Annotated in this window: 91 protein-coding genes and 4 pseudogenes; 41 read left to right on the forward strand and 54 right to left on the reverse strand. The window is 71.1% G+C overall.

The genetic code is table 11. The annotated features are described in order from the left end of the window. Nucleotides 1-225 precede the first annotated feature (225 nt). Nucleotides 226-1,575 (reverse strand): HEAT repeat domain-containing protein, encoded by a 1,350-nt coding sequence (locus KXC43_RS18285; RefSeq protein ID WP_221377288.1) that lies wholly within the window; start codon nucleotides 1,573-1,575, stop codon nucleotides 226-228. 56 nt (nucleotides 1,576-1,631) lie between these two features. Between KXC43_RS18285 and KXC43_RS18290 the strand changes: the two genes are divergently transcribed. Both KXC43_RS18290 and KXC43_RS18295 read left to right on the forward strand, forming a co-directional pair. Beyond that, nucleotides 1,632-2,576 carry a sigma-70 family RNA polymerase sigma factor gene (locus KXC43_RS18290; RefSeq protein WP_221377289.1) on the forward strand — a complete coding sequence of 315 codons (945 nt, stop codon included), beginning with the start codon at nucleotides 1,632-1,634 and terminating at the stop codon, nucleotides 2,574-2,576. Between the two features lie 63 nt (nucleotides 2,577-2,639). Beyond that, entirely contained in the window at nucleotides 2,640-3,776 is a 1,137-nt protein-coding gene (locus tag KXC43_RS18295; RefSeq protein ID WP_221377290.1) for an NAD(P)/FAD-dependent oxidoreductase, read from the forward strand. Here KXC43_RS18295 and KXC43_RS18300 read toward each other — a convergent pair. Beyond that, nucleotides 3,701-5,340 (reverse strand): annotated as a pseudogene (locus KXC43_RS18300) (GMC family oxidoreductase N-terminal domain-containing protein). The gene KXC43_RS18295 and the pseudogene KXC43_RS18300 sit on opposite strands and share 76 nt — an antisense overlap. Before the next feature lie 88 nt (nucleotides 5,341-5,428). Between KXC43_RS18300 and KXC43_RS18305 the strand changes: the two are divergent. The 4 genes from KXC43_RS18305 (at nucleotide 5,429) to KXC43_RS18320 (ending at nucleotide 9,366) form a co-directional block, all read left to right on the forward strand. Beyond that, nucleotides 5,429-6,151: an alpha/beta fold hydrolase gene (locus KXC43_RS18305; protein WP_308129137.1), complete on the forward strand. Its 723-nt coding sequence runs from the start codon at nucleotides 5,429-5,431 to the stop codon at nucleotides 6,149-6,151. A gap of 69 nt (nucleotides 6,152-6,220) precedes the next feature. Beyond that, nucleotides 6,221-7,525: an AMP-binding protein gene (locus tag KXC43_RS18310; RefSeq protein WP_221377292.1), complete on the forward strand. Its 1,305-nt coding sequence runs from the start codon at nucleotides 6,221-6,223 to the stop codon at nucleotides 7,523-7,525. Next, nucleotides 7,522-8,955, forward strand: a complete 1,434-nt coding sequence (locus KXC43_RS18315) for a flavin-containing monooxygenase (RefSeq protein WP_308129138.1) — start codon at nucleotides 7,522-7,524, stop codon at nucleotides 8,953-8,955. The genes KXC43_RS18310 and KXC43_RS18315 overlap by 4 nt, the downstream gene beginning before the upstream one ends. Nucleotides 8,956-8,964: 9 nt before the next feature. Next, complete coding sequence (locus KXC43_RS18320) at nucleotides 8,965-9,366, forward strand: VOC family protein (RefSeq protein WP_221377293.1); 402 nt, start codon at nucleotides 8,965-8,967, stop codon at nucleotides 9,364-9,366. A gap of 74 nt (nucleotides 9,367-9,440) precedes the next feature. Here KXC43_RS18320 and KXC43_RS18325 read toward each other — a convergent pair whose 3' ends face one another. The 7 genes from KXC43_RS18325 to KXC43_RS18355 all read right to left on the reverse strand — a co-directional run bounded on the left by KXC43_RS18325 (nucleotide 9,441) and on the right by KXC43_RS18355 (nucleotide 16,705). Next, on the reverse strand, nucleotides 9,441-10,943 hold the full coding sequence (locus KXC43_RS18325; protein ID WP_221377294.1) for a hypothetical protein: 1,503 nt from the start codon (nucleotides 10,941-10,943) through the stop codon (nucleotides 9,441-9,443). Next, a complete protein-coding gene (locus tag KXC43_RS18330; protein WP_221377295.1) occupies nucleotides 10,859-11,557 on the reverse strand; it encodes a hypothetical protein in 699 nt (232 codons plus the stop codon). The genes KXC43_RS18325 and KXC43_RS18330 overlap by 85 nt, the downstream gene beginning before the upstream one ends. A gap of 47 nt (nucleotides 11,558-11,604) precedes the next feature. Then, the gene (locus KXC43_RS18335) at nucleotides 11,605-12,861 is read right to left on the reverse strand and encodes an RICIN domain-containing protein (RefSeq protein ID WP_221377296.1); all 1,257 of its coding nucleotides are present in this window, start codon (nucleotides 12,859-12,861) and stop codon (nucleotides 11,605-11,607) included. 221 nt (nucleotides 12,862-13,082) lie between these two features. Next, nucleotides 13,083-13,349: a hypothetical protein gene (locus KXC43_RS18340; RefSeq protein WP_221377297.1), complete on the reverse strand. Its 267-nt coding sequence runs from the start codon at nucleotides 13,347-13,349 to the stop codon at nucleotides 13,083-13,085. A gap of 361 nt (nucleotides 13,350-13,710) precedes the next feature. Further along, nucleotides 13,711-14,598 carry a GIY-YIG nuclease family protein gene (locus KXC43_RS18345; RefSeq protein WP_221377298.1) on the reverse strand — a complete coding sequence of 296 codons (888 nt, stop codon included), beginning with the start codon at nucleotides 14,596-14,598 and terminating at the stop codon, nucleotides 13,711-13,713. A 20-nt stretch (nucleotides 14,599-14,618) separates the two neighbouring features. Beyond that, nucleotides 14,619-15,668 carry a toll/interleukin-1 receptor domain-containing protein gene (locus tag KXC43_RS18350; RefSeq protein WP_221377299.1) on the reverse strand — a complete coding sequence of 350 codons (1,050 nt, stop codon included), beginning with the start codon at nucleotides 15,666-15,668 and terminating at the stop codon, nucleotides 14,619-14,621. A gap of 38 nt (nucleotides 15,669-15,706) precedes the next feature. Further along, nucleotides 15,707-16,705 carry a LacI family DNA-binding transcriptional regulator gene (locus tag KXC43_RS18355; RefSeq protein ID WP_221377374.1) on the reverse strand — a complete coding sequence of 333 codons (999 nt, stop codon included), beginning with the start codon at nucleotides 16,703-16,705 and terminating at the stop codon, nucleotides 15,707-15,709. Between the two features lie 170 nt (nucleotides 16,706-16,875). Between KXC43_RS18355 and KXC43_RS18360 the strand changes: the two genes are divergently transcribed. The 6 genes from KXC43_RS18360 (at nucleotide 16,876) to KXC43_RS18385 (ending at nucleotide 27,147) form a co-directional block, all read left to right on the forward strand. Further along, nucleotides 16,876-17,778, forward strand: coding sequence for a carbohydrate ABC transporter permease (locus tag KXC43_RS18360; RefSeq protein ID WP_221377300.1), 903 nt, complete (start codon nucleotides 16,876-16,878; stop codon nucleotides 17,776-17,778). Continuing rightward, nucleotides 17,778-18,695 carry a carbohydrate ABC transporter permease gene (locus KXC43_RS18365; protein WP_221377301.1) on the forward strand — a complete coding sequence of 306 codons (918 nt, stop codon included), beginning with the start codon at nucleotides 17,778-17,780 and terminating at the stop codon, nucleotides 18,693-18,695. Before KXC43_RS18360 ends, KXC43_RS18365 begins: the two co-directional genes overlap by 1 nt. Nucleotides 18,696-18,719: 24 nt before the next feature. After that, on the forward strand, nucleotides 18,720-20,063 hold the full coding sequence (locus KXC43_RS18370; RefSeq protein WP_221377302.1) for an ABC transporter substrate-binding protein: 1,344 nt from the start codon (nucleotides 18,720-18,722) through the stop codon (nucleotides 20,061-20,063). A 19-nt stretch (nucleotides 20,064-20,082) separates the two neighbouring features. After that, entirely contained in the window at nucleotides 20,083-22,059 is a 1,977-nt protein-coding gene (locus KXC43_RS18375) for a beta-galactosidase (RefSeq protein WP_221377303.1), read from the forward strand. 108 nt (nucleotides 22,060-22,167) lie between these two features. Beyond that, nucleotides 22,168-26,916 carry a diguanylate cyclase gene (locus KXC43_RS18380; protein ID WP_221377304.1) on the forward strand — a complete coding sequence of 1,583 codons (4,749 nt, stop codon included), beginning with the start codon at nucleotides 22,168-22,170 and terminating at the stop codon, nucleotides 26,914-26,916. A 24-nt stretch (nucleotides 26,917-26,940) separates the two neighbouring features. Continuing rightward, nucleotides 26,941-27,147, forward strand: a complete 207-nt coding sequence (locus KXC43_RS18385) for a hypothetical protein (RefSeq protein ID WP_221377305.1) — start codon at nucleotides 26,941-26,943, stop codon at nucleotides 27,145-27,147. 72 nt (nucleotides 27,148-27,219) lie between these two features. Here KXC43_RS18385 and KXC43_RS18390 read toward each other — a convergent pair whose 3' ends face one another. Beyond that, nucleotides 27,220-27,765 (reverse strand): RICIN domain-containing protein, encoded by a 546-nt coding sequence (locus KXC43_RS18390; RefSeq protein ID WP_221377306.1) that lies wholly within the window; start codon nucleotides 27,763-27,765, stop codon nucleotides 27,220-27,222. Nucleotides 27,766-28,088: 323 nt separating this feature from the next. Here KXC43_RS18390 and KXC43_RS18395 point away from each other — a divergent pair, with 323 nt between their 5' ends. The 3 genes from KXC43_RS18395 (at nucleotide 28,089) to KXC43_RS18405 (ending at nucleotide 32,304) form a co-directional block, all read left to right on the forward strand. Beyond that, nucleotides 28,089-29,201 (forward strand): hypothetical protein, encoded by a 1,113-nt coding sequence (locus KXC43_RS18395; RefSeq protein WP_221377307.1) that lies wholly within the window; start codon nucleotides 28,089-28,091, stop codon nucleotides 29,199-29,201. Nucleotides 29,202-29,263: 62 nt separating this feature from the next. Further along, nucleotides 29,264-30,919: a sulfatase-like hydrolase/transferase gene (locus tag KXC43_RS18400; RefSeq protein WP_221377308.1), complete on the forward strand. Its 1,656-nt coding sequence runs from the start codon at nucleotides 29,264-29,266 to the stop codon at nucleotides 30,917-30,919. Between the two features lie 146 nt (nucleotides 30,920-31,065). Continuing rightward, entirely contained in the window at nucleotides 31,066-32,304 is a 1,239-nt protein-coding gene (locus KXC43_RS18405) for a vanadium-dependent haloperoxidase (protein WP_221377309.1), read from the forward strand. A gap of 1 nt (nucleotide 32,305) precedes the next feature. On the opposite strand, the gene KXC43_RS18410 is transcribed toward KXC43_RS18405, so the two are convergent. The 3 genes from KXC43_RS18410 to KXC43_RS18420 form a co-directional block, all read right to left on the reverse strand. Continuing rightward, complete coding sequence (locus KXC43_RS18410) at nucleotides 32,306-32,956, reverse strand: hypothetical protein (protein WP_221377310.1); 651 nt, start codon at nucleotides 32,954-32,956, stop codon at nucleotides 32,306-32,308. Then, a complete protein-coding gene (locus KXC43_RS18415; protein ID WP_221377311.1) occupies nucleotides 32,953-33,675 on the reverse strand; it encodes an aminoglycoside adenylyltransferase domain-containing protein in 723 nt (240 codons plus the stop codon). Before KXC43_RS18415 ends, KXC43_RS18410 begins: the two co-directional genes overlap by 4 nt. A 169-nt stretch (nucleotides 33,676-33,844) precedes the next feature. Then, entirely contained in the window at nucleotides 33,845-34,483 is a 639-nt protein-coding gene (locus KXC43_RS18420) for a TetR/AcrR family transcriptional regulator (protein WP_308129140.1), read from the reverse strand. A gap of 292 nt (nucleotides 34,484-34,775) precedes the next feature. Here KXC43_RS18420 and KXC43_RS18425 point away from each other — a divergent pair, with 292 nt between their 5' ends. Beyond that, a complete protein-coding gene (locus KXC43_RS18425; protein ID WP_221377312.1) occupies nucleotides 34,776-35,831 on the forward strand; it encodes a glycoside hydrolase family 26 protein in 1,056 nt (351 codons plus the stop codon). Here the strand turns inward: KXC43_RS18425 and KXC43_RS18430 are convergent. Further along, nucleotides 35,818-37,029: a cytochrome P450 gene (locus tag KXC43_RS18430; RefSeq protein WP_255644318.1), complete on the reverse strand. Its 1,212-nt coding sequence runs from the start codon at nucleotides 37,027-37,029 to the stop codon at nucleotides 35,818-35,820. The two genes, KXC43_RS18425 and KXC43_RS18430, sit on opposite strands and share 14 nt — an antisense overlap. A gap of 36 nt (nucleotides 37,030-37,065) precedes the next feature. After that, on the reverse strand, nucleotides 37,066-37,512 hold the full coding sequence (locus KXC43_RS18435; RefSeq protein ID WP_221377313.1) for a MarR family winged helix-turn-helix transcriptional regulator: 447 nt from the start codon (nucleotides 37,510-37,512) through the stop codon (nucleotides 37,066-37,068). A 368-nt stretch (nucleotides 37,513-37,880) separates the two neighbouring features. Between KXC43_RS18435 and KXC43_RS18440 the strand changes: the two genes are divergently transcribed. Further along, complete coding sequence (locus tag KXC43_RS18440) at nucleotides 37,881-39,050, forward strand: MFS transporter (RefSeq protein ID WP_221377314.1); 1,170 nt, start codon at nucleotides 37,881-37,883, stop codon at nucleotides 39,048-39,050. A gap of 46 nt (nucleotides 39,051-39,096) precedes the next feature. Here the strand turns inward: KXC43_RS18440 and KXC43_RS18445 are convergent, their stop codons facing one another. The 4 genes from KXC43_RS18445 to KXC43_RS18460 are packed head-to-tail and all read right to left on the reverse strand — an operon-like array spanning nucleotide 39,097 to nucleotide 41,637. After that, nucleotides 39,097-39,567, reverse strand: a complete 471-nt coding sequence (locus KXC43_RS18445; RefSeq protein WP_308129141.1) for a GvpU-like protein — start codon at nucleotides 39,565-39,567, stop codon at nucleotides 39,097-39,099. A gap of 16 nt (nucleotides 39,568-39,583) precedes the next feature. Then, nucleotides 39,584-40,261, reverse strand: a complete 678-nt coding sequence (locus KXC43_RS18450) for a hypothetical protein (protein ID WP_221377316.1) — start codon at nucleotides 40,259-40,261, stop codon at nucleotides 39,584-39,586. Continuing rightward, nucleotides 40,237-40,656, reverse strand: coding sequence for an MmcQ/YjbR family DNA-binding protein (locus KXC43_RS18455; RefSeq protein WP_221377317.1), 420 nt, complete (start codon nucleotides 40,654-40,656; stop codon nucleotides 40,237-40,239). Before KXC43_RS18455 ends, KXC43_RS18450 begins: the two co-directional genes overlap by 25 nt. Before the next feature lie 39 nt (nucleotides 40,657-40,695). Beyond that, nucleotides 40,696-41,637, reverse strand: coding sequence for a DUF2332 domain-containing protein (locus KXC43_RS18460; protein WP_221377318.1), 942 nt, complete (start codon nucleotides 41,635-41,637; stop codon nucleotides 40,696-40,698). A gap of 86 nt (nucleotides 41,638-41,723) precedes the next feature. Between KXC43_RS18460 and KXC43_RS18465 the strand changes: the two genes are divergently transcribed. Both KXC43_RS18465 and KXC43_RS18470 read left to right on the forward strand, forming a co-directional pair. Then, nucleotides 41,724-42,233, forward strand: coding sequence for a MarR family winged helix-turn-helix transcriptional regulator (locus KXC43_RS18465; protein WP_221377319.1), 510 nt, complete (start codon nucleotides 41,724-41,726; stop codon nucleotides 42,231-42,233). Then, complete coding sequence (locus KXC43_RS18470; RefSeq protein WP_221377320.1) at nucleotides 42,230-43,801, forward strand: MDR family MFS transporter; 1,572 nt, start codon at nucleotides 42,230-42,232, stop codon at nucleotides 43,799-43,801. The genes KXC43_RS18465 and KXC43_RS18470 overlap by 4 nt, the downstream gene beginning before the upstream one ends. A 295-nt stretch (nucleotides 43,802-44,096) precedes the next feature. Here KXC43_RS18470 and KXC43_RS18475 read toward each other — a convergent pair whose 3' ends face one another. Then, on the reverse strand, nucleotides 44,097-44,552 hold the full coding sequence (locus KXC43_RS18475; RefSeq protein ID WP_221377321.1) for a GNAT family N-acetyltransferase: 456 nt from the start codon (nucleotides 44,550-44,552) through the stop codon (nucleotides 44,097-44,099). 108 nt (nucleotides 44,553-44,660) lie between these two features. On the opposite strand from KXC43_RS18475, the gene KXC43_RS18480 reads away from it, so the two are divergent. Beyond that, nucleotides 44,661-46,028 (forward strand): hypothetical protein, encoded by a 1,368-nt coding sequence (locus tag KXC43_RS18480; protein ID WP_221377322.1) that lies wholly within the window; start codon nucleotides 44,661-44,663, stop codon nucleotides 46,026-46,028. Here the strand turns inward: KXC43_RS18480 and KXC43_RS18485 are convergent. Beyond that, nucleotides 45,989-46,855: an MBL fold metallo-hydrolase gene (locus KXC43_RS18485; RefSeq protein ID WP_221377323.1), complete on the reverse strand. Its 867-nt coding sequence runs from the start codon at nucleotides 46,853-46,855 to the stop codon at nucleotides 45,989-45,991. The genes KXC43_RS18480 and KXC43_RS18485 overlap by 40 nt on opposite strands. 32 nt (nucleotides 46,856-46,887) lie before the next feature. Continuing rightward, complete coding sequence (locus tag KXC43_RS18490; protein ID WP_221377324.1) at nucleotides 46,888-47,883, reverse strand: iron-containing redox enzyme family protein; 996 nt, start codon at nucleotides 47,881-47,883, stop codon at nucleotides 46,888-46,890. 74 nt (nucleotides 47,884-47,957) lie between these two features. On the opposite strand from KXC43_RS18490, the gene KXC43_RS18495 reads away from it, so the two are divergent. Then, complete coding sequence (locus tag KXC43_RS18495) at nucleotides 47,958-48,188, forward strand: CDGSH iron-sulfur domain-containing protein (protein WP_221377325.1); 231 nt, start codon at nucleotides 47,958-47,960, stop codon at nucleotides 48,186-48,188. Here KXC43_RS18495 and KXC43_RS18500 read toward each other — a convergent pair. From KXC43_RS18500 to KXC43_RS18515, 4 genes are read right to left on the reverse strand one after another with little or no spacing between them, the layout of a single operon-like run. Next, a complete protein-coding gene (locus KXC43_RS18500) occupies nucleotides 48,171-49,685 on the reverse strand; it encodes an AMP-binding protein (RefSeq protein WP_221377326.1) in 1,515 nt (504 codons plus the stop codon). The genes KXC43_RS18495 and KXC43_RS18500 overlap by 18 nt on opposite strands. Next, entirely contained in the window at nucleotides 49,685-50,896 is a 1,212-nt protein-coding gene (locus tag KXC43_RS18505) for an acyl-CoA dehydrogenase family protein (RefSeq protein ID WP_221377327.1), read from the reverse strand. The genes KXC43_RS18500 and KXC43_RS18505 overlap by 1 nt, the downstream gene beginning before the upstream one ends. A gap of 35 nt (nucleotides 50,897-50,931) precedes the next feature. Next, entirely contained in the window at nucleotides 50,932-51,711 is a 780-nt protein-coding gene (locus KXC43_RS18510) for a MaoC/PaaZ C-terminal domain-containing protein (protein WP_221377377.1), read from the reverse strand. Between the two features lie 26 nt (nucleotides 51,712-51,737). Next, nucleotides 51,738-53,066: a 3-oxoacyl-ACP reductase gene (locus KXC43_RS18515; protein WP_221377328.1), complete on the reverse strand. Its 1,329-nt coding sequence runs from the start codon at nucleotides 53,064-53,066 to the stop codon at nucleotides 51,738-51,740. A 72-nt stretch (nucleotides 53,067-53,138) separates the two neighbouring features. Here KXC43_RS18515 and KXC43_RS18520 point away from each other — a divergent pair, with 72 nt between their 5' ends. Further along, the gene (locus KXC43_RS18520; RefSeq protein ID WP_221377329.1) at nucleotides 53,139-54,407 is read left to right on the forward strand and encodes an acetyl-CoA C-acetyltransferase; all 1,269 of its coding nucleotides are present in this window, start codon (nucleotides 53,139-53,141) and stop codon (nucleotides 54,405-54,407) included. A 2-nt stretch (nucleotides 54,408-54,409) separates the two neighbouring features. Here the strand turns inward: KXC43_RS18520 and KXC43_RS18525 are convergent, their stop codons facing one another. The 3 genes and pseudogenes from KXC43_RS18525 to KXC43_RS51005 all read right to left on the reverse strand — a co-directional run. Continuing rightward, the gene (locus KXC43_RS18525) at nucleotides 54,410-58,315 is read right to left on the reverse strand and encodes a WD40 domain-containing protein (protein WP_221377330.1); all 3,906 of its coding nucleotides are present in this window, start codon (nucleotides 58,313-58,315) and stop codon (nucleotides 54,410-54,412) included. Between the two features lie 139 nt (nucleotides 58,316-58,454). Continuing rightward, the gene (locus KXC43_RS51000) at nucleotides 58,455-58,634 is read right to left on the reverse strand and encodes an EAL domain-containing protein (protein WP_255644339.1); all 180 of its coding nucleotides are present in this window, start codon (nucleotides 58,632-58,634) and stop codon (nucleotides 58,455-58,457) included. Nucleotides 58,635-58,686: 52 nt separating this feature from the next. After that, nucleotides 58,687-58,818, reverse strand: a pseudogene (locus KXC43_RS51005) (hypothetical protein); the annotation flags it as partial. A gap of 264 nt (nucleotides 58,819-59,082) precedes the next feature. On the opposite strand from KXC43_RS51005, the gene KXC43_RS18535 reads away from it, so the two are divergent. The 3 genes from KXC43_RS18535 to KXC43_RS18545 all read left to right on the forward strand — a co-directional run bounded on the left by KXC43_RS18535 (nucleotide 59,083) and on the right by KXC43_RS18545 (nucleotide 62,951). Then, nucleotides 59,083-60,672 (forward strand): MFS transporter, encoded by a 1,590-nt coding sequence (locus tag KXC43_RS18535; RefSeq protein WP_221377331.1) that lies wholly within the window; start codon nucleotides 59,083-59,085, stop codon nucleotides 60,670-60,672. 22 nt (nucleotides 60,673-60,694) lie between these two features. Continuing rightward, complete coding sequence (locus KXC43_RS18540; protein WP_255644321.1) at nucleotides 60,695-61,300, forward strand: TetR/AcrR family transcriptional regulator; 606 nt, start codon at nucleotides 60,695-60,697, stop codon at nucleotides 61,298-61,300. Nucleotides 61,301-61,535: 235 nt separating this feature from the next. Beyond that, nucleotides 61,536-62,951 (forward strand): NB-ARC domain-containing protein, encoded by a 1,416-nt coding sequence (locus tag KXC43_RS18545; RefSeq protein WP_221377333.1) that lies wholly within the window; start codon nucleotides 61,536-61,538, stop codon nucleotides 62,949-62,951. Between the two features lie 23 nt (nucleotides 62,952-62,974). Here the strand turns inward: KXC43_RS18545 and KXC43_RS18550 are convergent, their stop codons facing one another. The 5 genes from KXC43_RS18550 to KXC43_RS18570 all read right to left on the reverse strand — a co-directional run bounded on the left by KXC43_RS18550 (nucleotide 62,975) and on the right by KXC43_RS18570 (nucleotide 68,333). Then, nucleotides 62,975-63,331: an RNA-binding protein gene (locus KXC43_RS18550; protein WP_221377334.1), complete on the reverse strand. Its 357-nt coding sequence runs from the start codon at nucleotides 63,329-63,331 to the stop codon at nucleotides 62,975-62,977. Then, nucleotides 63,325-63,894: an AAA family ATPase gene (locus KXC43_RS18555; protein WP_221377335.1), complete on the reverse strand. Its 570-nt coding sequence runs from the start codon at nucleotides 63,892-63,894 to the stop codon at nucleotides 63,325-63,327. The genes KXC43_RS18550 and KXC43_RS18555 overlap by 7 nt, the downstream gene beginning before the upstream one ends. Before the next feature lie 9 nt (nucleotides 63,895-63,903). Next, nucleotides 63,904-65,079 carry an ROK family transcriptional regulator gene (locus KXC43_RS18560; RefSeq protein ID WP_221377336.1) on the reverse strand — a complete coding sequence of 392 codons (1,176 nt, stop codon included), beginning with the start codon at nucleotides 65,077-65,079 and terminating at the stop codon, nucleotides 63,904-63,906. A gap of 63 nt (nucleotides 65,080-65,142) precedes the next feature. Continuing rightward, on the reverse strand, nucleotides 65,143-67,542 hold the full coding sequence (locus tag KXC43_RS18565; protein WP_221377337.1) for a glycogen/starch/alpha-glucan phosphorylase: 2,400 nt from the start codon (nucleotides 67,540-67,542) through the stop codon (nucleotides 65,143-65,145). Between the two features lie 332 nt (nucleotides 67,543-67,874). Further along, nucleotides 67,875-68,333 carry an SRPBCC domain-containing protein gene (locus KXC43_RS18570; protein WP_221377338.1) on the reverse strand — a complete coding sequence of 153 codons (459 nt, stop codon included), beginning with the start codon at nucleotides 68,331-68,333 and terminating at the stop codon, nucleotides 67,875-67,877. Between the two features lie 109 nt (nucleotides 68,334-68,442). Here KXC43_RS18570 and KXC43_RS18575 point away from each other — a divergent pair, with 109 nt between their 5' ends. Genes KXC43_RS18575 through KXC43_RS18595 form a run of 5 tightly spaced genes read left to right on the forward strand, consistent with a single transcriptional unit; the run spans nucleotide 68,443 to nucleotide 74,381 of the window. Continuing rightward, nucleotides 68,443-70,662, forward strand: a complete 2,220-nt coding sequence (locus KXC43_RS18575) for a glycoside hydrolase family 9 protein (protein ID WP_221377339.1) — start codon at nucleotides 68,443-68,445, stop codon at nucleotides 70,660-70,662. 42 nt (nucleotides 70,663-70,704) lie between these two features. Beyond that, on the forward strand, nucleotides 70,705-71,277 hold the full coding sequence (locus KXC43_RS18580; RefSeq protein ID WP_221377340.1) for a DUF2087 domain-containing protein: 573 nt from the start codon (nucleotides 70,705-70,707) through the stop codon (nucleotides 71,275-71,277). Nucleotides 71,278-71,306: 29 nt separating this feature from the next. Beyond that, a complete protein-coding gene (locus tag KXC43_RS18585; RefSeq protein WP_221377341.1) occupies nucleotides 71,307-73,106 on the forward strand; it encodes a glycoside hydrolase family 15 protein in 1,800 nt (599 codons plus the stop codon). Nucleotides 73,107-73,132: 26 nt separating this feature from the next. Further along, on the forward strand, nucleotides 73,133-73,441 hold the full coding sequence (locus KXC43_RS18590; protein ID WP_221377342.1) for a putative quinol monooxygenase: 309 nt from the start codon (nucleotides 73,133-73,135) through the stop codon (nucleotides 73,439-73,441). Between the two features lie 37 nt (nucleotides 73,442-73,478). Further along, nucleotides 73,479-74,381, forward strand: a complete 903-nt coding sequence (locus KXC43_RS18595; protein WP_221377343.1) for an SDR family oxidoreductase — start codon at nucleotides 73,479-73,481, stop codon at nucleotides 74,379-74,381. Here the strand turns inward: KXC43_RS18595 and KXC43_RS18600 are convergent. Beyond that, complete coding sequence (locus KXC43_RS18600) at nucleotides 74,352-75,263, reverse strand: phosphotransferase family protein (protein WP_221377344.1); 912 nt, start codon at nucleotides 75,261-75,263, stop codon at nucleotides 74,352-74,354. The genes KXC43_RS18595 and KXC43_RS18600 overlap by 30 nt on opposite strands. A 51-nt stretch (nucleotides 75,264-75,314) precedes the next feature. Between KXC43_RS18600 and KXC43_RS18605 the strand changes: the two genes are divergently transcribed. After that, nucleotides 75,315-75,488 (forward strand): LuxR C-terminal-related transcriptional regulator, encoded by a 174-nt coding sequence (locus KXC43_RS18605; RefSeq protein ID WP_255644322.1) that lies wholly within the window; start codon nucleotides 75,315-75,317, stop codon nucleotides 75,486-75,488. A gap of 66 nt (nucleotides 75,489-75,554) precedes the next feature. Here the strand turns inward: KXC43_RS18605 and KXC43_RS18610 are convergent. Together KXC43_RS18610 and KXC43_RS18615 are read right to left on the reverse strand one after the other, a co-directional pair. Beyond that, nucleotides 75,555-76,145, reverse strand: a pseudogene (locus KXC43_RS18610) (serine hydrolase); the annotation flags it as partial. 352 nt (nucleotides 76,146-76,497) lie between these two features. Further along, nucleotides 76,498-77,811 (reverse strand): enoyl-CoA hydratase/isomerase family protein, encoded by a 1,314-nt coding sequence (locus tag KXC43_RS18615; RefSeq protein ID WP_221377347.1) that lies wholly within the window; start codon nucleotides 77,809-77,811, stop codon nucleotides 76,498-76,500. Between the two features lie 51 nt (nucleotides 77,812-77,862). Between KXC43_RS18615 and KXC43_RS18620 the strand changes: the two genes are divergently transcribed. After that, nucleotides 77,863-78,231 (forward strand): ArsR/SmtB family transcription factor, encoded by a 369-nt coding sequence (locus KXC43_RS18620; protein ID WP_221377348.1) that lies wholly within the window; start codon nucleotides 77,863-77,865, stop codon nucleotides 78,229-78,231. A 132-nt stretch (nucleotides 78,232-78,363) separates the two neighbouring features. Here the strand turns inward: KXC43_RS18620 and KXC43_RS18625 are convergent, their stop codons facing one another. Further along, entirely contained in the window at nucleotides 78,364-78,570 is a 207-nt protein-coding gene (locus KXC43_RS18625) for a hypothetical protein (protein ID WP_221377349.1), read from the reverse strand. Nucleotides 78,571-78,658: 88 nt separating this feature from the next. Between KXC43_RS18625 and KXC43_RS18630 the strand changes: the two genes are divergently transcribed. Together KXC43_RS18630 and KXC43_RS18640 are read left to right on the forward strand one after the other, a co-directional pair. After that, a complete protein-coding gene (locus tag KXC43_RS18630; protein ID WP_221377350.1) occupies nucleotides 78,659-79,201 on the forward strand; it encodes a hypothetical protein in 543 nt (180 codons plus the stop codon). 500 nt (nucleotides 79,202-79,701) lie between these two features. Continuing rightward, nucleotides 79,702-79,854, forward strand: a complete 153-nt coding sequence (locus tag KXC43_RS18640) for a hypothetical protein (protein WP_221377352.1) — start codon at nucleotides 79,702-79,704, stop codon at nucleotides 79,852-79,854. An 89-nt stretch (nucleotides 79,855-79,943) separates the two neighbouring features. Here KXC43_RS18640 and KXC43_RS18645 read toward each other — a convergent pair whose 3' ends face one another. The 8 genes from KXC43_RS18645 to KXC43_RS18680 form a co-directional block, all read right to left on the reverse strand. Further along, nucleotides 79,944-80,744, reverse strand: a complete 801-nt coding sequence (locus KXC43_RS18645) for a M15 family metallopeptidase (RefSeq protein WP_221377353.1) — start codon at nucleotides 80,742-80,744, stop codon at nucleotides 79,944-79,946. A 60-nt stretch (nucleotides 80,745-80,804) separates the two neighbouring features. After that, a complete protein-coding gene (locus tag KXC43_RS18650; protein ID WP_221377354.1) occupies nucleotides 80,805-81,824 on the reverse strand; it encodes an ABC transporter ATP-binding protein in 1,020 nt (339 codons plus the stop codon). After that, complete coding sequence (locus KXC43_RS18655; RefSeq protein ID WP_221377355.1) at nucleotides 81,821-82,636, reverse strand: ABC transporter permease; 816 nt, start codon at nucleotides 82,634-82,636, stop codon at nucleotides 81,821-81,823. Before KXC43_RS18655 ends, KXC43_RS18650 begins: the two co-directional genes overlap by 4 nt. Continuing rightward, nucleotides 82,624-83,523 carry an ABC transporter permease gene (locus KXC43_RS18660; protein WP_255644323.1) on the reverse strand — a complete coding sequence of 300 codons (900 nt, stop codon included), beginning with the start codon at nucleotides 83,521-83,523 and terminating at the stop codon, nucleotides 82,624-82,626. The genes KXC43_RS18655 and KXC43_RS18660 overlap by 13 nt, the downstream gene beginning before the upstream one ends. Beyond that, nucleotides 83,516-84,634 (reverse strand): ABC transporter substrate-binding protein, encoded by a 1,119-nt coding sequence (locus KXC43_RS18665; protein WP_308129142.1) that lies wholly within the window; start codon nucleotides 84,632-84,634, stop codon nucleotides 83,516-83,518. The genes KXC43_RS18660 and KXC43_RS18665 overlap by 8 nt, the downstream gene beginning before the upstream one ends. Before the next feature lie 177 nt (nucleotides 84,635-84,811). Beyond that, nucleotides 84,812-85,960, reverse strand: a complete 1,149-nt coding sequence (locus KXC43_RS18670; RefSeq protein ID WP_221377356.1) for an RNA polymerase sigma factor — start codon at nucleotides 85,958-85,960, stop codon at nucleotides 84,812-84,814. Further along, complete coding sequence (locus KXC43_RS18675) at nucleotides 85,957-86,364, reverse strand: YciI family protein (RefSeq protein WP_221377357.1); 408 nt, start codon at nucleotides 86,362-86,364, stop codon at nucleotides 85,957-85,959. The genes KXC43_RS18670 and KXC43_RS18675 overlap by 4 nt, the downstream gene beginning before the upstream one ends. Nucleotides 86,365-86,376: 12 nt before the next feature. After that, nucleotides 86,377-86,874, reverse strand: a complete 498-nt coding sequence (locus tag KXC43_RS18680; protein ID WP_221377358.1) for a pyridoxamine 5'-phosphate oxidase family protein — start codon at nucleotides 86,872-86,874, stop codon at nucleotides 86,377-86,379. A 262-nt stretch (nucleotides 86,875-87,136) separates the two neighbouring features. Here KXC43_RS18680 and KXC43_RS18685 point away from each other — a divergent pair, with 262 nt between their 5' ends. After that, nucleotides 87,137-88,270, forward strand: coding sequence for a hypothetical protein (locus tag KXC43_RS18685; protein ID WP_221377359.1), 1,134 nt, complete (start codon nucleotides 87,137-87,139; stop codon nucleotides 88,268-88,270). Nucleotides 88,271-88,277: 7 nt separating this feature from the next. Here the strand turns inward: KXC43_RS18685 and KXC43_RS18690 are convergent, their stop codons facing one another. Together KXC43_RS18690 and KXC43_RS18695 are read right to left on the reverse strand one after the other, a co-directional pair. Continuing rightward, a complete protein-coding gene (locus KXC43_RS18690; protein ID WP_221377360.1) occupies nucleotides 88,278-88,466 on the reverse strand; it encodes a hypothetical protein in 189 nt (62 codons plus the stop codon). A 9-nt stretch (nucleotides 88,467-88,475) separates the two neighbouring features. Continuing rightward, entirely contained in the window at nucleotides 88,476-89,288 is an 813-nt protein-coding gene (locus KXC43_RS18695; protein WP_221377361.1) for an alpha/beta hydrolase family protein, read from the reverse strand. Between the two features lie 52 nt (nucleotides 89,289-89,340). Here KXC43_RS18695 and KXC43_RS18700 point away from each other — a divergent pair, with 52 nt between their 5' ends. After that, nucleotides 89,341-89,691 carry a winged helix-turn-helix transcriptional regulator gene (locus KXC43_RS18700; RefSeq protein ID WP_221377362.1) on the forward strand — a complete coding sequence of 117 codons (351 nt, stop codon included), beginning with the start codon at nucleotides 89,341-89,343 and terminating at the stop codon, nucleotides 89,689-89,691. Between the two features lie 192 nt (nucleotides 89,692-89,883). On the opposite strand, the gene KXC43_RS18705 is transcribed toward KXC43_RS18700, so the two are convergent. Next, on the reverse strand, nucleotides 89,884-90,672 hold the full coding sequence (locus KXC43_RS18705) for an alpha/beta fold hydrolase (RefSeq protein ID WP_221377363.1): 789 nt from the start codon (nucleotides 90,670-90,672) through the stop codon (nucleotides 89,884-89,886). A 44-nt stretch (nucleotides 90,673-90,716) separates the two neighbouring features. Between KXC43_RS18705 and KXC43_RS52370 the strand changes: the two are divergent. From KXC43_RS52370 to KXC43_RS18715, 3 genes and pseudogenes are all read left to right on the forward strand, one after another. Further along, nucleotides 90,717-91,016: pseudogene (locus tag KXC43_RS52370) on the forward strand (SDR family NAD(P)-dependent oxidoreductase); the annotation flags it as partial. Between the two features lie 71 nt (nucleotides 91,017-91,087). Then, entirely contained in the window at nucleotides 91,088-91,375 is a 288-nt protein-coding gene (locus tag KXC43_RS51010; RefSeq protein ID WP_255644325.1) for a hypothetical protein, read from the forward strand. Beyond that, on the forward strand, nucleotides 91,372-91,980 hold the full coding sequence (locus KXC43_RS18715) for a methyl-accepting chemotaxis protein (RefSeq protein WP_221377365.1): 609 nt from the start codon (nucleotides 91,372-91,374) through the stop codon (nucleotides 91,978-91,980). Before KXC43_RS51010 ends, KXC43_RS18715 begins: the two co-directional genes overlap by 4 nt. Before the next feature lie 21 nt (nucleotides 91,981-92,001). On the opposite strand, the gene KXC43_RS18720 is transcribed toward KXC43_RS18715, so the two are convergent. After that, nucleotides 92,002-92,778: a maleylpyruvate isomerase family mycothiol-dependent enzyme gene (locus KXC43_RS18720; RefSeq protein ID WP_221377366.1), complete on the reverse strand. Its 777-nt coding sequence runs from the start codon at nucleotides 92,776-92,778 to the stop codon at nucleotides 92,002-92,004. Between the two features lie 26 nt (nucleotides 92,779-92,804). Here KXC43_RS18720 and KXC43_RS18725 point away from each other — a divergent pair, with 26 nt between their 5' ends. After that, a complete protein-coding gene (locus KXC43_RS18725; protein WP_221377367.1) occupies nucleotides 92,805-93,386 on the forward strand; it encodes an NAD(P)H-dependent oxidoreductase in 582 nt (193 codons plus the stop codon). Here the strand turns inward: KXC43_RS18725 and KXC43_RS18730 are convergent. Then, nucleotides 93,355-94,308, reverse strand: coding sequence for a helix-turn-helix transcriptional regulator (locus KXC43_RS18730; RefSeq protein ID WP_221377368.1), 954 nt, complete (start codon nucleotides 94,306-94,308; stop codon nucleotides 93,355-93,357). The two genes, KXC43_RS18725 and KXC43_RS18730, sit on opposite strands and share 32 nt — an antisense overlap. A gap of 62 nt (nucleotides 94,309-94,370) precedes the next feature. Between KXC43_RS18730 and KXC43_RS18735 the strand changes: the two genes are divergently transcribed. Continuing rightward, nucleotides 94,371-95,081 carry an alpha/beta fold hydrolase gene (locus tag KXC43_RS18735; protein ID WP_221377369.1) on the forward strand — a complete coding sequence of 237 codons (711 nt, stop codon included), beginning with the start codon at nucleotides 94,371-94,373 and terminating at the stop codon, nucleotides 95,079-95,081. An 11-nt stretch (nucleotides 95,082-95,092) separates the two neighbouring features. Here KXC43_RS18735 and KXC43_RS18740 read toward each other — a convergent pair whose 3' ends face one another. From KXC43_RS18740 to KXC43_RS18750, 3 genes are read right to left on the reverse strand one after another with little or no spacing between them, the layout of a single operon-like run. Further along, nucleotides 95,093-96,172, reverse strand: coding sequence for a CaiB/BaiF CoA transferase family protein (locus tag KXC43_RS18740; protein WP_221377370.1), 1,080 nt, complete (start codon nucleotides 96,170-96,172; stop codon nucleotides 95,093-95,095). After that, on the reverse strand, nucleotides 96,169-98,184 hold the full coding sequence (locus KXC43_RS18745) for a 3-hydroxyacyl-CoA dehydrogenase NAD-binding domain-containing protein (protein WP_221377371.1): 2,016 nt from the start codon (nucleotides 98,182-98,184) through the stop codon (nucleotides 96,169-96,171). The genes KXC43_RS18740 and KXC43_RS18745 overlap by 4 nt, the downstream gene beginning before the upstream one ends. After that, a complete protein-coding gene (locus KXC43_RS18750; protein ID WP_221377372.1) occupies nucleotides 98,184-99,386 on the reverse strand; it encodes an acetyl-CoA C-acetyltransferase in 1,203 nt (400 codons plus the stop codon). The genes KXC43_RS18745 and KXC43_RS18750 overlap by 1 nt, the downstream gene beginning before the upstream one ends. Between the last annotated feature and the right edge of the window lie 36 nt (nucleotides 99,387-99,422).

A 99,422-nucleotide genomic window follows, 5' to 3' on the forward strand; every position in this document is an offset into this window, starting at 1 on the left:
TTCTCGCCCCGCGTGGGACGGCGGCGTTTTGTTCGTGCGGCGTGGCGCTTCTCGCCCCGCGTGGGACGGCGGCGTTTTGTTCGTGCGGCGTGGCGCTTCTCGCCCCGCGTGGGACGGCGGCGTTTAGTTGGTGCCACGTGGCGCTTCTCGCCCTCGCGCCGGACGGCAGCGTTTTGTTCGTGCGACGCGGGCACTTTCGCCCCCGCGCCGCACCGTAGCGTTCGGTCAGGTGGCGTAGGCGCGCATCGCCTCCTCGTTGGAGGGCAGGCCGTAGCTGCCGATGAGCCAGGCGAAGTTGCCGTATGCCCGTTCCAGGAACAGCCAGGTCGACGGGGACCCGGCCAGCGCGCGGACCACTCGTTTCTGGCGCTCGGTGAGGGCGTCGAACGGAGTGCCCGCGACGATCGGGCCGCTTGGGAAGACCCGCCGCAATGCTTCGCCGACCACCGGCAGCGCCTCGGCCCCGGACACCGTCGGCAGACGGCGCAGCAGGACGTCGAGCGCCTCGTCGGACTCGTCGGGCAGCACCAGCGCCAGCGACCGCGCGGCATAGCCGGCCAGGTCACCGTCGAGATAGGGGACCTCGGTGGCTTGGCCGCCGGCCGCCCAGCTGAGCAGCTCGTCAACCACTTGTCGCTGGGCCGCCGGCCCGTGCGCCCTGGCCAGCGCGATGGCGGCCCCGCCCCGGACGACTTCGCGCGAATCGCCCAAGGCGCTCGCGATCGCGTCCTCGGCGAGCACGCTCCCGGCCGTTTCGCCGAGGAGTCCCAGCGACAGGGCCGCAGTCGCTGCTACGGACCCGTCGTCATCGGCGAGCGCCTGGGCAAGCGCAACAGAGCTGGGTGAGCCGACTGCGGCGATCGGCACCTCTGGAGTGGGTGACGGCAGGGCAGCGGCGTGAACCTCAGGGCTGGGGGAGGGCAGCGTCGTGGCATGCACCTCGGGGCGGATGGGTGAGGGCCGTGCGGAGGTGGACGTCTTCGGGCTGGGTGGGAGGGGCTCGTCGGGGCTGGATGAAGAAAGGCCGGGGCTGGGTGCAGGGAACCAGCCCAGGGCGTACGCGGCCATTCGCCGTACGGCCGGGTCGGGATCCTTCAGCAGCGACACGAAGAGCGGAACCCCCGCGGCGACCGCCTCGTAGGCGTTCAGCTCGATGCGCGCCTGCAGCCGATCCTGATCGGACTCGGGCAGGGAGGCGAGCCGGTCCCACGCGCCGCCGTCGCGGAGCAGATCGGCGCCGCCGGCCGCGGCGGATCGCAGCTCGGTGAGGGGGAAGCTGCCGGGCAGGTAGGACTCGTCGGAGCCGACGGCCAGGGCGACCAGCAGCTCGATCACCGACTCTCGGGACGGTGTGGCCGGGGCGGCCGCCAGCTCGAGCAGGAACGGCACGGCGTGCGAGCTGGCCTCGTAGCGCGTGCCCTGATGAAAGATGGTGCCGAACAGGCTCCACAGTGATTTCTTGCGCACGTCGGCGTCGTCGGAGCACAGCGCCCGCAGCTGAGCGGGCACATCGTCAGCGGGGCCATAGGCGTGATGAAGGTCGGACCAGGGCACGTCATCCAGCTTTTCGAGCACGGCGCGACCCTACTTCGCCCCTACGACAATTTTGCGCGGCGTGGCAGGGTGGAACGATGTCGGGCGAGGTCGAGGTGTTCGAGCGGTCGCGGGGCCGGCTCGAGGCGATCGCCTATCGGCTGCTGGGGTCCGCTCAGGACGCTGAGGACGCCGTGCAGGACACGTTCCTGCGGTGGCAGGGGGCGGAGCGGCAGTTCATCCGTACGCCGGAAGCCTGGCTCACCAGGACGTTGACCAATGTGTGCCTGAATCAGCTGACCTCGGCCCGGGTGCGGCGGGAGAGCTACGTGGGGCAGTGGCTGCCCGAGCCGGTGCTCGACGGTGACCGGATGCTCGGGCCGGCCGAGACCGCCGAGCAGCGCGAGTCGGTGTCGATCGCGATGCTGGCGCTGATGGAACGGTTGCCGGCCACCGAGCGGGCGGTCTACGTGCTGCGCGAGGCGTTCGGCTACCCGCATGCCGAGATCGCGCAGATCCTCGACATCAGCGAGTCCAACAGCCAGCAGTTGCTGCGGCGGGCCCGGCAGCACCTCGTCACCGAGCACGTCGCCGCCTCCCGCAAGAGCGTCGATGCCGCCGCCACCCGCAAGATCGTCGAGGAGTTCCTGGCCGCGGCGCTCAGCGGCGAGGTCGAGCCGCTCGTCCGGCTGCTGACCGACGACGCACGCGCTGTGGCCGACGGTGGCGGCGAGGTTCCCGCCCGCAGCGCGCCGATCAGCGGCCCCCTGGCCATCGCGCGGGCGCTGCGTGGTGGGCTCAACGCCGACACGATCCAGCGTTTCATCGGCGACGTCCGGGTCGGCTTCTACGCGGCCGTGGTCAACGACGGCCCGGCGGTGGTGGTCGCGGCCGGCGGCGTCAAGGTTCTCGGGGTGATCTCGCTCGACGTGGCGCCCGGTGGCATCGCCGCCCTGCACATCCAGGCCAACCCCGAGAAGCTGCGGCGGCTCGCCGACCGGTGGCGGGCGAGCGACGACGATGTGATCCAGGTCATCGGCTGACCTGTCAGGAAAGGCGGCCCGGCCCGGTTCAGGAGGCACGCCTACCGGACAGGAGCGCCATCCATGAAGCACCGCATCGTCGTCCTCGGAGCCGGGTACGCCGGAGCGCACGCCGCGGGTCGGCTGGCCCGCCGGCTGCATCCGGACGACACCCAGGTCACCCTGGTCAACGCCGACCCCGACTTCGTCGAACGGATCCGCCTGCACCAGCTCGCCGCCGGCCAGGATCTGCCGCACCGCCCGCTGCGGGACGTCTTCGCGGGCACCCCCGTCGAGCTGCTGCCGGCCTGGGTCACCGGCATCGACGCCGAGCGCAGGACCGTGGTTCTGGGCGACCGCGAGATCCCGTACGAAACCCTGGTTGTCGCCCTGGGCAGCAGCACCCGGGTCGAGCCGGGACGCCATCACGTGTCGAGCCGGGCCGCCGCGCTGCGACTGCGGGAGCGGCTCAGCGAGCTCAGCGCGGGCGAGACCGTGCTGGTCGTGGGTGGAGGCCTGACTGCCATCGAGGCCTCGACCGAGATCGCCGAGTCGCGACCGGACCTGCAGGTGCGGATCACGGCACGCCAGGGCGTCGGGACGTGGCTCAGCGACAAGGCGCAACACCACCTGCAAGCGGCTCTGAGCCGGTTGTCCATCACCGAGGTCGCCGAGCAGCAGGACGCCGCGGTGACGGTCTGGACAACGGGATTCAGCGCGACCCCGATGGCGGCGGGCTCGGGCCTGACAGTCTCCGACGTGGGCCGCATCGTCGTCGACGGCACCATGCGCTCCGTGTCACACCCCGACGTGTACGCCGTGGGCGACGCCGCCTCCGCCGCGGGCCCGGACGGCCGTCCGATGCGGATGTGCTGCGCGTCGGCGGTGCCGATGGCGTGGCGTGCCGCCGATGCCATCGCCGAGAGCCTGACCGGGCGACGGGCGAAGGAGCTCCCGCTGCGCTATTACGGGCAGTGCATCAGCCTGGGACGGCGTGACGGCATCCTGCAGATCACGACGGCTGACGACAAATCGACGTCGACCGTCGTCACGGGCCGGCGGGCGGCGCGGATCAAGGAGTGGGTCTGCTCCGGGGCGGCCTGGGGCACGGCCCACCCGACCATGATGGTGCCTACCCGGCGCCGTCACATCCGGAGTGCTCCGGGCGCGTCGGCCGGCACGACCGGGCGTACGGGGGAAACCGCGGGCAATCTGCGGTAGGGCGCACCGAGCGGTGGCCGCGGGTCGGGCTCGCCCGCGTTGGGCCACAGCGAGAGCGCCCGCTCGGCCATGGCGGTGATCGTCAGCGACGGGTTCACGCCCAGGTTGGCGGCCACCGCCGAGCCGTCGACGACGTGCAGGCCGGGGGGGCCGAAGACGCGGTGGTACGGGTCGATGACGCCCGCCCCGGCCGACGTGCCGATCGCGCAGCCGCCCAGGAAGTGACCGGTCACCGGGCGTCCGGCCAACTCGGTCACGGCGCCGAGCGGCACGCCGTCGACCAGCGAGGCGGCGCGCCGGGCCACGTCATGGGCGGCCGGCACCCAGTCCGGGTTGGGCGCGCCGACGCCTTGGCGGGTCCGCAGCCGGCCGCGTTTGCGGTGCACGGTGACGGAGTTGTCGAGCGACTGCATGGCCAGCAGCACGACGGTCTGTTCCGACCAGTGGCGCGGCCAGGCCAGCAGGCGCAGGTTCCGGCGGTCGCGCACGAGTTCGCGCAACCCGGCCGCGAGCCGGGAACGGCCGCCCGCGTCGTCGACGAGCACGGTCGACATCAATGCCAGCAGGTTGCTCCCACGGCCGTAGCGGACGGGTTCGACGTGTGTGTCGGCGTCGACGTGGATCGACGAGGTGATGGCGACGCCCCGGCTGTAGTCGGTGTCGCGGCGGCGGGTGCGGGGCCCAGGATCGACTCCGAGTTGGTGCGGCTGAGCTCGCCGAGCCGGGGCGAGAGGTGGGGCAGGCGGCCGCGGTCGCGCAGGCGGTGCAGCAGGCGCTGGGTGCCGAGCGCGCCCGCGGCGAAGACGACCTGCCCGGCGGTGAACGTGCGACGGCGGATCCCGCCCGTGCGGCGGGTGCGCACGGTGAATCCGCCGGATGCCCGGGTCCGTACGTCGGTGACCGTCGTCAGTGGATGGACCGTGGCGCCGGCCCGCTCGGCCAGATACAGGTAGTTCTTGACGAGCGTGTTCTTGGCCCCGACCCGGCAACCGGTCATGCACGACCCGCAGAAGGTGCAGCCTTCCCGGGCTGGTCCGGCGCCACCGAAGTAAGGGTCCTGCGCTGCGGGCCCGAAGTGCACACCCACCGGCGTACGCCGGAAGGTCTTCTCCACACCCAGTTGAGTGGCCACCTCGAGCAGCACCCGGTCGGATGCGGTCTCCTGCGGATTGCCGGCGACGCCGAGCATGCGCCGGGCCTGGTCGTAGGCGGGCGCCAGCTCGGCTCTCCAGTCGGTGACCGCCGCCCAGCGCGGATCCGCGAAGAAGCGGTCGGGCGGTTCGTAGAGGGTGTTGGCATAGCCCAGCGACCCGCCCCCGACCCCGGCCCCCGACATGATCAGCACATTGTCGAGCAGGGTCAGCCGCAGAATGCCGAAGCAGCGCAGCGCGGGCGCGAAGAGATAGCGGCGCAACCGCCACGACGTGCGCGGCAGCTCGTCGTCAGCGAAGCGGCGGCCGGCCTCGAGGACGGCCACCCGGTAGCCCTTCTCGGTCAGCCGCAGCGCGCTGACGCTGCCGCCGAATCCTGATCCGACGACGAGCACGTCGTCACCGTACGCCATGGCGTACGGTGACATCGTTGTTGGCGGCATGTCAATAAGCGGGGTGGGTCGCGTGCGGTGTCACCGGGAGGGCGCCGGAAGTCCGCTCGTGCTCATTCATGGGATCGGCAGCCGGTGGCAGGTGTGGAAGCCGGTGCTGCCCGCGCTGGCCGCACAGCACGATGTGATCGCGGTCGATCTGCCGGGTTTCGGGTCGTCGCCGCCGGACGGTGGGCCGGGCGACGTGCCGCACCTCGCCGACCGGGTCACCGAGTTGCTCGATGCGCTCGGCGTCACGCGGCCGGCGGTGGGCGGCAGTTCGCTGGGTGGGGCAGTCGCACTGGAACTGGGACGCCGGAGGGTGGCGCGGGCGGTGACGGCCTTCGCCCCGGTCGGCTTCTACGGCTCGGTCGGGGCTCGATGGTGTCAGGCGACCGTGGGGGTGGCGCGCAGTGGTGGCGCTCTGCTCGGGGCGGTTCTGCCTGCCCTGCTGCGGACCCGGGCCGGGCGAGCCGCGCTGTGCGGGCTCTTCTACGCGCGTCCGCTGCGTCTGACCCCGGACGAGGCGGTGGACGATGCGCGTGCGTTGGTGGCCGCGCCGGGATTCGCCGGTGCCCGGCGCGAGCTGGGGACGTGGCGCTTCGCCGGGGCGGGTGCCGTGCCGACGACGATCGCCTGGGGGACGCGCGATCTCGTGCTGCCCTACGGTCAGGCGAGGCGCGCCCGGCGGCTGCTTCCCGAGGCCCGGCACGTACGGCTGAAGGGGTGCGGTCACCTGCCGTTCGGCGACGATCCGGCGGCGTGCGCGCGGCTGCTCCTCGAGACTGCCTGAAGCCTATTGGCACACCGTCAACAGGCTGCTACTTTCGGCACACATCCTCGACGGCTAAGGCGGTCAGCCATGAGCCACTCCACATTGGTCGAAGCTTTCCGGCGTACGGTCGCCGCGCGCCCCACCGAGGTCGCGCTCCGCGTCGCGATCAGCAAGCCCCGGCACCTGATCGTCATCGACGACCCGCCGACCGTGCCGGCGGGAACCGATCTCGACCTTGACACCGCGACTGTCGCCGCCGAGGACCTGCTGACGCTGGTCTACACCTCGGGCACGACCGGCCGGCCCAAGGGCGTCGAGATCACCCACGCCAACCTGGTGGCGATGCTCGAGGCCACGGCCCCGCTCGTCGGCGTGCGCCCCGGCGACCGCGCCATCTCGTTCCTGCCGGCCGCGCACATCGCCGACCGCTGGGGCTCGCACTACATGAACACGTGGTGCGGCACCGAGCTGACCACGCTCGACGACCACCGGAAGATTCTGGCCGCGCTGGTCGAGGTGCGGCCCACCCTGTTCGGCGGCGTGCCGCAGGTGTGGCAACGGCTGGTCGCCGGCATCCGCCACTTCCCGGACGAGACGGTGCGCGCGGCGGTCGGCCAGGCGGTGCAGGCCGCTGTGGGACTCCGGCGGGCCGGACGGCCGGTGCCACCCGAACTCGAGGAGCGGGTGTTCGGTCCGCTGCGCGCGCGACTCGGCCTCGACCAGGTGCGCGTCGCCATCACGGCTGCCGCGCCGACCCCGCCCGCGATCATCGACTACGTGAACGCGCTCGGCGTGCCCCTGGTCGAGGGCTGGGGCATGTCGGAGGTGTCCGGGCTGGGCGCGATGGTGCCACCCGGCCAGGTGCGCACCGGCTCGATCGGCCTGCCCGTGCCCGGCCTCGAGACGCGCCTGCTCGACGACGGCGAACTGCTCGTCCGCGGCCCGATGGTGACCCGCGGCTACCGCGAGGGCACGCCGGCCGTCGACGAGGACGGCTACCTGCGCCTGATCGACCGCAAGAAGGAACTGCTCATCACCAACGGCGGCAAGAACATCGCACCCGCCGGCGTCGAGCTCGCCCTGCGTACGGCCTGCCCGATCATCGCCCACGCGGTGATCATCGGCGACGCCCGCGACTACCTGACCGCGCTGATCGTCATCGACCCCGAGTTCGCGCCCGATCCGCTCGACCCGGTCGTCGGCCGCATGGTGGCGGCCGGTGTCGCGGCGGCGAATGCGACCCTGTCGCGGCCCGAGCAGATCAAGGCGTACGAGATCGTGCCCGACCAGTGGCCGCCCGGCGGCGACCTGGTCACCCCGACGATGAAGGTCCGCCGGCACGCGGTCCTCGAGCGGTACGCGGCCCAGGTCGAAGACCTCTGCAGCCGGTGAATCCCCGGATCGTCGTCATCGGAGCCGGCTTCGGCGGGACAGCGGCCGCCGCCGCCCTGCTGAAGGCCGGCTTCGACGATGTCGTGGTGCTGGAGAAGGCCCCGTCGATCGGCGGGGTGTGGCGCGACAACACCTATCCGGGCTGCGCGTGCGACGTTCCCGCGCCGCTGTACTCGTACTCGTTCGCGCCGAATCCACTGTGGAGCCGACGTTTCCCGTCGCACGACGAGATTCTCGGCTACCTGCGGTCGACGGCGGCCGCGCTCGGCGTGGAATCCAGGGTGCGGGTCAACGCGGAGGTGACATCGGCGGTCTGGTCGGACGGCCGATGGCTGGTCACGACCCGGGACGGTCTCGTGGTCGAGGCGGATGTGCTGGTGCCGGCGGTGGGCCAGCTCGGCAACCCGGTGCTGCCGCCGATCCCGGGCGAGTTCGCCGGGCCGGCTGCGCACACGGCCCGGTGGCGTGCGGATCTGCCGATCGACGGCGCCCGCATCGGGGTCATCGGCACCGGGGCGAGCGCCATCCAGCTGGTGCCCGCGCTCGCCGGCCGCGCCGCTCACGTAACCGTCTTCCAGCGCACTCCACCATGGACGCTCCCACGTCCGGATCGCCGCTACGGCGCCGGTCGCCGTTTCGCGTACGGGAAGATGCCCGCGCTGATGAAGCTGCCGCGAGCCGGCGTGTGGGCGATGACGGTGGTCACCGGCCGAGCCCTCGCCGGCGGCCGGGTGGCGAGCGCCTTCGTGCGCACGGTCTCTCGGGTCCAGCGCCGTATCCAGGTGCGCGACGCCGCCCTGCGGGCCCAGGTGACACCGGACGAGCCGATGGGCTGCAAACGGGTGCTGTTCACCGACCGGTGGCTGCCGGCGCTGTCCCGCCCCGACGTCTCCCTGGTCACCGAGAAGATCCTCGAGAAGACCCCGTCCGGCGTACGAACCGCGGACGGCACAGTCCACCGGTGCGACCTGCTGATCTACGCCACCGGCTTCGCCGCCACCGACTTCCTGGCCGGCATGACGGTCGAAGGCCGCAACGGCCGCCGCCTGACCGACGAATGGGCGACCGGCGCCTACGCCCACCTGGGACTGGCGATTCCCGGCTTCCCCAACCTCTTCCTGATGTACGGCCCCAACACCAACTCGGGCAACACGTCGGTCCTGTATTTCCTGGAGCACCAGGCCGCCTACATCGTCCAGGCCGTGCAACGCCTGGCCGCCGGCGGCCGCCCCCTGGAAGTGCGCCGCTCGGTGGCCGCGGCCTTCGACAGCGAGATCCAGCGCCGCCTGACCGGCAGCGTCTGGACAGCCTGCCGGAGCTGGTACCGCAACGCCGCCGGCCGCATCGTCACCAACTGGCCCGGCACGGCCTCCGAGTACCGTCGCCGGGTCGCCCGCCTCGACCCCACGGACTACGAGCCCTCGTCGTAACGTGCTGTCATGACCAACGGCCCGGCCCGCTTCGGCGGACGCAACGACGTGGAACTGGCGATAGTCCTGGACTGCGCCGACCTGGAACGGTCGGCGGCCTTCTGGTGCGGTGTGCTCGGCTACCGGTCCGAGCCCAGCTCACCGGGCCGCTACCGGACTTTGCTGCCGCGCGACGGCAACGGCATCGAGTTGTTGCTCCAACGAGTGCCCGAACCCAGAACCACCAAGACCCGCCTGCACCTGGACCTGCGCGTGCCCGACCTCGAAGCCGAGACCGCCCGCGTGACAGCGCTCGGCGCCCGCCGTCTCACCACCGACCCCATCGAGGAACACGGCTGGACCTGGCACGTCCTGACCGACCCCGACGGCAACGAGTTCTGCATCCTCCAGCCACCGTCCCAGGTCGAATGAACGCCGAGCCGGGGTCGTCCTCGGGGTACTTGACGACCACGTAGGGCCGGCGACGCTCGGGCTCGTCCGATGACTCACGTCGTGCGGCTCATCCGGGCGAACGACAGGACGAAGATGGTCGACAGCAGCCAGCCGATGAGGGTGGCGATGTTCAGCCACCAGTCGACGAGCCCGCCGTGCGGCGCCTTGGCGTTGGCGTACCAGGTGGCCCGCTGACCGAGCGAAATCAGTGGCACTACGGTGTCGACGGCATAGAGAGCCGGGCTGAAGCAGCGCACCTGGCCTTCGCCGCAGGCGTCGGCCCGAGGCTTCCGGCCGCTGCCGTGGGCGAAGGAGTTGGGCAGTCCGTCGTCGGGCGCGACGGAGACGAGGCGGCCGTCGGTGGCGTAGACGTTGCCCCGCTCGTCGGTGGCCCGCATGGTGTCGCTGACAGCCGGTAGCTGGAAGGAGAGGGCCACTGCGACCAGCAGGCCGAGCAGGAGCCAGAGGACCCGGCTCGGCCGGAACCCGTAACCCACCGTCCACCCGAAGGCGGCGTCGAGCGCACGCCGGAGCGGCTTGGTGCGGCCGGCGCGGCGCGCCTCGTGGCGCTGTTCGATGAGGATGGCCTCGGCCTCGGCGGTGTATCCGTGGCGGCGGAACACCGAGGCGAGGTGCTCGTACGGCCCGGCGTCGTACACGGTCTGCCTCTTCAACCAGTCGCTGCGCTTCCGGTGATCCCAGGCGACGGCGTTGCCGGGGCCGTCCGGGTGGACGAACCGGTCGTAGGTCAGTCCGGAGACGATGAACTGCCCCGGCCATCGCTCGGGGTGGTCGGCCAGCAGGGGAGTCGTCGCGTTGGTGAAGTCGACGCTCGGGGTCGCCCGCGCCCAACCGAGGTAGAGGCCGCCGCGCGCGGTTGCCGAGGCGGCGTCGATGGCCTGCACATAGCGCTGCTGGTCCGTGATGCGAGGGCACTCGAACCTGCCGTCCCGGCAGTCGAGCCGCCCGTCGATGGTGATCCGGTTGAGTAGCACCGCGCCGCGGGAATGGAAGCCGTTCCTCAGCGCGACGGAACCGCCGACCGAGCAGTCGTAGAGCGACAGGGCCACGCCGCCCGGGTTGTCGAGGACCGCGCCGGCGGCGTCGATCTCGCCCTTGACAGTGGCGCCCCGGAAGCGCACCCAGCCCCGGTCCGCGTGCAGGCCGGACAGCCACAGGTCGCCGTCCACCGTCAGGCCGGAGCCGGTGATCAGACGACCGGCGCGGGGGTGGCTCAGGCACGTCCCGCTGAGGACCAGGCGTCCGTGTACGTGCAGGCCGACCAGGAGCGTCTCGCCCTCCACCCGGGTGCCGGGCGACAGGAGCACGCGCGACCGTACCTCGCTGTTGGCCAGGTTGAGGGCGATCTGCCCAGGGGCGCTGAACACACAGGCGCCGTCCACGGTGAACGATCCGAGATCGCTGAGCGACACATCGGTGCCTCCGACGATGCGGCAGTCGCCCTCCAAGGTCAGTTCGCCACCCACGCTGAGGCGGGGAGCGTTGATCGCGCTGCCGGTGGTGCGCTTGCTTCCGTACGGACCGGCGAGCGGCACGGGCGAGGCGGCGGTGACCGTGGCGTCCCGGACCAGGAGCTGACCACCGATCCGAGCGTTGCCGAGGTCGATCCGGCCGGTGATCGTCGCACCGTACTGCCCACCTGCATGCGGTCGGCCTGCAGGGACCGCTCGCCCGCGGTGGTGATGGTCGTGTCGACGCAGAGCAGCCGGCCGCCGACGTTCGCCTCGCACAGCCAGATCGCTGCCCGCTTGGACGTGCTGGCGCTCGTCCGGTGTGCACCGGTGACAGCCGAGCGGGAGAGGTCCAGATCGCCGCGAACCTGCAGCCCGTTGGCGAGCAGGCCCGGCAGGCCGGGCGAGTCCACGATGAGCAGGCTCGACACTTGGGCGTTCTCGAGGATCGGAGCGGCCTCGAAGGCGCAACTCTCGAATCGCAACGGGAATTCGACCGACGTGCCGGCCAGATCGAGTTGCCCCAGCACGCGAATCCCCCTCAGGCGGATCCCGCGCGGGTCCACCTGGGGCGCTCCGGTCGTGCAGCACCGCCGGATCACTTCGGCGTCGATGGTCCGGCGCCCGCTGCCGTCGACGATCCCGCCGAGCCGGCTGGTGCGAAGGAGCTCGCGATAGGTGACCGGCCGCGTTCGCATGGTCGTCACCGTATCGGCCCCGCGAACGAATTCGCGGGGCCGACACGTCAGCGCGTCAGGCGGAAGCTCTGGGCGGCGGTGCCGTTGCAGGTGTACTGCACGAGTTGGACGCTGTCGGCCTGGGAGGCGGCCGGGACGTCCAGGCACTTGCCGCTGTTGCGGTTGACGAAGTGGTAGTAGCCGCCGCCCTCGGTGACGGGCTGCCACTGCTGGTTGTTGCCGCCGCCGTACGTCCACGTCTGGATCGGGGCGTTGTCGGTGGTGGACACGTTGGTCACGTCCAGGGCCTGGGCGGCGTTTCCCCGCTGGTTGATGCGGACGTAGCCGCCGCTGGTCGGGGCGAACTGGTACTGCTGGGCGTTGCTGCCGTTGCAGGCGTACTGCTGGATCGCGATTCCGTTCGTCGTGCCGGCGGCTCGGGCGTCGAGGCACTTTCCGCTGTTCTTGTTGACCACGGGGTACCAGGCGGCCGGGTCGATGGGCGCCTCGGTGGGCGGCTGACCGCCGCCCGCGCCGGCCAGCCACTTGATGCTGTTGATCAGCCAGGTGTTCTGCTGGGGGCTGGCGAAGGTGGACGACGTGCGGGTGTTGGTCTCGTAGTTCATGGCGTTGTGGCCGAAGTTGGTGTAGATCATTTTGTAGTTCCGGTTGGACCAGATCAGCGGGTAATAGCCGCTGCGCCACTGCTGGTTCGGGTCGGTGCCGACCGGGAAGCTGGACGCGTCGATCGACGCCAGGATGTCGATGTCGGGGTTCTGCCGCAGGTCACGGCTCCAGGAGTACCACTCGCTGACCGCCGACGGGATTGTCGCGGGCAGGCCGGCCGTGGTCGGGTGCGTGCCGAGCCGCAGCGTTTCTGCCGTCGGGCCCCACGTGTTGGTGGCGAAGTTGCCCGAGCCCAGGAACGTGTTGTAGTACCAGCTCCAGTCGTTGGCGTTCGTGGTGAACGCGCTGACGTGGAAGCCCAGGAAGCCGCCGCCGTTCTCCATGTACTGCTGGAAGGCAGCGCGCCGGTTCGCCGGGGGAGCGTCGTCCAGGAACATGATCACCTGGTAGCCGGCCAGGCCGGACGCGCTGAGCCGGCTCCAGTCGGTGGTCGCCTCCCAGGTGAAGCCGTTCTGGGCTCCGGCCTGGGGGAACCACTCCCGCGCCTCCTTGTCGAAGTCGATGTGCGCGGCGTCGTACGTTCCGTTGTAGAAGGCGAGCACCTTGAACGGGTCGGCGGCGTGCGCGGGTTGCACCGGCACGGCGACGACGCCGAGGAGGACGGCGGCGGCCGCGAGGGCGCGTTTGAGCAGACGCATGGCGATACCTCAGGGGATGAGTGCGGGGATGGTGGGGAGCGGCGCCGCGCTCTCATCCTGAGGCATCGACAGGACTTGATACAAGCAATAGTTAAGCTAATTTCCAAAAGGGTCGTACGCGGTGCCGTCGCACCAGCGGAGCACGGGCCCGGCCTCGATCGACACCGGCCGCTCGGCGACGATGACACCGATCCGGCGTTCGGGCCGGCCGGCAGCCGGGTTTAGAGCGGCTGGGCCAGCCGGCGCAGCATCACCCCGGTGTACGGCGAGTCGGCCCAGACGATCGACGCGGGTTCGGCCAGTCCGTCGAGCCGGTAGCAGGCCCGGATTCCCGCCTCCACCGTTGCGCGGCCGGCCGGCGCGGTCAGCCACGCCCACTCCAGCCAGCGCGGGTCGGCGCGGACCGGCACGCCCGCGAGCACCTCGGCCGGGTCGGCCAGCCGGGTCAGCCACGGGGCCCGGCCAGGGGCGCTTCCCAGGGGCGCCAAGCCATGGCGGCCTGCGCGTGCCGGGCGTCCTGCCGTGACCGCCCGGGCCTGGACGCTATGTTCCGCGCCCGGTTCCGCGTCGCCTCGTCCGGGTGCAGGAGCCCGGCGCCGATCGCCTCCGGACCGGCCGCGTCCACCCGTCGTTCCAGCGCTTCGGGATCGGGCGGCGACGTGGCGCGCCACGCCCGGTCGTCCACGCCCGGCGCGAGCTCGGCCCGCACGGACGCGCGGAGGGCATCGTCGGACAGCAGCCGATCGAGGTGTCACGCGCGCAGCGCCTCCTCGGCGCCGGGTCGCTGACCCGGGAGCGCCCGCTGCCCGACGACCTGGGTCAGGAGCGCCCCGACCGTATCCACGCCGGTCAGTTCAGAGAGCGGGCCAGCTCCGCGTTGCGCGCAGCGAATTCGGACCATTCCGGCGGCGTACGGTCGAGATAGCGCCGCGAGGCGGCCGGGGCGCACGCCCGTTGCTCCCACCGGTCGAGCCGCCCGGCGCGCATCTGGAACTTCACGAGCACACCGTCCGCGTACCCGTACACCTCGAAGTCGGAGCCGGCCGCCAGCAGCGTCACCTTCTGCTCGGCCCCGATCCACGCGACCGCCTCGATCTCCTGCTGGATCCGGCCGGCCAACTCGAACGCCAGGTTCGCCGAGGCCCGGTCGCGCAGGAGCGCCAATTCCCGCCGTACGCCGGAAAGCGCGGCCACCTCGCGCCGCAGAACGGCCTTGACGGAAGCCAGCATCGCGTCCCGGTCCTCGGGGCCCACACCCCGGATCCGGGCCAGGTCGCGCAGCCCGCCGTCGAGCCGCTCGTCCGTGTACCGCAGCGGCAGCACGCGCTCGAGCCCCGACACCGCGAGCCGGGCCTGCGTGCCACCCAGGTACGGCCCGAAGTCGGCGGCCACGCCCGGCCGCCAGTGCGCCAGCTCGATCCTCGACGCCGACGTCCGGATGCAGAAGGGCGCCTCCAAGCCGCCGCGGATCCGGTTCCACCGCGGCTTCGAGCGCTCCAGCAGGTTGCGTTCGAGCCAGGCCGCCTCGTGCACCGAGTCGCAGGCGACCGCCTCCACCCGGGCGATCTGCGGAACCATCCGCCGCAGATGCCGCCGGTCCCGCAGGTCACCCCAGTACGACCCGACCCGGCTGCGCAGATGTGTGGCCCGCCCGACATAGAGCACCCGCCCACCGGCGTCCCGGAAGCGGTAGACCCCGGGCGCTGCCGGCAGGTCGGCGCCCGGACGATTGCTCACCGGCGAAGAGTAGATCCCCGTCAGACGTACGCCGAAGGCAACTCGCCGATCGGGGGCGCCTCCTCCTGCCCGCGCAGGATCGCCTCGAGCAGCTGGGTGCGGGCGGCGCTGCCGTCGCCGGTCGGGGGCCAGTGGATGAACAGGTAGGGCCTCAGGAAGATCGGCAGGGCCTTGGACGGGTCGGTGGCCCACACCAGCGGCAGGTACTTGAGCTGGTCGTTCCGCGCGCCGATGTCCTGCTGGATCTGCTTGATCTCGTAGGCCAGGCCGCCGTCGAGGTCGTCGGCCCGCCGGGCGTACGCCTCGGTGCAGACCAGGACGACGCGGTCGGCCTGCTCGATCTCGTTCTGCATCCACTGCTGAAGGTTCATGCCGGCCATCAGGTGCCACAGGTCGAGACGGGCGTTGACGCCGTTGCCGCGCAGGAACCGGCCGAGCTCGCGCACCCAGGGCCGCACGATCTCGGGCCGATCGGCCGTGTAGCTGATGAAAACCCGGGCCGGCGCGGCTGCGGTGTGCACCCGGGTCGCCGAGCGATCGCCGGCCGGCGGCAGGGCGGCCCGGACGGCGGGTGACGGCTGGTCCGCGGCGGGCAGCCCGTCACGGTGGCGGACCAGATCCTCGTACGTCTCCGGAGCCGGCACGAAGACGTGCAGGGTGGCCTCGCGCGACGCGGTGGCCAGGAAGCCGGCCGTCAACCGGTCGAGCACGTCTTCGGCGGGCAGGCGCCCGGAGCCGGAGCCGAGGAGCGGCGCCGAGAGCTTCTGCGGATAGGGCGCCGCGGTCGTGGCCTGGCCGAGGGCGCGGCCGATCCGCTCGATCGCGGGCAGGTTGCTGCGGGTGCCCTTGACCGAGACGGCCCAGGCGACCTGCTGGGCCAGCTGCTCCGCGCCGTCGAAGCGGGCGATCTGGACGGTGCCGAGCAGGCCCGGGGCCGGCCGCGCGATGTTGTGTACCCGGAGGCGTTCGCCGACGAACCTGGTCGTGGTGCCGGAGGTCGAGCAGGGCAGGACGATGAGGTCGCAGGGGCGGGAGAACATGTCGCCGTGCACCAGTCGGACGCTGCCCATGAGCCAGCATCCAAGCGGGGCCGGGCCCCGGGAGCAAGTTACTGTCGTTGATCCGTTGACGGCGGCGCGGTGCTCGCGCGCTCGATCAAGGTGGTCGGCACCAGGACGGTGCCGGGCGGCACGGTGTGGCGGTTGATCTGTTCGAGCAGGGCCTGGACGCAGCGCCGGCCGACCTCGGGCCAGTCCTGGTGGACCGTGGTCAGCGGGGGCATGTACGACGTGGCGTCGGGGATGTCGTCGAAGCCGACCACGCTGACGTCCTCGGGGACCCGGCGGCCGTTCTCGTGCAGGGCTCGCAGCACGCCGAGGGCCATCTGGTCGTTGGCGGCGAAGACAGCGGTGCACTCGGGGCGGGCGGCCAGCCTGAGCCCGGCGCGGTAGCCCGACTCGGCCGACCAGTCGCCGTGCTCACTCGGCGGGACCGGGCGGCCGGCGTCCTCGAGCACCTGCCGCCAGGCCTGGGCGCGGCGGGCGCTGGAGAACGACTCGTCGGGGCCGGTGACGTGCCAGACCGTCTCGTGGCCGAGCGCGAGCAGGTGGCGTACGGCCTGGCGGGCGCCCTCGGCCTGGTCGGCGTCGACGACGGGGTAGCGGTCGCCGGCGTCGGAGTCGACGACCACGACGGGGACGCCCGGCGGCAGCGTGAGGTCCACCGCGTCCAGCAGGTGCACCTCCATGATCACGATGATGCCGTCGACGGCCAGCTCGCCGAGGCGGGTGAAGGCGCCGAGCACTCCGTCCTGGGTCGGCACGGCCACCGGGATGAGCGTGATCGCGTACCCCTCGCGGGCGGCGTGGGCCGCGATGGCCTCGACCGTCCGGCTGTTGCCGGTGGTCGCGAGTGTGAACAAGATGACACCTATGGTGCGAAATTCGCCGCGTTTCAACGCCCGCGCGGCACTATTGGGTCGATAGCCCAGTTGTTGCATCGCGTTCAGAACCTCGCGGCGCGTCGACTCGAGCACACCGGGGTGACCGGCCGAGACCCGGCTGACCGTCTGGGCGGAGACACCAGCTAGACGCGCCACGTCGGCCATCGAGACGCCGCGGCGACGGTTGCTTGACGTTCGCTGCACTCGGTGAAACTATCACCCGCGTGTTTACGCAAACATCACAGCAGTGAACCGAAAGAAACATTGTCGAACGCTCCGCGCCGCGTCATGTTTGCGTAAACATCTCGGCTTCGGGCAAGACAGGATGAGGGCAGATGGCAGTTCCACTCGCGGCAGCGCCGCCGGCGACCAGACGAGCGCGACGCTCATATCGGGGCTGGCAGTTCGTCGGCCCGTTCATGATCGTGTTCGCGCTGGTCTTCCTGGCCCCGATCGTCTACGCGATCTACCTCAGCCTGTACCGCAACCGCCTCATCGGCGGTAACGCGTTCGTCGGCCTGGACAACTACACCCAGGCGCTGCAGGACCCGCAGTTCTGGTCCGGCGTCGGCCGCGTCGGGCTCTTCCTGGTCGTCCAGGTGCCAATCATGCTCTTCCTGGCCCTGCTGGTGGCGCTGGCCCTCGACAGCGGCCGCCTCTACGGCAAGAGCTTCTTCCGGGTCTCGATCTTCCTGCCGTACGCGGTGCCGGCCGTGGTCGCCGCGCTCATGTGGGGCTTCATCTACGGGTCGCAGTTCGGCCTGATCGGCAACCTCAACGACGCCCTCGGGATCACCCTGCCCGACCCGCTCAAGCCCAGCCTCATCCTGGCCTCGATCGGCAACATCACGACCTGGACATTCGTCGGCTACAACATGCTGATCTTCTATTCGGCCCTGCAGGTCGTGCCGAAGTCGCTCTACGAGTCGGCCGCGATCGACGGCGCCGGCCAGGTCCGGATCATCCGCTCGATCAAGCTGCCGGCCATCCGGGGCGCGCTCGTCATCGCCACGATCTTCTCGATCATCGGCAGCTTCCAGCTGTTCAACGAGCCGGCCATCCTGCGCAACCTGGCGCCGAACGCGATCACCACGTACTTCACGCCGAACTTCTACGCCTACTCGCTGACCTTCTCGGGCCAGCAGATCAACTACTCCGCGGCGATCGCGGTCGTGATGGCCGTGATCACCATGATCGTCGCCTACGTGGTGCAGCTGCGCGGGACGAAGGACCTCTGATGACCACGACCTCGGTGCCGAAGACCTCCCCGCGTACGTCGAGGCCGGTGACCCTGTCGCCGAAGCGGCCCCGCCGCAAGGGCAGCGTCCTGCTGACCGTGCTCACCGCGGTGATGGCCATCTACTCGCTGTTCCCGCTGGTCTGGCTGCTGATCAACTCGACCAAGACCCAGGAGGGCCTGTTCTCCTCCTTCGGGCTCTGGTTCGACGACGGCAAGTTCGCGTTCTTCAGCAACATCGCCGACACGTTCACGTACAACGACGGCATCTTCACCCGCTGGCTGCTCAACACCCTGCTGTACGTCGTGGTCGGCGCGGGCGGGGCGACGTTCCTGGCCCTGCTGGGCGGGTACGGGCTGGCCAAGTTCGACTTCGTCGGCAAGAAGGCGGTCTTCGCGATCGTCATCGGCGCGGTGGCCGTGCCGCCGACCGCGCTCGCCGTCCCGACGTTCCTGATGTTCAGCAAGATGGGGCTCACCAACACCCCGTGGGCCGTGATCATCCCGTCGCTGATCTCGCCGTTCGGGCTGTACCTGATGTGGACCTTCGCCGCCCAGGCCGTGCCGACCGAGATGCTCGAGGCGGCCCGGGTCGACGGGGCCGGCGAGTTCCGCACGCTGTTCCGCCTCAGCGTGCCGCTGCTCATGCCCGGCCTCATCACGACCCTGCTCTTCACCATGGTCGCGACCATGAACAACTACTTCCTGCCGCTGATCATGCTCAAGGACCCGGACTGGTACCCGCTCACCGTGGGCCTGAACTCGTGGAACGCCCAGGCCGCGACCGCGGGCGGCGAGGCCGTCTTCAACCTCGTCATCACCGGTTCGCTGATCACCGTCGTCCTGCTCCTCGCAGCGTTCCTCTCGCTGCAGCGCTACTGGCAGTCCGGCCTGGCCGCCGGCTCCGTCAAAGAATGAACACCGGAGAAAGGACCCGCTCGCATGTCCCGATTCATCAAGGTGGCGGCCGCTGCGTCGGCTGCCGTCCTGGCCTTGGCCGCCTGCGGCGGAGGTGGGGACGACTCGTCGTCCACCGGCTCCTCCGGCGGCGGCGCCACCGTCACCGACGCCCAGGTCGAGGCCGCGCTCCAGAAGGGCGGCACCCTCACGGTGTGGGCCTGGGAGCCGACCCTGAAGGACGTCGTCACGAAGTTCCAGCAGAAGTACCCGACCGTCAAGGTCGACCTGGTCAACGCGGGCACCGGCGACAAGCAGTACACCGCGCTGCAGAACGCGATCGCCGCCGGCAAGGGTGTGCCGGACGTCGGGCAGATCGAGTACTACGCGCTGCCGCAGTTCGCGATCGGCAAGGCGCTGACCGACCTCAACTCGTACGGCGCCGAGGCCCTCAAGGCCGACTTCAACCCCGGCCCGTGGAACTCGGTCAACTCCGGCGGCGGCGTCTACGGCCTGCCGATGGACTCGGGCCCGATGGCGCTGTTCTACAACAAGGAAGTCTTCGACAAGCACAAGATCGAGGTCCCCAAGACCTGGACCGAGTACCTGGAGGCCGCGCGCAAGCTGCACAAGGCCGACCCGAAGGCCTACATCACCAACGACACCGGCGACGCGGGCCTGACCACCAGCCTCATCTGGCAGGCCGGCGGCAAGCCCTACCAGGTCGACGGGACCAACGTCACGATCAACTTCAACGACGCCGGCTCGCAGGAGTTCGTGAAGGTGTGGCAGACGCTGATCAGCGAGAAGCTGCTCGCGCCGATCAGCTCGTGGAGCGACCAATGGTTCCAGGGCATGGGCAACGGCTCGATCGCCACGGTCGCCACCGGCGCGTGGATGCCGGCCAACTTCGTCACCAGCGCCCCGGCCGGTAAGGGCAAGTGGCGCGCGGCCGAGCTCCCGCAGTGGACCGCGGGCGCCAACGCCAGCGCCGAGAACGGCGGCAGCGCACTTTCGATCATGGAGAAGGGCGCCAACAAGGAGCTCGCGTACGGCTTCCTGAAGTACGCCAACGACGGCGACGGCGTGCAGGTCCGCGTCGACGGCGGCGCGTTCCCGGCCACCAGCAAGACCCTGGCCGACCCGAAGTGGCTGGGCGACGAGTTCGAGTACTTCGGCGGCCAGAAGGCCAACGAGATCTTCGCCAAGTCCGCGCAGAACGTGGTCACCGGCTGGTCGTACCTGCCGTTCCAGGTGTACTCGAACAGCGTCTTCAACGACACCGTGGGTAAGGCGTACGTCTCGAACACCACGCTCGCCGACGGTCTGAAGGCCTGGCAGGACCAGTCCGCCAAGTACGGCAACGAGCAGGGCTTCACCGTCAAGTAACTCCCTCTTTGGAGATTCTGTGCAAAACCCCCGTTGGCTGCGCCGGGCCGGAGACCCTCGTCTCGAGTACGGCGCGGACTACAACCCCGAGCAGTGGCCCCGCGAGGTGTGGGACGACGACGTGCGCGCGATGCGCGAGGCCGGCGTCACCATCGTCTCGCTCGGCATCTTCTCGTGGGCGCGCCTCGAAACGGCCGAGGGCGAGTACGACTTCGGCTGGCTCGACGAGGCGATCGACCTGTTGCACGCCAACGGGATCGCCGTCGACCTGGCCACGGCGACGGCCTCGCCGCCGCCGTGGCTGACGACCCGGCACCCGGAGATCCTGCCGGTGGACAAGCAGGGCAACACCATCTGGCCGGGCGGCCGCCAGCAGTGGCGGCCGACCTCGCCGATCTTCCGTTCGCATGCGCTGCGACTGGTCCGTGAGCTCGCTTCGCGGTACGGGAACCACCCCGCGGTCGTGGCCTGGCACGTCAGCAACGAGCTGGGCTGCCACAACGTGTACGACTTCTCGGACGACGCGGCGGCGGCGTTCCGCACCTGGTTGCGGGCCCGCTACGCGTCGATCGACGAGCTCAACGAGGCGTGGGGCACGGCGTTCTGGTCGCAGTGGTACACCGACTTCGAGCAGATCCTGCCCCCGCGGCAGGCGGCCACCCATCCCAACCCGACCCAGCAGCTCGACTTCAAGCGGTTCTCGTCGGACGCGCTCAAGGACTACCTGATCGCCGAGCGCGACCTGCTGCGGGAGATCACGCCCGACATCCCGGTCACCACGAACTTCATGGTGATGGGCGAGACCCGGGGCATGGACTACGCGGACTGGGCGGCCGAGGTCGACTTCATCTCCAACGACCACTACCGGCTGCCCGGCGAGCAGACGCTCGACGAGCTGTCGTTCTCGGCCAACCTCACCGGCAACCTGGCGGGCGGGCGGCCGTGGTTCCTCATGGAGCACTCGACCAGCGCCGTCAACTGGCAGCCGATCAACCTGGCCAAGAAGCAGGGCGAGCTGGAACGCGACTCGCTGACCCACGTGGCCCACGGCGCCGACGCGGTCTGCTTCTTCCAGTGGCGGCAGTCGCGCGCGGGGGCCGAGAAGTACCACTCGGCGATGTACCCGCACGCGGGCACGGATTCCCAGCTGTTCCGGGACGTGGTGGCGCTCGGCGGCACGTTGCGCTCGCTCGCGGATCTGGCGGGCACACCGCGTACGCCGGCCAAGGCGGCCATCCTGTTCGACTGGACCTCGTGGTGGGCGGTCGAGCAGGACTCGCACCCGACCGAGCAGCTGCGCTACCGCCAGGAGGCGCTCGACTGGTACACGGCGTTCCTCGACCTGGGCGTACGGGCCGATGTCGTGCCTGTCGAGGCCGACCTCGGACGGTACGACGTCGTGGTGGCGCCGATCCTGCACGTGACGCCGGCGCCGCTGGCCGCTCGTCTGGGCGCTTTCGTCGAGAACGGTGGTCACCTGATCACCACGTACTTCTCGGGGATCGTCGACGGGAACGACCACGTCTGGCTCGGCGGCTACCCGGGCGCGCTGCGGGACCTGCTGGGCATCCGCATCGAGGAGTTCGGGCCGCTGCTCGACGGCGACATCGCCGAGCTCGACAACGGCCTGACCGGCACGCTGTGGACCGACCGGATCGACCTGGCCACCGGCGACACGGCCGTGCTGGCCTCCTACAAGACCGGCGATCAGGCCGGCCGTCCCGCCATCACCCGCCGCGAGGTCGGTGACGGCTCGGCCGCCTACCTCTCGACCCGGCTCGGCCCCGACGGCCTGGCGCCGGTGCTGGGCGACCTGCTGGCCCGGGCCGGCGTGACCAGCGAGCTGCCACCCGAGCTGCGCGGCCAGGTCGAGCTGGCCGTCCGCGGGGAAACCCGATTCGTCATCAACCGCACCGAGCACCCGGTCGACATCACCGCCCTCGGCGGCCCCGGCCGCACTCTCACCGCCAGGGGAGTGGCGGTGCTCCGCGCCTGAGTCCCAGCCAGGCGCGACCCGGCCCGGCAGCGGAGAAATCCGCTGCCGGGCCGGCTGTTCTCTCAGGACCGGCCGCGTGCGGCCGATAGGTCCCTCGGAGGTTGCCTTGTGTCGGACGCTCAGGTCGAAGTGCTCTACGAGAGCGCGCGCACCCGAGTCGTACGATCCGCGCCCGCGGGCGACCGGCCCGGCCTGATCCGCAAGGAGCTGCGCGGGCCGGACGCGGTCGAGCGCGGCCGGCGCGAGCGCGAGACACTGAAACGCCTGGCCGGCGTCCCCGGCGTGGCCCGGCTGGCCGGCGGCACACCCCGCGACACCGAGCTGGTGCTGCTCGACGTGGGCGACAGCCTCGCCGCCTGGATCCGGGCCGGCCACCACCCGATGAGCGCCGTCTGCGATGTCGCGCTCCGGCTCACCCGCGTGGTCGCGGCCGTGCACGCGGCCGGCGTCGTGCACAAGGACATCAACCCGGCCAACGTCGTGCTCGACGGGCTCGACCCGGTGCTCATCGACTTCGAGCTGGCCACCACGGCGGCCGAGGAGCGGCCCGGCTTCACCCACCAGAGCCAGGTGGCGGGCACCCTGGCCTATCTCGCGCCGGAGCAGACCGGGCGCACCGGCCGGGCCGTCGACCGTCGCTCCGACCTCTATGCGCTCGGCGCGACCCTGTTCGAGCTGGTCACCGGGCGCCCGCCGTTCACCGGCACCAACCCGCTCGAACTGCTGCACGACCACCTGGCCCGGCGCCCGGTGCGGGTCACCCAGCTCGTCCCGGCCGCGCCGCCGATGCTGGCCGCGATCATCGACCGGCTGCTCGAGAAGGAGCCGGACCGGCGCTATCAGAGCGCCGAGGGCTGCGCCCACGACCTGGCCCGCCTGGGCGACGGCCCGTTCGAGCTGGGCGCCCGCGACTTCCCGGCCCGGCTGACCGCACCGTCGCGCCTGATCGGGCGGGACGCCGAGGTCGCCGCGCTGCGGACCACCTTCGACGAGGCGCTGGCGGGCCGCGTGCGCGGCCTGCTGATCAGCGGCCCCTCCGGGGTCGGCAAGACCGCCCTGGTCAACGAGCTGCGGGCCATGGTCACGGCGGCCGGCGGCTGGTTCGTCACCGGCAAGTTCGACCAGTACCGCCAGGACACGGCGTCCGACGCGATGGCCACCGCCTTCCGCGCGCTGGCCCGGCTGCTGCTGGGCGAGAACGAGACCGACCTGGCCCGGCTGCGGGCCGTGCTCGGCCCGGCCCTGGGCGACAACGCCGGCCTGCTCGCCGGGCTCATCCCCGAGGTGGCGCCGCTGCTGCGGATCGATCCCGAACCGCCCCGGGGCGATCAGGCCGAGGTGCAGGGCCGGCTGTTCCAGGCCGCGCTGGCGCTCATCTGCACGGTCGTCTCGCCCGCCCGCCCCCTGGTGCTCGTGGTCGACGACGTGCAATGGGCGGCCGCCACCCCGACCGCGTTCATCGAGACGTTGCTGACCGCGGAGGGGCTGCCGGGCCTGCTGGTGATCGGTGCTTACCGCGAGGAGGAGGTCGACGCCTCGCATCCGCTGTCGGCCGTGCTCACCCGCTGGCAGCGCCTCGAACTGCCGCCGCGCGAGCTACGCCTGCGCAACCTGCCTCCGGACGACGTCACCACGCTGCTGGCCGAGGTCCTGCGGCTGCCGGCCGAACGGGCCGCCGGCCTGGCCGCCGCCATCGCGCCGCGCACCGGCGGCAACCCGTTCGACTCCGTCGAGCTGATCAACAGCCTGCGGGTCGGCGGCGTCCTGGCCCCCTCGGACGACGGGTGGGACTGGGACGTCGACGCCGTCCGCCGCTGGGTCGGCGACTCCGACATCGGCGACCTGCTGGTGGCCCGGCTCGACCGGCTCCCGCGTTCCTGCCGCCGGGTGCTCACGGTGATGGCCGCGCTGGGCGGTGAGACGGGGTTCGACCTGCTGGCGGCCGCGCTTCGCAGCACCGCGGCCGACGTCGAGAGCCGGCTGCGGCCCGCGTTGGAGGACGGGCTCGTCGTGCTCGACGAGGGTGTCGCGTTCCGGCACGACCGGGTGCAGCAGGCGGCGTACGCCCTCACCCCGCCCGCAGCCCGGCGGCTGCTCCACCTGGTGCTGGCCGAGCGGCTGGCCGGCCGGCCCGAGCATGCCGCGGTCGCCGCCCAGCAGTACCTGCCCGCGGCGGGCCTGGTCACCGGGGCCGGTCACCGTCGTCAGGTGGCCGAGCTGCTCAGGTCGACCGCGGCCGGCCTCCGGATGATCAACTACCCGGTCGCCGAACGCTATCTGGCTGCCGCCGCGCCGCTGGCCGGCGACGACCCCGCGCTGCTCGACCGGATCCTGATCGATCACCACCGTGCCCTCTACAGCCTCGGCCGCCTGCCCGAGGCCGACACCCTCTGGACCGGGCTGGCGGACCGCCTGGACCCGGCCGCCCTGACCGAGCCGGCCGTCGTCCAGATCGAGAGCCTGACCGTCCGCGGACGCGCCGCCGACGCCCTCGACCTGGGCCGGGCACTGCTGGGCCGGCTCGGAGTGCCGCTGCCCGCCCGGGAGCTGGACGACGGGCTCGACCAGCTGCGCGAATGGGCGCCCACGTTACGGGTGGACGACGACCTGATCCGGGCCGACGTCGCCGAACCGGCGCTGGTGGCGGCGTGCAGCCTGCTCGCGCGGATGATGCCGCCCGCCTTCTTCAGCGACCACGAGACGATGGTGTGGCTGATCACCGCCGCTCGCCGGATCTGGTCCGAGCACGGCCCGTCGGCCGCCCTGGTCGTGCCGCTGGCCCACTCCGGCATCGCCGCCATCGGGTTCCGGCGCGATCACGTCACCGGTTACCGCGTCCTGCGGCACCTGGAGGAGGTCGGCGACGCCCGCGGCTGGGACGCCGAGACAGCCGCGGTGCGGTTCCTGGCCTCGGTCAGCACCACGCACTGGTTCGAGCCGGTCGAGCACAGTGTCGAGCTGGCCCGGCTGGCCTACGAGCGGCTCGTGCACGGCGGCGACCTGGCCTTCGCCTGCTTCACCGCGCACACGACCGTGCCCGCCCTGCTCGACTGCGCGCCCACCCTGCCGGCGTTCCAGGCCGAGCTGGTGCGGTCCACCGCGTTCACCAAGCGCGTGGCCAACGAGCAGAACGCCGCCATCATGGCCGAGTTCGACGAGCTGCACGAGCTGCTGACCACCGGCCCCGGCGGCCCGGCCGACACCGGCCCCGGCGGCAATCCGATGGCGGCCGCCTACCGCAGCATCCTGCAGGCTCTGGCCGCGGCCTTCTTCGGCGACGTCCCGGCGCTGGTCGCGCAGGCCGATGCCATCGAACGCTCGTTGCCGTTCATCGAGGGCAACTACTTCACCGCCACCGCCCGGTTCGTGCGCGCCTACGCCCTGCTGGCCGCGGATCGCGCCGACGAGGCCGAGCCGCTGCTGTGCTGGCTGGACGAGCGGGCGGCCGACGCCCCGGCCAACTTCCAGCACCTCGCCCGGTGGCTGGCCGCCGAACGAGCGTGGGTGGCCGGCGACCCGGCCGCCGGCGGCCTGTTCGACGAGGCGCTGCGGGCTGCCGGTCGCCAGCGCCGCCCCTGGCAGCACGCGTTCCTGGCCGAGCGCGCCGGGCGCTACCAGCTCGCGGCCGGACTCGGCTACGTCGGGCACCGCCTGCTGCGGGACTCCCACGAGCGCTGGACCGACTGGGGTGCGACAGCGAAAGTTGCCGCGCAGGAGCGCGAGTTCCCGTTCCTGCGCGAGCGGCGGGCCGGCGCCCCGGCCGCGGGGTCCGGCACGTCCACCACCTTCGCCTCCGAGGCGGTCGACCTGATGGCGGTCGTCGAGGCGTCGCGCGCGCTGAGCTCCGAGACCCGGATCGGCCAGCTCCGCGTCAGGGTGGTCGAGATCCTGGCCTCGCTCACCGGCGCGACCAGGGTGCACCTGCTGACCCGCGACGACGAGACCGCGGACTGGACGGACGGCCGGTCGGTGATCACGGCCGGCCGGGTGCCGCTGAGCATCGTCCGCTACGTCGAGCGCACCCAGGCGCCCCTGGTGCTCGACAACGCGGTCGACGACCCCCGGTTCGCCCAGGACCCGTACCTGGACGGGGTCGAGCTCTGCGCGGTCCTCGCGGTGACCGTGGTGTCGCACGGCGAGCCGAGGGCCATGCTCGTGCTCGAGAACCGCCTGTGGCGCGGCACGTTCACCGACCAGCGGCTCGACGTCGTCCGCATCATCGGCAGCCAGCTCGTCGTCTCCATCGAGAACGCCGACCTGTACGCGTCGCTCGAACGCAAGGTGGCCGAGCGCACGGAGCAACTGCGGCTGGCCAACGCCCAGCTCCAGATCCTCAGCGGCACCGACGCGCTCACCGGGCTGGCCAACCGCCGCCACCTCGACCAGGTGCTGGAGCGCTCGTGGCAGGCCGACGGGGCCGAGCCGCTGGGTCTCATGATGATCGACATCGACCACTTCAAGCTCTACAACGACCGCCTCGGGCACGCGGCCGGCGACGACTGCCTGCGCAAGGTGGCCCGGGCGATCGCGGCCGCGGTGGGGGAGAAGGGGCTGGTCGCCCGGTACGGCGGCGAGGAGTTCACCGTGGTGCTGGCCGGCGCCGGCACGGCCGCGACGGTCGAGCTGGCCGAACGGGTGCAGCGGGCGGTGCACGAGCTCGGCGAGGCCCACCCGGCGGCGCCCGGCGGCGTGGTCACGGTCAGCGTCGGCGTCAGCTGCGAGGTGCCGGCGGGCGACCGTACCGTCGCCGACCTGGTCGCGGACGCCGACGACGGGCTCTACGAGGCCAAGCGGGGCGGGCGCGACCAGGTGCGGACCGGCCGCCGGGCCGCACCCCGCCCGGCCGTCCGCTCGTAGCGCCCGGCCCCGTACCGTGCGGGGATGCCGTCCTTCCCCCAGCCCGCCACCGTGGCCGAGGCGGAGAAGATCCAGGACGAGTTGCGGGCGGCACTGATCGTCGGCTCGGCGCCGATCGAGCTGCCCCGCACGGTTGTCGGGCTGGACGTGACGTACGAGGTGGGCTCGGCCCGCGCCGTCGCGGCGGCGGTCGTGGTCGACGCATCGGACTGGCCGACTGCGTCGACCTGACGGTCCGGCTCACCGGTCGCTACCGCATCCCCGAGCCGACCCGCCAGGCCGACATCCTTTCCCGCAGCGCGCTCAGGAAATGTTGAAACGCTGGTTCCAGTCGCCGACGCAGTCCCACACCTGAAGCGGCGCGCCGTCGGTGAAGGACTTGCCCCGCACGTCCAGGCAGCGGCCGCCGGACAGGCTCTGCAGCATTCCCCACTTGTTACCGGGCACCACCGACAGCCACTTCCACAGCTGGTTCGCCGACCCGGTGTTGCAGGTGTACTGGTAGACCACGTTGCCGTTCCCGTTCGGGGCGTCCCGCGACTTGTCGAGGCACTTTCCGGAGAGCACGTTGCGGAAGCTCCAGATGTTCGCCCCGGGCACCTCCTCGGTGATCACCCAGCGCTGGTTCCGGACGTTCCCCGTCGTGCTCAGACTCTTGAGCTGCACCTTCGCGCGGTTGTCCATCGACCAGCCCGCGACGTCGATGACCTTGGGCCCGATCATGCCCGACGGCGTCGGCACGCTGATCCAGGTGGTGATCGCCGCCCGGGCCGGCGCGGGCGCCACCATCAGGGCCGCCGCCGTGACCAGCAGCGACGCGATGAATGCGAGAAGCCTCCGTTGACGCATGGGTCCGCTCCCGTCCGATTCGCCGTACCCCCGTGGTCCGGCGCCCTCACGGTCACCGGCCGGCGCGGCGCGGGCAACAGAACGAGCCCACCGAAGTGTTCCCGGGAACGTCTCGGGCCACGCCGGCCGGCGCGCCCGTCGATGACACCGGCCGGGTGAAAGATCGACGAAGGGTGGCGGAACGGCCCTGGTTCTGATCGGCGAGCGTCGGTGAACAGCGGTCGGATGCAAGATCACAGCTCGTGCACAATGCATTCAAAGCCGCTACCTGGGCCGGTGAAACACGTTGGGCTGACGTAAACCACCGCGCCTTGGGAGGCGGCATGGCACGACGCGTGTTTCTTCATATCGGCGCCCCCAAGACGGGCAGCACCTACGTCCAGAACGTGCTGTGGAACAACGTCGAGCCGTTGCAGCGGGCGGGCATTCTGCTGCCCGGAAAGTTCTCGGCCCACGACGAGGCCATGGCCGACCTGCGCGGGCTCAACTGGCACGCGACGCCGGCCTGGTCGTGGGACCGGCTCGCCGGCCGCGCGGCCGCCTTCCCGGGCGACGTGGTCATCACCAACGAGGGGCTGGGCGCCGCTACCAGCGAGCAGGCGGCTCGCGCCGTCCGCAGCCTGCAGCCGGCTGAGGTGCACATCATCGTGGCTGCCCGCGACCTCTGGCGGACCTTCCCGTCCATGTGGCAGCAGAGCATCCGGTCGCGCAGCGTCTGGAGCTTCGAGGACTTCATCGGGGCCGTCGAGCGGGGACGCTTCGAGGAGTTCTGGGAGCACTACACGGCCAACCGGATGCTGCGCCGGTGGGGTGACCTGGTGCCGGCCGGCAACCGGCACCTGATCACCGTGCCCGGGCCGGGTGCGCCGCGGGACACGCTGTGGCGGCGGTTCGCCGAGGTCATCGGGATCCCCGACGGGGCCTGCGACGTGACCGTGCCGATGGGGGCGAACACGTCGCTGGGGGCGGCCGAGGTCGAGGTGCTGCGCCGGGTCAACCAGGCGCTCGGCGACCGGTATCCGCACCGGGCGCCCTACCAGCGCGCCGTGCAGCGGCACCTGGTCGACGCGGTGCTCAAGAACCGTACGAACGACCTGCGGTTCGGCGTGGGCCCGGAACGCGCGGAGTGGGTGCTCGACCTGGCCGAGCAGCAGATCAAGGATCTCGACGATTACCCGTGCGAGGTGATCGGCGACCTGGCCGAGTTGCGCCCGGTCGACCCGCGGCCCCAGCCGACGCCCGATCGTGTGCGCCACGACCAGCTGCTGGAGACGGCGATCGAGACCATCATCGGCATGATCAGCCACGCCGAGCAGCTGCACGGCCTGGTGCCCGAGCCCCGGCTCAGCTCGATCGAGCGCCTGCGCCGCCGCGCCGCCGGCAAGGTGAAGCGGGGCCTGCGGAAGGTGAAGGCGGCGCCGCAGCAGAGATTCTGAACCTTGTACGGCTCTGGCCCGTATCCGAGGGAGGCCACGCCCTCGAACCGGGAGACTCCGCTTTGCCGAAGATCCGTCGCCTTCTCGGCGGCCTCCTGACCGTGGCCGCGGCCGTCCTGATCGTCGCGGCTCTGGTCGTGCCCGACGCGGTCACCCGGGCCAAGGCGGGGACGTTCCTGCCGGGGGCTTTCCTGCGGGTGCCGATCGAGGTGATCCTGGCCGGCGCGGTCGCGCTGGTCCTGCCCGCGCGCCGGCGCAAGCCGTTCGCGGTGCTGGCCGGGCTGGGACTCGCGGCGCTGGTCGTCCTCAAGATCGCAAACGCCGGCTTCCGTACGGTGCTCGGGCGCAAGTTCGACCCGGTGCTCGACCCGCCGCTGCTCCGCGACGGCTACAACGCCCTGACCGAGACCGACGGCCGGACGTACGCGAACCTGACGGTCGCCCTGGCCGTTGTCGCGGTGATCGCGCTGGTCGCAGCCCTGGTGCTGTCGGCCGTCCGCCTCGTCGAGGTGAGCACGCGGCACACGCTGCCGGCCCGGCGCGTGCTGGCCGGCCTGAGCGCGGCCTGGGTCGCCCTGGCGCTGAGCGGGCTGACGCTGTTCCCCAACGCGCCCGTCGCCTCCGACTCGGCGATCACCCTGGCCAAGTCGACCGTACGGCAGATCCCGGCCACGATCCGCGACGAGCGGCAGTTCGCGGCGGCGGTGCGGCACGACCCGTACGCCTCGGTGCCCGCCGACGACCTGGTCGCCGGGCTCAAGGGCAAGGACGTGATCATCGGGGTGGTCGAGAGCCTGGGCCACAGCTCGCTGACCGATCCGCAGATGTCGGCCATCGTCAACCCCGCCCTCGATGCGGCGAACGCCAAGCTGGGCCGGGCCGGGTTCCACGCGCGGACGGGCTGGCTGACCTCATCGACGTACGGCGGGGGCAGCTGGCTGGCGCACGGCTCGTTCCAGTCCGGGCTGTGGATCACCTCTCAGCGCCGGTACGACGAGATGGTCAGCGGCGACCGGCTGACGCTGACCCGGGCCTTCAAGGACGCCGGGTGGCAGACCGCGGGCATGGAGCCCGGCAACACCAAGGACTGGCCCGAGGCGGGCTTCTACGGGTACGACACCGTGTTCGACTCGCGGAACATGGGCTACCAGGGGCCCGACTTCGGGTGGTCGCGGATGCCCGACCAGTTCGTGCTCGACAAGTTCCAGCGCGAGATCTACGCCAAGGCCACCAAGCCGGTGATGGCCGAGATCACGCTGACCTCCAGCCACGAGCCGTGGACGCACATCCCCTCGATGGTGCCGTGGAACTCCGTCGGCGACGGCAAGGTCTTCGAGTCGCAGGTGGTGGGAGCGCCGGAGCGCAGCGAGCTCTGGGCCGATCCGGTGAAGGCCCAGGCCGCGTACGCGAAGACCCTCGCCTACTCGGTCGACAGCCTCACCTCGTGGGCCGCGGACTACGCCGACGACGACGCGGTCCTCATCATGTTCGGCGACCACCAGCCGATGTCCGTCATCACGGGCCGCAACGCGAGCCACGACGTGCCCGTCTCGATCATCGCCAAGGACCCGGCGGTGCTCGACCAGATCGCCGCCTGGGGCTGGACCGACGGCCTGAAGCCGGCGGCGGACGGTCCGGTCTGGCGGATGGACGAGTTCCGCGACAGGTTCTTCGCCGCCTACGGCCGCGAGAACGGGATGGCGCTGGGCCCCCGCTGAAGTGGATCGATCCGACCTTTACCGGGTCCCTTGTGTCCACGGTGGAGGCTTCGGGAGGCTGACATCGGCCGTTCCGGTCTCTGTGTCCAGGGTGGACCTTCCGGGCGGCTGACAACGGCCGTTCCGGCCCGACCGCGGGGGTCCATGTGAAACGCGTACTCGCTCTGTTCCTGGCGCCGATCCTCAGCCTGTTCGTTCTCGTCGCGCCGGCCCGGGCCGCCGCGCGCAATCCGGTCGTCCTGTGGAACAGCAACGCGCAGCAAGCCATCTTCGAGGTCGCCCGGCAGGCGCCGTACGTGGCGCCGCGCAGCTTCGCGATGGTGCACGGGGCCGTCTACGACGCGGTCAACGCCATCTCCGGTACGCCCTACGAGCCCTACCTGATCGTGCCGGCCGCCCGCCGCGGCGATTCCGTCGACGCAGCCGTGGCCGCAGCCGCCCACAGGGTGCTCGTCTCCCTGTTCCCCGCGCAGGCCGCGTCGCTCGACGAGATGTACTCGGCCGCTCTCGCCTCCGTGCCGGACGGGCGGTCGAAGGTCCGCGGCATCGCGGTCGGAACCCAGGCCGCCGACGCGATGATCGCGGCCCGGGTGGGCGACGGCGTCTTCGGTTCCGCCGTCTGGAACATCTCGACGGCACCCGGCCAGTGGCGACCGGCCCCGCCCACCATGGCGTCCGACGGCGCCTGGGTCGGCGACCTCAAGCCGTTCGTGATCCGGCGCGGCGACCAGTTCCGCACGGCCGGGCCACCCGCGCTGAACAGCGCCGCGTACGTACGCGACCTCAACGAGGTCAAGGCGCTGGGCGGCGTGAACAGCACGGTCCGCACCGCCGATCAGACCTCGTCGGCCATCTGGTGGCACGACCGGCGGCTCACCGAGTGGGAGATCAAGCGGCAGGTGTCCGACCGGCAGGGCCTGAGCACCCTGCAGGCGGCCCGGTTCTTCGCCATCGCCGAGATCGCCAACGCCGACTCGCTGATCGCCTGCTTCAACGAGAAGAAGCACTGGAACTTCTGGCGCCCCGTCACCGCCGTGCGGGAGGCCGCCGCCGACGGCAACCCCCGCACGACACCCGACCCAGCCTGGACGCCGCTGCTGGTGACCCCGCCGTTCCCCGACTACACCTCGGGCCACACGTGCTCGACGTCGACCATCATGTACACGATGCGGGCCTTCTTCGGCCGCGACGACATCCCGTTCTCGGCCTACAGCGCCGACTCGGGCACGACCCGCGCGTTCCCCAGCTTCTCGGCGGCCCTGGCCGAGGTGGTCGAGGCCCGCATCTGGGGCGGCGTCCACTACCGCGCAGCCGACGAGCAGGGCGTCCAGGTCGGCAACGGAGTGGCCCGTTACGTCCTGACGCACGAGTTCCGCCGTCGCTGAGCTATTCGGTGACTGTCGGGACGGGGATGGCGTCGTTCTCGCCGGCTCCGGCTCCGGCTTCCGCTCCGGCTCCGGCTTCCGCTCCGGCTCCGGCTTCGGCGGAGGGGGTGAGGGTCTGGGCCGGGCACAGGTTCAGGGCGAGGCTGGCGAAGGCGTCGGGCGGGTCGGGCTGGTCGCTGTGGCAGGCGACGACGCCGGTGGTGGCGGTGGACCAGCCGTGGAAGGTGCCGCGGACGGTCGGGTCGCAGCTGGCCTCGAAGTCGGCGGCGACGCGGTCGACTCCCGTGTAGATGATCACCAGCGCCCCACCGGGCGCGGAGTAGGTGAACGCCGTCGGCTTCGGCTCGGGCGACTTGGCCAGCACGGGACGGCCGGTGGACTTCTGGAGTGAGGCGGCGAGCTTCTCGAGCCAGGGCTCCGGTGCGTCGACGCCGGTGATCGACGGCTCGAACGGCTCGTCGACCAGCGTGGTCTGCTTGGCGCCGACGTTGAGAGTGGCATTCGTCAGTGTCGGCGTGACGGTGTTCGGCGACCAGCTTACTTGGCCGGTGGTGGGCTCACAGCCGGCCGCAATGGTCCGCGTTGTGTCGGGCCGGGCGCAACCCGCCGTAAGCACGACGGCCGCCGCCGCTGACAACCGCACCAAGATCACGACGCGGAGCCTACGCTGAGCGCCCGCGCCAGAACGTCCGCGATGCCGGGCACGCTGACTACGGCGGAGGTATCCCCCTCGTACTGGCGGAGGGCCTGACCGACCGCGGACAGCGACGGATCCTGGGTGAGCGCCCAGCGGGCGGCGACGGTCTTGGGGTAGTGGACATGCTCGGCGGTGAATCGCCAGATGCGGCAGGCGGTGAGGACCATGAAGGCCGCGTGGTCCGTGTCGTCGGTCAGGCCCTGCCAGGTTCGCAGCCAGTGGCGGCCGCGGGCGACGACCCACTCCGGCGGGATCGGCGCCAGCATCTGCTCGGTGTCGGCGCCGGCAAGAGCGCGGCCGTCCTGCCGGGCCATCGACAGCTCGGCCGGCAGGTCGGGCGCGGCGGGAACGCGTCGCTCGACCTCGACCTCGGCCGGGTAGCGCCCGACGTGCAGCTCCAGAGGCGGGGCCGGCGTGGGGGAGCGGGCGGTGCGGGCGGTGATGACGTCCAGCTCGACGCCGGTCGCGTCGCCCAGGGCCGCGTCGAGCAGCAAAGCCACTATCGCGTCAGCTCGGCCGTCGGTGAGCGGATGGTCGACTACCGCGAGCATGTCGATGTCGCTGGTGCCGGGACGGAAGCCGCCCGCCGCGAGCGACCCGTGCAGGATCACCGACCGGCAGTCCTCGCCGAGAACGCCGGCGAGCGACCGGGCGATAGCCTCGTGCGCCGTCATGCCGGCGACAACGCTTGGCCGGCGCGGCCGTTGGCCGGGCGGTGATGGTCGGCTGTTGGTTGCGTGTGCTCTGGGCTGGCGTGGTTGTTGGTCGGGCGGTGACGGTTCGCTGTGGGGAACGTCTGGCCTGAGTCGGCTCGGTTGCGGAACGGTCGGCGATGGCTTGGCATCAGGACCGTCCGTCCTGGGACAGCGCGCCGTGGAGGAAGACCTCGATCAGGTCGGCGGTGGTGACTGCCGTTGTCGGGTGGGTGGGGAAGCGACTTCGGCCGAAGAAGAGGCTCAGGAAGGTGTCGGTTGCTGCCTCGGGCTCGAGGCGCAGGTGGTCGCGGTCGGGTTCGAAAAGTTCCAGCACGGCCTGGCGGGTGGCCGCCTGCGAGGCGTTGCGGCCGGCGGACATTTCGCGGGCCTCGGCGCTGTCCGGGTGGTGGCGTCGCTCGGGGCTGGGTGCGCCGGTGGCGGCGAGCGCGCCTATGACGGCGCCCATGCGGTCCAGGTAGGCGTCCAATGCGTCGACGGCCTCGGTGAGCCGTACGGCGAGCGGCTGGTCGAGGGAGATGGACTCCAGCTCCCGGTGTGTCTGCGCCGGATCCGTCGCGGCCACGATGCAGGCGTCGAGGACGGCGGTCTTGTCCTCGAAGACGCGGAAGATGGTGGCCTCGCCGATGCCGGCCGCCCGGGCGATCTTCGCGGTGGTCACGCCGGCTCCGAACTCGGCCACCAGGGGCAGGGCGGCTCGCACGATCATCTCCCGCCGTTGCTCGGCGGTCATTCCCGGCGCCCGGCGCCGTTCCAGGGGTGGCTTCACGCGGTCAACGCTACGGAGTGAGCACTCACTCCGTCAATCGGTTTGTCGGTGGGGTGCTCGCGGCTAGCTGGTTACCTTGCGGGTTGTGTGCTCCGGGCGAGGCTGCGCCCCGGAACTCCGTACGAGAAGAAAGCTCAACCACCGCTCGCCGGAACCGATCGCAGGGCCGACGCTTCTGACGTCTGCGAGGCGCAACCTCTCCGCACCGGGACGGGCACCGGGCGCGCACCCGGCGGCCTGGAATCTCTTTCCATGCCCGGCCGACAACGGCCGGACAACAGGAGGAGATTCGATGCTTCGTAAGTCCGTGTACTCGCTGGCCGCACTCGTCGCCGGGCTCGGCGCCGTGTTCGCGACCGGCCCGGCCACGGCTCAGGCCGCCACGACGCCCGCTGCCAAGCCCGCGCCCTGCGTGACCGATGCGAAGCTGGTTCCGAGCTGCGGCGTGCTGTGGGGAGCCGCCGCCGGCGGGTTCACCAACCGGCCGCGCGACCTCGAGCACAAGAACTGGGAGAAGCTCAGCGGGCGTACCGCGACGATCTTCCACACGTACCACAAGGGTGACGAGAAGTTCCCGACCGCGGCCGAGATCGCCATGGTGCGCGAGCCCGGCAAGCCGCGGGTGCTGCTGCTGAACTGGCGGGTCGAGTACGGCTCGACGTGGGCCGACGTGGCCGCGGGCAGGCTCGACGCGCGGATCGACGCGTTCGCGGCCCGGGTCAAGGCGACCCTGCCCGAGAAGTTCTTCCTGGTGCTCAACCACGAGCCCGAGGACGACGTGCGCACGGACGCCGCGTCGGGCATGACCGCCAAGGACTTCGCGGCCTCGTACCGCCACGTGATCAAGCGGCTGAAGTCGAAGGGCCTCGGCAACATGGTCAACGTCGTCGCCTACATGGGCAACGAGAAGTGGATGGCGCAGTCGTGGTGGAAGGACCTCTACCCGGGTGACGACGTCGTCGACTGGATCGGCCTCGACTCGTACGTCAGCGCCGAGAAGAACTACTACCACGCGGGCGTCTTCGCCGACCTGCTCGACCGCAAGGCCAAGGGTGGCGAGGGCTTCTACTCGTGGGCGACCACCAAGCACGCGTCGAAGCCGCTGATGGTCGCCGAGTGGGGCGCCTACCACCGCATCGGCAAGGTTGTGGACAAGGCCCGGCAGTTCAACAGCGTGCTGCCCGAGCTGGCCAAGCGGCCCAAGGTGAAGGCGATCGTCTACTTCGACACCAAGGCTGACAAGTTCGGCGACCGCGACATCAGCATCGACAGCGCGCCGTCGAGCCTGGCCGCGTTCCGCAAGCTCGCCGCCAGCCCGAAGTTCAACGTCCAGCTCAAGCTGAAGTAAGCACCGGCAACGAATCCAGACCGAAGACGATGGATGCCCGGCGGAGTCGCAGCTCGTGCGGCGGCACCGCCGGGCGTATCTGTGGATGACGGTCGAACAGAGCCGGATAGGCTATCCGCAACTCCGTGCGGGCCAGCTCGGCGCCGATGCAGCGGTGCACCCCGTAGCCGAAGGCGAGATGGGAGCGGCCCAGCGGTCGCGCCGGGTCGATGCTGTCCGGGTTCTCGAAGCGTGGGTCGCGGTCGGCGCCGCTGAGCGAGCAGACCACGACGTCTCCCTCGCGGATATCCACTCCGGAAATTGTGTGGGCCCCGGTGGCCACGCGCGGAAACGCGACCTGGACGACGGTCAGGTAGCGCAGCAGCTCCTCGATGGTCGGGTCGAGCTGACTGTCCAGCCGGCCGCGCAGGTGGCGGTCGGTCATCAGCGCGTACGAGCCGAGCGCGATCATGCTGGCCGACGTCTCCAGTCCGCCGGTGAGCACCCCGTCGGCCAGGCCGGCCAGCTCCCGATCGTCGATGGCGTCACCGTGCGCGCGGATGAGTGATCCGAGCAGTCCTTCCCCCGGTTCCCGGCGTTGTCGTTCGATCAGGTCCCCGAGGTACGCGAGCGAGCCGCCGACCGCGTCCAGCGAGGCCCCCGTGCCGCCGACCAGGTCGAACCGGGCCGTGCTGAGCTCCTGGAAGTGCTCCCGATCCTCGTACGGGACCCCCAGCAGCTCGCAGATCGTGAGCGCCGGCACCGGCAGCGCGAAGTCGTGCCAGAGATCCGCCTCGCGGCCCATCCCGTCGAGCCGATCCCGCACGATCGCCTCGATCCGCGGCCGCAGCCGGGAGAGCCGCCGCATCGTGAACTCCGGGGTCAGCAGCTTGCGCAGCCGCGTGTGCACAGGAGGATCGGCGAATCCGAGCCCGCCCGGGTCCTGGTTGACCCGGATCCCGACGCGGCCCGCGAACCGCCCGAAGTCGTTGCTGTAACCGTCGAGGCTGCCCAGCACCTCCCGGACCGGGTCGTAGCCGCTGATCAGCCAGGCGCGGAGCCCGCACGGCACCGGCAGCCGGGCCACCGGGCCGCGGCCGTGCCGGACGGGGTCGAGTCCGTCGCGCTGAAGCGGCCAGAGAAGGCTGCCGGGCAACCGTCGGACCAGCAGCCCGAACATCTGCGCGCGCATTGCCGCCACCAGCGAGGTCATCCCCATCCCCCGACCATCAGGGGTGGCGGGGTGGTGGCGACGCTAAATGACCTTTCCGTCCCGCAGATGGTCGACCAGATCGGCCAGTTCCGGGATGTGGCGGGCGTCGGCGAGCGCCTGGCGGAGGATCTCGTCGTGCACCGGCTGGGCCTGCTCGAGCAGGTCGCGGCCGTTCGGGGTGAGCTCGGTGTAGATGCCGCGCCGGTCGTCGGCACACAGGACACGGGTCAGGAGGCGGCGGCTCTCGAGGCGGTTGACCAGGCGGGTCGTGGCGCTGGCGCTGAGTGCGGCAGCACGGGCCAGTTGCTGCATGCGCATGTGCCAGCCGTCCTGGCGGCTGAGCGCGTCGAGGACGGTGTACTCGACGACGCTCAGCTCGAAGCGGTATTGCAGTTCCCGCTCGAGGGCGCCCTCGATCAGGCCGTGCAGAGCGGCGAGCCGCCGCCAGCCGCTGGCCCGGATCTCTACCGCGGTGTCCGCGATTCCCATGCCACCTCCCGTGATCCCGCCCATCATGACGCGCCCAACCGGCACCGCCCGTGCTCGACCCGGTGAGGGCAATCACTCGGTAGTTGCTTGCGCGGTGTATCGGCGCAAGCCTAGCTTCTTACCCGGAACTTATAACGCGTGTGCAACTACAAGCGTATGCAAGCTTTGCAGCTGTGAACGTTCGCCGGGCACACCGTCGGCGTGCACAACATCGGGCGCTTGCAACATCGGGCGCTTGCAACTTCGGGCATGGCGACGTTGAGCGTCCGCAGCTTCGAGCGTTTGCGGTGTTGGGGCGCTTGCAGCTTCGAGCGCTCGGAACTTTGGGCGTGCGCTCCTTCGGGCGTACGCGGGAGATGGGGTCTGCTGTGCCGTTGGGTCTTGTGGCGCTCGCCATCGGCGGGTTCGGGATCGGGCTGACTGAGTTCGTGATTATGGGGCTGCTGCCCGAGGTGGCCGGTGACTTCGGCGTCTCGGAGGCGACCGCGGGGTGGTTGATCAGTGGGTACGCGCTCGCGGTGGTCGTCGGCGCGCTGGGGCTGACGGCCGCGACTACGCGGTTGCCGCGGAAGACGGTGCTGCTGGGGCTGCTTCTGCTGTTCATCGCCGGGAACCTGTTGTCGGCCGTCGCGCCCACCTACGAGGTGATGCTCGCGGGGCGGGTTGTGGCCGCGCTGTGTCATGGCGCGTTCTTCGGCATCGGGGCGGTGCTCGCCGCTGATCTGGTTGCTCCGCAGCGTAAGGCGTTCGCGGTGGCGACCATGTTCACCGGTCTGACGGCGGCCAACGTTCTCGGCGTTCCGCTGGGGACATTGCTGGGGCAGGCTGCGGGTTGGCGGTCCACGTTCTGGGCGATCACGGCCGTCGGCGTCGTCGCCTGGGTGGGCATTCTGGTGCTGGTACCACGTGGTTCGACGTCCGCGCCTTCGTCTGTGCGGAGTGAGCTGCGGGCATTCCGGTCGGTGCAGGTCTGGCTGTCGATCGTGGTGACCGTCCTGGGCTTCGGCGGCATGTTCGGTGCGTTCACCTACATCGCGTACACGCTGACCGAGGTGAGCGGTTTCTCGTCGGGTGCGGTGCCGTGGCTGCTCGTTGTTGTCGGCGCGGGGCTGTTCGTCGGTAACGCAGCCGGTGGGCGCGCGGCGGACCGGTCGGTCGACCGCACGCTGGTGTTCGTGCTGGCGGGGTTGGCTGTGGTGCTGTCCGGATTTGCACTGACCGCCTCGAGCCAGGTCGCCACCGTGGTGTGGCTGTTCCTGATGGGGATTTTCGGGTTCGCGACGGTTCCCGGGCTGCAGACCCGGGTCATGCACTACGCGTCGACTGCGCCGACGCTGGCGTCGGGCGCCAACATCGCGGCCTTCAACCTGGGCAACGCGCTGGGGGCGTGGGCGGGCGGAACTGCCATCGCGGCCGGCCTGGGCTACACGTCGCCGATCTGGGCCGGAGCCGTGATCACCCTCGCCGGCCTGGCCGTGATGGTCACTGCCGCGGCCGTCACCCGCTCCCCGACCCGCGAGGCGGCCCTGGTCGCTTGACCGGGTGCGCGGGTTGGTCTCCGCCGGGCTGAGGCGTGACTCGGACTCAGTCCTCGAACAACAGGGTGGTGCCGGGCGTCCAGCCGGAGACGTCGGCCAGGCGGCCGCGCCAGAGAGAGCCGGGCTCGTTGTGGTTGGTGCCGGGGCTGTGGATGTGGGTGTTGCGCAGGTGGATGTTGCGGGTGGGAGCCATCAGCGCGGTGTACTGGCGGTGGGTGATCTCGCCGCCGGTGTCGCGGATCTTGATGGCCTCGTGGGCCAGGTCGGACTGTTCCTTCACGTGTTCCGCGGTGCCCACGTAGAAGGCGTCCTCGTGGTCGTTGAGCTGGCTCACCTCGGCGAACCACTGCCACTGGGGAATCAGCTCGCCGCTCACCAGCAGGCCGTGCACGCTCAGGCTCAGCGGCACGCCCGGGTTCACCGGCTCGGTCAGGCGGTCCATCTGGGCCACGTACGTGCCCAGGACGCTGTCAGGTTCGGCCCAGTTGATCCGGTCGGCGGCCCCGTTGAGATCCACGCAGCCGACTCTAAGGTCAGCGGCGGGCCGTGCGGGTACTAACGGCGGAGTTGATGACACCGGCCAGGTAGCCCGCGTCGGTTGTGCTGCGCAGTGTGCCGGCGCTGCCGCGCGGGCCGCGGCGGACCACTGCCCCGGGCCGGCGGATTCGCAGGTTCACCGTGTTCAGGCGGCCGGGCTCGGCGGCGTGATCGGGGTCGAGGGCGTCCCACGGCACGAACAGGGTGGCGAAGGGCCGGCGTTCGTGAATGCCGTCGGAACGCAGGCGCACGCCGAACGATCCCAGTGCCATGTACCAGCTGAGCGCCAGCAGCAGGGGACAGGCGAGAGTGAGCGCCAGGTCGAAGGGTGTGAGCTCGCCCCAGTCGCCCATGTTGTCGGCGACCAGGCCGGTAACCAGCAGCGTGACGCCGGCCGCGATCAGCACCGGCGCGGGACCGTCGACCGTCGCGAGCTCGCCGGGACGCTCGACGAGCCGTCGCGGGTGGTGTTTCGTCGCTGCCGTGGCCACGGTGAGGAGTCCCAGATAGAGCACGAGCGTCACGGCGAAGAACACTCCGCCGAGCAGGTCGCCGGCCAGGCTCATGCCGGTCACCAGCAGCAGCGCGACCACGAGCGAAGCGACCAGGAACGGCAGCCGCCGCCGGGTCGCGGCCTCGAAGAGCGCGTTCATGCGTTCCGGGCCGCCCGCCATGCGGCCGCTTTGCGCTTGGAGGCCCGGGCCAGCCAGGCGTCCTGTACGACCTCGGACAGTTCCGCCCGGCTCAGCCGGCCGATGTCGCGGGCCAGCAGGAGCACAGCCAGGTAGCCGTTCCAGTGCGGCGTGGTGAAGAACGGGGTGGACTCGTCCTGAACCAGGGCCTGCTTCTCGGCCTCGGACTCGACGTAGAAGGCGATCACGTCGGTGTAGGGCTCGCCCGATTCGGGGTCGAAGGCGTCCTTGCGCGGCGCGCGGAAGAAGACGAACGTCTTGCTGCCGACGGCGAACGCGGGCCGATCGGCGTCGCCGCCCACCACAACGTCGGGCAGGGTGGTCGCCAGCTCGTGGATGTCCTCGACCCGCGCGGGCCGATCGTCTCCATCGGACATGCTGCCAGCCTAGTCGAGTCCGGCCGGCGCCCGAGACCCTCAGGCGCCGAACCAGGACATGCTCCGGCCGTGGCCCTCGGTCCAGGCCAGCGGCTTGCCGTCCAGGGACAGGACGTTCTTGTGGCGGCCGTCGGCGGGCGGGGCGGGCAGGTCGGCGTACTCGATGATGTCGGGGTCCTCGGCGGCGACCCAGCGCACCGGCAGGGAGCGGGCCAGCGCGATGAACGCCCGGCGGTGGGGGCCCGGCACCTGATAGAGCACCGACGTGTGGAAGACGACGCGGGTGGCGTCGCTCGGCGCCTCGGCAACCAGCGCCGGTAGCTCCTCGACCAGGTCGCCGCGGACCAGCCGGGGTGGGTCGGCCGCCGCGATGGCCGCCGCCTGGCGCAGCCGGTCGCGGCGGTGGTCGTGTTCGGGCCAGATCAGCGCTTCCAGCCAGCCTCGATCGGCCGGCGAGGTGATGTCGAGCGGGTTCAGGTCGATGCCGGCCCGCCAGACCACCTCGGGCAGCGCGGCCGGCGGCGTCAGGCCGGTGGCGGCGCAGTCCAGCTGGGGGCCGGACGAACCGAGCACGACATCGCCGTACCGGTAGGAGTACTTGTCGGGATAGAGGTTGAGCCCGGCCGAGGCGCCCACCTCGATCAGCGCGAGGGGCTGGGGCAGCGCCGCCAGCACCGGCAGCAGCAGCGCCGACCGGCCGATCTCGTTGGTCTGAGTTGCTCGTACGCGCAATTCGGCAGCCACTCGCGCCCAATGCGACACGACGAACGCTCGGAACCGGTCATAGTCGCCGACCGGTCCGGCCAGCCACTGCACGACGGCGAAGAGCAGGTTGGGCTGCCGCTTGGGTTCCGGGACCGTATCGAGCAGGGCGAGCAGTTCGCCGTCGCGGGCCACGGCTCTCGCCAGCCGCTCGTAGGTGGGGGAGACGCCGCGCGCCTGCCGCTGGGCGAAATCGAGATACCAGTCAGCCGCGGTCATGCCCGCATGATGCCAGAGCCTCCTCGGCGCGGAAGAGCGACTAAAGTGCCCCACGCGCAAACTTGCCCAACGCGCAATATTGATGGATGCTTGGCTCAAGCAACGCACCACGGGAGCCCGACAAGATGGAAAATGTGCTGGCCACTCAGCTGCTCGAGCTGTCCCAGCTCATCCGCAAGGCACGGCAGCAGTGGCTGCGGGAGCGGCCCGACGTGCCGATCGGCACGGTGAGCATCCTCAAGCTGATCGACGAGATCGGGACCGCAGCCGACGGTGGGTGCCATGCCAAGGACCTGGCCGAGCGCTCCGGGCTCGACCCGTCCACGGTCAGCCGGGCGGTCGCCGCCGCGGTGGGGCAGGGGCTGGTCGAACGTCGTGTCGACAACGCCGACCGCCGGGCGTCGACGCTGGCGCTCACCCCGGCCGGACGCGACCTGCTGGCCGCGGCGAGCGCGTGGTTCAGCGCCTTGATCGGTCGGGCCCTCGCCGACTGGCCGGCCGGCGACGCCGAGCGGGTCAGCTGTGATCTCGGACGGCTCGTGGCCGCGTTCTCCGCCGTACTGGAAGAAACGCACACCCTGGAGGCCGCGCGATGAGCGCACCCACCACCTCGCCGGCGTCCGTGCCGGCAGCGGAGGACATGTCGCACCGGCAGATCCTCGAAGCGCTCAGCGGCCTGCTGCTGGTGCTGTTCGTCGCCCTGCTGAGCAGCACAGTCGTCTCGACGGCGCTCCCGAAGATCATCGGGGCCCTGGAGGGCAGCCAGACCCAGTACACCTGGGTGGTCACGGCGACGCTGCTCAGCGCGACCGCCACCACGCCCGTCTGGGGCAAGCTGGCCGACCTGTTCAGCAAGAAGCTGCTCGTTCAGATCGCGATCGTGGTCTTCGTGCTGGGCTCGGTGATCGCCGGCTTCAGCCAGACCGCCGGGCAGCTGATCGCGGCCCGGGCGTTTCAGGGCATCGGCGTCGGCGGCCTGCAGGCGCTGGTGCAGGTGGTGATCGCGGCGATGATCCCGCCGCGCGAGCGTGGTCGCTACAACGGGTATCTGGGCGGCGTGATGGCGCTGGCGACGGTCGGCGGGCCGCTACTGGGCGGGCTGATTGTCGACACGTCGTGGCTGGGCTGGCGGTGGTGCTTCTTCGTCGGGGTGCCGTTCGCCGTCGTCGCGCTGATCCTGTTGCAGCTCACCCTGCACGTGCACACCGAGCGCCGCTCCAACGTGAAGATCGATTACCTGGGCGCGGGCCTGATCGCGGCGGGCGTCAGCATCCTGCTCATTTGGGTGTCGTTCGTCGACGGCACGTTCGCCTGGTTGTCGTGGCAGACGTACACGATGGTCGGCGGTGCAGTTATTCTGCTCGTTCTTGCAGTTTTCGTGGAGAAACGCGCAACGGAACCGGTTGTGCCGCTCGAGATCGTGCGCGAACGCACAACGGCGCTGTCCATTGTCGCCAGTCTCGCGGTCGGCATGGCCATGTTCGGCGGCGCGGTCTTCCTGGGCCAGTACTTCCAGATCGGGCGTGGCTACAGCCCCACCGAGGCCGGACTGCTGACCATCCCGCTGATGGCCGGGGTGCTGCTCTCCTCGATCATCGTCGGGCGCATCATCACCCGCACCGGGCAGATCAAGCCGTACATCATCGCCGGTCTGGTCGTGCTGTCCGCGGGCTTCGCGCTGCTCGGCACGATCGATCACGAGACGTCGCTGGTGTTCGTCGGCTTCGGCATGCTGCTGGTCGGGCTGGGCGTCGGCGCGAGCATGCAGAACCTGGTGCTCGCCGTCCAGAACACGGTGCCGCTGCGCAACATCGGGGCCGCGTCGTCGACGGTCGCGTTCTTCCGCTCGATGGGCGGGGCGATCGGAGTCTCGGTGCTGGGCGCGGTGCTGGCCCGCCGGGTCACCGATCAGATCACCCACGACCTGGCGGCGGCCGGCGTTCCCGCCTCGGGCGACGGCGGCGGCAGCCTCAATGTGGCCGCGCTGCCCGAGGCGGTCCAGCACATCGTCCGGGCCGCCTACGGCGACGCCACCGGCCACATCTTCCTGATCTCGGCCGCGATCGCCGTCGTCGGGCTGGTGGCGGCGATCTTCCTGCCGCGCACCTCGCTGCGCACCAGCCTGGATCTGCCGTCCCGCGACAAGGAGCCGGTCGAAAGCTGAGAAGCCGATGAAGTACGCGCCATCGACCCCCCGGCGCACAGGTGACCAGTCTCGGGGCCGCAGGAGCAACGGGCTGGTCGCCGGAGCGCCGGTGCCCGGTCTCGGCCGGCTGGGGTGACGAGCTGATCGCCGGAGCACCGGGTCGCTCGATGGCGCGTATCTCCGAAGAGCGATTCCGGCGCTCTCAGCCCTCGCCCCGATTCTCGCTGCCAACGTTGGCCCCGGGATCCGCGGCAAACCCGCGATCCGTCAGGAACGCGGCGAAGAACACACCCGGCCTCGGCGCGCTGCCGAATCATGGCAGTTCGAGGACGACGAACTCGACGTCTCCCTCGCGGACGGTGTCGATCCGGCCGAATCCGCAACGTTCCAGCAGCCGGATCGACGCTGTGTTGCCCACGTCCGCGGTGGCGTGCAGCGGCCGGGCCGTCTCGATGTCGAGATACTGCGTCAGCGCCCGTGTCCCCACGCCGCGGCCCCAGAAGGCCCGCCCCAGCCAGTAGCCGACCTCCCGCCGGCCGTTCTGGTTCCACGAGACCACATTGCCGGCGACCGCATCGCCGGCCAGAACCGTCCGGGCGCCGACGGCCGGGTCGCCGAGGATCCGGGTGATCCAGTGCGTGACGAACTCGGGGCGCTCGCGGGCCGTGAAGTTGGCTCGCCGCTGCGCCTCCGGCTCCTGCTCGTGGTCGTAGAAGGTGCCGATGTCGCCGATCCGGACCGGTCGCAGGCGCACCTCGGCGTCAGCCATGGGCGAAGTGTGACAGGCGGGCGCATTGAGTCAGCTCACACGCGAAACGAGGTTCGTCGCCGGGAACGGCGGGAACCCCCGATGCACTCTGGGGGGAGCTGAGTTGGGGTGACGACCTACGAGACGATGTCGGAGCCGCGGGGCGGGCTGCCGGCCGACGACCTGGTCGATGCGGACAGCCTGTGCCGGGCGTTGCTGTCGACGGTGTCGGGGACGCTGGGTGGCTGGGTGGCGCGCACGCCGCTGCTGGGTCGCCGAGGGCAGTTGCCGCCGGCACGCCGGCATTTCGAGCTGGCGCGGGACGCGTACGCCGAAGCGGTTCCGCACGATCTGGTGGGCTCGATCGACGCCGAGGCGATCGCCGGGTGGATCGTCGGGCACTACCGGGCCGCCGAGTATCCGGCGGTGCTCCTCGGTTCGCCGCACGGGTCCGCGGCCCACCTCGCGGTGGCGCTCGGGGCGGCCTGGCTGCCGACCAGCGTGCCGCTCACGGTGACCTGGCCCGGTGGCTCGCCGGGGGACTGGCCGGGCGCGCTGGAGTGGGGCGCGGAGCTGGCCTCCCGGATCACCGCGCACAATCCGTCGATCACCGTGCGGCAGGTGCACGACCCGCTGCGGGGCGGGCCGCTGTGCGGGGCGACCGTGCGGTTCCACCTGCGGTGGGCGACACTGCCGGCCGCGTACGAGCGCTTCCTGCGCGCCCGGCTGGCGCCCGGCGGCAGCACTCTGCTGTCCCGGGACCTGCGCACCTGGCCGGTCACCGCGGTCACCGCCCGGCACAGTTTCCAGGTCGGCAGTCCGGTCGGCGGCAGCAACCCGGAGGACTACTCGCTGGCCAACCCGGAGTTCCGCCGGGCCCTCGAGGCGCTGGGAGCGGCGTCCTGGCCGCGGATCGACCCGGACACCCCGCCGCGCTACGCCGAACGGTCGGGCGAGCCGTCGCTCGGTGTCGACCTCGGCCGGCTCGGTTCGGGGTCGCACCGGCTGCTCTACGCCCGGCCCGAGACGTTCAGCGCCTGCGTGGCCGACATGATGCGGCAATGGCGGGCCGGCGCGGGGGACCGGTGCGTGATCGAGTGCGGCCGCCTGCTCGACCCCTGGCTGGCCCGTGCGGGCGCGCTGGTCCCGTACTGGGCCGAATCGGCCGCCCGCACGACGGTCGAGGCGGCTGAGATGTGGCTGGCCGGGAGCGACCGCTTCGACCGCGTGGCGGTGCTGCCCGAACCGCCCGGCCACACCGGCGTCCACGTGGCGACGCTGGCGCAGTGGCGGTCGCTGGCCTCGTTCGGGCGTCGTCGCGAGCCGATGGACCGGTTCGCGGCGAGCCGCTACCCGATGCTGCCCGTCGCGACCGGTCACGCGACCCGTATGCTCGCCGGCGCCGAGCTCCGGCCGCTGCCGCCGGCCATGCCCGTGGCGTACGCGCTGGACCGGCTTCAGCAGTCCGGCTCGACCCTCGGCATGCTCTTCACCTGAGGCATCGCCCGCTGCTCGGCGTGCCGGCTGCCGAAGCCGTCGCGCAGCGGGAGTGGCAGCGTTCCGCCCCGGACGATGGGTGTGATCCCGGTCAGGCCCTGCTGCCCGGCACGCGTCACGAAGTCGCTGAGCGGGGACTTCATCACCTTGTAGTCGTCGTAGTGGATGGGCACGGTGAGCCCGGGCCGGATGAGCGAAGTCAGGTCCGCGCCCTGGCGGTCGTCCATGGTGAGAAGCATGCCGAGCAGCCTGGTGCCGCCCAGGTGGATCAGCATCGCGTCCACCTCGCCGAACCGCCGCGGCACCTGTTCCAGCGCGGCGTGCATCAGCGTGTCGCCGGTGATGTAGACGCGCAGCGCCAGCTTCCCGTCGACCTCGAGCTCCACCACCGAGCCCATCACCTCCGGCAACAGGCGGTCGGCCAGGCCCGGCCCGTGCCGGCCCGGCGCCGCCGTTACCCGCAGCCGCTGGCGGTCGCGGGTCCACTCGAAGCACTCCCACGTCGGCAGCCCGCGGACGGCCAGGTGGCGCCGGCGTCGCAGCCGGCGGGAGGCCGACGGGGTGGTCAGGATGGGCAGGGTGGGCTCGACCCACCGGCGGGCGGCGGCGTCGAAGTGGTCGCCGTGCAAGTGGGACAGCAGGATCCCGTCGACTGCCGTCCCGGCCAGCGCGTCGAGGATCGGATCGCGTACGCGCTTGGTCCACGCGCCGTAGCCCAGGTGAACCCGGCTGCCGGCCGGCCCGAAAGCCGGATCGGTCAGCAGGGTGAAGTTCCCGAGCCGAAGCAGGGTGGTGGCGTTGCCGATGAAGGTGACGCTGGCGTGCATCGGGGCCTCCGGCCTGTGCGGGGAGGGCACGACTACCCCGCCAGCACGGGTTCAACCGCTCGCGTCCGCAACGACGAAAGCCCGTTCTGCCAGGCGTCGAGAATCGATCCCGCCCACAGCGAGTCGACCGCCAGCGCGCAGCGCGCCCCGAACAGCACGTCCCCGGCCCGGCGGGGCTCGTCGGCGGCGAACGACCCGCACAGGTCGTGCGCGGCGATCTGCTCGTGCACGGCATCCGCCTCGACGTGCTCGTCGTAGAAGGCGGTGGCGTCGGCGTCTCCGCCCAGGCGGCGCAGGCCGTTGGCGTACGACCGGTTCGGCAGCGACGAGGTCATCTCGTAGGCCGCCAGGTGACCGAGGATCATGCCGCGGCGCGCGCGGTGCAGGCCGAACAGCGACATCAGGTTGTTGACCGCGAGTGTCGGCGCTCCCACGGAGTCGACGTAGCCACCGTACGAGAGATCGAGATCGAACCAGCTCATGGTGCGCTTGAAGAGCTCCTGGTGCATGCGGGCCTCGGCCCCGCCGCCGTACTCGTCGGTCTGGATCTCGACCAGCGCCGCCTTGGCCCGCCCGCCGAGCCGGGGCAGCGCCCACGAGTGCGGGTCGGCCTCACGCAGGTGATACACCGAGCGGTGGGTGACGAACTCCCGGAACTGCTCGTACGTGGCCCGGCCGCGCAGATACCCGGAGAGCCCCGGCCCGTCGTCCTCCTCGACGATGCGGGCCAGCTCGTCCGGCACCCGGGCCGGGTCGACGTCATCGCTGGGCTTGCCCACCAGGTCGTACAGGAAACCGAGGAAACGGTTCTCGGCCGCCGTGCGCAGCCGCAGCATGCCGGGATCCCACTCCCAGCAGTCGCCGACGCCGTCCCAGCCGCGGTAGGCCAGCTCGTAGCAGACGAACAGGGTGAGGTGCAGGTCCTCGTCGCCGTCGAAGCGGGCGAAGGCCGGGAGTTTCGCGGCGCGGCCGCCGAGCACGTCGATGAGAGCGGCGGAAACGCGGCCGCGGGCCACAGGAAGTTGCATGACCGCAAGCTTCCCGAATCCCGGACCGGTAAACGATCTGTTTCGGCCGCAGCTCAGTGGGCATCCCGCCCGCCATGACGACCTCGATCGTGCCCTATCCGGACGGCCCACTCATCGTTCGCGGCGACTTCGAACTCCTGACTCCCGACGGCGAGCCGATCGATCCCGGCCGCGGCACCATCGCCCTGTGCCGGTGTGGCAAATCGGCGGCGAAGCCGTTCTGTGACGGCACCCACAAGGTGGTCAAGTTCCACGCCGAGGCCGGTCGCGAGACGCCGGCGCCACGGTCAGGGCTGCGGGAGTGAGCGCTTGAGCACCTTGCCCGTGGCATTGCGTGGCAGTTCCGGCAGGAAGACGACGTCGCGGGGGACGCTGAAGCGGGCGCGGTGACGGCGCACGTGGTCACGGACGTCGTCGGTGGTGAGCGCGGCGCCCTCGCGGAGCACGACGTACGCGGCCAGGCGCTGGCCGTACGTGTCGTCGGCGACACCGACGACCGCCACCTCGAGCACCTGCGGCAGGTCGGCCAGCAGGTTCTCGACCTCGGAGGGGTAGACGTTCTCGCCGCCGGAGACGATCATGTCGTCCTGGCGGCCGTCGACGAACACGCGGCCGGCTCGGTCGAGATGGCCGACGTCGCCGATGGCGAGCAGCCCGTCGCGCCGTTCCTGGGCGGCCCCGTTCGTGTAGCCCTCGAACAGCATCTCGTTGCCCACGAACAGCCGGCCGGTCGTGCCGGTCGGCACCGGTCGGCCGTCCTCGCCGAGGGCCACGACCTTGGTCCCGTACGGCGGGCGTCCCGCAGTGCCGGGGGCGGCGCGCATGTCGGCCGGGGTGGCGATCGAGGCCCAGGACGCCTCGGTCGAGCCGTACAGGTTGTAGAGGATGTCGCCGTAGCGGTCCATGAACCGGTCGGCCAGGCCACCGGGCAGCGCCGAGCCGCTGACCGCGACCACCTTCAGCGGCACCGGGCGGTAGGGCTGCTCCATGATCTGCTGGAGCATCACCGGTACGGCGATGAGGGCGGAGCAGTCGTGCCGGGCCACCGTGTCGAGCGTCTGCGCCGGGTCGAAGCGCCGGCGCAGCACCAGGGTGGCCCGCAGGGCCAGGGCCATCTGCAACCCGGCGTAGGCCCACGTGTGGAACAGCGGCCCGGCGATGTGCATGCGCACTCCGGCGTGCAACGGAATCCGATCGATGATCGAGCAGAGCGGCCGGAACCCACCCGGCGTGGGCCGCTGCGCTCCCTTCGGCGCGCCGGTCGTCCCCGAGGTGAGCACGATCGTGCGTCCGGGGCGCACGGGTGGCTCGGTCACCCCGGCCGCCGCCGTCAACGCGTCCGACGCGGTGGGGAAGGACCGCACGCCGGGCGGTGCCGGGAACTCGTCGTCGTGGATCAGGACGGCCAGGCTCTGGTCGCGCACCACGTCGGCGAGTTGCGGGCCGGACAGACCGGTGTTGATCAGAACCGGGTCGGCGCCGCGGGTGGCGATGCCGATGAGGGCGACGACCATCTCGGCCGAGTTGCGGCACAGCAGGCCGACCCGGTCGCGCGGCTGCACCGGCAGGGCGGCGGCCAGCCGGGAGGAGCGGTCGAGCAGTTCCGCGTACGTCAGCGAGCCCTGCTCGTCGATGAGCGCGACCCGGCCGGGATCGCGCGCGGTCGCCTGGCGCAGCTCGCCGGCCAGGCCGAAGCCCCACGTGTGCAGCGCGGAGAGCTGGCGCACCACACGCTGCGGGGCGCCGGGGTTGAGCAGGCCGCGCCGCGCCATCGTGCGAAGGACGAACGCCGCGCCGGACATCAGCGGATCTGCCGTCCGGTGATCGCGCGCGAGATGACCAGACGCTGGATCTCGGACGTGCCCTCGAAAATCGTGTAGATCTTGGCGTCCCGGAACATCCGCTCGACCGGGTGGTCGCGCAGGTAGCCGGCCCCGCCGAGGATCTGCACCGCCTTCTCGGTCACCGCCACCGCCACCTCTCCGGCCTTGAGCTTCGACATCGAGCCCTCACCGGCCGAGAACGGCCGGTCGTTGCGGCCCATCCATGCTGCCCGCCACACCAGCAGGCGGGCGGCGTCGATCTCGGTGCGCATGTCGGCCAGGGCGAACGCGATCGCCTGGTTGTCGACGATCGGGCGGCCGAACTGCACCCGGGTCTGAGCGTACTCGAGCGCGTACTCGTACGCTGCCCGTGCGATGCCGAGCGCCTGCGCGCCGACAGCCGGCCGGGACAGCTCGAAGGTGCGCATCGAGGCCTGCCCGGAGGCTCGCTTTCCCTCGCGGGCGCGGGCCAGCCGCGCGTCCAGGGCTTCCTTGCCGCCGAGCAGGCACGGGCCGGGCACGCGGACGTCGTCGAGAAAGACATCGGCCGTGTGCGAGGCGCGCAGGCCCAGTTTGCGCAGCTTCCTGCTGGCCGCCAGGCCGGGCGTTCCCGGGGGCACGACGAACGCGGCCTGCCCGCGTGAGCCGAGCGACGGCTCGACCGAAGCGGTCACCACGTGCACGTTCGCGATGCCGCCATTCGTCGCGTACGCCTTCTGGCCGTTCAGCACCCACTCGTCGGACGCCTCGTCGTAGACCGCGCGCGTACGCATGGCGGACACATCGGAGCCGGCCTCGGGCTCGGTCGAGCAGAACGCGCCCACCTTGGGGTCGGCCTCGTCGCCGAAGCACTGTGGTACCCACTCGACCATCTGCTCGGGCGTGCCCGAGCCGTAGATCGCGGCCACCGCCAGGGACGTGCCGGAGAGCGCCATCCCGATGCCGGCGTCACCCCAGAACAGTTCCTCGTTGACCACCGGCAGCGACAGGCCGCTGGAGTCGGACCACGTGTTGATCAGGAACTCGAAGCCGTACAGGCCGATCTTCGCGGCCTCCTGCAGGATCGGCCACGGGGTCTCCTCGCGCTCGTCCCATTCGGAGGCGCCGGGCCGGATCACGCTCTCGGCGAACCCGTGCACCCACTCCCGCAGGTCGTTTTGCTCCTCGTTCAGGTCGAGCCAGAACTCCATGCGACGCCCTTCGACCGGTGTACTGGCCGGTAACGCTACGCAGGCGTAACTTGCCCCGCAAGGTGAGGTTTCTTCCCGCTCAACGCGAAGCGGCCGTCGGCGTAGGCGAATCGCACGCGCGCCGGCAGCAGGATCGGCCGCTGGAACCGGACGTCCACTGTGTAGCTGTCGGGCAACCGGCCCTCGAGCGCGGCGAGGCAGCGGGCCAGGCTCCACATGCCGTGGGCGATCGGCTTCGGGAATCCGAACAGGCGCGCCCCGATCCGCGACGTGTGGATGGGGTTGCGGTCGCCGCTGACCGCGGCGTAGTCGCTGCCGACCCGCGCCGGCACGAGCCAGACCGCAGTCGGCTCCCCAGCTTTCGTCGGCGGCGGCGTGACGGCGGGTCCTGTGGACGGGGACCGGGAGAGGTACGTCGACACGCTTGTCCAGACCGTGCCGCCGTCCACAGCGGCGCTCGCCACGACGTCGACCTGGCGGCCGCGTTCGTGCGGGCGCAGATCGGTGGCGTGCACGGCCAGATCGAGGGACATCTGCGCCGTGAGCGGGCGGTGCACGGTGATCCGGTTGGCGATGTGGACGAGCCCGACCGCGGGGAACGGGAAGTCCGGCGCCGTCAGCAGGCGCATGGCCAGGGGGAAGGCCAGCACGTGGGGATAGGTCGGCGGGAGGTGGTCGCTGAGCCGGAAACCGCAGACCCGGTCGTACGCGGCCAGATGCTCACGATCGACCGCGACGCCCGCCTGTTCGAGCGTGAGCGCCGGCAGCGTCGAGGGCCGTCGGCGGGGGATCACCCCCAGAGCCGCCCGGAGCATCGTGCCGCGACCGACCTCCACCGCCCTCACGCTCCCAGCAGGCTCTGGCCGCACACGCGCACGACGTTGCCGGTGATCGTGCCCGACCCCGGCGACGCGAACCAGGCGATCGTCTCGGCCACGTCGACCGGCAGCCCGCCCTGGGCCAGGCTGTTCATCCGCCGCCCGGCCTCGCGCAGCGACACCGGCATCTTGGCCGTCATCGCCGTCTCGATGAAGCCGGGCGCCACCGCGTTGATGGTGATGCCCCGCTCCAGCAGCCCGGGCGCGCTCGACTGCACCAGCCCGATCACGCCCGCCTTGCTCGTCGCGTAGTTGGTCTGCCCGCGGTTGCCCGCGATGCCGGCGATCGAGGCCACCCCGACGATCCGCCCGCCCTCGGCGATCAGCCCCTGGCCGAGCAGCGCCTCGTTGATCCGGGACGGCGCGACCAGGTTGACCGCGAGCACCGAGTTCCACCCGGCCGCGTCCATCTTGGCGATCGTGCGGTCGCGGGTGATGCCCGCGTTGTGCACGAGGATGTCGAGCGGCCGGGTCAGGTGGGAGGCCAGCCGCTGCCCGGCGCGCTCGGCCGTCAGGTCGAGTTGCACGGCCCGGCCGCGTACGTCGTTGGCCACACCGGCCAGGGCGTCGCCGGCCGCGGGCACGTCGAGCGCGATCACGTCGGCGCCGTCACGGGCCAGCACCCGGGCGATGGCCGCGCCGATCCCGCGCGCCGCCCCGGTGACCAGGGCCGACTTGCCGGCCAGGGGCAGCTGCCAGTCGGCGGGTGCGGGCGGGTTACCGGCCCCGATCGTCACCACCTGGCCGGACACGTACGCCGACCGGCCGCTCAGCAGGAAACGCAGCGTCGACTCGAGCGCGCCCTCGCCGCCCCGCTCGACGTGAACCAGCTGCGACGTGATCCCCCGCCCGAACTCCTTGCCGATGCTGCGGGTCAGCCCTTCGAGGGCGCGCTGTGCGGTCGCCTCGTGCGGGTTGTCGCACGAGGCGGGCGGAGTGCCCAGCACGATCACCCGGCCCGACCGGTGCACCGACCGGGCGTACGGGTGGAAGAAGTCGAACAGCTCGTGCAGCTCGGCCGCGTCGGTGATCCCGGAGGCGTCGAAGATCAGCGCGCCGTGGCTGCCCTCGCTCAGCGGCTCGTCCAGTGTCTGCACACCCGCCTCGGCCAGCACCTTGCGCACCTGATCACCCAGCCGGCCGCCCGGCGCCGCACCGATCAGCACCGGCCCCTCGGTCAACGGATCGCCCGGGGCCCAGCGCCGCAGCCGGGGCGGATCGGGCAGGCCGAGCCGCTTGATCATGGCGTGTCCCGGACCGGAGTTCGCGAAGCTCGCGTACCTGTCGCCCATGCGCCGCAGCCTACTCGGCGCCGGCGTTGGTAACCTACTCACCGGTAGTGTCGTCGTTTCTGGGAGGCCCTCATGCGCCGCGTCGCCGTACTCGGTGGGAACAGGATCCCGTTCGCCCGGTCCAACGGCCGGTACGCCCAGGCCTCGAACCAGGACATGCTGACCGCCGCCCTCGACGGCCTGATCGCCCGCTACGGCCTGGCCGGCCGCCGCGTCGGCGAGGTCGCGGCCGGGGCGGTGCTCAAGCACTCGCGCGACTTCAACCTCACCCGCGAGACGGTGCTCGGCTCCCGGCTCGACCCGCGCACCCCCGCGTACGACGTGCAACAGGCCTGCGGCACCGGCCTCGAGACGGCCGTCCTGGTCGGCAACAAGATCGCTCTCGGCCAGATCGAGGTCGGCATCGCCGGCGGCGTCGACACCACCTCGGACGCCCCGCTGCAGCTCAACGACGACATGCGCCGGGCCCTGCTCGCCCTCAACCGGGCCCGTACGCTGCCCGATCGCCTGCGGGCAGCAGCCAGGCTCAACCCGCTGCTCGCCTTCAAGCCCGACGTGCCGCGCAACGCCGAACCGCGCACGGGCCTGTCCATGGGCGAGCACGCCGCGATAACCGCCCTGCGCTGGAACATCACCCGCGACGCCCAGGACGAGCTGGCCCTGGCCTCCCACCAGCGGCTGGCGGCCGCCTACGAGCGCGGCTTCTTCGACGACCTGATCACCCCGTACCTGGGCCTGACCCGCGACCAGAACCTGCGCGCCGACACCAGCCTCGACAAGCTGGCCAAGCTGCGCCCCGTCTTCGGCACGACGGACGCCACCATGACAGCCGGCAACTCGTCCCCGCTGACCGACGGCGCCTCGACGGTGCTGCTCTCCTCAGAGGAATGGGCCGCCGAACAGGGCCTGACCCCGCAGGCGTTCCTCACCGACAGCGCCACCGCCGCCGTCGACTACGTCCACGGCGACGAAGGCCTGCTGATGGCCCCCGCGTACGCCGTCCCCCGCCTGCTGGCCCGCAACGGCCTGACCCTGCAGGACTTCGACTTCTACGAGATCCACGAGGCTTTCGCCTCCCAGGTGCTGTCCACCCTGGCCGCCTGGGAGTCCCCGGAATTCTGCAAGGAGAAGCTGGGTCTGGACGCCCCGCTGGGCACGATCGACCGGGCCAAGCTCAACGTCAACGGCTCCTCCCTGGCCGCAGGCCACCCGTTCGCCGCCACCGGCGGCCGCATCGTCGCCACGTTGGCCAAGCTCCTGGCCGACAAGGGCTCGGGCCGAGGCCTGATCTCCATCTGCGCCGCCGGCGGCCAGGGCGTGGTTGCCATCCTGGAACGCTGACCTCAGCGAGTGGCCAGCGTCAGCAAGACGAGGGTCGTGGAGGCCGCGGCCAGATGACGGCCTGACCACGCCAGGGCGGCAATCGGCTGGCCGATGGGCAGGCAGTGAACTTGTCGCCGGCGGCGGACGTCGATCAGGCGGACGGTGCCGTCGTCGCCGGCGGTGGCGAGGAGCCAGCCGTCGTCGTTGAAGGCGACGGCCCGCATCCAGCCGGTGTCCGCGGTGAGTGTCAGCCACGGTGAGCCGGTGTCCGCTTCCGTCACCCGCACGATGCCCTGATCGCCGGCGGTGGCGAGCAGGAGTCCATCGGGGCTGAACGCCAGGGAGCGCACCCCGCCGGAGTGGCGGGGCAATTCCGCGACGGCCTGGGCGGTGGTGATGTTCCAGAGCAGAACCCGCCCGTCGTCACTGCCACTGGCCAGTGTCCGGTTGTCCGGGCTGAAGGCGATGGACGAGATTCCGCCGGAGTGCCCGGCAAGAACAGTGGTGCAGCGGAAATGTTCCGGATCCCAGAGCCAGACCGATCCCTCGGCTCCGCCTGTGGCCAGGAACCGGCCATCCGGGCTGTAAGCCACGGCCCTGACCTGCCCCATATGGCCGGTCAGGGTCCTCGCCGGTATGTCGGTGCCACCGTCCCACAGCCAAACCGTGCCGTCGGAGCGGCCGCCGGCGATAGCAAGCACTCGCCCGTCCGGTCGGAAAGCCACGGAACTGACGTTCTCGGTGCTGTCTCTCAGCTCATTCCGCGTCGACTGTTCTTCCGGACGGCTGAGGCGAACGATGTTCTCTGCGCTCTCGGCCCGGGCGAGTAGCGCACCGTCCGGGCTGAACGCGAGTGTTCCGCCCCGGCCTGGGCGCCACCGGGGAGCCTCCCGGCGCAGAGCACTGTCGACCGACCACAACCGTGCCGTTCCGTCGTATCCCGTGCTGGCGAGTACTTGCCCGTTCCCGTTGAACCGGACCATGTCCACACTGCTGGTGTGTCCGATCAGATCGGCGAGTTTCGTCCCGTCCTCCGCATCCCACAGAGCGACGGTCCCGTCCAGGCTGCCGGTCGCCAGAATTCGTCCGTCCGGACTGAAAGCAACCGTGTTGATGGAGGCTCCTTGTCCCGCCGACAATACGCGCGGGCGCCACGTGGTGACGTCCCACAGCTGCACAAGACCCGATTCGCCTACAGCAACCAGCGTTTGCCCATCTGGACTGAACTCAATCCCGTTTATTGCGTTGGCGGCGTTGAGGTCAACCACCCTTGCCCCGTCGGTCGTCGACACCACCCAGAGCATTGAGGCTGAGAGTCCCGATGTGACAAGGAACCGGCCGTCGGGGCTGAAGGTCAGCCGGTAACGGTATGACTGGTGCGGACCGCTGAGCACGGCCCGGTTCTCTTCGGCCGGGACGTCCCAGAGCTGCACGAACGGGCCGAACGCCATGGCCAGGATCGATCCATCCGGACTGAAACGTACGGCGTTGAAGGAGTGGTACAGGCCGAGGACAGGGCTGACTGACGAGGACATCCGGGGCACCTGCGCATGCAAACGGCCAGTGCCGACGTCCCACAGATGCACCACCTCGTCGGTGCCCTCAGCGACGGCCAGCAGCCGCCCGTCCGGGCTGAAGTTCAGGGCCTGGATCCAGCCGGTGCGGCCAGTGAGATCTGGCCGCTCTTGTCCTGAGCCGACATCCCAGAGCCGCACGCGTCGATTGTCGGCGATCGCCAGTAGCCGGCCGTCGGGGCTGAACTCCATCGCCCTGGTCCCGAGCCTCAAGCCATCGAGTCGGGCATGGGTACTGCCGGTGTCCACGTGCCAGAGATGAACCGTGGTGTCGGAGTTACCGGAACTTGCGACGAACCTCCCGTCCGGGCTGAAGTGGACCGTCCGTCTGCATCGGGGACTGGCGGTCAACGTCCGCAGGGCGGTCGTCGAAAGCGGAGCCAATCCCGAGCGGTGATCAGCGAACACAGCGGGCAGCAGCCGGTCGAGGCGGTCGAGGTCCAGGTCGGTGCAGGCGACGGCCAGCCAGCACCGGAGTGAAACGGCGACATCGCCGACGGTGTCCAGATTGCCGAAAAGATGAGCGTGCCGGGCGAGCCAGGTGCGGAGCTGATCGGCTGGGTCATTGTCGGAGTTCGGGTCGACAGCCCGGGCCAGGTCGGCTTCCGCGGCGTGGGCGCCGCCCTGGGTTATTCGCAGCGCGAGGAAACAAAGGTCGGTAGCCGTGCTGGTCAGTTCTGTGCGGTAACCGGCCCGCTCCAGGTGACTGACCACATGGTCCCAGATGTACGGCTCGTGGCGAGGAAGTCGCCACCATCCATCCTCGCCGCCGTCCGGCAGTAGACCGCGATACGCGCCGAGCAGGTCGGCGTGCAGGACGGCGAGATCGTCGGCCTGCAGGATCACGTAGTCGTGCTGCAGATCGTGGAAGGTGACCTGGTCGTCGACGACACGGAGCAACTCGGCTTCGGCGAGCGCGCCCAGGTTTTTGCGCACTGTTGCCCGACTCAGATCACGTGTCTCTCCCCAGAGCCGCACAACGGACTGCACCGGGATTGCCGTGTCCTGTGGATAGACGGCGAGACTCAGGTAGGCATCGCGGAGGCCGGGCGGCAGTGCTGCCGTGGCGACCTGCATGGCCTTGAAGGTGTTGGCATAGGGGTGGTCGAGAAAGGTCCCGGAGCCGCGGTCGAGGTCGTCGGCCACCCGTGACCAGGTCAGACCGCTTCGGACCGCTGCGCCGAGCAGGGCCAGCGCCAAGGGGACCCGGCCCGATGCGGCCAGGACCCGCGTCAACTCGGCAGCCGGGACGTCGGCGCCGGTCATATGAATCAACAGTTGACGAGCTGCAGGGTCCGTCAACACGTCGACCCTGTGCGTGTCGGCTCGGACGGCGTTCAGAATCTGCGCGTCACGGGTCGTGTACAACACCCGGCCCTGCGGGCCGGCCGCACGGAATGCGGCTGCGTCGGCGTCGCTCCAGACGTCATCCACCACGACGAGCGCTCGGCGCGAACGCAGTGCCTCGCGCAACATCCGTAAGCCGTCGCTCACCGACCTGACCTGGGCGCCGGGCTGGCCCAGACGTCGAAGCAGATCGACCTGAATCGCCACCACATCGGCGCGTTCGCCGACGGTCACCCAGTGGACGCCGTCCGGAAAACAGGCGCGCACTTGTGGATCGACGGACACTCCGGCGGCGAGGACCGACTTGCCGATGCCTCCCTGGCCGTGCAGGCCCAGGGCAGCGACGTTTCCGGTGACCCCGACCGCGCCCGATACTGTCGCGAGCAGAGCCGACCGCAATTGATTCAGGTCAGCCCTCTCCACGTAACCGGTGGGCAGGGGCGGCACGCCGTCCACCGGCCCGAGTCGGGCCGAGGCGGTCAGAGCTTCCACCGGCACCGCTGCCGTCCACAACCCGGGCTTGTCCACAGGAGGCTCTGAGCCGGTGCCGATGTCCACAATTTCGATGAGACGCCGGCACACCCGCACGAGCCGGCCGTCGCGGTCGCCGGGGTTGTCGCCGCCTCGGTCGAGCGGGCCGTCGCGGCCCGGGTCATGTGCCCACTGCACGGTGTTCAGCAGTGGCTCGTGGTCCCAGAGGCAATCGCGGAGCAGGACCGGCGCAAGCCGCACACCGCCGGCGACCAGGGCGGGCAGTTCCTCGCGCATGATGAAGTCGGAGGCCAGGAAGTCGCCGCTGACCAGCAGCACCGCGGAGCCGGCGCGGTCGATGGCGCCGGTCAGGTCGCGGCGCCATTCGTCGCCCACGTTGATGTACGGGTCGGCCCATACGCGCATGCGGCGGTTGCGGACCAAGGGGGACAGCAGGACGAGCAGGCGGTCCAGCCAGGGCCGGTCGGCGTGGCTGTAGCTCACGAAGACGGTGTCGCGTCCGATCTCGTCCACAGGCGAATGGTGCCATCCAGACCGCAGTGGAGTTATCCACCGGATGTCGCATGCCGCTGACGACATCGAATGTCGTCAGCGGCACGGGGTGTTCGTCAGGAAGCGACCGGCTGGGGCTCCTTGCGGGGCGCCGCTGCCGTCAGGAACGCGGCGAACTCGACCAAGGACACGTGGGGTGCGCGGCCAGCAGGTCGGCCGGCATCGGGACGAAGTCGGGCTCGGCCAGCTGGCGCGGGCTCACGTTGACCGAGACGTACTCCAGGTGGTCCGACCATTCGAGCGAGCGGATCACGGCCCGGCGGAGGACGTGCTCGCCCAAGCGGGACGACGAGGCCGGTCTCCTCGGCGGCCGGGATGAAGTGGCCCGGGCCGAGCAGGTCGCCCTCCGGGGTGCGCATGCGGACCAGGGCCTCGGCGCCGACGACGCGACCCGTGCCGGCGGCGACGATCGGCTGGAACCAGATCGGCAGGGTTTCGGTCGCCACGAAGGCGGCGCAGACCATGGTGAGGCCGAGCGCGACGAGAATCGACGGCAGCCGGCGCCCGGGCAGCACGGACGCGGCCCACGACACGTTCCCCCCGTCACCATGCGCTCAACTTCGGGGCACCCGGTTGCCGCCCGCAGGGCGACCCGGGAGCGAGCGGGTTGCGGCCCGCACGTGATCGTCGGCACATTGCGATACGGAGACGTTCCGTTTCGCAATCGGGTGGCGTTAGAGTGCTCAACTGATACGGAACGGTTCCGTATCGAAAACGGGGGGAACCTCATGGACGCATCAGCGGCCGCCCCCGCCGGGCACCCCCGGCGGTGGGTCATCCTCGGCGTACTGGTCATCAGCCTGCTGGTGGTCGTGCTCGACAACACCATTCTCAACGTCGCCCTGCGGACGATCGCCGACCCCGAGCACGGCCTCGGCGCCACGCAGAGCGAGCTGGAGTGGTCCATCAACTCCTACACCCTGGTCTTCGCGGGTCTGCTGTTCACCGCGGGCATCCTGGCCGACCGCCTCGGGCGCCGGATCACCCTGGTCGTCGGCCTGGCTGTGTTCGCGCTGGCCTCGCTGATCTCCAGCTACGCCCAGACGCCGGGGCAGCTGATCGGCGCCCGCGCGCTGATGGGCCTGGGTGCGGCGGCGGTCATGCCGGCCACCCTGTCGATCATCGCGAACGTCTTCTCGCCGCAGGAGCGCCCGCGCGCCATCGGCATCTGGGCCGGCGCCGTCGGCCTCGCCGTGGCCATCGGCCCGATCCTGGGCGGCCTCCTGCTCGAGCACTTCTGGTGGGGCTCGGTCTTCCTGATCAACGTGCCGGTCGCCGTGGCCGGCGTGATTCTCGTGCTCGTCCTGGTGCCGGAGTCCCGTGATCCGAAGCCCGGTCGCATCGACGTCTTCGGCGTCATCCTCTCGATCATCGGTCTCAGCCTTCTGACGTACGGGGTGATCGAGGGCGGCGAGGCCGGCTTCGGTGACCCGCTGTCGTGGGGCACGCTGGCCGGCGCCGTGGTCGTGCTGACCGCTTTCGTCTTCTGGCAGCTGCGCACCGAATTCCCGTCGCTGGACGTCCGGCTGTTCCGCAACCGCCAGTTCTCGGCCTCCACCGGCATGATCGGGCTGGTCTTCTTCGCCGCCATGGGCACGATGTTCTTCGGCGCGTTCTACCTGCAGCTGGTCCGCAACTACGGTCCGTTGGCCTCCGGCGCGCTGTTCGTCCCGTTCGCGGTCGGTCAGCTGGTCTTCGCCCCGCGCAGCGCGGCCATGGTCAAGCGGTACGGCCCCAAGGCGGTCAGCACGGTCGGCCTGCTGCTGGTCGCGGCCGGTCTCGCGGTCTGGATGTTCATCGGTCAGGACACCCCGATCTGGGTGGTCGGCGCGGCCTTCTTCATCATGGGCACCGGCATGGCCAACGTGATGCCGCCCGCCACCGAATCGATCATGGCGGCGCTGCCGCGGGAGAAGGCCGGGGTCGGTTCGGCCGTCAGCAACACGATCCGTCAGCTCGGCGGCGCGCTCGGCGTGGCTGTCCTCGGGGCCGTTCTCTCCTCGGTCTACCGCAGCAACCTGGGCAACGCCACCGACGGCCTGCCGGCCGGGGCGGCGGAAACGGCCCGGGAGTCGATCTCCGGTGCGTACGGGGTGGCCGAGCAGGCCGGCGCGGCCGCGCCGGCGCTGATCTCGCAGGCGAACGCGGCCTTCCTCGACGCGATGCACTACGCGGCGATCGGCTCGATGGTGTTCGCGCTGCTCGGCGCGCTGGTCGCCCTGCTCTGGCTGCCGGGCAAGCGCCCGGCCTCGGCCCCGAAGCCCACGAACTCCGAGGGGCTGGCCGAGGAGCAGGGCGTGGAACTGGTCGAAGCGTGACGCGTCGGTAACAATGAACCCCATGACCACGGCTCCAGTGGCCGGCCAGGAGCGCAAGGCGCCTGGCCGGCCCCGCAACGCCCTCGCCGACGCCGCCATCCTCCACGCCGTGCTCGACCTGCTCAGCGAGGGCCAGACCGTCGCCGCCATCTCGATCGAGGCGGTCGCCGCCAAGGCTGGGGTGGGCAAGGCGACGATCTACCGCCGCTGGGCCAACAAGGAAGCCCTGATCATCGACGCCGTCGCCGCGATGAAGGGCCCGCTGCCCGACCTGGCCGGCGAGTCGGTCCGTGACGACCTGGTCACATTGATCAAGGCCAATCGCAGCAGCCGCCAGCACAACTACGGCAAGGTGACGGCCTGCCTCATGCCCGAGCTGATGCGCGACGAGCAGATCATGGCCGGCTATCAGGCGGTCATCGAGCCGCGGCGCGAGATCATGCGGAACGTGCTGCGGCGCGGCGTCGGGACCGGCGAGCTGCGGGCCGACCTCGACATCGAACTAACGCTGCTCATGCTGGTCGGCCCGAACATGCTCAACGGCCTGTTCCCCGAGAGGCCCCGGGTGCCCCAGGAGGGATTCGCCGAGGCGCTGGTCGACGCGGTGCTGCGCGGAGCGGCCGCTTAGATGCGATACCGGGCGTGGGCCCACTGGCACCACGCCCGGTACGCGCCTTGAAGGGTCCGCGTCGCTCCCACCCCCGTTGCGGGAACGACCCCCCGTTTCGGATCCTGTCGGCAACACCCACAATGCCGCCCGTGTGGCATCCGGATGCGGAATCCGAACGAATCCGGATGTGCGCAGTGGCAGGAGGGGACTACCGTCGGTGCTTCAACTTCGGACGACCCCCCCGGAGCACTCCGTGTCGCAGTTCGCCGCGCTGCCCGACCCCGGGCTCGCGCAGACCCTCGACGAGGTCGCCGTCTGCCTGCGCCTGCTCAAGACCTGGGCCGGCAACCCGTCGTACGAGACCATCACGGCCCGCGTGAACACCCGCCGGCCGCCGGGGGAGCAGGTCGGCAAGACCACCGTCGTCGACTGCTTCCGGACGGGGCGCCGCCGGCTCGACCCCGACCTGGTCGTCGCGGTGGTCGAGGCCCTGCACGCCGACCCCGGCTACACCAACCAGTGGCGGCAGGCGTTGCGCGTGGCCAGCGGCGAGAGCCAGGGCGCGGGCGCCCAGGTGCGGGTTCTCGGCAGCCTGCCCGCCCTGCCGGCCGGCTTCGTCGGGCGTACGCCGGAAATCGCCCCCGGCCCGGTGACCGTGCTCTCCGGGATGGCCGGGTCCGGCAAGACGACACTCGCGCTGCAGACAGCCCACCGGCTCGCGACCACCCGGCCGTTCGACCACGTGCTCGCGGTCAACCTGCGCGGCAGCCATGCCGACCAGCCCCCGGCCGGCCCCGACGCGGTGCTCGACGGCTTCCTGCGCCTGCTCGGCGTCCCGGGGCAGCACCTGCCGCACGGCCTCGCGGCCCAGTCCGCGGGCTACCGGGCCCGGCTCTCCGGCGCCCGGGTGCTGGTGCTGCTCGACGACGCGGCCGACGATTCCCAGGTACGTCCCCTGACAGCCCCCGGTCCCGGCAGCGTCACCCTGGTCACCAGCCGGCGCGCCCTCGACGGACTGACCGACGCCCGGCACGTCCCGGTCGGCGTGCTGCGACCCGCCGAGGCTCGTGAGTTGCTGCTGACCGCGGCGCCGCCCGGAGCCGACCCTGCGGCGGCCGACCGGATCGCCGAGACCTGCGGATATCTGCCGCTGGCGCTGGCACGCGTGGTCGCCCACATGCGCGACAGGCCCGGCTGGACGTTGGCTGACCACGCCGACTGGCTGGCCGAGCGCCGCCGCTCCGGGCGTCTCGACCCCGCCGTACGGCAGGCTCTGGACGTCTCGTACCGCAACCTGCCCGCCCGGGCCCGCGAGTTGCTGCGCCTGCTCGCCCACCACCCCGGCCACAGTTTCGACGCGCCCGCGGCGGCTGCGCTCACCGGTGCGCCCGCCGACGACGCGCTGCGCGAGCTGTCCGCCCAGAACCTGCTGCTCCCGGCCGGCCCCGGCCGCTGGGCGATGCACGACCTGGTGCGCGTGTACGCCGCGGGCCGCTCGGCCGACGAGGACCGGCGCAGCGACCGGCGAGCCGCCCTGACCCGCCTGTTCGACCACCTGCTGACCACCGGCGCCGACGAGGCCGAGCTGGACGCCGCAGCCGAGTACGCCGCCGCCGAGGGCAGGCCCCTGCACGCGACCCGCCTGCGTGGTCACCAATCCGCCCAGTAGTTTCCACGGCAGAAAGTGGAGCTTCACCAGTCCGTCTGGCTCTTCGGGACTCCGGCTGACAGGGCGTACGTCTCCGCCTCGGCGCGGGCTCGCTCGTCGCCCTTGGGGTAGCGGAAGACCTTGCCGGGGAAGACGACGAACGTTTCGCTGTCGGTGTCGAAGCTGACGTACCAGCCGGGGCCGGTCAGCGTCCGGGCGAAGTGTCCGGCGAGTTCGCCGGGGTCGGCCTGGCTGGAGAACTCGACCACGGTCCAGACGCTCGGCTGTTCCGGCGTGCTGTCGGGCACTTCCAGGCGTGACAGTCTTCGCAGCGTCAGTTCGGAGTCGTCGAACACCGACCCCGGACGCAGGCTCTCGACGATGACCGCGCCGTTCAGCACGTCGGACCCCCCTCGGGTCGCAGGGCTCGGGCGAGAAGCTCGTACGCCTCCTCCACCGCGCCGGCCGCACTCGGCAGGACGGTGGTTGCCGGGCGCAGGCGTATGACCTCGGTCAGGTCGTCGTACATGCCGGTCAGCACAGCCGAGCCGCCGCCTCGCTCGATGAGCTGGTGGTGGTGGCGGATCCAGGGGTCGTCGCTGTCGCGGGCGCGGCGGTGGAACCGGTCGATCGCCGCCTCCCGGTCGTCGATCAGGACGACCTCGTGGAACGTTGCGCCGTGTTCGTGCGCGAGCTTCTCCAGCCCGGCGATCTCGCCGGCTCGCGAATGGTATTGGGGCAGGACGACATCGCGGCCGTCGTCGAGGTGGGTGGCGGCCATCGCGCGGACCAGGCGCCACACCACGGGCCAGGTGTCGGTCTGCTCGTCCTGCCACCCGCCCACCAGGTGGTGCACCGTGTCGACGTCGAGGTTCAGGGTGCCCGGGTGGCGGTCGGCCCAGAGCGCCGACAAGGTGGACTTGCCGATGCCCGGCGGGCCGTTCAGATGAACCAGTCGCGCCATCCCGCGACCTTATCGGAGCGCCGGGGTCCGCAAGGGGTCGGCGAGCAGGGCGGCGAAGCCCAGGTCGGCCGCGCCCAGCAGGGTGGCGTCGCCGGCCAGGGCGGAGAGGCGCAGGCGGGCCCGCTCGCGGGAGACGGGCATCGCGTGGCGGGCGATGCGGGCGGCCACCTGGGGGGCGGCGGCCTCGTAGACGTCCCGGAGCATGCCGCCGAAGATGACGACGCCCGGGTTGAACAGGTTGATCAGGTTGGCTACGCCGATGCCCAGCCAGTCGCCGATCTCGGCCACGGCCCGGGCGGCGGCGGGGTCACCGGTCACGGCGTCGCGGGCCACCGCTCGTACGGCGTCGGCGCCGGACGGGCCGGGGGCGCGGCCCGCGGCCGCCAGCAGGGCGTACTCGCCGGTCTCGGCCTCCAGGCAGCCTTGGGAGCCGCACAGGCACGCTCGGCCGTCGACCGGGTTGACCAGCATGTGGCCCACCTCGGCGCCGTAGCCGGCGTCCCCGCCCAGCAGTTTGCCGCCGACCAGGATGCCACCGCCCACCCCCACGTCGCCGTGCAGGTAGATCAGGTCGGGGACGCCCACGCCGGCGCCTCGTTCGTGTTCGGCCATCGCGCCCAGATGGGCCTCGTTCCCGACGGCGACGGGCAGGCCCAGGTCGAGCGCCTCGGCCAGTTCGGCGCCGAAGGCCTGATCGACCCAGCCCAGCTCGGGGCCGTAGCGGACCATGCCGTCGCCGGGGCGGATCATGCCGCAGTAGGAGGCGCCGATCCCCACGCACACCGCGGCCGGGGGAGCGGCGTCGATCAGGGACCGGCCCAGCGACACCAGCTTGCGGACCACCGTTTCGAGATCGACGCCGATGCGGCTGCGCGGGGCCGAGCGGCGGTCGAGGATCGTGCCGCCCAGGCCGACCCGGGCGGCCGTCAAGCGGTCGACCGCCACGTCGAAGGCGAGCACGAAAAACCGCGGCGACGGGCGCACGACCAGCGACGGGCGACCGGCTCCGGTCGTACCGGACGGGGGTTGCTCGCCGACCAGGCCGGCCGCCACCAGCTCGGCCGTGAGCGCCAGGATCGTGCTGCGGTTGACGCCCATCCTCATCGCCAGCGCGGCACGCGACAGCGGCCCGCTCACATGCACGTGGTGGAGCAGGGCGCCCAGGCTCGATCGGTGTCGGTGCATCTCACCGGCCATCAAACGCGCCGCAACCCCGGTTGCCAAGGGCCCGCGCGGGGAAGCGGGCCGTCAGGGGCGTACGGGGGTGGCCCGCCAGATGCGGTCGAGGTAGTCGGCGACCGTACGGTCGGAGGAGAAGAAGCCGCTGTTGGCCGCGTTCAGGATCGACATGCGCGTCCACCGCTCCTGATCCTGCCAGGCCGCCGACACGTCGTCCTGGGCGTCGACGTAGGACCGGTAGTCGGCCAGCGTGAGGTATTCGTCGCGGTCGAGAAGCGAGTGCGCCACGTCGTGTCCGACCCCGCCGAAGGCGCCGGCCAGAACGGCGTCCAGCGCTGCCTTCAGTTCCGGGTCCGAGTCGTAGTACGACCGGGGCTGGTACGCGGCGCCGCGCAGCGCGGCGGCGCCGGTCGCGTCCAGCCCGAACAGGAAGAAGTTCTCGTTGCCGACCCTGTCCCGGATCTCGACGTTCGCGCCGTCGAGGGTGCCGATGGTGATCGCCCCGTTCAGCGCGAGCTTCATGTTGCCCGTACCGGAAGCCTCCTTGCCGGCCATGGAGATCTGCTCGCTCAGATCGGCGGCCGGAATGATCTTCTCGGCCAGCGTGACGTTGTAGTTCGGTGGGAACACCACACGCAGCAGCCCGGACGCGACCGGGTCGGCCTCGATCGTCGCCGCCACCGCGTTGATCAGGTGGATGATCGACTTGGCTGCGGTGTACGCCGGCGCCGCCTTGCCGCCGAACAGGATCGTGCGCGGCACCCCGAACCGGCCCGGGTCGGACTTCAGCCGGTGATACAGCGTGATGATGTGCAGCAGCTTCAACTGCTGCCGCTTGTACTCGTGGAACCGCTTGATCATCACGTCGAGCAGCGCCCCGGGGTCGCCCAGGCCGAGGGCCGCCTTGGCCCGTCGCTTCTCGGCGCGCCACTGCGCCCGGAACGCGCTGTCCTCGGCCAGCGGCGCCAGTCCCGCCAGCAGCGACAGGTCGCGCAGCCAGGCGTCCGTGCCCAGCCCCGAGGTGATCAGCGTCGACAGCCCGGGGTTGGCCAGCCGCACGAACCGCCGCGGGGAGACGCCGTTGGTCACGTTGCGGAACCGGTCGGGCCACAGCGTCGCGAAGTCGTGGAAGGTCGTCGCCGTCAGCAGCTCGGAGTGCAGCTCGGCCACGCCGTTGACCGCGAACGTGCCGGTGACGGCCAGGTTGGCCATCCGGACCCGGCGCTCCGGCTCCTCCTGGATCAGGGACATCCGCCGTACGCGGTCGAGGTCGCCGGGGAAGCGGGAGCGGACCTCGCCGAGCAGCCCGTCGTTGATCCGGTAGATGATCTCGAGGTGCCGGGGGAGGAGCCGGCCCAGCACGGCCACCGGCCACGTCTCCAGCGCCTCGGGCAGCAGCGTGTGACAGGTGTACGCGAAACTCTGCCGGACGATCGACCAGGCCTGGTCCCAGTCCAGCCCCTCCTCGTCGACCAGCAGCCGCATCAGCTCCGGAATGGCCAGCGTCGGATGCGTGTCGTTGAGCTGGATGACCGCCTTGGCCGGGAACTCGGCCCAGTCGTGGTTGCGGAACCGGAACCGCCGGATGATGTCGCGCAGCGAGCACGACACCAGGAAGTACTGCTGCTTGAGCCGCAGCTCGCGGCCCGACTCGGTGCTGTCGTCGGGGTAGAGCACCTTGCTGATGTTCTCGGCCCGCACGGCCTGGTCGACGGCCTCGGCGTACTGCCCGGCCGAGAAGCGGGACAGGTCGAACGACGCCTCGGTGGCGCGGGCCCGCCACAACCGGATGAAGTTGACCGTCTCGGTGCCGTAGCCGGGAACCAGCAGGTGGCTCGGCTCGCCGTCGATGACCTCACCGGGCACCCAGCCGTCGGGACCGACGTGGCCGTAGAAGCCGACCCGGTTCCGGTCGTCCGGGGCCGGGAACTCCCACGGGTCGCCCTGGAAGGCCCAGTCGTCGGGCTTCTCGACCTGTTCGCCGTTCTCGAACGACTGCTTGAAGATTCCCAGGTCGTAGCGGATGCCGTAGCCGACCGCGGGAATGTCCATGGTGGCGAGCGAGTCGAGCAGGCAGGCGGCGAGCCGGCCGAGGCCGCCGTTGCCCAGGCCCGGCTCGACGTCGAGCGCGGCCACCTCGGCCGGGTCGAAGCCCAGGGCCTTGAGCGCGGCCGGCGCGACGTCGGTGGTGCCGCTGTAGAGCAGGTTCTGCTCCAGTTGGGGACCGAGCAGGTACTCCGCTGACAGGTAGTACACCCAGCGGGGGTTGCTGTCGTACTGCGCGGCCGCGGTGCGGGCGCGGCGGGCGGCGAGCCGGTCACGCACGGTGAGAGCCAGAGTCTCGTACGCGTCCTGCGCGCTGGCCGACTCGACCGTGGTGCCACGCCGGTAGTACAGGTTGCTGAGCAGGTCCTGCTCGAACTCTGCCGGCGTGCTCCCCAGCGGCCGCAGCCCGTGACGAAGGTCCATGCCCGCAGCCTTCCGCACCCAGGTGTCCGGCAACAGAAGGGGGGCGACTTCTCGACAAAGGTCACACCAAGGCAAGGTCAACGTCAAGGTCAACGTCAAGGTCAACTTCAAGGTCAAGTTCGTGCTGTCGTGGCGGGGTGGGGGGTGCAGACCGTCGCTCACGCCGAGGGCCCGGGCGGGCCGAGCAGGCGCTGGCGCGCCTGAACGCTCGGCCCACCCGGGCGACCTGAGTGAATGGTGGCGCTCGAAACGTCAAACCCAGCGGCGTGCTCGAAACGTCAAACCTAGCGGCGCGCTCGAAAGGTCAAACACCCAGCGGGCGCTCGGAAGGGTCAGCGAGCGTCGGCGTAGTCGGCGTCGGGGAATCTGTCGTACATGAGGTCGCCCTCGATGCCGTGCTCGACGAGCATCTTGAGGGAGGCGAGCACGAGGGTGAAGCCGGACATCGTCTCCACGGCGACGGCGGCGGGTTCGTCGCCGCCGAACTCGGTGACCCGGATCCCGACGAGGGTGGCGTCGCCGCGGTCCTCGAACGTGATCGTGAGCGGCTGACCGTCGTCCCAGCGCAGGTCGAGCTGCCGGCCGGGTTCGGCCGCGAGGACCTCGACGTCGGTCTCGGCGCCGGCGATCTTGAAGGCCCAGCGCACCCGGGCGCCGGTCTCGAGCCGTCCTGAGCTGTGCGCGAGCCAGAACTTCCGGATGATTGCGGGATCGGCGAAGGCCTCGTAGACCTCGGCCGACGGTCGGCGGACGAGCAGGGAGACGTCGACCACGGGCGTCCAGGTGCTCATGGTGGTCACCACATCACGGGCGTGGACGGCCCGCAACCCGCCACGCTGCCGTGAACATGCCGTTTCCGGTTCGTTGACAGGGCGTCACCGGATCGATCAGGATGACTCCATGTCGCGAATCTGGGAGCGCTCCCGCACGGTGGCCATAGTGGGGTCAGCCGTACTGCTGGCGGCCGGGGCCGCCGCGCCGGCTGCCCACGCCGCCGAGGTGGAGCAGGTGGTCAACGGTGGTTTCGACAACGGCACGGCGCCGTTCTGGGCCAATGCGGAGATGACGCTGGCGCTCGAGGACGGCCGGGCCTGTGTGGACGTGCCGGGGGGCACGGCCAACAAGTGGGACGCGATCGTCGGGCAGAACGACATCGACCTCGTGGCGGGGGAGAACTACCGATTCTCGTTCGACGCGAGCGGGGCTCCCGCCGGGCGCAGCGTCCGCGCGGTGGTCGGCCTGGCCGTCGACCCCTACGACACGTACTTCGAGCAGTCGCCCGTGCTCGGTGACACCCAGCATTACGAGTGGACGTTCACCGCCGGCACGACGACGGCTCAGGCCCAGATCGCCTTCCAGCTCGGCGGCAGCCCCGAGCCGTGGCGGTTCTGCCTGGACAACGTCTCCCTGGTCGGCGGCGTCCCGCCCGAGGTGTACGAGCCCGACACCGGCCCGCGCGTGCGGGTCAACCAGGTCGCGTACCTGCCGAAGGGCCCGAAGGCGGCCACCCTGGTGACCACCGCGACCGCCGCCCTGCCCTGGCAGCTGGCCGACCGGACCGGCAAGGTCGTGGCGCGCGGCCAGAGCAAGCCCCGGGGCGTCGACGTCTCGTCCGGGCAGAACGTGCACACCATCGACTTCGGGCGCTACATCCGCAAGGGAAGCGGCTACACGCTGACGGCCGACGGCGAGACCAGCCGCCCGTTCGCGATCGGCGCCGACGCGTACGAGAAGCTCCGCTCCGACGCGCTCAAGTTCTATTACACCCAGCGCAGCGGGATCGCGATCGACGACGCCCTGCGGCCCGGCTACGGCCGCCCGGCCGGGCACGTCGACGTCGCGCCCAACCAGGGTGACGGGAACGTTCCCTGCCAGGCCGGGGTGTGCGACTACCGGCTCGACGTGCGCGGCGGCTGGTACGACGCCGGCGACCACGGCAAGTACGTCGTCAACGGCGGCATCTCGGTGTGGGAGCTGCTCAACGCGTACGAGCGCAGCCCCGGCCTGAAGAAGGTCGGCCTGAACATCCCGGAGAGCGGCACCCGCACCCCCGACCTGCTCGACGAGGTGCGCTGGGAGCTCGACTTCCTGCTCCGCATGCAGGTGCCGGCCGGTCAGCCGTACGCCGGCATGGCCCACCACAAGATCCACGACCAGGCCTGGACCGGGCTGCCCCTGATGCCGCACCTCGACCCGCAGCCGCGTGAGCTGCACCCGGTGTCGACCGCGGCCACGCTCAACCTGGCCGCCACCGCCGCCCAGGCCGCGCGCATCTACAAGACGTACGACCCCGCCTTCGCCCAGAAGGCGCTGGCCGCCGCCCGTACCGCCTACGCGGCCGCCCAGGCCAACCCCGACCGGCTCGCCCCCGAGTCCGACGGTGTCGGCGGTGGCGCCTACAACGACGCCAAGGTCTCCGACGACTTCTACTGGGCCGCGGCCGAGTTGTTCCTGACCACGGGGGAGAAGAAGTACCAGGCGGATGTGCTCTCGTCGCCCGAGCACACCGCCGACGTGTTCGGCGCCGGCGCCTTCGACTGGGGGAACACCGCCGCAGCGGGTCGCCTGGACCTGGCGCTGGTGCCGAACCGCCTGCCCGGCCTGGCCGCGGTCAAGGCGTCGGTGATCGCCGGGGCCGAGAAGTACCTGGCCATCCAGCGCAACCACGCGTACGGCGTCCCCTACGCCCCGGCCAACAACATGTGGGACTGGGGCTCCAACAGCACGATCCTCAACAACATGGTCGTCATCGCGGCGGCGCACGAGCTGACCGGCCGCGACAAGTACCGCGACGGCGTGCTGACCGGCCTCGACTACATCTTCGGCCGCAACGCGCTCAACATCTCGTACGTCACCGGCTACGGCACGGTCAGCTCGCAGAACCAGCACAGCCGCTGGTACGCCCGGCAGCTCGACCCGGCCCTGCCCAACCCGCCGAAGGGCACGCTGGCCGGCGGGGCCAACTCGTCGATCCAGGACCCGTTCGCGCAGAGCAAGCTCACCGGCTGCGTCGGCCAGTTCTGCTACATCGACGACATCCAGTCGTGGTCGACCAACGAGCTGACCATCAACTGGAACGCGCCACTGGCCTGGATCGCCGCGTACGTGGCCGAGCTCTAAAAGGGATCGCCCCGGTGGCGCGGGTGAGTCTACGGTGACGGAATGTCCGCCGAAGCCGCCCGCGCCGCCGAGATCCTGAACCAGCTCGCCACCCCGGTGCGGTTGCGGGCGTTCGCCGAACTCGTGCGCCGGGGCGCCGAGGGCGCCTCGATCGCCGAGCTGGCCTACACGATCGACGTTCCCGTGCAGGCCGCCGGCGAGACCCTGGCCCGCCTGGTTGGCGCGGGCCTGGCCACCGGCACGGGCAACGGGATCTACCGCGCGTCTCCCGGCATCCTGCGCGAGACCGCGCAGGCCCTCGACCGCGAGCAGCCGATCACCGTGTTTCTCGGCGACTATCCGCAGCTGCGCGGCAGTTTCACCCACGGGCGCCTGACGACGATGCCGCCCACCCTCAGCGAGCGCTACGCCCTGCTCGGCGAGCTGCTGGCCCGCTTCCTGGCGCTCGAGGGCCTGCACGACGAGGGTGAGATCAACCGGCGGCTGTCCGCGGTCACCGACGACGTGGCGGCGGTGCGCCGCATGCTCGTCGAGACGGGCTGGCTCGAACGCGACCAGGCCGGCACGACGTACGGCGCCGGCCGCCCGGCGCCGCAGCAGGCCCGCATGATTTGACCCGCGTCCAGCGGGTATTCCGTCAGGCTATGGCGCTGCCGATCGAGGACTACGCGATCATTGCCGACACCCAGACGTCCGCGCTCGTCGGGCGGAACGGTTCGATCGACTGGCTCTGCGTGCCGCGTTTCGACTCCGGCGCCATCTTCGCCGCCCTGCTCGGCGACGAGAAGAACGGCCACTGGACGATCGCTCCGGACGGTGACTTCGTCGCCCGCCGGAAGTACCGCGACGAGACCATGGTGCTCGAGACGGAGTTCGAGACCGCCGGCGGCGTGGTGCGCCTGATCGACTTCATGCCGCCGCGCAACGAGTCCCCGACGGTCGTCCGGATCGTCGAGGGCGTGCGCGGCGAGGTGCCGATGACCATGGTTCTCCGACTGCGGTTCGACTACGGCAACGTGGTGCCCTGGGTCTATCGGGAGCAGGACGACCTGGTCGCGGTGGCCGGACCGGACGCGGTCTGGCTGCGGACACCCGCCGCCCTGGAGGGCGAGAACCTGGCGACGGTGGCCGGCTTCACCGTCCGCGCCGGCGACCAGGTCCCGTTCGTGCTCACCTGGCGGCCGTCGCACCTGACCCGCCCCGAGCCGATCGACGCCGTGCACCAGCTGGGCGTCACCGAGGGCTACTGGCGGGGCTGGATCTCGGCCTGCACGTACGAGGGGGAGTGGCGCGACGCGGTGGTCCGCTCCCTGCTGACGCTCAAGGCCCTGACGTACGCGCCCACGGGTGGCATCGTCGCGGCGGCCACCACGTCGCTGCCGGAGAAGCTCGGCGGCGTCCGCAACTGGGACTACCGTTTCTGCTGGCTGCGCGACGCCACGATCACGCTGCAATCGTTGCTGTACAGCGGTTTCCAGTCCGAGGCCACGGCCTGGCGCAAGTGGCTGCTGCGCGCGATCGCCGGCAACCCGGCCGAACTGCAGATCATGTACGGCGTGGCCGGCGAACGGCGCCTCGACGAGTACATCGCGCACTGGCTCACCGGGTACGACGGCAACCCCGTACGCATCGGTAACGCCGCCGCCGAGCAGTTCCAACTCGACGTGTACGGCGAAGTGATGGACGCCCTGCACCAGGGCCGCCGCGCCGGGCTGAAGGCCGACGACCCGTCGTGGGGCCTGCAGGTCAAACTGATGGAGTTCGTCGAGCAGCACTGGCGCGACCCCGACGAGGGCATCTGGGAGGTGCGCGGCGGCCCGCAGCAGTTCGTCCACTCCAAGCTGATGGCCTGGGTGGCCGCCGACCGCGCCGTGAAGGCGGTCGAGGAGTTCGACCTGGACGGCCCGCTCGACCGCTGGGCCGCCCTGCGCGACGAGATCCGGGACGAGATCCTGACCCAGGGCTACGACCGGCAGCGCAAGACGTTCACCCAGTTCTACGGATCGTCCGAGCTGGACGCCGCGCTGCTGATGGTGCCCCTGGTCGGCTTCCTGCCGGCCGACGACGAACGCGTGGCCGGTACGGTCGCCGCCATCGAGCAGGAGCTGCTGGTCGACGGCTTCGTCCAGCGCTACACCCAGCATCCCGGCACCGACGTGGACGGCCTGCCCCCGGGCGAGGGCGCCTTCCTGGCCTGCACGTTCTGGCTGGCCGACAACTACGCCCTCATGGGCCGTCACGACGAGGCCAGGGAGACCTTCGCCCGCCTGCTCGCCCTGCGCAACGACGTGGGCCTGCTCTCCGAGGAGTACGACACCGAGGCCGGCCGCCTGGTCGGCAACTTCCCCCAGGCCTTCAGCCACGTCCCCCTGATCGACACCGCCCGCACCCTGACCGCGGCGCTGGCCCCGACCGAGGCCCGGGCCGGCGAAGGCCTCCGCTGAGTCACCGGCGGTGCCAGGATGATCCAATGCCGTACGGATACGTCAACTCGATGAAGACCAGGGCCGGCCGCCGCGACGAGGTGGCCGCCATCCTCACCGGCGGAGCCGACGGGCTGCGCGCGGCCGGCTGCCGCCTCTACGTGGTGGGTCTGGACGCGGCCGACGACGTCACCATCTGGGTGACCGAGGTGTGGGAGTCGAAGAAACACCACGACGCATCGTTGCAGCTGCCCGAGACACGCGCCGCGATCACCCAGGCCATGCCCATGCTGACCGGCGAGTTCAGCAGCCGCGAGACGATCATCGCGGGCGGTCTCGGGGTCACCGCCGGCTGAGCCGCTTTTGTCGTACCGCCCTGTCATTCTCTCTGCCATGACTGAGCAACGGGTAGCGGTGGTGACCGGTGCGAGCCGGGGAGTGGGCAAGGGGATCGCGCTCGCGCTCGGCGCGGCCGGGCACGTCGTCTACGTGACCGGCCGTTCGACGGGCGATCGGGTGACCTTCCCGGCGGTGGGCGGCACGGTCGACGAGACGGCCCGGGCGGTGACCGCCGCCGGCGGCACCGGCGTGGCCGTGGCCTGCGACCATACCGACGACGAGCAGACGGCCGCGCTGTTCGAGCGCGTGCGGGCCGAGCACGACGGGTTCGACCTCCTGGTCAACAACGTGTGGGGCGGCTACGCCGCCTACCACGAGGACCGCCACACGGACATGGAAGGGCCGTTCTGGCAGCAGCCGTTGCGCGTGTGGGACGACATGTTCGCGTCCGGTGTCCGTGCGCACTACGCGGCGACCGTGCTCGCGGTGCCGGTGCTTCGGCCCGGTGCGCTTGTCGTCACGGTGTCGTTCTTCCCCGGCAGCTACCTCAACGGGGACGACCAGGTCGCGTACAGCGTGGCCAAGGCGGCCGACGACCGGATGGTCGCGGTGACCGCCGCTCAGCTGGCCACCCGCGACGTCACCGCGGTCGCCCTGTATCCCGGGCTCGTTCGCACCGAAGGCGTGATGCGGGCCGCGAGCTTCTTCGACCTGTCCAACTCGGAATCCCCCGAGTTCGTCGGCCGGGCGGTCGCGGCCCTGGCGGCCGATCCCGACGTACGGCGTCACACCGGCCGCTGCCTGGTCGCGGCCGAGGTGGCTGCCGAGTACGGCTTCACCGACCTGGACGGCTCCCGCCCATCGTCCATCCGCACGCACTTCGCGGAGCGCGGCACCGCCGACGCTGTTCCAGCTCAGGAGCCACTGTCACACGAGCAGCCTTCGAAGCTCGGATAGCCGGTCGAACAGGTCGGGCAGGCCGCGTACTCCGTTGCGTGCGGACTCGTGCGACAGCGCGAGGTCGGGGCCGGTGCTCGCCTCGCCACCGGCGAGGCAGCGCACGATGTTCCACCGGGTGAACCCCAGCCAGCCGCCGACCATGAACACGAACCAGCTCGGACCCGGCGGCGGCAGCGTTCCGCCCCCGGCGACGTAACCATCGAGAACCGAGTGGAAGATCGCGGGCCTGATGTCGTCGAGCCCGGCCCCCTTCGCGAGGCTGAGCGCGGTCGAGCCCAGCTCGCCGGACAGGTCCAGCATCCCCGAGAGCTCCCAGTCGAGCACCACCGGCCGGCCGTCGCGGGCGAGCAGGTTCCACGGCTGGATGTCCCGGTGCGTCAGCACGACGGGGCCGGGCCGCTCACAGGTGTCGACGAACCGGGCGATCGCGAGGAACGTCTCGACCTGGGCAGCGAGTTCGCCGCCCCACGGCTGCCCGGTGGCCGTCGCCCGCTCGGCGAGCTCGGCCCAGTCGTACGGCACCGGGTCCTCGCCGGGCGCGGTGGTCCACTCGACGTCGAGCGCGTGCAGGCGCGCCAGGATCTCGCCGATCTCGAACGCGTACGCCGCCGACACGGGTTCTTCCGGGATCTTCTCGCCCTCGACCCACCGGTGGACGAGCATGTCGTGGCCGGCCGAGATCGGCTCCGGCATCGGGATGCCGGCGGCGAAGGCCGCCCGCTCGAACCGGAACACGTCCTCGGCGCGGTAGGCCGACCGGCTCAGCTCCTTCACCGCGAACGATCCCCGGTCGGTGTCGAGCCGGAACATCCGGTTCGCGAACCCACCGTGCACGCGAACCATCGGACCGACCGGCGTGCCGAGATGCGAGAGGTCCACCTTGGGCAATTTAGATCCGGCAGACTGTCCACGCACCCGCTTTACTTCGGGATGGGTGCTCAGAGCGACGACGAGGTCGCCCGGGCGATGTTCCTCGGCCGTGCGACGGTCAAGACGTACCTGAACCGCCTCCTGAGCAAGCTGCGCCAGCGCGGCCGGGTGCAAGCCGTTGTGCTGGCCGACGAAACCGGGCTGATCCAGCTGGGCGACGAGACAGGGGGCTGACGCCCCCGGCGTTGCTCCGGCGGAGGTCGGTGATCGTTACCGGTCGGCATGTTCTCGCGCGGACGGTCATCGACCGGGCCGGCTCGCCCCCGGCGTCCAACGTGTAGTGGCGGCATAGGCGGCGGAGACGTAGTCGCGGCTTCGGTCGGCTCCCAGGATCCCGGGTGCCATGCGGTTCATGACGTACGCGATGGTCAGGCGGCGGTCCAGGTCGACGACGGCCATGGAGCCACCCCAGCCACCCCAGTAGGCGACCCGTCCGGTCGGTATCCACGGCAGGGTGCGCGGGTCGGCGATGGCGAAGCCCAGACCCCACCGTACGTGCAGGCCGTTGACCAGATCTGTGCCGTTGGTCTGTTCGTCGAGGATCCGGGCCGAGGCGCCGGGCCGGAGCAGCCGGGACGTGCCTGCCACGCCGTCGCGGGAGAGCGCGGACAACATGGTCGCCACCCCGTGGGCGGTGGTGTGGCCGTTGGCGGCGCCGATCTCCGCGGCCCGCCACGCGGCAGTGTTGGCGTCGTCGGCGGTGAAGGCGGGACCGGTGAACGTTCTGGCGGCCGGGCCGTCCGCGTCGAGGTTGCCGGGCGCGGCCGGCGGAGGCGCGATCACATCGGCGACCCGGGCCAGGTCGGCCGGGGCCACGCCGAGCTGAAAGTGGCCGCGAGCGGGCCGGCGACCTCCTGGGCGATGAAGTCACGCAGGGTTCGTCCGTCGACCCGGCGCACCAGTTCGCCCAGCAGTGTCCGTAGGTGAGCACGTGATAGCCGGAGGCGGTGCCCGGCGTCCACCACGGCGCCTGACCGGCCAACCGTCCGGCGGCGCGCTGCGTGTCGTAGAGGTCGGTCAGGGTGGCCGGTTGGTCGAGCAGGTGGGTCACGTCTGCGTGCGGTCATCTGCCCGATCGTCATAGGCACAGCGGTTTCTGCTGCTTGTCCCACGTCGCCGTCATGGCAGGACGGCGATCCTCCGGACAACCGCCGGTAAGGATCGCCGCAAGGCCGGCTCGATTTCAGGTAGTGCCTTCGCCGTCCTGCGCCGACGCCCGGGTGGCGGCCAGGTGGTGCAGGACGCCGCCGGTCCAGGGCGGGAATCCGGCGGCGAGCACCGAGGCCACGTCGGCGCCGGCCTGGTCGATCACCAGGCCGGCCTCGAGCGCGCGACGGGCGGCGTCGGCCATGGCGTCGGGCTCGGGTCCGGCGTCCAGCAGGGTCTGGACGAACGAGGTGCTGCCGTCGTGGATCATCACGGGGATGCCACCCGCGGCGCGGACCTCGGCGGCCGCTTCGGGGGAGCCGCCGGTGATCTCGACGACCGGTGCTCCCGGGGCGAAGAACACGGCGGCCAGCGGGTTCGCGACGACCTGCGGAAACCTGCGAACAGTGGGCCCGGGCGCGGCGGCCCGGGACTTCGCCGGTTGCGAGGGTCCGGCGACGGTCCGCATGGCGTAGAACAGGTAGCTGAGGGCCGGGAACTCGGGTGCGCTCAGCAGCGTACGGAAAGCGGCCGTTTCGATCTCGAAGGCCTGCTCCATCGGTGCCGCCGCGCTGGCGACAGCCACGTCCAGGACCGCCGCCAGCGCCCGGACCGGGGAACCCGCAGACCTGCGGCGTACTTCGTCGGCGAGGCCGGGTGGCTCCTCGGCGCCGCCGGGAATCTGATAACCGGGCTGCTCCCAGCGCTGCCGGAACGGGCCTCGGGGTTGGGCCAGCACCCAGGTGTGAGCGGCGCTCACCACGTCGTCGGCGAGTTCGTCGACCAGGCCGGCGGCCAGTGCCTGCGCGGGGTGGAAAGCGGTGCCGGGACCGACGATGTCCAGGACGGCTGCGGTGATGCCGGAAAGGCGGGTCACCCGGACCACGCCGCCCCCGCCGGGCATGATGCCCATCCCGGTCTCGGCGAGCGACCAGATCGCCGACGGGTTCGCCGTCCCGACACGATGATGGCAGGCCAGCGCGATCTCGAAGCCGCCGCCGAGCGCCGAGCCGTTGAGCGCGGCGGCGACCGGCCGGCCCAGCGTCTCCAGCCGGCGGGCCTGGTCGCGCAGCGGCACCAGCAGGTCGTAGGTCTCGGCGGCCTCCTCCGCGGTGATCTCGCCCGGCTCGAAATCCGGCCCGGAGACGAACGACCGCTTCGCCGACGTGAGCACCACGCCGCGCAGACGGTCCAGGTGCGCGGTCAGATCGTCGAGACACGCGGCGAACCCGTCGTAGTGCCGTCGGTTGAGCATGTTGGCGGTGCGGCCGGGATCGTCCAGGGTCACCGTGACCACGCCGTCGGCGTCCCAGACCCAGCGGACCGCCCCGAACTGTTGGATGTTCGTCATACCGTCAGGCTAGGCGAAGGTATGACGATCGTCCAACGGTAGTGTGGGGGTGTGGCGAGCGACGACGACCCGGTACCCGACATGCGCGGCGTAGCTCTGGTCGACGTGTTGCGGGCGGTCGCCGACCCCATCCGCTTGCGCATCGTGCAGACCCTCGCCGACGGCCGGCAGCACGGCAAATGCGGGACGCACTGGAACTTCGGCGTGCACAAATCGACCATGACGCATCACTTCCGCATACTCCGGCAGGCGGGACTGACCCGCACCACCGTGGCCGGCCGCACCCATGCGATCGAGCTGCGGCGGGACGAACTGGATGCGCGCTTTCCGGGGCTGATCGCCGCGCTGATCGCCGAGCCGGGCGGGCGATCCCACCGATCGGCTGTCGGCGACGAAGCCTACGGCCGTCACCCCCGCTGAACGCCGATCACCAGCGGATGGCTGGGCTGAAGCGCATGTTCACCGCGGGTGGTTGGCCTACGCCCTGGTGGCTCTCGTAGCACGCCCGTTGCGCTGGCGTCCGGAGCGCCAGTAACAGGCGTAACTGGTGGATCATGAGGTGCGGTCGGGGATTGCGCGGAGCCGGTCGAGGGTCTCGGCGAGGTCGAGTGTGGCTTGACAGGAGTCGATTCGCTTGTCGTATCCGGTGGCCAGGCCGCGCCAGTGTTTGCGCCGGTTGAAGCCGCGTTCGACCTCGTTGCGTTGGCGGTAGGCGGCCGGAGGCGAGACAACATCGAGGCGCCTGCCGGCCATCTCCACGTACGGGTGAACCGGGCCGCGTCGTTGAACTGGGGCTGACCGCGGGACGTGGCGGCAGTAAAGGTGTCTCGTGCAGGGGAGAGCAACTGTGACCAACATTCATCGCCTGACGTCCGCCGTGGCCGCGGTCTTGATCGCCACTCTCGGCCTAGCGGTTGCATCTACGCCTGCTTCCGCCGTAACTGGATCCGATGTCGGGAACTGCCTCTACTCCATCGGGATCTACGAGACCCACCTCGGCATCCCGCGCAAGGTGGTTTTCAGCGGACCGGTGGGGCCAGGGCAGCAACTACCTGCTACGGCCGTCGTAGTGAACGGCAATATCGATGTTGCGGGCAACTACTCCTGCTCGGCGGCAACAGTTCAGTTCAGGCTACAGACGAAGGTCTGCGGCACGTTCGGCTGCGACTGGAAGACCAAGTCTGAGACGAACACCGTGCGCTTGCCCGCCGATGGCCGCGTACCGACCGAACTACGTATGGACTGCCGGCAAGGAACACACTCCTACCGACTTCAAGCCGCCGTCACGCATGTCGAACTGACCCCGGAGGACAACGCTGGCAGATGGTATCCGCAGCTCACTACCGTAACGAACAACCACGAGGGGCTGGACGACAAGATCGCCTGTTAGCAAGTACATCGGCGCGGCCCCGACCTCCCACACGGGGTAAGTCGGGGCCGAGTCATGTTCGGCGGGCGGGCACGGTCTGCGCGGCCGGGAGCGCCGATTCCCGAGCCGCGCCTTGAAGATGCAGAGAAAGTTCTCACCTGCTCAACAGGCAGCGCATGTCCTCCGAGTGCGGATGTCACGCCGGCTCAGGTCCCGGACGCGGCTGAGGTCGCGGTGGCGGAGATGCGGCGGGAGCATCCACGGTGGGGATCCCGCAGGATACGTCCGGAGATGCTGCGCAAGCCGGCTGCTTGGTCCAGCGGAACTCTGACGGTGCCCTCGGAACGCACGATCGACCGGATCCTGCGACGTCAGGGGCTGCTGCGGTCGCGGCCGCGGAAACGGCCGAGGGATTCGTTCGTGCGGTGGGAACGTCCGGCGGCGATGCAGTTGTGGCAGCTCGACATCGTCGGCGGTCTGCAGCTGGTGACGCCGGCGACCGGGGTGCTGGGGACGCGAGGTTGATCACCGCCGTGGATGACCATTCCCGGTGCTGTGTCATCGCGAAGGTGGTCGAGCGGGCCACCGCCCGCGCCGTCTGCCTGGCCCTGGCCGAGGCGCAGGTTCTGTCCGCATGTGCTGCGAAAAACGCCACCACCGCCGATATGCAGTAGGGTTTGGGCTCGCTTCACAGGGGCGTGCCGGTAGAGCGGGTCAACGGGGCGCACAGCCTGCAGCACGAGGCCTCCGAGTGCGCAGCTCGTCAGCGGTTGGTCAGGCTGAAGTGCATGTAGTCCTTGAGGCTGGTCCAGCGGCCACCCCAGTGGAAGCCGTTCCAGAGGAAGGCCCGGGCGGCGCCGTCGCGGTGGATCATGCCGATCAGGTACTGGCTGCGGTTCAGGTAGAAGGCGCTGTTCGCCGGCGAGAGGGAACTGCCGCGCAGCATCGGGTTCTGGAACGGGTTGATGTCGATGGCTGTGCCGGTGGCGTGTTCGGACCAGACCCCTGTGCCGCCTACGTTTCGGCAGTTGTAGCCGGCGGTCACCACGGCCATGTTGCGTTGCTGGGGCATGTTGACGCGCATGGGGGCCATGGCCATGATGCGGAAACGCCAGTTGTAGAGGATCCGGAAGACCTGCTGAGCGCGGCGAGCCACGTCGTAGCGGACGACCACGCTGCCCACATGGTAGGTGCCGTTGAAGTCTATGTAGGACACCCAGACCTTGCGCAGGTTGCCGGCGATCACGGGGCAACCGGGCTTCCAGTTCACCTCGGCGGCGGTCACCGGGAGGATCTTGGACTGGAACGGGGGCAGCAGGGCCGGCGGTTCGGTCAGGCGCAGCACGGCGTCGGGCTGGATCGCGTTGTTCAGCGGGAGCTGGTTCCAGGCGGCCAGGTTCTTGGCGCTCACGTTGTAGCGGGCGCCGATCCAGCTCAACGTCTCACCGGGACGGACCACGTGCCACGCCGCCGCTGCCCGGCCTGCCGCTGCGGCCTGAGCGGGAATCAGGAACAGCGCGAACAGCAGGGCGGTCAGGGCGGCGGCAGGGAGTCTCTTGGGCACGGGTACAGACCGTACGAAGGGACTCGGGCGTGTCGCAGGAAAACGTGAAACTTACCCAAGTTAGGCGAGCGCCACCGGCACGGGTTGCAGGGTGACGCGTACGGGCGTGCCGGGCGTCAGCGAGCCGAGCCGGTCGGTCGCCACCTGGGCCACCACCAGGACGTCCCCGACCGTGACGGTGACCTTGCTGATCGGACCCAGGAAGCTGGTCGTCAGCACCCGGCCGTTGCCGTCGGTCTCCGGTGTGACCTGCACGGACTCCGGTCGTACGAGGGCCGTGACCGCAGCCGGCGACGCGGGCGCGAGCAGCGGCAGCAGCGTGCCCAGCACCTCGACCTCCTGGCCCACCACGCGGCCGGGAAGCCGGTTGCTCAAGCCCACGAACTCGGCCACGAACGGCGTCGCGGGAGTCAGGTAGATGTCGGCCGGGGCAGCCAGCTGCTCCAGCTTGCCGGAGCGCATGACACCCACCCGGTCGGCCACGGCGAGCGCCTCCTCCTGGTCGTGCGTGACGAACAGCGTCGTCGTGCCGACCTCGGTCTGGATGCGGCGGATCTCGTCGCGCAGCTGCACGCGCACCTTCGCGTCCAGCGCCGACAGCGGCTCGTCGAGCAGCAGCACGCTCGGCTCGATGGCCAGCGCCCGGGCCAGGGCCACCCGCTGCTGCTGGCCACCCGACAGCTGGTGCGGGTAGCGGTCGGCGAACTGGGCGATCCCGACCAGCTCCAGCATCTCCTTCGCCCGTGCGGACGACTTCGAACGGCCGCGCAGTGACAACCCGAACGACACGTTGGCCTGGGCGGTCAGATGCGGGAACAGGCTGTACGCCTGGAAGACCATGCCCATGTCGCGCCGGTTGGCCGGCTGGCTGGTGACGTCCTTGCCGCCCACGAGCACCTGCCCGCTGTCGGCGTCCTCGAGGCCGGCCAGCACGCGCAGCGCCGTCGTCTTGCCGCAGCCGGACGGGCCGAGCAGCGCTACGAACTCGCCCGGCTCGATGGACAGGTCGAGGTTGTCGAGGGCGTGCACGGTGCCGAACGTCCGGCGCAGCCCGTTGAGATGTACGGCAACGCCGGTCATGCGGCAGGCTCCTTGAAAGGGGTCGGCGTGGACTTGCGACGCCCACCCAGCAGGGACAACAGAAGCAGCAGGACGAAGGCGAGCAGCAACGCGGTCAGCGAGACCGCCACCGACATGGTCGCGCTGCTCTTGCCCAGGAAGTTGATGGCGACCTGCAGGTTCGTGCGGTTGAGCAGCGACGCGATGGTGAACTCGCCGAGCACCAGCGCCACCGTCAGGAACGCGGCCGAGAGCACCGCCGAGCGGATGTTGGGCAGCACGACCCGCCACATCACCGTGCCCCAGCCCGCGCCCAGCGACCGGGCCGCCTCGGCCAGCGTTTTCACGTCGATCGCCGACAGCCCGGCGTCGATCGCGCGGTAGGCATAGGGCAGAACCAGGACGGTGTACGCGAAGACCAGCGTCAGCGACGAGCCGCCGAAGAAGTACGTGACCCAGGCGTAGACCGGCGCCAGCCCCACGACCAGCACGATGGCCGGGATCGTGAGCGGCAGCAGGCACAGGAACTCGACGACGCGGCGCAGCTGGGGCAGCCGCAGACGGACCCAGACGGCCGTCGGAACCAGCAGCACCAGCATCAGCAGGGCCGTGAGCGCCGCCTGCGACAGCGACGACGTGATGCCCTCGGCCAGCGCCGGATACCGCTCGCTCAGCTCCGGCCAGTCGACCAGCGCGGGCCAGGTCGACGGGTCGCGCGTCGAGAACTCGACCATCGCGATGAGCGGCAGCACGAAGAATACGCCGAGAACGATCAGAACCGTCCACCGGAACGCGCGCTGCTTGCGCGCGCGACGGGCTGTCACCCCAGCCATTTGGACGTCCGTTTCTGCAGCAGCGTGTACAGCGCCATCACGACCGACACGACGACGACCATGCCCAGCGCCATCGCCTTGCCGACGTTCTGCTGGCCGAGCAGCACCTCACTGGTCAGGGCGCCGCGGATCTGCAGCGGCACGAGCGGGGAGCCCTGGCTGACCAGGGCGGCCGCGGTGGCGTACGCGGAGAAGCTGTTGGCGAACAGAAGCAGCGCCGAGCCGAGGAAAGCGGGGGCGAGCAGCGGACCCGCGACCCGGGTCCAGTACTGCCAGGTCGTGCCGCCCAGGCTCTCGGTCGCCTCGCGCCACTGGGGACGGATGCCGTCGAGCGCGGGCAGGAACACGATCACCATGAGCGGGATCTGGAAGTACGTGTAGACGAGGGTGAGCCCCGGCAGTTCGAAGAGCCACACGCCGTTCTCGTACAGGTTGACGTTGAACGTGTCCTGCAGCCAGACGGTGATGAAGCCGGACAGGCCGATGGTGGCCAGGAACGCGAACGCCAGGGTGACGCCGCCGAACTGGGCGAGGACGCCGGCCGCCGCGGTCACCACCCGGCGCAGCACGCCGTCGGGCTTCGCGGTCACCAGGGCGTACGCCAGCAGGGCGCCCAGCACCGCGCCGACCAGCGCGCTGATGGCCGAGAGCGCGATGCTGCGGCCGAAAGCGTCCAGGATGTACGAGTTGCCGAGCGCCTTGACGCTGTCGAGGCTCGCGCCGCCCTCGTTGCCCGCGAACGCGCCGATCACCACGACCAGCGTCGGGATGACCAGGAAGATCGTCACGTAGGCGAAGAACGGCACCGTGCCGAGCAGGGCGGTGACGCCCCGCAGGCGTGGCCGCCGGGCCACGCGCTGCGGGACGGCCGCGACGGTCTCAGCCAATGGCCTTGGCCCAGTCCGAAGCCAGGATTTCCTTGGCCTTGGTGTTCTGGGCCTCGGTCGGGATCACCGGGCTGCCGTCGATCTTGGGCAGGGCCGCGAACGCCGTCTTGTCGATCGTGCCGGCCTTCTCCATGGCGTCGGCCCGCACGGGACGGGCGCCGCCCTTGAGCCACAGGTTCTGGCCCTCGTCGGAGTAGAGGAACTCCTGCCACAGCCGCGCGGCGGCCGGGTGCGGGGCGTCCTTGTTGATGGCCTGCGCGTAGTACGAACCCAGGACCGCGCCGGTGGGGACGAAGGTCTTCCAGGTCTTGAGCTTGGTGGCCTCGGCCGCGTTCAGGTAGTCCCAGTCGAAGACGACCGGGGTCTGACCGGACTGGATGGTGGCCGAGTCGGGGTCGACCGGCAGCAGGTTGCCGGCCTTCTTGAGCCGGCCGAAGTAGTCGACGCCGGGCTTGATGTCTTCGACGGTGCCGCCGTTGCCGAGCGAGGCGGCCTGCACGGCGCCGAACGCGGAACCGGCCTGGGTCGGGTCGCCGTTGAGCGCGACCTTGCCCTTGTACTCGGGCTTGAGCAGGTCGGCCAGGCTGGTCGGGGCCGGCACCTTGGCGCTGTCGTAGCCGACCGACATGTAGCCGCCGTAGTCGTTCGTCCAGGCGCCGTTGGCTTCCTTCAGGTTGTCCGGGATCTCGCTGTGCTTCTCGACCTTGTACGGCGCGAACATGGCCACGTTGGCCGTGGCGACCGCGGCGCCGAGGTCGAAGACGTCGGGGGCGCCGTCCTGACCCTTGAGCTGGTTGGCCGCGTTGATCTCGTCCTGGCTGGAGCCGTCGGGCTGGGCCGAGTTGACCTTGATGCCGTACTTGTCGCCGAAGGTCTTGATGATCTCGCCGTAGTTGGCCCAGTTCGGCGGCAGGGCGATGACGTTGAGCTGACCCTCGGCCTTGGCCGCCTCGACCAGTTTGTCGAGGCCGCCCAGGTCGGCCGCGCTGGTGGCGGCGGCCGCGCTCGAGCCCGAGGACTCGGACTCCTTCTCGGGCGGCGAGCAGGCCGTGGTCGCGGCTATGGTGGTGGCCGCCACAGTGACGGCGATCGTGCGGATGAATGGACGCACCGTTGTTCCTCCCTCTGCGCGCACCGGGCCGATACGCGCTGGGTGATCATGAAAGTGCTCCCTGGACAGCAGGCATCGGCAAGGCGTCCGCCCGGCAACAACTTTTCACTGATCAGGCGGACTTCCGGCGCCGCTTCCAGCCGTTGCCGTGATCGTAAACCCCACGGTGATCAATGCCTAGAGCTCGCCGATCAGGACTCGCACCCGCGCCGCCGCGCGGGTGAGATGGTCGCGTTCGGGCACGCTGCCGGCCCGGCGGGAGGCCTCGGCGTACAGCTCGGCCGCCCGGTCCAGGTCGCCCGCGCGTTCCAGCAGGTACGCGTGGACAGCGAGGTAGCGGGGCAGATCCGGGTCCAGTTTGCTCAGCTCGGCCAGGCCGGCCTGCGGCCCGTCGGCCTCGCCGACCGCGACGGCCCGGTTCAGCCGCACCACCGGACTGTCGGCGAGCCCGAGCAGCTCGTCGTACCACTCCACGATCTGCACCCAGTCGGTCTCCCCGGTGCTCGGGGCATCGGCGTGCAACGCGGCGATCGCCGCCTGTGCCTGATACTCGCCCAGCCGGTCGCGGGCCAGCGCGGCCTGCAGGACGGCGACTCCCTCGGCGATCAAACCGGTGTCCCAGCGGGAGCGGTCCTGCTCGGCGAGCGGCACGAGCCGGCCGCCCGGACCGGTGCGCGAGGCCCGGCGCGCATGGTGCAGCAGCATGAGGGCAAGGAGCCCCGCCACCTCGGGATCGTCGGTCGCGGCGGCCAGCTGGCGGGTCAGGCGCACCGCCTCGGCGGCCAGGTCGACGTCACCGCTGTAGCCCTCGTTGAAAACCAGGTAGAGCACCCGCAGCACGGTGCCGAGATCGCCGGGCCGGTCGAGCGGCAGCCCGGCGAGCCGACGCTTGGCCCGGCTGATCCGTTGCGCCATGGTCGCCTCGGGAACCAGGTGGGCGGCCGCGATCTGGCGGGTCGTCAGGCCACCGACCGCGCGCAACGTCAGGGCCACGGCCGATCCGGGCGACAGCGACGGGTGCGCGCACAGGAAGTAGAGCCACAGCGAGTCGTCGGTGGCCGGTGCCGGACCGGGTGGCGGCTCGACGTCCACGGCCAGTTCGCGGCCCCGGCGGGAGGATTCGGTGCGCGCCGCGTCCAGGAACTTGTGCCAGGCCACCGCGACGAGCCAGCCCTTCGGATCGCGCGGCGGATCGTCCGGCCAGGCGCCCAGGGCCCGGATCAGGGCCTCCTGCACGGCGTCCTCGGCCGCGGCGAAATCCGCCCCGCGCCGGACGAGGACGCCGATCACCGCCGGCACGAGCTCCCGGACGAGCGACTCGTTCACTCGGTCGCCGGGTGACCGGCGGTCAGGAACGGCCGCAGCTCGAGCCACTCCCGGATCGGCCTCCCGCCCGCGCCGGGCGCCTCGGACAGCTCGGCGGCCAGTTCCAGGGCCCGGTCGTACGACTCCACGTCGATGATCATCCAGCCCGCGATCAGGTCCTTGGTCTCGGCGAACGGGCCGTCCGTCACCGGTGGCTTCCCCTCGCCGCCGGACCGGACGAAGGCGCCCTCCGGCGAGAGGGCCTGACTGTCGACGTACTCGCCGGTGGCCTCGATCCGCTTCGCGAAATCCTCCATGTACTGGACGTGAGCCGTCAGCTCCTCGGGCGTCCACCGATCCATCGGCACGTCGTTCTCCGCAGCCGGGGCGCCACGGTAGTGCTTGAGCAGCAGATACTTCGCCATGGTGGTCTCCTCTCAGGCGTTCTGGCGCTCGGCCCGCTGCCGCACCAGTTCCTCGACCGCGCTGGGCAGGGTGGTCTCGAAGTCGATCAGCTTGACCCAGGTCGGCGTGATCACGATGCGGACCATGCCCTCGTACAGCGAGCGCACCTCGGCCTCCCACTCGACCCGCTGCTCGGCGCTCATCTGGTAGCTGCCGTTCATCTGCAGGTACTCCTCGGGAATGCCGTCCACGTCGTCCAGCTCGGCGTGCCCGCGCAGCAGCAGGATCTTCGGCGGGTGCACCTCGGTGTCGATGGTCAGCGCCACCTGCGGGTTCCGCCGCAGCGCGGCCAGCTTGGGCGCGTTCCTGGTGGTGCAGAGCACGATCTGCGCTCCGTTCCAGGTGAACGCGATCGGGACGGTGCGCGGTGTGCCGTCCGTGGCCACGTAGGCCAGGCGGGTCAGGTCACGAGCCAGCAGCTCCTGGCTGTACGGGCGGTTCAGAATCTCGGTGATCTCGTGCTGTTCCACGGTCGTCGGCTCCTGTGGTCGCTGGTGTGGTGCTCCGGGGACGGAGCCGATTCCCCGTTCTCGACACAGTCCACAAATTTCCTCGGAGCGGCCTTCGACGACGTGCTCTCGCGCAGCCGGTCCTGCCGGGCGCCCGCCCGGCCAGGCTATCGGAGCCCGGCCCGGTCCGGCCTCGAGCCGCGCGTGACGAAGGGCGAGTCGCATCGCCGACTTTGTCCGGCCGCTGGTGGAGCCTCGGATGATTCCGTGTTCCGGTGCAGTGATGACCGATGGAAACGACCAGCGCGTTGCGGACGCCGCCAACGCCTCGATGGACCGGCTCGTAGAACTCACCGGTCAGTCGCCGGCCACCGACCGGGAGGCCCGGGGCTCGGCCTGGCTGATCCCGGCCTGGGCACTGCTGGCACTTCTCACGGCGGGGCTGCTCTCGCTGGCCGTGTATCTGCTGTTCCGCACCAATCTCTTCTCGTCCGAACCGCTCACCGCCGAAACCATCAAGGCTCTGTGGGCGTTCCTCGGGGTGGCGCTCGGCGCGGTGGCGACACTCATCGGCACGCTCCTGACCGAGCAGAACAACCGGAGGTCAGCGCGGCTGGCTCGGGAATCGGCCCTGCGCGAGTCGCTGGCGCTGCTCCAGCGGGTGAAGGAGAACCGGGACGCAGAGGCCCGCTTGACGCTCGACACCAGGACCAGAGCACTCGAGCTGCTCACCCACGACGGCGACTACGCGCCCCGGGCTCGGGTGGCGGGAGCCATCGCCACCATGATGGAACTGCAAGGCGGGCCGGTCGCCTGCCGGATTCTCGGTGAGCTGTGGACGGCAGGCAAAGTCAGCACGTCGGTCGCCGTATGGTTGCTCGAGCGGGTGATCAACGATGAGGCCGCCAGCGCTGCCGACAAGGACTCCGCGTCGACGGCTCTGGCGCAGAACGCCGCAAGGCTGTTCCCGGCGGCCGGCAGCCCCGACCAGGCCTGGCACGAATGGCCGAGTGTTCTCGTGGACGCGTGGCCGAGTCACCTGCCGCCGACCACCAAGGACGGTTTCCTGTACCTGTGCATCAAATCCATACTCTGCCGTGATCCCAGTTACTGGATCGCGCACAGCCGGCCACCGTTCAGCACGCTCTGTGCCGCTGTCCGGGACAAGGACCGCGGCACGCAGGCCGCACTGGTACTCGCGAAGCTGCATGATGTGGTGCCCGAGCTGCTCGAACTCAACGAGGAGGAGGTGCGAGCGGTTCGGGCCGCGGCTGTCGCCGAGGATTGCGCCGGGTGGTACGTCCAGCTCGTGAATCAGCTGGACGCATGGGCCGGCACTCGCGATGCCGGGCCGGGCGAATCCCCGACGGTCGCTGTGCTGCCCGGAACGCAGCCGAGACCCGGCATCACGACGTGACGGCCCCTCAGAACCCGAGCCCGTCGAGAATGCGCAGGACGACGTTGCTCTTGCTCTCGCCCGCCTGCGGCTCCGTCCCGGCCAGCAGCAGGATCACGTCGTCGACCTTGGCCACGACGTCGGCCCGCCCGGCGTCCGCCGCGGCCTCGCGAAGCTGTCTCGCCAACGTCAGCAGCCGCTGCTGCTCGATGTCCATCGAGCCAGGCTATCGGGATTCGAGGCGCCCCAGCTCCCCGGCCACGACCGGCTCGCCGCGCAGGTAGGCCGTGGTCACGCGCTGGATCAGCGCCACCCGTGCCGGGCTCTCGTCGGTGGTCTCCCTGGCCTCGTAGCCGCCGATGCCGCCCAGCGAATGCTCGGCGCCGAACACGGTGAGCAGGCTCTTCGGTCGCGGGCTCAGGTGGTACGCGTCGGTCAGCCAGTCCGGGCCGCGCACCGACAGCGGCGAGTCGTCCTTGTCGCCCGCGACGACCAGCGCCGGGGTCGTCATGGTGCCGAAGCTCGGGTTCATCCAGGGAAACTGCGTTTTGGCGTACGGGGTGAGATCGTCACCGCCCCGGCCGGCGGTCGCCAGCAGGACGCCCCGGGCCACCCGAGGGTCGGGCTCGCCGGCCGAGTCGAGCACCCGCAGGCCGAGCAGCGCACCGGCCGTCTGCCCGCCGAACGAATGCCCGGCGACGGCCACGGTCCGCCGGTCGAGCGGACGCCCGACGGCGGCTTCGATCAGGTCGAGCCGATCGAGGACGCGCTTCAGGTCGTCGATGCGGGTGCGCCACGTGTCCGGCGTCAACGGCAGGCCGAGGGTGCGCGAGTCGAGGTGGGTCGGCTGCACCACGACGAAACCGTGCTCCGCCCAGTGGTCGGTCAGGGGGCCGTACCCGTCCATCGACGAGCCGAAGCCGTGCGAGAAGAGGACAACCGGCAGGTCCCGGCCTTCGGCGGGTGCTGAGATCCGTACGCGCAATGGCGCCACCCGACCGGGGGCCGGCAGGACGACGGGCTTGATCGAAATGAGCATGCCGCCACGCTAGTATCGCGAAGTTAGTAGGTACCTAGAGGAAAGTAAAGGGATGGAGATTCGAGGCCTCGAGGCCTGCCCGATCGCCGACGTGATCGACGTGCTGTTCAGCCGCTGGACGACCCCCATCCTGTGGGGGCTGCACGAACGCGGCCGCCAGCGCTTCGGCGACCTCGAACGCCACGTGCCCGGCATCAGCCCGAAGGTGCTCACCCAGCGCCTGCGCCAACTCGAACGCGACGGGTTGGTCGCCCGCACCTATCACGCCGAGGTGCCCCCGCGCGTCGAGTACGAGATCACCCCGCTCGGCGCGAGCCTGGAACCGCTCTTCGGGTCGCTCTCGGCGTGGGGCGCCACCAACATGCCGTCGATCGAGAAAGCCCGCCGCGCCTACGACGGGTGACTCACGGGATGATCGAGATGCGGACGGCCCACCCCGACGCCTCGCCGACTGGAACGGCAACCCCGAGAACGTGCGCTACGCGCACCGATCCGACTACCCGGGTCTGACACGGGCGCCACAAGAAGCAACTACAGGCAGAGATCATCCAGCTGCCCACTCGATGACTGTGTGGTGGAACAGGTCGGGAAATTCCTAGTTCCACACATGGCCCGCGTCGGGCACTGTCCGGAGCACCGCGCCGGAGATATTTGCTGCGGCTTCCCGTGAGGCCGCCAGGTTGATCCGGTATTTGGAGCCGCACAGCACGAGTGTTCGTGCTTGGACGTTCGAGAGATCCGCACGCAGGTCGGTCCGCCGCAGTTCCGCCAGGGTCCGGAGCACGGCGGCCTTCGTGACGCCTTCTTCCGGGCTGCCGAAGGAGGCCACGGGAATGAGGCGCAGCACCGCACTCTGCAGCCTCAGCACCAGCTGAGGCGGACGAACCGGGACGACGGAGATCATCAGGCTGGCGACGTCGTCGGGATACCGGGCAGCCCAGCGAATAGCAACCATCGCACCCGCCGACAGGCCGCACACGTGAACGCGCTGCCCCTGACGCAGGGCATGCAGCGACGCGACCGCCGCATCGATGCTGAAAGGTCCCGGCGACCGGCCGTACCCCGGAAGGTCGGGAAGGAGAAGCCGGAACCGTCGACCCAGGACCTCGCGCTCACCGTCCCACATCTGACGGCTCTCCCCAGCGCCGTGCAACAGCACCAGAGGCGGAGCCGTGGGGTCGCCGCACGCATCAACGAACATCGTCATGGGCTCGTCGACAGCACCTGTGGGCAAACGTTCAGATCCAGGAGCCGCTACGCGGGTGGTCAGTTGCGTAGGGGCGGCGTCGGCCACTTGTTGGAGATCTTCGCGGGAGGCGTCGCCCGAGGCTTGCACGGCCAGGCCGTTCGCGATCGTCATGACGTAGCGGGCGGTCGGCGTCACCCGGCAGGTCACCCTCGCGGACAGCGCGGCGGAAGCGGTCGCGCATGTGCATCTGGCCCAGGGCGCGCCACTCGGCCAGCACGTCATGGGCGACCTGGCCGGTGCCCCCGACGGCCAGCGCGCCCTGCACGCCCAGGCAGCCGGCGGGCCAGCCGGGGGTTGAGGCGGGCGCCCTCGTGGCCGCCCGCGGGCAGGGGCTGGACGTGCTGTTCGCCAACTCGGCCACGGCGTCGTTCGGGACCATCGAGACGGTCGCCGTGGAGGACCTCGACCAGGTCTTCGGGGTCAACGTCAAGGGCACCATGCTCACCGTCCAGAAGGCGCTGCCGGTGCTGAACGAGGGCGCCTCGGCCGTCGGGCCCGGCGCCGGTCGACCGGTGCTCAGCAACGGCCCGGGCCCGCCGATCGGGCAGGTGTGCTGCGACCTTCGCAGTTCACGATCAAAGTGCGCATCATCGCCTCGATGGTGGTCATGGTGGTCGTCTCGACGCTGGTGGTGGTCTGGTACATCACCGGCCGGACCACCGCCGACGCCCGGGACACCGGTTTCGCGTACGCGGGAGAGGTGGCCCAGCGCAACGCCGCCGAGGTCCGCGAGGTCGTGCTGAGCGGGCTCGGCACCGCCCGGGACATGGCGCAGGTGCTCGACGCCAGCAGGTCAACGCCGGGGTCCGGTCCATCGCGGCCGGCGCGGAGCAGATGAGCGCCTCGATCGCCGAGATCTCGTCCAACGCGGCCCAGGCGGCCCAGGCCATGGCCGTCGCCGACCGCACCAACAGCCAGGTGGCCGAGCTGGGCGCGGCCATCGCCGAGGTCAGCGAGGTGGTCCGGCTGATCACCTCGATCGCCGAGCAGACCAACCTGCTGGCCCTCAACGCCACCATCGCGGCGGCCCGGGCCGGCGAGATGGGCAAGGGATTCGCGGTGGTCGCCGGTGAGGTCGAGGAGCTGGCCCAGCAGAGAGCCCGGGCCACCGACCAGATCACCGCCCGGATCGGCGCGATCCAGGCGTCGAGCGACTCCGCCGCCGCCGCGATAGGCGAGATCGCTCAGGTGATCACCCGGATCGGCGACTGCACCACGACCATCGCGTCGGCCGTCGAGGAGCAGACGGCGACCACGGCCGAGATGGGCCGCACGGTGACCGAGGCCGCCGCGAACGGCGGCGACGTGGCCACCACGATCACCGGCGTGGCCGGGGTCGCGTCGTCGACCGCCGAGGTCGCCGGCACGACCCGGCAGGCCGCGGCCGATCTGCTGAAGCTGGCCGACGACCTGACCGCACTGGTGGGAGCGTTCCGCTACTGAGCGACGGCAGCGGCACCGACCCTAGAAGCCGGGGAACGCCGTCCGCAGCTGGTCGAGGGTGACGTTGCCGGTGACCTGCAGGCCGGCTGGGGTGTGGTCCGGGCCCAGCCGGCCGGACAGCAGGCGCAGCGCGGCCTCGAGGGGGCCGTCGAAGGTGGCCGTGGCCGGCGTCGCGTCGGTGGTCAGGCGGGTGTCGTCGCCGATCACGACGCGGTACGGCGAGCCGGCCACCTCGACCACGGCGGGCTCGGTGAGCGCGTCGGGTTTGGCGATGAAGCCGAGCAGGAAGGACAGGCCGCCGCTGAGGTGCTCGGCCAGCAGCGGCGTGGACTCGGCGGTGAGGCCGGCCGCCGGGTCGGCGGCGACGCGGATGTCCCAGCTGTGGTGGGCTACCTCGTTGAGGCGCAGACCGGCGAACGAGGCCAACGGGATCGGCTGGGGCAGGAAGCCGGGGTTGATCTGCACGGTCTCGTGCTGCTCGGGCGTCAGCGCCTCGAGTGCGGCCACGAACCGGTTGTCCGACTCGCGCCAGCCGGCCGCCTGGGCGTCCGGGCTCAGGGCGTTCCACCGGTCCCAGACGCTCTGGTTGAAGTCGGGCCCGGGCTTTTCCGCCTCGCCGAGCTCGGCCCGGAAGGCGGCCAGGGCGATCTCGGCGCCGCTGCCCAGGTGGGAGAAGACCTGCGCCACGGTCCAGTCGGAGGCGCCGGACGTGTCCGTGAGGTGCTCGGCGGTGAAGGCGAGGAGGCCGTCGTGCTCGGCGCGCAGGGCCGCGATGGTGCGGGCCGCGAGAGTTGTCATGATCGCCATCCTGGCACAGTGGGGGCGTGTCTCTCGTACACCTGGTTCTCGCGCATCCGGCCGAGCGGAGCTTCACCCGCGACGTCCTCGACGCCTTCCGGGGCGGGCTGGCCGAGGCGGGGCACCGCGCCACCGTCTCCGACCTGTACGCGATGGGGTTCCGGGCCGAGATGAGCCTCGAGGAGTACGAGCGGGAGTCCGGCTACCGGGCCGACCTGCCCGTGGCGCCGGACGTGCGGGCCGAGCAGCGGAAGCTCGCCGCGGCCGACGTCTGGGCGTTCTTCTATCCGGTGTGGTGGGCCGACTGCCCGGCCATCCTCAAGGGATGGTTCGACCGGGTGTGGACGGCCGGGTTCGCCCACCACGCCGATCCGCCGGTCCGGGCGCGCAAGGCGCTGGTCCTGTGCACGGCCGGTTACGAGGCCGACGTGCTGGAGCGGAACGGTGTCCTGCCGGCCATGCGCACCACGATGCTGACCGACCGGATCGGGAGCCGGGCTGCCACCGCTGACCTGCTGGTGCTCGGTGGCTCGGCGCACCGGGCGGACCATCTGCGTTTGGCGGCGCGGGCCGGGCTCACGCTGGGGTTCGACGGGCCCAGCCGGTGAGGCGGGACGCGTAGCGCTCGACCTCGGCGGCCAGTTCCGGCGGGGTCAGGACGGTGAACGGGTGGCCCAGGCCGGCCAGCATCTGGGCCATGCCCTCGAGGCGTTCGGCCCGGCAGGTCAGCAGCAGGCCCCGGTCGGTCTCGGTCAGCTCGGCCACGCTGGCCGGCACGCGCCGCCGTACCTCGGAGACGGTGGCCTCGAGCAGCACCTCGACCGGCCACCGGTAGTCGCGCCGGGCCCACTGCTGGTTGAGGTGAGCCACGGCGTCGAACCCGGGCGGGGCGTCGAACCTGACGCCGGCCGGGCGGGCGGCGGCGATCCGGTCGGCGCGGAACGAGCGGATCTCACCACTGCGGTGGTCGAGGCCGACGGCGTACCAGCGGCTGGAGTGGAAGACCAGGCCGTACGGGTCGAGCTCGCGGTCGCCGGAGTCGCGGTAGGTGATGGTCAGGCGTTCCGACGAGCGGGCCGCCGCGCCCAGCACGAGCAGAATGTGCGAGGCCGGGTTGTCCTGACCGCCGACGGCGGCCCGGGTGAAGCCCAGCGTCGACCGCAGCCCGGCGAGGCGGTCGGCCAGGTCGGCCGGGAGCACCCGGTTGATCTTCGCTTCGGCCGCCCCGGCGGCGGGGGTCTCGGCGGTCAGGCCGATCTGCCGGGCGGCGATCAGGCCCAGCACGACGGCGACCGCCTCGTCTCCGGTGAGCATCAGCGGCGGCAGGCGGAAGCCGGGGGAGAGGCGGTAGCCGCCGTAGCGGCCGCGTTCGGCGGTGACCGGGATGCCCAGGTCGGTGAGGGTGGTCGCGTAGCGCCGTACGGTCCGCTCGTCGACACCGAGGCGGGCCGCCAGGTCGCCCACGGTCATCCGCCGGTGGGCCTGCAGGATCTCGAGCATCGCCAGCACCCGGGACGCGGCATGAGCCATGCCGCCCAGTTTTCCAGCAATACCGGGCGGAACCTGTCCGGTATCACTTCTAGGCTCGTCTCATGAGCACATACATCCTGGTACCTGGCATGTGGATCGGCGCCTGGGCGTGGCGGCAGGTCACCGCGGAGCTGCGGGCGGGCGGCCACGACGTGCACCCGCTCACCCTCACCGGCGTCGCCGACCGGTCGCACCTGCTCAGCCCGGACGTCGACCTCGACACGCACATCGCCGACATCGTGCGGCTGGCCGAGGCCGAGGATCTGCGCGACATCGTGCTGGTCGGCCACAGCTACGGCGGCCTGCCGGTGAGCGCGGCCGCGCTGCGGTTGCGCGAGCGGATCCGGTCGGTCGTCTACGTCGACAGCGGGCCGCTGCCCGAGGGCATGTCCCAGCTGGACCTCTCGGACGACGCGACGGAACCGACCGGCGACGCCGTGCCGCCGCGGCCGTGGGACGCGGCGGCCGACCCGGTGCTGCTGGCCGGCCTGGACGAGGCGGCGCTCGATCTCCTGCGTACGCGCAGCACGGGTCACCCGCTGGCCTCGGTGAAGCAGCCGCTGGGCGCCCGAGCCACCTCAGCCGACCTGCCGACGGTGCTGGTCGCGAGCACGTTCCCGCTCGACCAGATCCGCGAGATGATGGCCGCCGGTCACCCGTTCTTCGCGGGCCTGGCCGAGGCCGAGATCATCCCGCTGGCGACCGGCCACTGGCCGATGCTGAGCGAGCCCGAGAAGCTGGCCGGCATCCTCGCCTCCGTGGGCGGGAAATGAGCGGGCCCCGATCAGTTCCGCGCGGTCCAGTCGTCGAGGACCTCGGCGACGGTCACGGCCGCGGGTGGTTGCGGTTCCCGGGCGGGCGTACGGCCGAAGCGCGGCGCCGGTGCGGGCTGGGTGACCCCGGCGACGTCGATGAACGTACGCCGGGCCCGGTTGTGCGGATGCACGGGCGCCTCGGCCGGGGAGAGGACGGGTGCGACGCAGGCGTCCAGGCCGGCGAACACCTGCGTCCACTCGTCGCGTGACCGGGACGCGAAGCGCGACGCGAAACGGTCCCGCAGCTCGGGCCAGCCCGACTGGTCGTCCTGCCCGGGAAGCTCCTCGTCCTGCAGCCCGAGCCCGTTCAGCAGAGCCTGGTAGAAGTGTGGTTCGAGCGCCCCGACGGCCATGAACCCGCCGTCGGCCGCCTCGTACGTGTCGTAGAACGGCGCCCCGCCGTCGAGCAGGTTGGCGCCCCGCCCGCCCGGCCACGCGCCACCGCCGATCATGCCGTGCAGGAACGTGGTGAGCAGGGCCGACCCGTCGACCATGGCCGCGTCGACCACCTGTCCGAGCCCGGACCGGGTGCGTTCCAGCAGCGCGGCCAGCACCCCGACGGCCAGCAGCATGCCGCCGCCCGCGAAGTCGCCCAGCAGGTTGATCGGCGCGTGCGGGCGCTGCCCGGCCCGGCCGAGCGGCTCGAGAGCCCCGGCGACGGCGATGTAGTCGATGTCGTGCCCGGCCCGCTCGGCCAGGGGCCCGTCCTGGCCCCAGCCGGTCATCCGGGCGTACACCAGACCGGGGTTGACCTTCCGGCACTCGGCGGGCCCGAAGCCGAGGCGTTCCGCGACGCCGGGCCGGTAACCCTCGACAAGGACGTCAGCCTGCTCGACGAGTCGCATCAACTCGGCCCGGCCCGCCTCGTTCTTCAGGTCGAGCGTGACCGTGCGCCGGCCCCGGTCGAGCGGGCCGTCGGGCAGCAGCGGCCCGCCCGGCCGGTCGACGCGCACGACGTCGGCGCCCAGATCGGCCAGGATCATGCAGCCGAAGGGGCCCGGCGCGAGACCGGCCAGCTCGACGACCCGTACCCCCTGAAGGGCCGTCATGCCGGCTCGAAGCGGGAGCCGTAGCGGGCCGCGAGCGTGAGGGCCCGGCCGCGGAAGTCGGCGTGCTGCTCGGCGAAGCGCAGCACCCCGCCCGTCCACGCCGGATAGCCGATGCCCAGGATCGAGCCGACGTTGCCGTCCTCGGCGGTGCGCAGCACACCCTCGTCGAGGCAGCGACGGGCGTCGATCGCCTCGGCGAACAGGAACCTGTCCTTCAGGTCGTCGAAGGGCACGGCGCGGCCTTCGGCAGTGGCCATGGTGGCCAGGTGCGGCCAGAGGGTGGTGCGCTTTCCTTCCTCGTACGCGTAGAAGCCGCGCCCGGCCGTGCGGCCCGGCCGGTCGTGCTCGTCGACCATGGCGTCGACCACGGCGTGGGAGGGTGTCGGGACGAAGGCCGGCCCGGCCGCGGCCGCTGTCTGGTGGCGGATGCGCTGCACCAGCGTGAGGCTGACCTCGTCGGCCAGGGCCAGCGGCCCGGTCGGATACCCGGCCTGCAGCGCCGCGTGCTCGATCGCCGGCGCGGGCACCCCCTCGGCGAGCATGCCGATCGCCTCGTCGATGAACCGGCCGATCACCCGGCTGGTGAAGAAGCCGCGCCCGTCGTTGACCACGATCGGCGTCTTGCCGATGCGCCGCCCCAGGTCGAACGCCCGCGCCACCGTCTCGTCGCTCGTGGCCGCGCCGACGACGATCTCGAGCAGCGGCATCCGGCCGACCGGGGAGAAGAAGTGCATGCCGACGAAATCAGCCGGCCGATCGACGCCCTCGGCGAGCCCGCTGATCGGCAGCGTGGAGGTGTTCGAGGCGAGCAGCGCCCCCGGCGCGAGCACGGGTCCGACCTCGGCGAAGGCGGCTTGCTTGAGCGCGGGGTCCTCGAAGACAGCCTCGATCACCACGTCGCAACCGGCCAGGCCGGACACCTCGGCCGTGGTGGTGATCCGCTCGTGCTGGGCGGCCCGCGCGGCGAGCTCCGGTGTCACGTCCTTGACGACCACGTCGAGGCCGGCCTTGGCGCAGGCCAGGGCGATGCCGGCGCCCATCATGCCCGCGCCGAGCACCGCGATCCTGCGGGCCGGCGCCACCTCGGCCCGGGGCCGGGCCAGGCCGCCGTTGACCGCGCGCATGTCGAAGAAGAGGGCGCCGATCAGGTTCTTGGCGATCCGCCCGGTGAGCAGGGTGATCAGGTGGCGGGTCTCGACGACCTGCGCGGTCTCGAAGTCGACCTGGGCGCCCTCGACCGCGGTGGCCAGGATCTTCTCGGGGGCGGGCAGGGAGGCGCCCTTGAGCTGCCGGCGCAGGGTGGCCGGGAAGGCCGGCAGTTGCGCGGCGAGCTGGGGGGACGACGGTGTGCCGCCGGGCATCCGGTAACCCGCACGGTCCCAGGGCTGGGTCGCTCCGGGGTTGGCGGCGATCCACTCGCGGGCCCGGGCGAGCAGCTCGTCCGGAGTGGACACGACGTCGTCGACCAGGCCGTTGTCGCGGGCGTCGGCCGGGCGCAGCCGGCGGCCGGTGAGCAGCCAGACGGTCAGGGCCGGGGCGAGGCCGAGCATGCGGACCGTGCGGGTGACGCCGCCCGCCCCCGGCAGCAGCCCGAGCGTGACCTCGGGGAAGCCGAGCCGCGTGCCCGGCGCGTCGAGCGCGATGCGGTGATGGCAGGCGAGCGCCACCTCGAGGCCGCCGCCGAGCGCGGCGCCGTTGATCGCGGCGACGACCGGGCGGCCGTAGGTCTCGAGCCGCCGGAAGTCGCGCTTGATGGTCGTGAGCAGCTCGAACAGCGCCGGAGCGTCCTCCGGGGTGGCACGGGCCATCGTGGGCAGGTCGCCGCCCGCGAAGAACGTCTTCTTGGCGCTGGTCACGATCACGCCGGTGACCTGCTCGCGCTCGGCCTCGAGGCGGTCGACGGCCGCGGTCATGGCGGCCACGTAGGTCGCGTTCATGGTGTTGGCCGACTGGCCGGGGTCGTCGAGGGTGAGGGTGACGACGCCGTCGCCGTCGCGCTCGTACCTGATCATCAGAGCCTCTCGAGGACGGTGGCGACGCCCATGCCGCCGCCGATGCACAGGGTGACCACGGCCCGGCGCTGGTCGCGCCGTTCCAGCTCGTCGAGCGCGGTGCCGAGCAGCATCGCGCCGGTCGCGCCGAGCGGGTGCCCGAGCGCGATCGCGCCGCCGTTGACGTTGACCCGCTCGGGATCGAGGTCGAGGTCGCGGACGTACTTCAGGACCACCGCGGCGAACGCCTCGTTGATCTCGTACAGGTCGACGTCGGCCGGGGTGAGGCCGGCCACGGCCAGCGCCTTGAGGGTGGCCGGGCCGGGCCCGGTGAGCATCAGCGTCGGGTCGGCGCCGGTGACCGCGGCGCCGGCGATGCGGGCGCGCGGGGTGAGACCCAGCTGCTCGCCGGCCTCGGCGCTGCCGATCATCACGAGCGCCGCGCCGTCGACGATGCCGGACGAGTTGCCGGCGTGGTGGACATGCTCGATTCTCTCCAGCCAACCGAACTTGCGCAGGGCGACGGAGTCGAAGAACTCGGTGCGCGCGAACGAGGCCCGGAGCCGGCCCAGCCCCTCGACCGTGGTGCCGGGCCGGGGATGCTCGTCGGCGGTGAGGATGTCGAGGCCGTTGGGGTCGCGGACGGGCACGATCGACCGGGCGAAGTGCCCGCCGGCCTGCGCCTTGGCCGCCCTGTCCTGCGACTGCACGGCGTACGTGTCGACGTCCTCACGGGTGAAGCCCTCGAGCGTGGCGATGAGGTCGGCGCTGACACCCTGGGGCACGAAATCGGTGGCGAACGCCGTTTCGGGGTCGAGGAACCAGGCGCCGCCGTCGGAGCCCATCGGGTTGCGCGACATCGACTCGACGCCGCCCGCCACGATCAGGTGTTCCCAGCCGGAGCGGACGCGGGCCGCGGCCTGGTTGACCGCCTCGAGGCCGGAGCCGCAGAAGCGGTTGAGCTGCACGCCGGCGACCGTCTCGGGCAGGCCGGCCAGCAACGCGGCGGCGCGCGACAGGTCGCCGCCCTGCTCGCCGACGGGGGTGACGATGCCGAGCACCAGGTCGTCGATGCGGGCCGGGTCGAGCTCGGGCTGCCGGGACCGCAGCGCGTCGAGCAGGCCGGTGACCAGCGAGATCGGCTTCACACCGTGCAGCGCGCCGTCCGGCTTGCCCCGGCCCCGGGGGGTGCGCAGCGCGTCGTACACGAAAGCCTCGCTCATGTTTTGGCCTCGGTTTTCCGCCGCGGGGCATTACAC

The sequence above is a fragment of the Paractinoplanes polyasparticus genome (assembly GCF_019710575.1).
Lineage (GTDB): Bacteria > Actinomycetota > Actinomycetes > Mycobacteriales > Micromonosporaceae > Actinoplanes > Actinoplanes polyasparticus.

Bases quoted from the DNA above. Each gene is read 5' to 3' on its own strand.
- KXC43_RS18290 (WP_221377289.1), top strand. From the start codon at position 1,632: ATGTCGGGCGAGGTCGAGGTGTTCGAGCGGTCGCGGGGCCGGCTCGAG.
- KXC43_RS18295 (WP_221377290.1), top strand. From the start codon at position 2,640: ATGAAGCACCGCATCGTCGTCCTCGGAGCCGGGTACGCCGGAGCGCAC.
- KXC43_RS18310 (WP_221377292.1), top strand. From the start codon at position 6,221: ATGAGCCACTCCACATTGGTCGAAGCTTTCCGGCGTACGGTCGCCGCG.
- KXC43_RS18320 (WP_221377293.1), top strand. From the start codon at position 8,965: ATGACCAACGGCCCGGCCCGCTTCGGCGGACGCAACGACGTGGAACTG.
- KXC43_RS18330 (WP_221377295.1), bottom strand. From the start codon at position 11,557: ATGCGAACGCGGCCGGTCACCTATCGCGAGCTCCTTCGCACCAGCCGG.
- KXC43_RS18335 (WP_221377296.1), bottom strand. From the start codon at position 12,861: ATGCGTCTGCTCAAACGCGCCCTCGCGGCCGCCGCCGTCCTCCTCGGC.
- KXC43_RS18350 (WP_221377299.1), bottom strand. From the start codon at position 15,668: ATGGGCAGCGTCCGACTGGTGCACGGCGACATGTTCTCCCGCCCCTGC.
- KXC43_RS18355 (WP_221377374.1), bottom strand. From the start codon at position 16,705: ATGGCCGACGTGGCGCGTCTAGCTGGTGTCTCCGCCCAGACGGTCAGC.
- KXC43_RS18360 (WP_221377300.1), top strand. From the start codon at position 16,876: ATGGCAGTTCCACTCGCGGCAGCGCCGCCGGCGACCAGACGAGCGCGA.
- KXC43_RS18365 (WP_221377301.1), top strand. From the start codon at position 17,778: ATGACCACGACCTCGGTGCCGAAGACCTCCCCGCGTACGTCGAGGCCG.
- KXC43_RS18370 (WP_221377302.1), top strand. From the start codon at position 18,720: ATGTCCCGATTCATCAAGGTGGCGGCCGCTGCGTCGGCTGCCGTCCTG.
- KXC43_RS18385 (WP_221377305.1), top strand. From the start codon at position 26,941: ATGCCGTCCTTCCCCCAGCCCGCCACCGTGGCCGAGGCGGAGAAGATC.
- KXC43_RS18390 (WP_221377306.1), bottom strand. From the start codon at position 27,765: ATGCGTCAACGGAGGCTTCTCGCATTCATCGCGTCGCTGCTGGTCACG.
- KXC43_RS18395 (WP_221377307.1), top strand. From the start codon at position 28,089: ATGGCACGACGCGTGTTTCTTCATATCGGCGCCCCCAAGACGGGCAGC.
- KXC43_RS18415 (WP_221377311.1), bottom strand. From the start codon at position 33,675: ATGACGGCGCACGAGGCTATCGCCCGGTCGCTCGCCGGCGTTCTCGGC.
- KXC43_RS18425 (WP_221377312.1), top strand. From the start codon at position 34,776: ATGCTTCGTAAGTCCGTGTACTCGCTGGCCGCACTCGTCGCCGGGCTC.
- KXC43_RS18430 (WP_255644318.1), bottom strand. From the start codon at position 37,029: ATGGGGATGACCTCGCTGGTGGCGGCAATGCGCGCGCAGATGTTCGGG.
- KXC43_RS18435 (WP_221377313.1), bottom strand. From the start codon at position 37,512: ATGGGAATCGCGGACACCGCGGTAGAGATCCGGGCCAGCGGCTGGCGG.
- KXC43_RS18450 (WP_221377316.1), bottom strand. From the start codon at position 40,261: ATGGCGGGCGGCCCGGAACGCATGAACGCGCTCTTCGAGGCCGCGACC.
- KXC43_RS18455 (WP_221377317.1), bottom strand. From the start codon at position 40,656: ATGTCCGATGGAGACGATCGGCCCGCGCGGGTCGAGGACATCCACGAG.
- KXC43_RS18460 (WP_221377318.1), bottom strand. From the start codon at position 41,637: ATGACCGCGGCTGACTGGTATCTCGATTTCGCCCAGCGGCAGGCGCGC.
- KXC43_RS18465 (WP_221377319.1), top strand. From the start codon at position 41,724: ATGCTTGGCTCAAGCAACGCACCACGGGAGCCCGACAAGATGGAAAAT.
- KXC43_RS18470 (WP_221377320.1), top strand. From the start codon at position 42,230: ATGAGCGCACCCACCACCTCGCCGGCGTCCGTGCCGGCAGCGGAGGAC.
- KXC43_RS18475 (WP_221377321.1), bottom strand. From the start codon at position 44,552: ATGGCTGACGCCGAGGTGCGCCTGCGACCGGTCCGGATCGGCGACATC.
- KXC43_RS18485 (WP_221377323.1), bottom strand. From the start codon at position 46,855: ATGCACGCCAGCGTCACCTTCATCGGCAACGCCACCACCCTGCTTCGG.
- KXC43_RS18490 (WP_221377324.1), bottom strand. From the start codon at position 47,883: ATGCAACTTCCTGTGGCCCGCGGCCGCGTTTCCGCCGCTCTCATCGAC.
- KXC43_RS18495 (WP_221377325.1), top strand. From the start codon at position 47,958: ATGACGACCTCGATCGTGCCCTATCCGGACGGCCCACTCATCGTTCGC.
- KXC43_RS18500 (WP_221377326.1), bottom strand. From the start codon at position 49,685: ATGTCCGGCGCGGCGTTCGTCCTTCGCACGATGGCGCGGCGCGGCCTG.
- KXC43_RS18505 (WP_221377327.1), bottom strand. From the start codon at position 50,896: ATGGAGTTCTGGCTCGACCTGAACGAGGAGCAAAACGACCTGCGGGAG.
- KXC43_RS18510 (WP_221377377.1), bottom strand. From the start codon at position 51,711: ATGCTCCGGGCGGCTCTGGGGGTGATCCCCCGCCGACGGCCCTCGACG.
- KXC43_RS18515 (WP_221377328.1), bottom strand. From the start codon at position 53,066: ATGGGCGACAGGTACGCGAGCTTCGCGAACTCCGGTCCGGGACACGCC.
- KXC43_RS18520 (WP_221377329.1), top strand. From the start codon at position 53,139: ATGCGCCGCGTCGCCGTACTCGGTGGGAACAGGATCCCGTTCGCCCGG.
- KXC43_RS18535 (WP_221377331.1), top strand. From the start codon at position 59,083: ATGGACGCATCAGCGGCCGCCCCCGCCGGGCACCCCCGGCGGTGGGTC.
- KXC43_RS18540 (WP_255644321.1), top strand. From the start codon at position 60,695: ATGACCACGGCTCCAGTGGCCGGCCAGGAGCGCAAGGCGCCTGGCCGG.
- KXC43_RS18555 (WP_221377335.1), bottom strand. From the start codon at position 63,894: ATGGCGCGACTGGTTCATCTGAACGGCCCGCCGGGCATCGGCAAGTCC.
- KXC43_RS18560 (WP_221377336.1), bottom strand. From the start codon at position 65,079: ATGCACCGACACCGATCGAGCCTGGGCGCCCTGCTCCACCACGTGCAT.
- KXC43_RS18565 (WP_221377337.1), bottom strand. From the start codon at position 67,542: ATGGACCTTCGTCACGGGCTGCGGCCGCTGGGGAGCACGCCGGCAGAG.
- KXC43_RS18570 (WP_221377338.1), bottom strand. From the start codon at position 68,333: ATGAGCACCTGGACGCCCGTGGTCGACGTCTCCCTGCTCGTCCGCCGA.
- KXC43_RS18575 (WP_221377339.1), top strand. From the start codon at position 68,443: ATGTCGCGAATCTGGGAGCGCTCCCGCACGGTGGCCATAGTGGGGTCA.
- KXC43_RS18580 (WP_221377340.1), top strand. From the start codon at position 70,705: ATGTCCGCCGAAGCCGCCCGCGCCGCCGAGATCCTGAACCAGCTCGCC.
- KXC43_RS18585 (WP_221377341.1), top strand. From the start codon at position 71,307: ATGGCGCTGCCGATCGAGGACTACGCGATCATTGCCGACACCCAGACG.
- KXC43_RS18590 (WP_221377342.1), top strand. From the start codon at position 73,133: ATGCCGTACGGATACGTCAACTCGATGAAGACCAGGGCCGGCCGCCGC.
- KXC43_RS18595 (WP_221377343.1), top strand. From the start codon at position 73,479: ATGACTGAGCAACGGGTAGCGGTGGTGACCGGTGCGAGCCGGGGAGTG.
- KXC43_RS18605 (WP_255644322.1), top strand. From the start codon at position 75,315: ATGGGTGCTCAGAGCGACGACGAGGTCGCCCGGGCGATGTTCCTCGGC.
- KXC43_RS18615 (WP_221377347.1), bottom strand. From the start codon at position 77,811: ATGACGAACATCCAACAGTTCGGGGCGGTCCGCTGGGTCTGGGACGCC.
- KXC43_RS18650 (WP_221377354.1), bottom strand. From the start codon at position 81,824: ATGACCGGCGTTGCCGTACATCTCAACGGGCTGCGCCGGACGTTCGGC.
- KXC43_RS18655 (WP_221377355.1), bottom strand. From the start codon at position 82,636: ATGGCTGGGGTGACAGCCCGTCGCGCGCGCAAGCAGCGCGCGTTCCGG.
- KXC43_RS18675 (WP_221377357.1), bottom strand. From the start codon at position 86,364: ATGGCGAAGTATCTGCTGCTCAAGCACTACCGTGGCGCCCCGGCTGCG.
- KXC43_RS18685 (WP_221377359.1), top strand. From the start codon at position 87,137: ATGACCGATGGAAACGACCAGCGCGTTGCGGACGCCGCCAACGCCTCG.
- KXC43_RS18690 (WP_221377360.1), bottom strand. From the start codon at position 88,466: ATGGACATCGAGCAGCAGCGGCTGCTGACGTTGGCGAGACAGCTTCGC.
- KXC43_RS18695 (WP_221377361.1), bottom strand. From the start codon at position 89,288: ATGCTCATTTCGATCAAGCCCGTCGTCCTGCCGGCCCCCGGTCGGGTG.
- KXC43_RS18700 (WP_221377362.1), top strand. From the start codon at position 89,341: ATGGAGATTCGAGGCCTCGAGGCCTGCCCGATCGCCGACGTGATCGAC.
- KXC43_RS18715 (WP_221377365.1), top strand. From the start codon at position 91,372: ATGAGCGCCTCGATCGCCGAGATCTCGTCCAACGCGGCCCAGGCGGCC.
- KXC43_RS18720 (WP_221377366.1), bottom strand. From the start codon at position 92,778: ATGACAACTCTCGCGGCCCGCACCATCGCGGCCCTGCGCGCCGAGCAC.
- KXC43_RS18730 (WP_221377368.1), bottom strand. From the start codon at position 94,308: ATGGCTCATGCCGCGTCCCGGGTGCTGGCGATGCTCGAGATCCTGCAG.
- KXC43_RS18735 (WP_221377369.1), top strand. From the start codon at position 94,371: ATGAGCACATACATCCTGGTACCTGGCATGTGGATCGGCGCCTGGGCG.
- KXC43_RS18740 (WP_221377370.1), bottom strand. From the start codon at position 96,172: ATGACGGCCCTTCAGGGGGTACGGGTCGTCGAGCTGGCCGGTCTCGCG.
- KXC43_RS18745 (WP_221377371.1), bottom strand. From the start codon at position 98,184: ATGATCAGGTACGAGCGCGACGGCGACGGCGTCGTCACCCTCACCCTC.
- KXC43_RS18750 (WP_221377372.1), bottom strand. From the start codon at position 99,386: ATGAGCGAGGCTTTCGTGTACGACGCGCTGCGCACCCCCCGGGGCCGG.